This is a genomic window from Burkholderia sp. 4NA327C6, from assembly GCF_005502655.1.
GTDB classification, from domain to species: Bacteria; Pseudomonadota; Gammaproteobacteria; order Burkholderiales; family Burkholderiaceae; genus Burkholderia; species Burkholderia contaminans.
This window is the reverse complement of sequence record NZ_SCNZ01000007.1, coordinates 113203-224527: the sequence shown is the minus strand read 5'-3', so window position 1 is coordinate 224527 and position 111325 is coordinate 113203. Positions and strand designations below refer to the sequence as shown.

Sequence of the window (111325 nt, the reverse complement as noted above, 5' to 3'; positions counted from 1 at the left end):
CGACGCGTTGCTGCCCTGGAAAATGCCGGCCGACCTGCGCTGATCCGCTTCCTTACCGCACCTCAAGCGCTCCACCGATTTGCTCTGAGGGACGTCATTCGTGGATCGCATACATTCGTTCACCCTGTTGCGTCTCGCTCCCGCGCTGATCTGGGAGTCTGGCGAGCGACCAGCACCTTTCGCAGGCACGGTAGAGATCGACGCGACGCCCGCGGAAAACGACGCCAGCATGTCGGCTCCCGCGCCAACCGTCTCGGTGAACCCAGCGCAGGGAGGTCAAGAGCCTCCAATTTGGGAGGACGACAGCACCACCATCGTTTCACCGCCCGCGGCCCAGCCCGTGCCCGACGTCATGGAGGACTTGCTCGCGATGGTGGGCTTGGGTGAGTCGGCCGGCGTTGGTCAGGATGCCGAAGAGTTCCTCCACCCTCCCGCGCCAGCAACAGCCGCGACGTCCATTCCATCACCTGTACCCGCGCCTACGCCTGGGTCATCGGCAACGAAGCCATCCGCGGAACAGTTCATGGTTTGGCTGAAGCAGGGAATCACCTCACGACGGCTCATCATCAATGACGCGAAGGCGCTCGTGCATACGGTGAATGACACGGCCTACCTGGTCAGCCCGGGTGTGTTCCAACGCTATGCGCAGGAGCATCCCGAAGTGGCCGCGCTCGCCAAGCAGGAGAATCAACAGGATTGGCAGTGGGTGCAGAAGCGCTTCGAGAAGCTGCAGCTACATCGCAAGCACCCCAATGGCCTGAACATTTGGACCTGTGAGGTCACGGGCCCGAGGAAGTCCCGCCGACTGCATGGCTACCTCCTTGAAGATGGGTCCTTGGCATTCCCCGAAATACCGCCCAACAATCCCTATCTTGCTCTGACTCAGGAAGGATGACGCGATTCGGGCATTGATCGCCACCGTCGTTTGGCGACGATCAATACCCCGCGAAAGCTGGCAACATTTGGCGAACTGAGCTACTCGGCCCGCGCCAACTCCTGCGCAAGGAACGGAGCGGTTCGGCTGCCAGACGTTCGGGCCACCTGCTGAGGGGAGCCCGCCACCACGATGCTGCCGCCGGCAGCGCCTGCACCAGGCCCCACGTCGATCACCCAATCGGCCTGAGCCACCGCGCGCATATCGTGCTCGATCATCACCACGGTGTTGCCGGCATCGACCAGGCGCTGCAACTGCACCAGCAGCCGGTCGGCATCCGATGCATGCAGCCCGGTGGTTGGCTCGTCGAGCACGTACAGGCTTCGGCCGCGCTGGCTGCGCTGAAGCTCGGTCGCCAGCTTGATGCGCTGCGCCTCGCCACCGGAAAGTTCCGTGGCCGGTTGCCCCAGGCGCAGATAGCCCAATCCGATATCGCGCAGCAATTGCAGGGGCCGGGCCACGGCGTCTTCACCCGCAAAGAATTCGCTGGCTTCGTCCACGGTCATCTGCAGCACCTCGGCGATGTTGCGCCCGTTCCATCGCACCTTCAGCGTGGCCTCGTTGTAGCGTGCGCCATGGCACGTCGGACACGGGGCGTACACGCTGGGCATGAACAGCAACTCCACACTGACGAAGCCCTCGCCCTCGCAGGTCTCGCAACGCCCCTTAGCCACGTTGAACGAGAAGCGCCCGGCGTCATAGCGGCGGCGTCGCGCATCGGGCGTGGCGGCGAACAGCTTGCGCACGTGGTCGAACAGGCCGGTGTAGGTGGCCAGGTTGGACCGGGGCGTGCGCCCGATCGGCTTCTGGTCCACCTGCACCAGGCGCTGTATGGCGTCCACGTCGCCCGCCAGATGACCGCCAGTCGCTTCGATCACTGCCGGCCCTTCGCTGGTGGCGCTTTCGGCCGCGTCGTCCTCGGGCTCGTGGCCCAAGTGCAGTAGCACCAGCTCCGGCAGCGCCTGCGCGACGAGGCTGGACTTGCCCGAGCCGGAGATGCCGGTGACGGCCGTCAGCACGCCCAGCGGAATGCGTGCGTCCACGCCATGCAGGTTGTGACGATGAATGCCCTGAAGCTCCAGCCAGCCGGTCGCTTCGCGTGCCCGGCTTCCCGGCGCGGCGATTTCGTCGAACAGATAGCGGGCGGTGCGCGATTCGGCAATCTTGCGCAGGCCGTCCGGCTCGCCGCTGTAGAGCACGCGGCCGCCACGCTCCCCGGCATCCGGCCCCACATCCACCAGCCATTGCGCGCGGCGCATCAGGTCCAGGTCGTGCTCGACCACGAACACCGAGTTGCCGGCGTCACGCAGCCGGTCGAGCGCGTCGTACAGCGCCTGGCTGTCGGAGGGGTGCAACCCCGCCGAGGGCTCGTCGAGCACGTACACAACACCGAACAGCAGGGAACTCAATTGCGTGGCCAGCCGCAGGCGCTGCAACTCGCCGGCCGAAAGCGTCGGCGTGGCCCGGTCCAGCGTCAGGTAACCCAGGCCCAGCCCACGCAGTTGACGCAGGCGCGCCATCACACCGCCGGCCAGGCGCTGCGCGGCGAGGCGCTTTTCTTCCGACAGCGCGGAGGTGCGGCGCACGTCGGGCGATACCGCATGGACGGCACGGCCGGAGGCCGCGCGTTCGGCACGGTCGCGTCGGGTCGCTTCCTTGTCCGTAGCCTCCCCCGCTGCATGGGCGCGGAAATCGCCCTGGGCAATGGGTTCGAGCAAGGCAGCCAACTGGTCCAGCGGCATCTGCATGAACGCGCCGATGTCCACGCCGGCGAAAGTGACCGACAGCGCCTCGGGCTTGAGCCGCTTGCCGTGGCAGGTGGGGCACGGCTTGCCCTCCATGAACCGGGACACGCGCTTTCTCATCAGTGCGCTTTGGGTATTGGCAAAGGTGTGCAGCACATACCGCCGGGCGCCGGTGAAGGTGCCCATGTAGCTCGGCTCCATCTTGCGCTTGAGCGCGACGCGAGTTTCGGCGGGCGTGAAGCCGGCGTACACCGGCACTGTCGGTGTTTCCTCGGTGAACAGAATCCAGTCGCGATCCTTCTTCGGCAGGTCCTTCCACGGTCGGTCAACGTCGTAGCCCATGCTGACCAGGATGTCGCGCAGGTTCTGGCCTTGCCAGGCGGGGGGCCAGGAGGCGATCGCCCGCTCGCGGATGCTCAGGGAGGGATCGGGCACCATGATGGCCTCGGTCACCTCGTACACATGGCCCAGGCCGTGGCAGGTCGGGCACGCTCCCTGCGGCGTGTTGGGCGAAAAATCCTCGGCGTACAGCATCGGCTGGTTGGCTGGGTAGGCGCCGGCGCGCGAATACATCATCCGCACCAGGCTGGACAGGGTGGTCACACTGCCCACGGAGGAACGCGCGTTGCTGGAGCCCCGCTGCTGTTGCAACGCCACCGCCGGCGGCAGGCCGTCGATCGCATCGACGTCCGGCACGCCGGCCTGGTCGATCAGGCGCCGCGCATAGGGGGCCACCGACTCGAAGTAGCGCCGCTGCGCCTCGGCGTAGATGGTGCCGAAGGCCAGCGAGGACTTGCCGGAGCCGGAAACGCCGGAGAACACCACCAGCGCGTTACGCGGGATGGAAACGTCCACCTCTTTGAGGTTGTTCTCGCGCGCGCCGCGCACTTCCACCATGCCGCTGGCCGCAGCCGTACAAGAGGATTCACCGAAAGAATTGTTTGGCATGTTTTTATCCTGTAGTTCGTCCCGCTCAGGACGGGACTTCCTGAGTTCGGGGGCCGCGGCGACTGGCTTCGAGCGCCGCGGTGACAGTGCGGGCGTCGTAGCTGCCGCGCAGACGACGACCCTCGACGAAGAACGTCGGCGTGGCGTGCGCACCGCTGGCGACCGCACTGGCGAGGTCGCGCTCGACACGCTCGATCACCGCGGTGCTGTCGAGATCCGCGATGAACCGTTCGACGTCGAGCCCAAGCTCGGCGGCGTAGCCGATCAGATGCTCGCGCTCCAGCGCATGCTGACGGGTGAACACGAAGTCCAGCCACGGCCAGAACATCCCCTGGTTCGCCGCTGCCTCGGACGCCCGCGCGGCAATCGGCCCGTGCGGGTGGTGCGGCAGATGGCGCACCACATACCGCAGGTCGTCCCCGAAGTGGGCGCGCAGATCGTCCCACGAACCGGTGGCGTGCGCACAGTACGCGCACTCGAAGTCCACGTACTCGACGAGTGTGAGCTGGGCGTCCTCCGGCCCGCGGATGTGATCGATCTCCGGATCGACCGGTGGCTCAAGCACCATCGGCAGGTCAGCGGTCTTCTCACCCCACCGCTGGGCGGCGACCTTGAAGATCAGCCACCCGAGCAACGTGGCGAACACCATCGACACGAGCACGCCGACCGTCGCCTGGCGGCCCAGGTCGGAGGTCGTGCCGAACGCGAGCCCGATGATCAGCAGCGACACGGTGAACCCGATCCCGGACAGTGCCGCACCACCGAACACGCTCCCCACCCCGACGCCCTCGGGCAGCCGGCCCAGGCCGAGACGGACGGCGACGAGAGTGATGAGCCCGATGCCCAGGAGCTTGCCGAGCACGAGCCCTGCGATGACGCCCCACGTGACTGGCGAGCCGAAGGCCTCGGCGAGCAGCCCGCCACGCACGTCCACTCCGGCGTTCGCCAAGGCGAACACCGGCACGATCAGCAGCGCCGTCGGCAGCCGCAGGAACTCGTGCAATCGCTCGTTCACCGAGATACCCCGGGACAGCCCGCAGTCCACCGCGCGGGCCGATGCGGCACTCGGAGACTGCCAGAAGTCGCGGAACAGTTGTTTTGCCGCGACGACCTTGTGACGTTGCGTCGCGTAGGCGGGGATCAGCAGCCCCGCGGCCATCCCGGCGAGAGAGGCATGGATGCCGGAGTACACGGTTGCGAGCCACAGCACGATCACGATCAGCACATACGGCATTGCCCGCCACTGGCGGGTGCGCCCTAGCCACCACAACGCAACGAGACTGGCGAGGGCGATCAACAACGGGACGATCCGAATCTCCTCGCTATAGACGATGCCGATGATGGACACGGCGAGGAAGTCATCGACCACGGTCAGGGTGAGCAGGAACACGCGCAACTGACCGGATAGCCGCGGGCCGACGATCGCCAGGGTGCCCAGCATGAATGCCGTATCGGTGCCGACCACCGCCCCCCACCCGTGCAGGCCCTCACTTCCGGCCAGCCCCACGATCAGGACATACACCAGCGCGGGAAGCACGACACCTGCGACACCCGCGATCAGAGCGAGACGGGCACGGCTGCGGTCCCTGAGCGATCCGTGGGCAAACTCCTGACGCACCTCCAGGCCGATCAGGAAGAAGAAGACCACCATCAGGCCGTCGTTGACCCAGTGATGCAGATCCATGTGCAGGCCCAGCGGCCCGAAGTCAAACCCGACGTCCAGGTGCCACAACGCGAAATAGGCATCGGATAGCGGCGAGTTCGCCCACGCCAGCGCCACGACCGTGACGATCACCAGCAGCACCGCAGCACCAGACTCCGTGCGCAGATAGCGGGCAACGCGTCCCCGGCTGATATTCGCCGAGGATGCACCGAAAGAAGTGGCTGACATGTTCTTATCCTGTTCCTGTAGTTCGTGAAGTCGCGATGAGCCGGTTTCGGAGGCGACCGGTCAGGCGTCCGCCTCTGGCAGCGTCCCATCATCCAGCGAGCGCAGCCAAGTAAGCCTTTCTCCCAGCCTGCGCTCAACACCTCTGTCCGTTGGCTGATACCAGCCCGGCCGCGCCACGCCCTCGGGAAAGTAGCTTTGCCCAGCGGCATAGCCGTTGGGCTCGTCATGGGCGTAGCGGTAGCCTTCGTGATACCCCATCTGCTGCATCAGCTTCGTCGGCGCATTGCGAAGATGGAGAGGCACAGGCAGGGAGCCGCTGTTCTTGACGAAGGCCTTCGCCTTGTTCCAGGCGGCATAGGCAGCGTTCGACTTGGGGGCGGCAGCAAGGTAGGTCGCTGCGTGGGCAATCGGTATTTCGCCTTCGGGGGAACCCAGCCTCTCATAAGCCAGCGCGGCATTGAGCGCCAGTTGCAGCGCCTGCGGGTCGGCATTGCCGATGTCTTCGCTGGCCACTACCACCATGCGGCGGGTCACCTGGCTGACGTCGCCGCTACCGTCGAGGATGCGGGCCAGCCAATACAGGGCCGCATCAGGGTCGGAGCCCCGTAGCGACTTGTGGAAGGCTGAGAGCTGCCAGTAGAACTCGTCGCCGCCCTTGTCGAACCTGCGCAGCGATGGACTGGTGGACAGCCTGGCGAACTCGCCATCGACCACGGTCTTGCCAGCGCCCGACGCAGCATTCGTCACCTGCTCAAGCAGATTGAGGAAGCGCCTGCCATCGCCATCGGCAAAGCCCTTGAGCAGATCCAGCGCGTCCGCGTCCAACGTGACGCCCTGGAGATGCGGCAGTGCGCGTTCGTAGAGCTGGTTCAGTTCGTCGCCGGACAGCGGTTCGAGGGTATAGACCTGCGCGCGCGAGAGCAGAGCGGAATTGACCGCCAGCCCCGGATGCTCGGTCGTCCCCCCCACCAGGGTCAGGAGCCCCGACTCGACATGGGGCAGTAGGGCATCCTGCTGCGCCTTGTTGAAGCGGTGGATCTCATCGACGAAAAGCACCGTCGATCGACCATGGTTGTCCAGTTCTGCCTGGGCCTCGTCGATGGCTTGCCGGATGTCCTTCACCCCGGCAAGCACGGCCGAGATGGCGATGAATCGGCTGTCGGTCGCACTGGCGGCCAGGCGCCCCAAGGTGGTCTTGCCCACGCCTGGCGGCCCCCAGAGGATGAACGAGTGCAACTTGCCCGCCTCGAACGCGAGACGAAGCGGCTTGCCGGGGCCGAGCAAGTGCCGTTGCCCGACGAATTCATCCAGCGTCTTGGGCCGCAGGAGTTCGGCCAAGGGAGGCTTGGGCTTTGTCGTGAATAGATCGGTCAAGTTCCTCTCCCTGGCATTTCTAATAGTTGACGTTCCGATAAGGTGGGCACCTCAATCCAGAGAGCCGGATTTATCCAACGCCGTGGGCTCTTTGTCGCTAATCGCATGCATGATGATGCGAGAGCCGCGGTAGCCGATGCTATGGTTCCATACCCAGCTCAACGCGACGCTGAGACGATTTCGCGTACCGATCAGAAAGTAGATATGCGCGAGCTTCCAGATCCACCACGCAAAGGCTCCACGCAGCTTAACCCGCCCCATGTCAATTACGGCCAGGCTGCGGCCGATGGTGGCCAGGTTCCCCTGATGCCGGTATTTGAAAGGCCCGTCAGCGAGCTTGCCTTTCAAACGCCGTCCAATGAGGTTGGCGACGTACTTGCCTTGCTGTTTGGCGGCGGGGGCGATGCCCGGTACGGACTTCCCATCGGCCATGGTGCACGAGGCGGTATCGCCGATGGCGAAGACCTCCGGGCGGCCGGCCACCGTCAGGTCGGGACCAACGACCACTCGACCCGCACGATCAGACGCAGCACCCAGCCAGCGGGCCGCGGGAGACGCCTGGACCCCGGCGGCCCAGACGATGGTCTTGGCCGAAAGGGGCTTGCCGCCATACACCACGCCGTCGGCCGAGCATTCGGTGACCGGCGTACCCAGCACGACCTCGACCCCGAGCTTTTCGAGTGCTTGGCGCGTATAGGCCGACAGATCCTCTGGAAAGACGGACAACAGACGCGGGCCCGCCTCGATCAGTACAACCCGCGACGTGCTCGGGTCAATCGAGCGGAAGTCACGCGCCAGCGTGTCTCGCGCCAGCTCGGCGATGGTTCCGGCCAATTCAACCCCGGTGGGACCACCACCGATGATGACGAACGTCTGCAGCGCGGCACGCTGCTGAGGATCGCTCGTGCGCTCGGCCTCCTCGAAGGCCGCGAGAATTCGGCCTCGAATGGTCGTGGCATCTTCCAGCGTCTTCAACCCCGGCGCGAAAGCCCCCCATTCGTCGTGTCCGAAATAGGCATGGGTAGCACCTGTCGCGAGTACGAGCGTGTCGTAGGTTTGGCGCGAGCCATTGTTGAGAATGACCTGACGCGCGTCCTGGTCGATACCTTCCACTTCCGCCATCAAGGTGTTCACTTCCGGGCGATTGCGGAAGAGATAGCGAATAGGCCAGGCGATCTCGGATGTCGAAAGTGACGCCCCTGCAACCTGGTAAAGCAAGGGTTGGAACAGGTGATGATTGCGCCGATCGATGATCGTCACATCGACCTCGGCACCAGCAAGCTGGTTGGCAACCTCGATCCCGCCGAAGCCCGCTCCGATAATGACGACGTGATGTCGATTTTTGGAGGTCTTTGTCATGACCTGATCTCCTCTCTCTCAGCGTTTCAGCGCCGATGCGTGGTGTGCCATATGCTCGCCAATGAAACTGGCAATGAAGTAGTAGCTGTGGTCGTAGCCCGGGCGCAGATTCAACGTGAGCGGGTGTCCCGTCTCGTCGCAGGCTTTGCGCAGCAGATCGGGCTGAAGCTGACTCTCCAGGAACTCGTCGCCCAAGCCCTGATCCACCAGCAGCGGCAGACGCTCCTGCACGGTGCGAATCAGCTCCACGGTGTCGTACTGCTTCCACGCCTCCCGGTCGCTACCCAGATACGCCTCGAAGGCCTTGTGTCCCCAGGGAACCTGGGTGGGAGCGACGATGGGCGAGAAGGCCGAGACGCTGCGATAACGGCCCGGGTTTCGCAGGGCGATGACCAAAGCACCGTGTCCCCCCATGGAGTGGCCGCTGATGCTCCGCTCCGCTGTCACGGGAAAGTGGGCCTCGATCAGCGCCGGTAGTTCCTGCACGACGTAGTCATACATCCGATGATTCGCAGCCCAGGGTTCCTGTGTGGCGTTGACGTAGAAACCCGCCCCCTGTCCGAGGTCATAGGCGGGATCGTCGGCAACGCTTTCGCCGCGAGCGCTGCTATCGGGCGCGACGACGGCAATGCCATGTTCGGCTGCGTAGCGCTGGACGGCGGACTTGGTGATGAAGTTCTGCTCGGTGCAGGTGAGGCCTGAAAGCCAGTACAGCACCGGCACCTTGCCGTGCTGTGCCTGCGGAGGCAGATAGACGCCGACTTTCATCGTGCAACCGAGCGTCGTGGATTCATGCTGATAAACGTCCTGCCAACCATCAAAGCTGGCGTGATGTTCGATGCGTTCCATGGTGTTCTCCTATGTTCAAAGGAACGGCGCAGCTCTCGCGCGCCAGGACGGCAGCTCGTCAGGAAGATTTCTCTTCCGCTGCCGTGTCGCCGTGGGCGTGTCTGATCCTGCGCACGATCCACCAGATCGTCAGCATCACCGCAGGCACCAGAACCGCCATCACCGGCGCCACGCTGTCGTGAACCATCGGAATGCCCTTGAGCAAGTAGCCGAGAAGACTCACGACGTAATAAGAAATTGCCGCGACCGAGAGGCCTTCGACGGTTTGCTGAAGGCGCAATTGCATCTTGGCCCGGTTGTTCATCGAAGCCAGCAGATCGCGGTTCTGGCGTTCAAGCTCGACGTCGATCCAGGAACGCAGCAACGCGATGGCCCGGGTCAGCTTGTCGGAGAGCTTGGTCTGGCGCTCCTTTACGGATTGGCATGTCCGCATGGCGGGAGCGATGCGACGCTGCAGGAAATCCGCCCAGGTGCAGTACCCGGATACGGCCTCTTCCGCAAGCGCTGCCAGCCTTTCCTCGACGATCTCGTAGTAGGCACGGCTGGCGCCGAAGCGATAGAGATTCGCCGCAACGCCAGCTTCCAGCTCGGCAGCCAGGCCGGTCAATTCGGACAGCAGCACGTCGCTGTCGCGCCGTTCCACCAAGCTCGTACACATCTCGTCGGTGATCGCCGCAAGGCGCGACTCCATGCGTCGCAGTTCCGACGTCATCGATCGTGTCAACGGCAGGGACAGCAACGCCAAGGTGCGGTAAGTCTCGATCTCCAGCAGACGTTGAGCCAGCGCACCCGCCCGCGCCGGGGTCAAATCGCGGGCCAGGACGAGGATCTGCGTCAGGCCATCCGCATCCTGTCGGAAATCGGTCAGGATGGCGGCAGAGCCGTTCTCCACCAGCGAGTAGCACAGGCTGGCAGGATCGAAGCGATCGACCTCCTTCTCCGTTTCCGGCGTCCACGGAAGAAGTCTCAAACGGATGCCGGATACGACCGGGCCGGGAGGAACAAATCCATGCTTGAACGGATTTTCGCCGCACGGCTCTCCCGTCTCGGAATCTAGGGAAGCGCACCAGAGATACGTCGAGAACTCGGTGTGCTTTTCGCAGTGCAGGTCTCCTTCATCCCATGTCACACCGTGGAGCGGCGTAGCATGGTCGGGCTCGGCAACGCCGAAGCGATGAGACAACTCGCTCATCGCCATCTGATCCCTGGCCTGGTCGCCTTCGGTCATGAAAGCGAGCTGCAATATGCCGCGAGGGGCCTGAATCAAGAGATGCGGGCGCGCATGCACTTCCCCCACGGCGGCAGCACGATCGGTGTAGGCCGGCATGCCGTACACGGTGGCGGTCGGGGCAGGTTGTACGGTCGTCGTATTGATGTTGGCCGGCTCTTTCATAACGACCTCATTTCTTCTTGGTTGAAAAACACGCTTCAAAGCAAATGCCCGCAGCCATGCGTTTCGCACATGGCTGCGGGCCGATCTTCATGAGTAGGCACCGCTCTACACGGTCCGTCTAATAGGCTCGCCGTGTAGAGGCTTGTGCTGACCCTTTCAGAACGCCCTCAGCTTCCTAGCTTTCAGACGAAGGTGTACGAGCAGACCTTGTTGCCCGCCGGATCACGCAGGTAGGCCGCATAGGCACCCGGCAGGTGACCACGTGCGCCAGGCTGGCCCTCGTCGGTGCCGCCTGCGGCAAGGCCGGCGGCGTGGAAGGCATCCACTTCGGCGGGAGTGGCGGCAGCAAAGCCGATCGTCACGCCGTTGCTGGAAGGCGCTTCACCATTGCCCGGACGGGCGATGATGAAAGCCGGCTTTTCGCGACCGAAAAGCACCCATCCGTTGCCGAAAGGACCGAGGTTCTTGATGCCGAGAGCACCCAGAGCGGCGTCATAGAACGCGGCCGACTTCTGGACGTCGGCGGCGCCGATGAAGACGTGCGAGAAGATGCCGTCGCCGGAAATGACAGGATTGGACATGGTTAATTTCCTTGGTGGTTGGTTTTGAATGGAGAGTGGGCGATCAGTAGTGGATCACCGTGCGAATCGACTTGCCTTCATGCATCAGGTCGAAGGCGTGGTTGATCTCGTCGAGACCCATGGTGTGGGTGACGAACGGGGCGAGATCGATCTCGCCTTTCATTGCGTCTTCCACCATGCCCGGAAGTTGGGTACGCCCCTTGACCCCGCCGAAAGCAGAGCCCTTCCAGGTCCGGCCGGTGACCAACTGGAACGGACGGGTCGAGATTTCCTTGCCGGCACCGGCGACGCCGATGACGATCGACTGGCCCCAGCCACGGTGGGCAGCTTCCAGAGCCGAACGCATGACGTTGACGTTGCCGATGCACTCGAAGGTGTGATCGACACCCCAGCCGGTCATCTCGATCAGAACCTCGTGAATCGGCTTGTCGAAGTCCTTCGGGTTGAGGCATTCGGTCGCGCCGAAGGTACGAGCCAGCTCGAACTTCGCCGGATTGGTATCGATGGCGATGATGCGGCCCGCTTTGGCCTGGCGCGCACCCTGAATCGCAGCGAGACCGATGCCGCCGAGGCCGAAGATGGCCACCGAGTCGCCGGGCTGTACCTTGGCCGTGTTGTGCACGGCGCCGATGCCGGTGGTCACACCGCAGCCCAGCAGGCAGACGTGCTCGGGATTGGCGTCCGGGTTGATCTTGGCCAGCGAGACTTCGGCGACGACCGTGTATTCGCTGAAGGTCGAGCAACCCATGTAGTGGTAAAGCGGCTGACCGTTGTACGAGAAGCGAGTCGTACCATCGGGCATCAGCCCCTTACCCTGGGTTGCGCGAACCGCGACACACAGGTTGGTCTTGCCGGACTTGCAGAACAGGCACTCGCCGCACTCGGCGGTGTAGAGCGGAATGACGTGATCGCCAGGCTTCACGCTGGTCACACCTTCACCCACCTCCACGACGATACCCGCACCTTCATGACCCAGCACGACCGGGAAGAGACCTTCCGGATCGTCGCCCGACAGGGTGAAGGCGTCGGTATGGCAAACGCCGGTGTTCGTGATCTTGATGAGCACCTCGCCCTTGCGCGGCGGCTCGACGTCGATCTCGACGATTTCCAGCGGCTTTCCTGGCCCGAAGGCAACTGCTGCACGTGATTTCATGATGTCGCTTCCTTTACTAGCTAACTAAATTTGCCCTCACCGAGGGCACCCTGGTGCCTCTACCGCAGATAGGAGCGGACGATAGAGATGGTCTCGTCAATGGACTTGTTCTGCGAATCGCTCCTGATGTCACTACGGGGAAACTCTTCCCGCAGATAGCTCTCCAGAACGGTCGCCATCAATCCGTTGACTGCCCCACGAACGGCCGCAAGCTGCTGAAGAATTGCAGGGCATTCCGCACCTGCATCGAGCGCTTGCTCAAGAGTCGCGACCTGACCTTTGATGCGCCGGATGCGCGTCAGGGCTTGCTTCTTTTCTTCCGGGCTATGTGGCATCGAACACCTCTCAACTTGGGTACACCGCCGCATTATACAATACTCCCCCATAGTATATGCGGCCGAACTTCGCCACAAATTCTGTGCTCTTCGAGCACTCTTACAGGCTAGTACAGGTTTGTTCCCAAGAAGCGCAAAATATTCAAATCAATGAATATTTCTTGCATGTACCGACAGCATCGGGGCAAGTTCAAAACTGGTCAAACTGGAAAAATCTATGCGCAGATAGACATGATCTATCTAAGCCGACTCATCGAGCTGAAGCTATCAAGATGAGACCGGCTAGGCGACCTGACGACCCGAGTACCGAGCCTTCCGCAGTGCAGGCAACATCTGGCCGTCCCAGTCGCGATCGACGGCAACCTGGGCCTGTTCCTGGTTTCGTTCGAGCGCATCGACGTCAAGATCTGCGATTGCCCATGCCTGCGTGCCGCACGTCGTCGCGAGAATGCCGTCCTCAGGGAATCCGCGATCCATGGGTGCATAGATCGTGGCCTCGCCAGTATTCGTGTCCAGCGCCGGACTCCAGTCAGCAGCTCCGGTCGTCACGGCCTGCGCGATGAACATTCGGTTCTCCAGTGCCCGCGCCATGCAGCCCACACGGACCCGGGTTGCACCTGCTTGGGTGTCGGTACAGCTCGGAACCAGCAGCAGGCGCACTCCCGCCTCTCGCTGGGCTCGCACGGGCAATGGAAACTCACTGTCATAGCAAACAGCGATGCCGGCACGCACGCCTTTCAAATCGAACACCTTGAGTTCGTCGCCACCCTCGATGACGCCGGCGTCTTTCTCGAACCCCGTCAACTGCAATTTGTCTTGGTAGTCGCGTGTGCCGTCAGGCGCAAACCACCAAGCCCGGTTGCGGTAGCGGTCCAATCCAACCTGGGTCAAAAACGTACCGGCCTGAATGGTCATGCACAACTCGCGCGACAGGTCGGCATACAGTGCCAGCCACGCAGGCTGCAAGGCCTGCAGCGCGGCCAGAGAGGCGTTGAAATCATGGCGGATGCCAGGCTCGAACGTTGCAGCCAGTTCGAGGGATAGATACTCGGGCAACACGGCCAGTTCCGCCCCGCCACGGCGCGCCTCCTCCAGAGCCAGCCGCTGCCGCGCAGCAAATGCCTCGAAGTCCGCGGGCTGACCCACTGAGTATTTCGCAACTGCTACTTTCATTTCGCGTTCTCCAGGGAGTGCAGCCACATCGTGAGCGTCTGCTCGGTTTCGCTCGGCTCACCCACCTGCTTCCAGGGCAGCGTAACCTTCATGTCCGACTGCCGCACGTAGCCGCGACGGGTCCAGAAGGGGTCATTACTGCGGTAGTTGGAAGGACGCCGGAGATCGTCGTCTGCACGATCCACCGACGCGAACGATGCCCACTGCATGCCGCCCAACGAACGGGCATGCGCTTCGCGCTCGTCAAAGAAGCGATGGCCCAGGCCAAGGCCCCGGAAGGCCGGGAGCAGGACTGATTCGCCACAGTAAAACACTGCCTCCACCGGGATTCCTCGATCGGCGAACGGCACATGGAAGGCCGGCTCCGCATCGCCGAGCGGCAACCCCGTGGACGCACCCACGACCACATCATCAGCGAGCGCGAGTACCAGCAGGCTGTCTGCCGAACGGGCGTACATGGCGAGGTAGTGCTTCTCGTATTCGGTGTCGCCCTCGTATAGGTAAGGAAAGCTGCGGAAGACGCTCGCCCGCAGGCCTGCCACGGCATCGAACCATTCGGCAATGTCCGCGCCACGACGAACCAGCACCTGCACGTCGCTGGTCATTTCAGGCGTCCCCTCCAACCTGTGCGATCCAGTCGCCGAGGTTGTAGTAGTTGGTGACACGAGCGATCTTGCCATCGCGGATCTCGAAGAACGCGCCGCCCGGCAGCACGTAGCGCTGGCCCTGGGCTTCCGGCAGCCCGTCGTCCGTCACCTTGTATTCGCCATGCACCACGTACTCCGCGCCTGCACGCAGGCCGTCGGCGCTGACCATCACCACGATCCCGCGCAGTTGCTCGCCATAGCAGCGGTCCATGCGCTGCAGGAAGGCGCGGAAGGCTTCGCGACCGACCTCACGAGCGCCCTGGTTCAAGTCGTGCGCGACGTCATCGGTCAACATTGACAGCATGGCCTCGCGGTCGCCGCGGTTGAAGGCGTCGTAGTAGGCAGTGATGAGAGTCGCAGCGTTCATTCGCGTTCCTTGTTGGGTTGTTCGGAGCGGAGCATTCCGGGGTGTTGTCAGTCTGGGCAACCGCGCTCCCCTTGTATATGGAATTGTTGCGATTTTATAATTCCACAATCTGGAACAATTAACGAGCAGCGAAACCGGCCATGAGGCGTGCGTCATGAACAAGGAAATGGAACTACTGCGCATCTTTCGGGTGGCGGCCGAAAGCAGCAGTTTTCGCGATGCGGCCGTCCGGCTGGGGACTTCTCCGCAAGGTGTAACCCGTGCCATCCAGCAACTGGAGCAACACTACGGCGAGGTGTTGTTTCATCGAAGCACGCGCCAGGTGCGCATCACCGCCTTCGGCGAAGGGCTGCTAGACCAAGTGCGCCCCGCATTGGAGCGGTTCGAGGATCTGTGGCGACCGCCTGGCTCCGACCAGCAGGCCTCTCTGTCCGGTACGGTTCGCATCACCGCACCGCACAGCTTGGGCGCCAGAGCGGTGCTACCGGCACTGGAGCGCGTGGCCGCGCGTCATCCAGGCATCACGCTGGATGTGCGCCTGTCCGATCGCATCAGCAATACGGTTGACGAAGGGATTGACGTCGGGATCAGGGTCGGATTCATGCGCGATAGCCGCTTCGTCGCACGCAAGGCCGCCGACATGAGACTCCCCATCGTTGCCGCTCCGCGCCTGATCAAGAAAGTGGGCGTACCTGCAAACATCGATGCGCTAAGCAGCCTGCCAGTTACCGTGGCCTTGGATATCAATACCGGCCGTCCCTGGCCTTGGCACTTCAAGGCGGGACGCCAGTGGACACCTACCGCACCCACTCTCGTCGCCGACAATGCCGACATGGAAATGGGAGCGGCGCTGGCCGGGATCGCGTTCGCGCAACTGGCGGACTACATGGCCGCCCCCTACATTGCCAGCGGGAAGCTCGTGCGAGTGCTGGAGAACGAAGAACCTCCGGCATGGGGGTTGTACGTCTATCGGCCTCAGCGTGGCCCCATTCCGGGAAGGGTTCGAGCGGTATTTGATGAAATGCTGGTCGCCGTTGGATCGTTGCCAGCTTTGCGCTGACACGTCGCAAGACGCTGTAGGGCAAACACCTTGGAAAGCGGGGCACTGAGCCTCGGCGGCTCACCCCTCCGGTTGAATGATGAGCCGACCGTCTGCCCGCTTGCCCCAGGTGCAGATCGGTCGGCCATGCAACCCAATGCCGGCGAACGATTAGATGTAAATGAATTGCCGGTACAACCCATCCAACTGACGACGAATGTCTTCGACGCGCTGCTCGTCACCGGTATCGGTAAATTCGAGTAGCTGCTGTTCCTTGGCAGTGATCTGATCGCAAAGGTCGGACAAGTTCTCGCAGAAAGCCTCGGAATGAACGGTGGGCTCCTCCGTATTCGTCTCTTCCCCTGCTAGTTTTCGCACAGACGAGGCTGGAGAAATCCCATTTTCCTCGTTAAAGGCAATTTGAAGCTGCCTGCGCCTATTGGTCTCATCGATCGCCTGCTTCATCGCCGGCGTCACCGCGTCGGCGTACAAGATCGCCTTGCCGTTTTCATTCCGAGCGACTCGACCGATCATCTGAATGAGCGCATGGGCCGAACGCAAGAACCCTGCACGGTCTGCATCGAGAATGGCAACCAATGATGCCTCTGGAATATCCAGCCCTTCGCGCAAAAGACTAATCCCAATCAAAACATCGAACTCTCCTGCGCGCAGGCCATTGATGATCTCAACACGATCCTCCGCTTTTATGTCCGAATGCATGTAGCGCGCTCGAATCCCGTTGTCCGTCAAGAAATCCGTTAGCTCTTCTGCACTGACCTTCGTCAGCGTAGTCACAAGCACTCGATTCTTTCTCTTCACGCACTTCGATATTTCGGCAAGCAGGTCATCTATGTATCCATCCGCTTTCCGCACTTCAACCTTGGGGTCAAGCAGTCCCGTTGGCCTGATAACCTGTTCGACAACCCTGCCTTTCGACACCCTCAGCTCGTAGTCGCCCGGAGTAGCGGAAACAAAGATGGTCTGAGGCTTGACCTTCTCGAACTCGTCAAAGTTCAATGGCCGGTTGTTCTTCGATGAAGGCAAACGGAACCCGTAATCGATCAGCGTGTCCTTGCGCGCCTGATCCCCCCGGTACATTGCGGATATCTGTGGCACCATGACATGAGATTCATCGACGAACAGCAGCCCGTCTTTCGGCAAATAATCCAGCAACGTGATCGGAGGAGAAGCTGCGTCTCGGTCGCTGAAGTAGCAGGAATAATTCTCCATCCCCGAGCAATAGCCGACCTCGCGCATCATTTCCACGTCATGCGTGATCCGCTCGTACAGCCTGTTTGCCTCGACCAAGCGATTATTCCTGTTCAGCTCGGCAACCCGCTCTTCCATATCAGCGAGTATCTTTTTGGACGCGGAATCTATTTTGTTCGTGGGCGGTGCGAAAAGCGTTTTTGGCGAAACCAAATAATGGTCTATCTCTCCCAACGTCTTGCCGGTAACAGGGTCCATCCATTGGACAGACGCAACAGTGTCATCCAACAGTTCCACCCGAACCGCCCTGTACTCGGAATCAGCGGGGAAAATGTCAATCACATCACCTTGGACGCGGAACGTTGCACGCTTGAGAGTGCGCTCCGTGCGATCATATTGCAGCAAAGCCAAGCGACGAATTAGCTCTCTCTGGTTTAGTTTGACCCCAGGGGACAGAGCGATCTGTAGCGCTCGGTATGCATCTGGATCACCCAGGCCGTAGATTGAAGACACCGAAGCGACGACGATCACGTCACGACGCTCAATCAAGGATTTGGTCGTGGACAGGCGCAGGCGCTCAAGGTGGTCATTGATGGCCGAGTCCTTTGGAATGAAACGATCGGTGCCCGGCATATAGATTTCGGGCTGAAAATAATCGTAGTAGGAAACGAAGTACTCGACCGCGTTCTCAGGAAAGAAGTGCTTCATTTCACCATAAAGCTGCGCGGTCAACGTCTTGTTAGGAGCCAAGATCAACGTAGGCCGCTTCAGACGATGAATCACATTGGCCATGGTGAAGGTCTTACCTGAGCCGGTGATACCTTTCAGCGTCTGGTGCGTCGCACCGTCTTCTATGTCCGACAGCAGGCGCGCTATCGCCTCTGGCTGGTCCCCCGCCGGCGTATAGTTGGAGTGCAGAATAAACATACCGGTTGACATTAGATATCTCCTAATTGAGCTACTTCAATTTGTCCTGATGTATCGGCTATTTCAGAAGACCTATAGCAGTACCAAACTGGGGTGTAAATGACGGCGATCCTGCCGCGCCCCACCTGGGCGCAGGCGTCGCCAACATGATAGCCCAACACATGGGCGGGCTTCCCAGTGCATATCCGCCGATCGCCACGACGTCAGCCAACGGCCCGTCTGCCAATGCACCTAGAGCCACTCGCCTCGTTGAGCGCCGACATCGAGCCGTGGCGGGCGAGGTTGCTCTGTACGCCCAATGTGTGGCGCCGGCTCCCGCCGATACGCGCCTTTGTCTCTCTTAGCCCTCCAGACGAGGCGTTGGAAACGTGGAGCTACGTCGCCCCTCTAAAGATGCACGATCTCAACATTCGGCCATTTGCCTGCAAGGTACTCGGCCACTAGCCTCCGATGGCAGTGATGGGGCTTGTCTTCGCTGCAAAGCAGGCAACTGTTATCAATCTTTTCTTTATCGATTGACTCAATCCTTCGGGACGACATTAAATCCAGAAATTTCCTGGCGTAGATATCCCAATCTCCCCCTTTTATTTTATATTCCTCGAACATGTCTTTGGTTGGAGCAAGTGCTGGTAGATGTTCATATTCCATCCCACACAACGCCTCGGAAAAATATCGAAGATCCTCGCGTTTAGCGAAGCCGGCCAATTGCGAAACATTATTCAGGCGAACATCGACAAGGCGCTTGGCACCAGAAGCACTTAACTTGGTGAAGAAGGACCGCGCGGAGGTCTTAGTGAATCCAATCGTGAATATTTTCATCTGCCTTATTCCCCTCGTTCCTTCATCCATAAATGGCTGTTATTGAGCTACCGCCAGGCATGCCCGTCAATCGCAGCTAAGGAAACGCTGGGGGCATGGTGTACTAGCTGCGCCACAACGGCCATGGCAGGCTCCATTTTCTCGCCGCTTCAACGGCCACGACCCGAACAGTTCAAGAGCTTAGCACCGCCTTTTGCGGTTGCGTGCCTCACCACTCACGCTTACTCCCTTCCAGAACGCGCCAACTGCTAAGCTACATGAGGACGACTCGCCCCACAGCGCAAAGCACCTGTGTTCGCGCTATTGGCTGTCCCGTGCGTTGTGGTGCTGACCGTCGATGACGAGTCGAACCTACAGTATGGGCACTGCGCGCGGCAGCCTTTCATGCGTGCCAGCTACGTGCCCAAGGTTGGACGCGGATCGAAGCGTGCGCAGGGTTTTTCGTGAAAGTATAAAATCTAATCAACTTTATCAGAAGAAAATCTATGATCGTAAGAAACTTTGAATACTTGCTTGCTTTGCACCGTGAAGGCCATTTTGGCAACGCGGCCAAAAGCTGCAATGTTTCTCAGCCGACACTCTCCGCGGGCATTAAGCAATTGGAGGAAGACATGGGTGTCGAGATCGTGCGTCATGGGCGACGCTATGACGGCCTCACTTCTGAAGGGATGCGCGTACTGTCTTGGGCTCAGCAGATGTATGACGACTGCAAAGGGCTGGAGCGAGAACTCTCCGCATTACGGCGAGGTATAGAGGGGCAATTCCGGCTAGGGATACTCCCAGGAACTGCCGGTGTAGCGCCCACATTAAGCATCGCCCTTGCTGAAAAAACACCCTTACTTCAACAATCAGTTCTGGTTTCCGGCGCTTCTTCCCTGCTACAGGCGATTCGAGAAAACAATTTGGATATCGCACTCATGCATTTGGAGGATATCCCAGGGGAAGACTTCGATACTCACCTTCTGTACCGTGAACGCATTTTCCTTTTTCACGCCGCGAGAACACAGCAACCCCGAAGCACAACGTGGGACCATGTTCTCAATAGACAACTCTGCGTGCTGAACTCGGCAGTACCTGAACCCATTCAAGATAGGCTGATGCAATGTACCGCGCAGACTATTCGCACTGATTCAATTGACGTGCTATCGGCACACGTGGCGACAGGAAAATATTCGGCAGTTCTTCCGCAATCTCTCGCCGGCCAACTCGCGCACATTCCAAATCTCCACGCAATCGCAATCAATGGACCAATGTCGCACTCAAATGTCGGATTCGTTGCCGGGAAAAATGCGTTCGAGGCACCGTCATCGCGTGCATTGCTCGAAATGGTGCACACCCCCGAACTCGCCGCCACTCTTCAATCCGTTATATCGATCCATCGTCGGTTCCAGCCCAAAGCAGACTCATCTCAAAGCCCCCTGAAATAGCGAGTCTTGAAGAGCAACTCTGTATTGCTTCAACCAGGCGAAGATTGCAGGCATGCCGTGTGCGCCGCTAACAGGCGCCACGTGCTGAGCAACCCATCGAAGGCCACCAGGTCCAGGGGCAACTCGGGGGACAGGAGTACCTGCTGCATGCGGCCTCCTCATGTCTCGCTGGGTCGAGCTGACTGTTCCTAGATCAAGCTAGGAGGCGCGATGTAGCCATGATCGTTGCCCTCTCCCGGCTAGGAGACGAGCACGGCTCGACGATCCCGCGTAGATAGATCGTGCCTATCTGCACATAGATTATTCCAGTTTGACCACTTCTGAGCTTGATCCGATGCTGTCAAGACCGCAGAAGGAGACGCGGCCAACGGCTAGGCAGTACCACGATCGTTCTTCTTGACAGCGGTAAGTCTCGTTTCCCACTTCGATTTAGAAGATGGAAACATTAACGCACAGAGGTGACGAAATGACTCCGACCGGTAACCGAATCGTGACTTTCGAGAAGCCCTTGGAAATGAAGGTCAACACCTTCAAATTTCCAGAGCTGATAACCCCTCAAGGGAAAAGCGCACCCCATGGCGCTATCCTCAAAATAGTTACCACAAATATCTGTGGCAGCGACCTTCACATTTATCGCGGTTCGTTTGCTGTTCCCAAGGGAATGACCATGGGCCATGAAATGACCGGCGAAGTGATCGAAGTGGGATCAGACGTCGAAGTCGTGAAGAAGGGCGACATCGTTTCCGTTCCCTTCAATGTGGGGTGTGGGCGTTGCTACAACTGCAAGCATATGCGCTCCGATGTATGCGAGAACACCAACCCCGAAATCGACTGCGGAGCCTACGGGTTCAACCTCGGTGGCTGGACGGGGGGGCAAGGTGATTATCTCTTCGTACCGTATGCGGATTTCAATCTCCTTCGCTTCCCTGACAAGGATGCCGCCATGGAAAAAATCCGCGACCTGACCCTTCTCTCTGACGTATTACCCACAGCTTTCCATGGGTTCGCTGGCCCGGACTGGCCAGCCGCACCGGCCTACGTCGTCGGCGAAAACATCCTGATCTTCGGTGCCGGGCCGGTCGGCAGAGCGGGTGCCGCCTGCGCCAGACTTCTGGGTGCAGGCGCCATCATCGTTGCCGATTACATTCAAGAGCGGCTGGACCTTCTCAAGCCACACGGCGTGGAAACCATCAACCTTTCCGACGGCGTGCCGATCGAGGAGCATCTCGAACGCATTACCGGGCACAGGGAGGTGGATCGCGTCATCGACTATGTTGGTGTGGACTGCCGCGGGTTTGGCGCGGAGGCTGACAAGATCGTGGAGAGCGCTGTTACCAACGCAATGCTCAAATATGTCCGCTTCGGCGGAATGACCAGTACGGTCGGTGTGTACTGCGCAAACCCGATCTCGAAAGACCCGAAAGCCAAGAAAGGCCATATGGATCTGGAATGGTCCAACGCCTGGATCAAGTCGCCGCGAATGTCGGCTGGTCAATCTCCGACGGCCAACTACAACCACGCGTTAATGCGGGCGATACTGAACGATCGCATGCCTTACCTTTCGCCGATGATGAACACTAAATTCATCAAGCTCGAAGACGCGCCCGCCGCGTACAAAGAGTTCGACGCGGGTTCTGCATACAAGTACGTCATCGACCCGCATGGTTCAGTGCGGCATTAAGCATCCGGCGCGGGCTAAGCATCAGGATGTCTCACACTTTCTGGTGAGAGGCATTCTGGTCCCGCCAGTCTCCGGGCAGCAACTTGAGCCGGCGAATATTTTCGCCGGCATTTGCCGTCTGCCCCAAGGTACTTGCCTTGGCTCGGACCAGGAGCAGAGCCTCAGCAATCCGCAGGTGATGATCAACCGCAAGCGTGTTCAAGCGCTTGGTTCGCAATCGGCCAAGGGTCAGACGGGGACGATGCACGGCATCCATTGACGTGCGTGGCTGGAGATAGCCTTCGTCTGATCCTTATCACCCCACGGACTTGATCAGGCTCGCCTGGTGTTGTGCCTGCCTCGGGCCATCGCACGGTCAACCCAGCCCTGGCTCATTCAGCCAGAAGTTTCCAATGATGTGGCCGAACTCGCCGCCGCCAGAATGGCAGTCACTTCTATAGGGAGATAGCACAGTGTTGGATAAGTCGGAACGGGAGGGTGGCCTATGGAGCTGCGCCATCTTCGCTGCTTCGTAGTTCTTGCTGAGGAGCTACATTTCACGCGGGCGGCTGAGCGCCTGCATATCGAACAACCACCGCTATCACGAGCCATCAAGGAACTTGAGGACGAGTTGGGCGTAGTGCTCTTCGACCGAAACCGACGAGGAACAGTTCTAACGGCGGCGGGCGCGGTCTTCTTGCAAGATGTTCGCCGTCTATTCACAGTGCTGGAACAGGCTCGTGAAAATGCCAAGGCTGTGGCATCGGGCTTGCGCGGTAGCCTGCGCATCGCTGTATCAGATGGGGCTATCGATCCACGGCTGTCGGCATTTCTGGCTCGTTGCCGCGCCGAGGAGCCGGAGATCGAAATACGCTTGTCAGAAGTGCCTCTGGCAGAGCAAGTGCGTGGCTTGCGTTCGGGCGACTTCATGATCGGGTTCGCGCACACGGCCGATGTCGGCGACGGTATCGCTGCCGAACCAATCTGGCATGACCCGCTGGTGATTGCGGTGCCAGCTCGTCACTCATTGCTCACCTACAAGGAGGTGCCACTTCAAGAACTTCAAGGCCATCCACTTGTCCTGTGCGACCCGCAGGTATGCGAGGGCTATTGCCGCGAACTCAAGCGGCTGCTCAACACGTTGGAGCACAAGCTGAATGTTGTCGAGGAAGTGTCCTCGCTAGACATGATGCTCACGTTGGTCGGCGCCGGCTACGGCATCGGCTTTATGACGGCGACCAAGATTCCCATCTCCCAACGGCCGGATGTGGTGATCCGCCCCTTGGCGATGGATTCCGCCGTGATCACCACCTACCTGCTTCGGCCCGACGGCGGCAATTTATCGGCTTCGGTGGAGCGTTTTATCGTTCGCCTTCGCGACTCTTCGGACGGTTGACGGAGCTGGCAGGCTAGACACTCAGGGATCAGTGTCGGCACGCAGATTGCGTTCGGTCGCCGTCATCAGGTCAGCCGCGCTTATTCCAAGTGCCGTAGAAATTTTCAGTATGAGCGGAAGCGTGGGCACGTGCTCACCACGCTCGATCTTACCCATGTGAGAACGCGAAATGCTTGCCCGAGATGCGAACTCGTCTTGCGCGACTCCTTGAGCGACGCGCGCAGCGCGCACGGCCTTTCCGAAGGCTGACGCCGACTCGGATTCATACGTCGATGTGCCAGAAGGACGGCCTGGCTGAATTGTTGATTTCTGCATTAGCAGAAGCGTCAAACAATCTGCCACAATTAACCACGTTAAAGATAACGACGTTAAACTTCACTCTTTCCTGCAACGCTGGTTTGCCTTTCTGGACAGATCGCTTATTGGGGGCCCTCATGCATGACGCCACCAGCCAGTTTTCCCATTTCAGGCTTGCTATCGCGCCCGGAGTGCCATCCTCTTGCCTCACAACGCTTCTTGCCCTACAGCGCGCGGAGGAACCAGAAGTCACCATCACGTTCTTTGAGACCTCAGCCGATGATCTGTTGACGGGCCTTGAGGAAGGCCGCTACGACGCTGGAATGTCGCTTCGGAACGCTGGTGCTCCGGCCGTGAAAAGCCAACCGCTCTGGGTGGAGAACGTGGCTGTTGCAGTGCCGCTGGGGTCCCCCTTAGTTGCCCAGGCGAAGATCACGCTTGCCGAGCTTCTGGACTATCCGGTGTTTCGCTGGCCGGCGGAGACTTGCCTACTGCTGGATCAGCGACTGTCCTTTCTTCCGTTGAGCCAGCAGAGCATTCAGCATGTGACTTCGTTCGAGATGATGGCGCTTTGGGTGACCGCTGGCTACGGAGTGGGGCTCTCCGCGCAATCGCGCATTGAGCGTGCCCATGCGTGGGGGATCACTATGCGACCGCTTTCAGACGGCCCCTACGAGATCGTGACATACCTGCAGCGGCCCCACGGACGAGCCAATGTTGTTTCTGAGCGGTTCGAGCACAGGGCAATGCTGGTTGCCAGGGACAGCGCGGCTTGCTCGAACAACCCATAGCCCGCTCTCGCCGAGGCTGCGTGCGGGTAGTTACAGCGGCACGCGCCTGTTAGCGCGCCAGTGATAGCACTTTCATCTCTGGCAATATGATGAATGAACATGGTCTTTGGAGGCACGAATGGTTGGAAGTGGTTGGGACCGAGTACCAATTGACTCGCAAAGCATCGATGCGCCGCTGTCGCGCGCGGCGGTGTTTCTCACGTTGACGGTCGCCGAGGGCCACGAGGCCCTTCAGGTGGTCGCCGGCGTCTTGGACGGGCTGGACGACCTGATCAAAACGGTGGGCTTCCGCGATCTCAACGGCCGGCTGTCGTGTATCACTGCACTGGGATCGGCGCTATGGGACCGTTTCCAGACCGGGAAGCGCCCGAAGGAACTACGGCCCTTCCTGCCCATCGAGGGTGCTAAGCACACCGCGCCTGCCACGCCCGGCGACCTGTTCTTTCACATCCGTGCCGAACGTGAGGACCTCTGTTTTGAATTCGAGCGCCTGCTGCTGGACCAACTGGGCAGCAGCGTGACGGTGGCCGACGAGGTGGTCGGTTTTCGCTACTTCGACTCCCGCGACCTGCTTGGCTTTGTCGATGGCACGGCCAACCCGACCGGGCACGACATCGGCGCCTCGACGCTGGTCGGCAGTGAAGATCAGGCGTTCGCCGGCGGCAGCTACTTGGTGGTGCAGAAGTATCTGCACCAAATGCAGCCGTGGGCTCGGCTCGCCAAGGACGAGCAAGAGCGGATCATCGGCCGGGAGATCGTCAGCAATGTCGAATTGCCCGACGCGACGAGCGGCCAGAAATCGCACAAGACCCTCGCCACGATCGTGGACGACGACGGCACCGAGCACGACATCCTGCGCGACAACATGCCCTTCGGCCGCCCCGGCCAGGGCGAATATGGCACCTACTTCATCGGCTACTCCAGGCATCTGTGGGTGACGCAGAAGATGCTGGAGCGCATGTTCCTCGGCGATCCGCCAGGCATGCACGACCGCCTGCTCGATTTCTCGACGGCGCACACCGGCGCCGTGTTCTTCGCTCCCGCACCGCGCACGCTGAGCGAACTCGTGGAGGCGGTGCAAGCGTAATGCAGGGGCCACAAGGCCCCTGCAAGGTTTGAGAGCCCTATGCTCCGTCTAGAACTACTGCGCTATCCACCAGCCGACGAACGCTTTGCCGCACATCCTCGGGGATGGGGTACGGGGCAATGGCCTCGGGCATATCCGCATGGTGCTGGTAGTCGCCCATGATGACCCGGATGATTGCCGGCACGTTGGTCGGCGTGACCGCATCAATGGCCGCGCGATCCCCCAGGTCAGGGTGCGGCTGGGTCAGCATGCGGTACAGATCCCACGAATCCGCGTGCGGGCACTGGTTCATGAGCACCTGGGCCAGCTTGTGCTTGAGCGGCACCAGTTGCCAATCGGGAACACGCTGCCCCCGATTGCCCAAACTGATGGACAGCAACTTGCCCGCTTTCAGTTCGCGGTTGATCTGGTCCTTGGACTTTCCGGCCAGCTTGCCGAACAGCGGGACCGGCAAGCTGCTTGGAGACTCGTAGATGGTCAGCATTTCCTCGCGCTCGCGCTGGATCGCGGACACTTCCGGCTCTGGGGCATGCGTCGGAGGCGGCGGCACCTGAGACAGCCGCTGGAACGTGATCCCGCCGCCATTCGAGGTCACGACAATGGGTGTTGCTACAACGGGCGAGACGCTGGTGAGAGTGGGCTCGGCCACCGTGGGGGCCGTCTCCACCGCTTCCTCCGCTTCCGCCATCGCCGGCACTCCGTCGATACGGATGGTCAGGTGCGCGCTCGCGGCTTCCACTTCGCCCTGTTCGAGCAGGTCGAGCCGATCGGCCCAGTCCTGCATCATCCGACGGCGCGGCTCAACGTACTTGGCGTGGTTGTAGGACGAACTCACCTTGTTGGGGTCGGAATGGGAAAGCTGCGCGTCCACCCAAATCTTCGGGTAGCCAATCTCGTTGAGCGCCGTCGAGATGGTGCCGCGGATGCCGTGGCCGGTCAGGCGCCCCTCATAGCCCATGAGCTGCACGGCCTTGTTGAGAGTGTTCTCGCTGATGCGCTTCTTGAGTTCGCTGCGGTGTGACAGCAGGTACCTCTGCGCCGGCCGCATCACCCCCAGAAGATAGCGCACGATCTCGATGGCCTGCAGGGATAGCGGCACGATATAGGGGGGCACATCCTGCGGCCGCTTCCCTGCCTTGCGCATTTCATCCTGGAGCTGCTTGACGATCTGCGGTGGGATGATCCACAAGCCGCGGTCGAGGTCGAACTGTTCGGGTTCGGCCAACCGCAGTTCGCCGGTGCGCACCCCGGTCAGGAACAGCAGCCGGACGCCAAGCTGGGTCTGCCAGCCACGGGGGTTGTAGAGCCGGAGCTTCTGGAGGAACTCGGGCATCTCGGGCAGGTGCAAGTAGGGATTGTGGGCTACCGGGGGCTTGGGTTCGGCTACCACGTCCAGGTCTGCGGCCGGGTTGACCTCCAGCCCCTCGGCGATGACCAGGGCATAACGGAACATCTGGTTGAACCAGGTGCGGACCTTTTCCGCAGTAGTGAACGCCTTGCGCTTCTCGATCGCCGCCAGGACGCCCAGAAGCTGAGGGCGGCGAATGTCATAGATCGACATCTTCCCCAGAGTGGGCAGCACGTCTTTGTTAAAGATGCGTAGGATCTGGGAAAGCGTGCTCTGACGGCCTTCCTTGAGTTCCTTACGGCGATGCTCGACCCAAGCATCGAAGACGGTCTTGAAGGTGTATTCGCCTGCCAGCTTGGCCGCGTGCCGTTTCTGGTCGCGCTCGACCTGGGGATCGATCCCCCTGGCAAGCAGGGCCTGGGCCTTGTCTCGCTCGGTCCGGGCTTCACGCAGGCTGAGGGCAGGATAGCCGCCTAGGCACAGGCGCTTTTGCTTGCCCAGCCAGTAGTAGCGGAATTGCCATGACTTGCCGCCTGCGGCTGAGACCATCAGGCCCAGGCAGTCGTTGTCGGAGAGGGTGTAGCGTTTTCCGGTGGTCTTCGCCTGCCGGACGGTCAGATCAGAGAGCGCCATTTCGAGACTCCTAAGTAATGACTTAGGCCCTATGCTCGTCATGGTTCCCGCTCAGCCCCAGCAACTATCCGGTAGCCGACCCACCCGTATTCTTGTGCCTTATTTGGTCACTCAAAAACGGTAGCTGTGGGTGGATTTCCGTGGCACTCGCTGGAATGAAAAAAGGAGCCGAAGCTCCTTTTTTCAATGACCTACAGACCCCAGTAGAAGTCTGTAGATCAAAATTTGGAGCGGGAGACGAGTCTCGAACTCGCGACCTCAACCTTGGCAAGGTTGCGCTCTACCAACTGAGCTACTCCCGCATTGTCCTGCATCTGCAGCGCTTCGCCGACCAACACGCTGCCAGAAAAATCTGGAGCGGGAGACGAGTCTCGAACTCGCGACCTCAACCTTGGCAAGGTTGCGCTCTACCAACTGAGCTACTCCCGCATGTGTCCTGCATCTGCAGCGCTTTGCCGTACAACACGCTGCCAGAAAAAATCTGGAGCGGGAGACGAGTCTCGAACTCGCGACCTCAACCTTGGCAAGGTTGCGCTCTACCAACTGAGCTACTCCCGCGTATTGCTGCGCTACTGCTTCCCCGTCACACACTTACTTCGTCGTGCAGCGGAGAAGCGAGATTATGTCGAAGGCACATTCGTGTGTCAAGAGCTTTTCCAGCCCTTTTTACAAAAACCTGCTCGACCGGCCCCATCACGCGCCGCCGCGCTCTCGAATCTGCGGCCATGCGAGCTTCATGTAGTACAGCATCGACCAGATCGTCAGCACCGCGGCAAGATACATCAGCCATTCGCCCCACACACGCGTGTCGATCGTCGCGATACCGAGCGGCAGTGGCCCGTAGAACAGCAGCATCGGAATTGCGACCATTTGGCATGCAGTCTTGAACTTGCCGAGCTGGTTCACCGCGACGCTCTTCGACGCGCCGATCTGCGCCATCCACTCGCGCAGCGCCGAAATCGCGATCTCGCGGCCGACGATCACGAGTGCGATTGCCGCATCGACCCGCGAAATCTGCACGAGGATCAGCAGCGCGGCCGTCACCATCAGCTTGTCCGCCACCGGATCGAGAAATGCGCCGAAAGACGACGTCTGGTTCCACTTGCGGGCCAGATACCCGTCGAACCAGTCGGTCAGCGCCGCAAGAATGAAGATCGCCGCCGCCGCGAGGTTGCGGTGTGCGCCGCCCATCACCGTGTCCGGCAGGTAGAACACGCCGACGACGAGCGGAATCAGCACGATCCGTACCCACGTCAGGAAAATCGGGAAATTGAACGGCATGGCATGCGGGACAGTAAAGGATTCGCAATTGTGCCGTGTCGACCGGCCTGCCACAAGAACGCTGGCAAGGCAGCCGGCCGCACGGCCGCGTCAGTGAAGCTGCTTGTAGATCTGCTCGGCGAGCGCGTGCGAGATGCCCTCGACGCTCGCGAGTTCCTCGACGCTCGCGGCAACCACGCCGCGCAACCCGCCGAACCGCGCGAGCAGCCGCTGCCGGCGCTTCGCGCCGACGCCCTCGAGCTCCTCGAGCCGCGATGTCTGGCGCGCCTTCGCCCGCTTGGCACGCATGCCGGTGATCGCGAAGCGGTGCGCCTCGTCGCGGATCTGCGCGACGAGCATCAGCGCGGCGCTTTCCTTGCCGAGTTCGAGGGGTGTGCGGCCGTCCGCGAACACGAGCGTCTCGAGGCCGACCTTGCGCCCTTCGCCTTTCGCGACGCCGACCAGCATCGACGTGTCGAGACCGAGCTCGGTGAACACCTGGCGCGCGATTTCGACCTGCCCCTTGCCGCCGTCGATCAGCACGATGTTCGGCAACAGGCTCGACGCTTCGGCCTGGCGCGTCGACTCGCCGTCGATGCCGGCCGCATCGTCGGCGGCCGCCGCCTGCGCGGCCTGCTCGACCATCTTCTCGTAGCGGCGCGTGAGCACCTGCCGCATCGCCGCGTAATCGTCGCCCGGCGTGATCCCGGTGATGTTGTAGCGGCGGTATTCACCCGACTGCATCTTGTGATGGTGGTAGACCACGCACGACGCCTGTGTTGCCTCGCCCATCGTATGGCTGATGTCGAAGCATTCGATCCGCAGCGTCGCGAGATCGTCGCATTCATAGCTGAGCGTCTCCGCGAGCGCACGCGTGCGCGCCTGCTGCGAGCCCTGCTCGGACAGCAGCCGCATGAGCGCAATCTGCGCATTCTGCTCGGCCATCGACAGCCACGCACGCCGCTGCCCCTGCGGCTGCCGCACCAGCGACACCTTGTGGCCGGCCTGCTCGGACAGCAGCTCGAGCAGGTCGCGGCTCGCGGGCGCGTGGCTCACGACCAGCACGGGCGGCACGCGGTTGCCGAGATAGTGCTGCGCGATGAACGCATCGAGCACTTCGGCCTCGACCGACGCCGCCGCGTCACCGCGCGTGCGGCCGGGCTCTTCCGGCAGGTCGGGCAATGCGTCGGCGGACGCATCGACCGCCTCCGCCAGCTCGGACTCGTCGCCGATCCCGCCCTCGGCGAGCGTCAGCGCGCTTTCGACGTGCGTCGGGAAGTACGCCTTGTCGCCGAGATGCCGGCCGCCACGCACCATCGCGAGATTCACGCACACGCGCCCGCCCTGTGCGACGACGGCCAGGATGTCGACGTCGCTGTCGCTGCCGACCTCGATCGCCTGCTGGTGAAGCACCGTCGCGAGCGAGCTCATCTGGTTGCGCACGGCCGCCGCCTGCTCGAATTTCAGCTCGGCCGCGAATGCGTGCATCTTCTGCTCGAGCTCCTTCATCACTTCGGACTGCCGGCCGAGCAGGAAGCGCGCGGCGTTCGAGACGTCGATGGCGTAGTCCTCGTCGGAGATCGCGCCGACGCACGGCGCCGTGCAGCGCCCGATCTGGTGCAGCAGGCACGGCCGCGTGCGATTGTTGAAGACCGAATCCTCGCAGGTGCGCAGCTGGAACACGCGCTGCAGGATCTGGATGCTCTCGCGCACGGCCCAGGCGCTCGGGAACGGTCCGAAATACTGGTTCTGCTTGTCGACCGAGCCGCGGTAGTAGGCCATGCGCGGAAAGCGGTGCGCGGTGAGCTTCAGGTACGGATACGACTTGTCGTCGCGAAACAGGATGTTGTAGCGCGGCGCGAGCGCCTTGATCAGGTTGTTCTCGAGCAGCAGCGCCTCGGCCTCCGAGCGCGTGACGGTCGTCTCGATGCGCGCGATGCGCGTGACCATCATCGCGATGCGCGGCGACAGCTGCGTCTTCGTGAAATAGCTCGATACGCGCTTCTTCAGGTCGCGTGCCTTGCCGACATAGAGCACGGCGCCCGCCGTGTCGTAATAGCGATAGACGCCCGGCATGTGCGGCAACTGCGCAAGGATCTTCTTCGGTTCGAACGGGGTATCGGAAGCTTCAGGGGATGTCATGCGTGATCCGGGCGCCTTGTAACGCGGAACGGGTCTATTAGAATCGCCAGTTTAGAGCATTCACCGGCCCGCTTCGATGTCCCGCACCCCCGCTGCCCCCCTGCCTGCTACGCCGCTCGCGCCGGGCGAACCGATCGCCTGCGACCTCTTCTGTACGGTGGTCGACAATTTCGGCGACATCGGCGTCTGCTGGCGCGTCGCGCGCCAGCTCGCGCACGAGCACGGCTGGCAGGTTCGCCTGTTCGTCGACGACCTGCGCACGTTCGCGCGCCTGCTGCCCGGGGTCGATCCCGACGCGGGGCGGCAGACGGTCGATGCGATCGTGATCGAGCACTGGCATGCGGAAGTCGGCGACGCGCTGGAGATTGCCGATGTCGTGATCGAAGCGTTCGCGTGCGAGTTGCCCGGCGCGTATCTCGCGGCGATGGCGCGCCGCGAACGGCGCCCCGTGTGGATCAATCTCGAATACCTGAGCGCCGAGGACTGGGTCGCCGATTTCCATCTGCGGCCATCGCCGCATCCGCGCTACCCGCTGCTGAAGACGTTTTTCTTCCCGGGCCTGTCGGCCGGCACCGGCGGCGTCCTGAAGGAGCACGATCTCGATGCACGCCGCGCGGCCTTCGAAACCGACGCGGCGGCACGCGACGCCTGGTGGCGGCGCGCGACCGGCGGCCCGGCGCCTGCCCCGGGCACGACCGTCGTCAGCCTGTTCGCGTACGAGAATCCGGCCGTCGACGCGCTGCTCGCGCAGTGGCGCGACGGCCCGACGCCGGTCGTCGCACTCGTACCGGCCGGCCGCGTGTCGCCTGCGGTCGCGCGTTTTTTCGGGGTCGAGTCGTTCGGCGCGGGCATGCATGCGCGCAGCGGCAACCTGACGGCGCATGGGCTCGCGTTCGTCCCCCAGGCCGACTACGATCCGTTGCTGTGGGTGGCCGACGTCAATTTCGTGCGCGGCGAGGATTCGTTCGTCCGGGCGCAGTGGGCCCGCAAACCGTTCGTGTGGCACATCTACCCGCAGGCCGACGACGTGCACCTGCCAAAGCTCGACGCCGCGCTCGCACACCTGTCAGCCGGCCTCGCCGATGCGCCGCGCGCGGCGCTCGAGCGGTTCTGGCACGCATGGAACGGCGTCGGCACACCCGACTGGGCCGATTTCTGGCAGCACCGCGCCGCACTGGACGCCAACGCGGCCCGCTGGGCCGATGCGCTCGCGGCCGTCGGCGATCTCGCCGGAAAGCTGGCGGAATACGCAAAATCTCAGTTAAAATAAGCGGTTATCCGACGGCTGACCAGGCAAGCGCTCGCTTTTGGCGTCCACCGGAACGCACCGCTTGCGCCGTCAGCCGTTGCGCAACGCTCAGGCACCTATTTATTTGATTTGATCAGGACAGTTTTTTATGAAAACCGCACAGGAACTCCGCGTAGGCAACGTCGTGCAGATTGGCAGCGACGCATGGGTCATCGCCAAGGCTGAATACAACAAGTCGGGCCGCAACTCCGCCGTCGTCAAGATGAAGATGAAGAACCTGCTGACGAACGCAGGCCAGGAAGCGGTCTACAAGGCTGACGACAAGTTCGACGTCGTCGTGCTCGACCGCAAGGAAGTGACGTACTCGTACTTCGCCGATCCGATGTACGTGTTCATGGACGCCGACTACAACCAGTTCGAAGTCGAAGCGGAAATGATGGGCGAAGCGCTGAACTACCTCGAAGACGGCATGGCTTGCGAAGTCGTGTTCTACAACGAGAAGGCGATCTCGGTCGAACTGCCGACGGTCCTCGTTCGCGAGATCACCTACACGGAGCCGGCAGTCAAGGGCGACACGTCGTCGGGCAAGGTGCTGAAGAACGCCAAGCTCGCAACGGGCTTCGAACTGCAAGTGCCGCTGTTCTGCAACACCGGCGACAAGATCGAAATCGATACGCGTACGAACGAATACCGCAGCCGCGCGTAATCGCCAGCGGTACCCGCATCGAACAAAGCGCCCTTCGGGGCGCTTTTTGTTTGTCCGGCGCCAACAACCGGGCGAGAGTCATGCTGATGTAAAGCACAAAAGCCACCGGTAAAGATATTCAATTTGTATCATCGGTAACTGTTTTATAGCGCCGGAGAAATAATGCTCGTGACGCGTTCAGCGGGGCATAAAATCAGTTTTTAATCTGACATGCGGCTGCGGCCCCGACGGCCGACAGCCCGCCTCTCTTGACTCGACTCGCGTCCACCATGCCACACGCCCTGATTGTCGAAGACGATCCCAACAGTCTGTCCGGCCTCACCGCACTGCTCGCCGCAGACGGCTTCTCGGTCGACACGGCCACGTCGCTCGCCGAAGCACGCACGGCGCTCGGCCGCTCGATTCCCGACGTCGTTCTCGTCGACCTCAACCTGCCGGACGGCAGCGGGTTCGACCTGCTCCAGCACCTGCCGCAGCAACAGCCGAACGGCTCGTTGCCCGTCATCGTGCTGACCGGCAATGCGACGGTCGAGAGCGCCATCGAGGGCCTGCGTCACGGCATCTGGGACTACCTGCTGAAGCCGATCAACATCCCGCGCCTGCGCAGCCTGCTCGCGCGGATCCCGCGTCCGTACGAACTGATCGACGAAGTGCAGTCGTTGCGCGCCTCGCTGCGCCATCTCGGCCGCTTCGGCGCGCTGGTCGGCCGCAGCGACGCGATGCAGCACGTGTACGACATGATCGAGCACAACGCGCGCACCGAAACGGCCGTGCTGTTCTCGGGCGAAGCCGGTACCGGCAAGAAGCTGGCCGCGCGCACGCTGCACGACCTGAGCCGGCGCCGCAAGGGGCCGTTCGTGTCGTTCGACTGCCGGACGATCGCGCAGGCCGGCCGGCATGGTGCGTCGCTCGACAGCGTGCTGTTCGGCCATGAGCGCGGCGCGTTCGACGGCGCCGAGCGCCGCGAATCAGGCCTGTTCGAACAGGCCGGCGGCGGCACGCTGTTTCTCGACGAGATCACCGCACTGCCGCTCGTGCTGCAGGAAGCCCTGCTGCATGCGCTCGATTCGCAGAACTTCATGCGGATCGGCGGCACGAGTTCGATCACGAGCGATTTCCGGCTGATCGCGACCACGCGCCGCCCGGCGCGCGAAGCAGTCGCGAACGGCACGCTGCGCGAGGATCTGTGGCTGCGCCTCGACGCGGCGTCGATCACGATGCCGCCGCTGCGCGAGCGCGACGGCGACGCGCTCGCGATCGCGGACGCACTGATCGACGAACTGAACCGCGACGCGCGCGCAACCGGCCGCAGCACGACCGACAAGCGCGCGGCACCGGGCTTCGTGCGCGAATGCCTGTCCTACGAATGGCCGGGCAACGTGCGCGAGTTGCAGGAGCGCGTGCGCTTCGCGTACGACGCATCGGGCGATTTCATCGAGACACTGCGCGCGGGCGAGCCGAGCTTCTCGGCCGGCGCCGCACTGAACGGCAGCAGCGTGCAGATCAAGGTCGGCACGCCGCTGTCCGACGTCGAGGATCTGCTGATCCGCGCGACGCTCGATGCCGTCGGCGGCACGCGCCACCGCGCCGCAACGCTGCTCGGCATCAGCCCGAAGACGTTGTACAACAAGCTGCAGCGGATGAAGGTGAACTGAGCGGGCAGCGATGCTCGAAGGCGCGGGCAGGGTTTGACCGTTAGTTGCGCTAAAGCGAACGTCGTCAACCTGCTTGACGCCTGAAGCTGCCCGGTTCGCACTGGTAGCAATGCATAAAAAAGCCGCGCGATTGCGCGGCTTTTTGTTTCGGTGACCGGAACGGCGCAGACCGCGCCATCCCCTCCCCGCTCAGGCCAATGCGCTGCTCAACAGCGCCTGCGCCTGCAGATACTCGGGCTGCACGATCAGCTTGTCCCACTTGAACGCCTTGCCGCGCGCACGCATCCGCTTGATGCGTCGCACCGACTCGTCCGTTGCCCGTGCTTTCAGCCCGTTCAGCACGACCTCGGCCGCGTCCGGCTGGTTGCAGACGAGCACCATGTCGCAACCGGCCGCGAGCGCGGCGTCGGCCGCCTGCGTGAGCGTGCCGCCTTCGCGCGCGGCCTCCATCGACAGGTCGTCGCTGAAGATCGCGCCAGTGAAGCCGAGCCGGCCGCGCAGGATGTCCTGCAGCCACACCCGCGAGAAACCGGCCGGCCGCTTGTCGACCTGCGTGTAGATCACGTGCGCGGGAATCACCGCGGACAGCGACAGGCCGAGCCAGTCGTACGGTGCGACGTCCTGCTTGAGGATCGCGTCGAGCGGACGGTCGTCGGTCGGCAACGCGACGTGCGAGTCGGCCTCCGCGAAGCCGTGCCCCGGGAAATGCTTGCCGCAATTCGCCATCCCGGCGAGCGACAGCCCGTGATTCAGGCTCTTCGCGAGCAGCGTGACGACGCGCGGATCGCGATGGAATGCGCGATCGCCGATCACTTTCGAGTGCCCGTAGTCGAGGTCGAGCACGGGCGTGAAGCTCATGTCGATCCCGCATGCGCGCAATTCAGCGGCCAGGATGTAGCCGACGGCCGTGGCGACCTTCGTCGCGAGCAGCACGTCGCGGTCCCACAGCTCACCGAGGCGGCGCATCGCGGGCAGCACCGTGAAGCCGTCGGTGCGGAAACGCTGCACGCGCCCGCCCTCGTGATCGACGGCGATCAGGATGTCTTCGCGCACCGCGCGGATCGCGTCGGTCAGCGCGGTCAGTTGCGCGCGGTTCTGGAAGTGCCGCGCGAACAGGATCACGCCGCCGGTATTCGGATGCGCGAGGCGCCGCGCATCGTCGCGCGACAGGGCCGTGCCGACGACGTCGAGCATGACCGGGCCGGGAGTCGTTTTCATAAAGATTTGCTCGGAGAAACCCCGCAACTCATAGCGGGAAGGAAAGGAGTGCCGTTGACAGGCAGCTTCTTCCACAGATTAGGATCACCGGTATGATTCTCGTCTACCGCTACCGGGTGAAATCGCTCAACGGACTGCTTAACAAGCAGAGCCGTGCGGTGAACTACGTCTGGAACTTCTGCAACGACACGCAAAAGCACGCGCTCAAGTGGCGCAAGAAGTGGCCGACGGGTTTCGACCTGAACGTGTTGACGACCGGTAGCAGCAAGGAACTCGGCATCCACTCGGGCACCGTCAACGCAACGTGCGAACAATACGCGAAGTCTCGCAGCCAGCACCGGCGCCCTTGGCTGCGCTATCGCAGCAGGAAATCGCTCGGTTGGGTGCCGCTGAAGGGCCGTGACCTGAAGCGCGAGGGTGACGCGTTCCGTTTCGCCGGCAACACGTTTCGCGTGTTCAATAGCCGGGTGCTTCCCGAAGGCAAGATCAAGGACGGGACCAACTTTGCGCAGGATGCGCGTGGCAATTGGTTTCTGAATATCGTGATCGAAATGCCCGATGTTCACGCCCGACCGATTCGTTCCGGTGTCGGCATTGATCTCGGCCTGAAAGACTTCGCCACACTTTCGACCGGTGAGAAGCTGCCGAACGATCGGTTCGGTCGATGTGCGGCCGAAAAGCTCGCGAAAGCGCAACGGGCGCGCAAACACAAGCGGCATATCGCGAAGCTGCACGCGAAGGTCGCGAACGCCCGCACCGATTTCCAATACAAGCTCGCGCTCGATCTGGTGCGGCGTTTCGATTACATCGTGGTCGGCAACGTGTCTGCCGCCAAACTCGCCAGAACCAGGATGGCGAGGAGCGTTTACGACGTATCCTGGTCGTCCTTCCGAAACAAGCTCCGCTACAAAGCGATCGCGCACGGAGTCACGTTCGAGGAAGTCGACGAAAGCGGTTCGACCCAGTCCTGTTCGGCGTGCGGATCGAAAGACAGCTCGACGCGGCCGAAAGGTATCGCGGGACTGAGAATAAGAGAGTGGGCCTGCAGTGACTGTGGTGTCGAGCATGATCGGGATACCAACGCTGCGCTGAACATTCTCCGATGCGGACGTGCATCGCCAGGTGTGGGAATCAACTGCCTTTAGGTGGATGAGGACGTCAACGAATCGGGAATTCCGTCAGGAGGAGGTTCGGGAAACAGGTGCAGGCGCCGCGTCCGTCTCGGCGACCACGAACGACACCGCGTAGTCGCGTTCGTCGCTGACCGTCACGCGTGCCGTGATGCCACGGGCGGCAAGCCAGTCGGCCAGCTCGCCCGATGCGACCACGTACGGCTCGCCGCTCGGATGGTTGAGGGTCTGCAGCGCACGCCACGTCATCGGCCAGTGCATGCCGAGCCCGATCGCCTTCGAGAACGCTTCCTTCGCGGAAAAGCGCGTCGCGAGGAACGCGATGCCGCGCGCCTCGGAGCGGGCACGGCGCGCATGGAACACGCGCAACTCGTCGGGGCCCAGCACCTTCTCGGCAAACCGGCCACCCGTGCGTTCGAGCACGGCCGCGATGCGGCTCACCTGGGCGATGTCGGTACCGATGCCGTAGATCGCCATGTCAGTACGCGCCGGTACGACCCGGCCGGGCCGGGTCAGGCATGACGCGCGACGCGCAGCGGCAATTCATCTTCAGCGCGCGCCGCCATGCAGCGCGGCAACGCGTGCGGCGACCATGATCGCCTTCATTTCGCGCACCGCGTTGTCCCAGCCCGCGAAAATCGCGTGTGCGACGATCGCGTGGCCGATGTTCAGTTCGACGATGCCGTCGATCGCGGCGATCTGCTGCACGTTCGTGTAGTGCAGGCCGTGACCGGCGTTGACCTTCAGGCCGAGCTGCGCACCGGCCTGAACGCCCGCGACGATGCGCTCGTATTCGCGCTGCTGCTCGGCTTCGTCGTGCGCTTCGGCGTAACGGCCCGTATGCAGCTCGATCACCGGCGCGCCCGCTTCGTGCGCGGCACGGATCTGCGTCTCGTCCGGGTCGATGAACAGCGACACGCGCACACCCACGTCGGCAAGCTGCTTGCATGCCGCACGCACGGCTTCGAAGTGGCCGGCGACATCGAGACCGCCTTCGGTCGTCAGTTCCTCGCGCTTCTCGGGCACGAGGCACGCGTCGTGCGGACGCACTTCGCATGCGATATCGAGCATCTCGGCAGTCACCGCGCATTCGAGGTTCATGCGCGTCTTCAGCAACGGGCGCAGCTTGCGCACGTCCGCATCGACGATGTGGCGGCGATCCTCGCGCAGGTGCAGCGTGATCGCATCCGCACCGGCTTCTTCGGCGGCGAGCGCCGCGCGGATCGGATCGGGATAGGTCGTGCCGCGCACATTGCGTAGCGTCGCGACGTGGTCGATGTTGACGCCGAGGTCGATGGCGGTGGGCGTTGTCAGGAAAAAGCTCATAGGTTTTGCAGGTCGATCAGGATCTGACGCGTGGCAAGCGGCGTACCGCCGAGATAGGTGTTCAGCAGGAAGCGCATCAGCGTCTTGCTTTGCGCAACCGTCTGGGCTCGATGGTAATCGTCCTGCTCCATGTCGAGCAACGTCTGTCCGGAAATGACCGGCCAGTGCGACGGGACTTCGTCGTCCGCATTGCGCACGCCACGCTCGGGATCGAACACGTAGCGACGGTCAGGCTCGACCGCGCGGCGCGCGACCGTCCGGTTCAGCGCCATTGCGTAGCCGGTCTCGCGCAGCAGCACGCGCTCGAACGAGCGCAGCACCTGCACCGCGGGTTCGCCGTGCGCGAGGCGCGTGAGGGTCAGCACGTAATGATTGAAGAGCGGCGGCTGCGGATCTTCGCGGGCACAGAACTTCACGAGCAGTTCGTTCGCGTAGAAACCGCACAAGAGCCCGTCTCCGCCGAGCGGCAGCATCCCGCCTACCCATTCGGCACCCGTCAGCGTGCGCACCTCGGATTTGCCCGACCAGGACAGCAGCAGCGGCTGAAAGGTCTGCAGTACGCCGCGCAACGCGGAGTGCGGGCGTTTCGCGCCCTTCGCGACGAGCGCGAGCCGGCCATGATCGCGCGTCAGCACGTCGATGATCAGGCTCGTTTCCCGATAGGGATAACTGTGCAGCACGTACGCCGGCTGCTCGGCGACACGGAAATCGGACGTGCGTGACGTCGCGCGCCGCGCCTTGCGCGGCGGTTCAGGCGGTGCCGGCAGCGGCGCGTCGTTCGCGCCGGCCGTCACCGCGTCTTCGGTCGACGTCAGCGCGTCATTCGTACCCATAGGCGCGCAGCCCCGCCTCGTTGTCGGCCCAGCCGCTCTTCACCTTCACGAAAGTCTCGAGGTAAACGGGGCCGTCGAACAGCTTCTCCATGTCCATCCGCGCCTCGGTGCTGATCTGCTTGAGCTTCTCGCCCTTCTTGCCGATCACCATCGCCTTGTGCGAATCGCGCTCGACGAGGATCGTCGCGAAGATACGCTTCAGGCGCCCTTCCTCCTCGAACTTGTCGATCAGCACGGTGCTCGTGTACGGCAATTCGTCGCCGGTCCAGCGGAACACCTTCTCGCGCAGGATTTCGGCGGCGAGGAAACGCGAGCTGCGGTCGGTCAGCTCGTCCTCGCCGTAGATCGGCTCGCCTTCCGGCAGGTACGGCTTGATCGTGTCCAGCAGGCGCTTGATGTCTTCCGGCTTCTGAGCCGACAACGGCACGAGCTCGGTGAATTCGCGCAGCTCGCTCACCTTCTGCATGAACGGGAACAGCGTGGCCTTGTCGTTCACGCGGTCGATCTTGTTCGCGATCAGCAGCGTCGGCATGCCGGGCGGGATCAGGTCGAGCACCTTCTGGTCGTCCGGCCCGAAGCGGCCGGCCTCGATCACGAACAGGATCACGTCGACCGACGTGAGCGTCGACGTGACCGCGCGATTCAGCGAACGGTTCAGCGCGGTGCTGTGGCGTGTCTGGAAGCCCGGCGTGTCGACGAACACGAATTGCGCGTCGTCGAACGTATTGATGCCGGTGATGCGGTGGCGGGTCGTCTGCGCCTTGCGCGACGTGATGCTGATCTTCTGGCCGACGAGTGCGTTCATCAACGTCGACTTGCCGACGTTCGGGCGGCCCACGATCGCGATCATGCCGCAACGGAAACCGGTAGGAGCGGGAGTGTTCATATCGTTTGGGAGACAGGTTCGGAAACGGCCGCGCGGCGCGCGGCACGATCGATGGGCAATTCAGTGGTCGGCATCGGCCACGCGCGCCTGAGCGGCGGCGAGGCTCGCGCCGCCCGGCGGCGTCTCGGAATCCGGTGCCGCGGCGTCGCGTGTGCGCGCAGCCGCACGCGAAGCGGAGTCGGTACCGGCGGAAGACTTGTCGGCGGACGACGATGCCGGATCGGCGGCCTGGCCAGCCGGCTTGTCGGCTGCGCGTGCAGCGGGCACGGCTTCCACGGGCTTCTCCGCGGCCTTGTCGGCTCGCTCGGCCGGCTTGTCGACAGCCTTGTCCGCCGCCGGCTTCGCCGCCCGTTCGCCCTTTTCCGCCGCCGCGTCGACATGCGCCGCGCGAATCGCGGCCATCGGCGCCGCGGCCGGCTCGGCACCGGTCGCAGCGGTGGCCGCGGGCGCCGCACCGGCCGCCCTCGCCTCGCGCGCCGCCGCGCGTTCCTTCCGCTCCGGCGAGCGCAGGTCGAGCGCTTCCTGCACGCCCTTCACGCCCGGCACGATTTCGGGTTCGACGTGTTTCGACCCGCGTGCGTTTTTCGAGCGCTTCGGCTTTGCGGCCAACATCGGCGCGGCCGCCATCACTTCATCGAGCGCCTTCTTCGCGGCAGCCTGCTCGGCTGCGCGCCGGCTCGCACCGGAGCCCGACACCTTCACGTCGAGCTTCGGCACCGTGCATTCGACTTCGAATTGCTGATTGTGCGCCGCACCATGCGTCGCGACCACCGTGTAGGTCGGCAACGCGATCTTGTGCCCCTGCAGGTATTCCTGCAGCAGCGTCTTCGCGTCCTTGCCGAGCGTGCGCGGATCGATGTGATCGAGAATCGGGATATAGAGGCGCTTGATGACCCCTTGGGCGGCTTCGAAGCCGCCATCGAGGAACACGGCCCCGATGATGGCTTCGAACGCGTCCGCGAGGATCGACGGGCGGCGGAACCCGCCACTGCGCAGCTCGCCTTCGCCCAGCCGCAACCCGTCCGAAATATTCAGGGCCTGAGCAATTTCGTACAGCGACTGCTGTTTGACGAGGTTGGCGCGTACGCGCGACAGATCGCCTTCGTCCAGCTTGCCGAAACGCTGGAACAAAAGGGCGGCCACCGCGCAATTCAGAACGGAATCGCCGAGAAACTCGAGCCGTTCGTTGTGCGTGGCACTGTGACTGCGATGGGTCAAAGCCTGGCGCAACAATTCCGCATTGCGAAATTCGTAGCGCAGCCGGCTTTCCAACTGGGATGAGGGCATGTGCAGGAGTATAACGCGGGCGCCCGGTCGAGCCGAAACGGCACGGCCGGACGCAAAAGGCGTGACGAAGCGGTGTTACCGCCGGTTCTTAAAGTAGTTCGGCACTACGCGACGCGGCCCGTGCGTCGCGTAGTGCGAGTGAGTCGAATGCGATCAGTTGAAGGAACCGATGCGCTTCAGGTCGCTGAAGTTCATCCAGATGAAGAACGCGCGGCCGACGATGTTCTGGTCCGGCACGAAACCCCAGTAGCGGCTGTCCGCGCTGTTGTCGCGGTTGTCGCCCATCATGAAGTAGTGACCGGGCGGCACCTTGCAGATCACGCCGCGGCTGTTGTACGTGCAGTTGTCGCGATACGGGTAGTCGTATGCGCCCATCACGAACGGCGGCACGGCCGGGTTGTTGAGGATCGCGTTCTTCTTGTTGCCGATCGTTTCCTCGAACTGCTTCGCGTAATTCTGGCGCTCGTCGTCGAAGAAATCGGGCAGCGGCGTTTCGGGCACCGGCTGGCCGTTGATCGTGAGCTGCTTGTCCTGGTACGCGACGGTATCGCCCGGCAGGCCGATCACGCGCTTGATGTAGTCGACCGACTCGTCCTTCGGATAGCGGAACACGACGACGTCGCCGCGCGACAGCGGGCTGCCCTGTGTGATCTTCGTGTTCGTGACCGGCAGGCGCAGACCGTATTCGAACTTGTTGACGAGGATGAAATCGCCGACGAGCAGCGTCGGCACCATCGAGCCCGACGGAATCTTGAACGGCTCGACGACGAACGAACGCACGACGAACACCGCCAGGATCACCGGGAAGAAGCTCGCCGTGTACTCGAGCCACCACGGCTGGCGCAGCTTCTCGTCGCGCAGCTTCGAACGCGTCTGCGCCGCGTTTTCATCCGCGAAGCGCTTGTCGATGCGCGACTGCTGACGATCGAATTCCTCGATCGCCGAGTCGGCCGCCTTGCGACGCCGCGGCAGGAACACCAGTTTGTCCAGCACCCACGCTACGCCCGTCAAGATGACGAGCACAAAAAGAATCAGCGCAAAATTCATAAAAGGATCAGTCCTGTTATTTGTCTTCGACGCGCAAGATCGCGAGGAACGCTTCCTGCGGGATCTCGACCGAACCCACCTGCTTCATGCGTTTCTTACCTTCTTTCTGCTTCTCGAGCAGCTTCTTCTTTCGCGAGATGTCGCCGCCGTAGCACTTCGCGAGCACGTTCTTGCGCAGCGCCTTGATGTTCTCGCGCGCGACGATGTGCGCGCCGATCGCGGCCTGGATCGCCACGTCGTACATCTGGCGCGGAATGATCTCGCGCATCTTCGCGGCGACTTCACGGCCGCGATATTGCGACTGCGACCGGTGCACGATGATCGACAGCGCATCGACCTTGTCGCCGTTGATCAGCATGTCGACCTTCACGACGTCCGACGAACGGTATTCCTTGAACTCGTAGTCCATCGACGCATAGCCGCGCGACACCGACTTCAGGCGATCGAAGAAGTCGAGCACGATCTCGGCCATCGGGATCTCGTACGTGAGCTGCACCTGGCGGCCGTGATACTGCATGTTGATCTGCGAGCCGCGCTTCTGCTCGCACAGCGTGATCACCGAGCCCACGTAGTCCTGCGGCATGTACAGGTTCACGGTGACGATCGGCTCGCGGACTTCGGCGATGCGGCCCGGATCCGGCATCTTCGCCGGGTTCTCGACCATGATCTTCGAGCCGTCGCTCTGCACGACCTCGTAGACGACCGTCGGTGCGGTCGTGATGAGGTCCATGTCGAACTCGCGCTCGAGCCGCTCCTGCACGATTTCCATGTGCAGCAACCCGAGGAAGCCGCAGCGGAAACCGAACCCGAGCGCCTGCGACACTTCCGGCTCGTACTGCAGCGATGCGTCGTTCAGCTTCAGCTTCTCGAGCGATTCGCGCAGCGCGTCGTACTGGTTCGCCTCGACCGGATACAGCCCCGCGAACACCTGCGGCTTCACTTCCTTGAAGCCCGGCAGCGGCTTGGCGGCCGCCTTGGTCGCGTGCGTGACGGTGTCGCCGACCTTAGCGGCCGTCAATTCCTTGATGCCGGCGATGATGAAGCCGACCTGCCCTGCCGACAGCGAATCGAGATTGCGCGACTTCGGCGTGAACACACCGACGTGCTCGACCGGATACTGCGCGCCGGTCGCCATCATCTTGATCTTGTCCTTCGGACGCAGCGTGCCGTTGACGATACGCACGAGCATCACGACGCCGACGTAGTTGTCGAACCAGGAGTCGATGATCAGCGCCTGCAGCGGCGCGGCCGGATCGCCCTTCGGCGGCGGCACCTTCGCGATCAGTGCTTCGAGCACGTCCTCGACGCCGAGACCCGTCTTCGCGCTGCAGCGCGTCGCGTCGGTCGCGTCGATGCCGATCACGTCCTCGATCTCCTCGATCGCGTTCTCGGGGTTCGCGGCCGGCAGGTCGATCTTGTTCAGCACCGGCACGACCTCGACGCCGAGCTCGATTGCCGTATAGCAGTTCGCGACCGTCTGCGCCTCGACGCCCTGGCTCGCGTCGACCACGAGCAGCGCACCTTCGCACGCGGACAGCGAACGGCTGACCTCGTACGAGAAGTCGACGTGCCCCGGCGTATCGATCAGGTTCAGGTTGTAGACCTTGCCGTCGCGCGCGCGATAGGACAGCGCGGCAGTTTGCGCCTTGATCGTGATGCCGCGCTCGCGCTCGATATCCATCGAGTCGAGCACCTGCGCTTCCATTTCACGGTCGGCGAGGCCGCCGCATACCTGGATGATGCGATCCGCGAGCGTCGACTTGCCATGGTCGATGTGGGCGATGATCGAGAAATTGCGAATATGATCCATTCAGTGCCGATCAAGCGAAAAAGGCGCGCTCGACGACTGCGGAGCACGCCTTGTAAGTCGGTGAAAAAACGGCTTATTTTAGCCGAAAAGGCCTTCGCCGGGCGGTATTTCCAACGCCGGGCCGCGCAGCGGCCCGCCGGGGGCGCCCGCCGGGTCAAGCCCCATGCGAAGCGACGCCCGCCGGAGGCAGGTCAGGCTCGTCGCCGCGCCGTCAGCGCATCGCGCACCCGGGCGTCGTCGAACCGGTGGCGGCATACCTCCGCCCCGTCCAGCAGCAGCACGGGCACGTCCTCGTCGTAGCGGGCGACGAGCGCCTCGTCGGTGTCGATGTCGACGTAATCGACCGCGACACCGAATTCGGCCGCCACCGGCGCCAGTGCGTCGCGCATGTCGTCGCACAGGTGGCACCAGCCGCGGCCGTAGAGCGTGAACATCGGCGCGTTACTTCTGGCGCGGCCGCACGGGCACGAACTGCGTGTTGTCGCCACGCCGCACCAGCACCGCAACCGCCTTCTGCGGATCGAGCTGCGCGGTCACTTCGGCGAACTGCTTCGCGTTCGTGATGTCGGTGTCGCCGACGCGCAGCACGATATCGCCGCGCTGCAAGCCCGCACGGGCGGCCGGGCCGTCGACGCCATCGATCTGCACGCCGTTCTTCAGCTTCAGCGTCTTCATCTGTTCGGCCGTCAGGTCACTGACCGTCAGACCGAGCGAATTGGTCTGGCGCGGCTTCTGCGGCGCGTTCTTGCGCTGCTCGGCCTTCGCCGTCGTTTCGGCCGGCGTTTCAGCGATCGTGATCGGCAGATCGCGTGCCTGACCCTTGCGCCACACGCTGACCGTCGCCTTCGTGCCGGGCTTCGTGTCGCCGACCATGCGCGGCAGGTCCGACGCCGTGTCGACCGAACGGCCATTGAACTTCAGGATAATGTCGCCCGGCTGGATGCCTGCCTTGTCGGCCGGACCGCCCGGCTCGACGCTGCTGACGAGCGCGCCCTCGGCCTTCGGCAGCCCGATCGAATCGGCCACGTCCTTCGTCACCTCACCGATCGCGACCGCGATCCGGCCGCGCGTGACCTTGCCCGTCGCCTTCAGCTGGTCGGCCACGCGCATCGCCTCGTCGATCGGAATCGCGAACGAGATGCCCATGAAGCCGCCGGTACGGCTGTAGATCTGCGAGTTGATGCCGATCACCTCGCCCTGCATGTTGATCAGCGGGCCGCCCGAGTTGCCCGGGTTCACGGCGACGTCGGTCTGGATGAACGGCAGGTAGTCGCCCGTGTTGCGGCTCTTCGAGCTGACGATGCCGGCCGTGACGGTGTTGTCGAGGCCGAACGGCGAGCCGATCGCGACGACCCACTCGCCGACGCGCACCCTGTTCGAATCGCCGATCGCGACGACCGGCAGGTTCGACGCCTGGATCTTGACGACCGCGACGTCCGTGCGATCGTCGACGCCGATCAGCTTCGCCTTGAATTCGCGCTTGTCGGTCAGCGTCACGTAGATGGTGTCCGCGTCGTCGACGACGTGCGCATTGGTCATCACGTAACCGTCGGCCGACACAATGAAGCCCGAGCCGACGCCGCGATTCTGTTCGGTGTCGGGCGGATTGTCCGGCGTCGGCGCGTTCTTCGGATTGCCGCCGCCATTGCCGCTACCGTTGCCGGGCGCCTGCGGCAACGGAATGCCGAAGAAGCGCCGGAAGAATTCCGACATGTCGCCGTTGTCGAAGCCCGGCGGGAGCATCCCGCGCGGGCCGCTGCTCGTCGGCACGTTGGCGGTTGTCCGGATGTTCACGACGGCCGGCCCGACCTTCTCGACCAGGTCGGCGAAGTCGGGCAGGCTGGCAGCGGGAGCCGTCACCGCGAACGCGGTATGCGGCACGAGCGGCAGGCAGGCAGACAGCGCCGCCGCTGCGAGCCATTTGCGCAGCGTGAGTTTCATCATGTCGGAAGCCGTAGCGTTACTTGGAAGCCTTGTATTCTATGGCAGACGCGAACTGTTGCAACGTAGCCGGCGGCACTTCGCCGAGCACGGTGATCCAGTAGTCGCCGCGGCGCTTCACGAGAACGTTCGTTGCACCGGTGCTGCCCGCGCCTTCCTTGCGCGTGTTCTTTTCGGCCGGCTCGATGAAAACCGAGATCGTCGCGAGACCGTCGGTGAAGACGGCCTGATCGACCGGGATCGGCGGCTCGCCCGCGTCACGCGCGGCCATCGGCCGGCGCACTTCGCGAATCTTCTGGAAACCGGCCACGCTCGGGGCGAGCTGCCAGCCTTGCGCTTCCATGTCGACCGTCGCGACCGGCGGCCGTACCACCGTCCAGCCGTTCAGGTTGCGCATGCCGGCCGCGATTGCGGCCTTGTCGCCGCTTGCACCGCCCGTCTGCAGTTGCGAAAACGCGATCTGCTCGAGCACGTGATCGTTCGCATCGAGCGTCTGCGAGCGCAGCAGCAGCCCGGTGCGCGCGTCGGCCCACAGCTTGTACGTGAAGCGGTACGCATCCTTCGGCACGAGCTCGACCACCTGCGCGTCGATTCCCGCCACGCGGTCCTTGCCGAGCGACTTCGCGTCGTAGACGGACATCACGTGCTCGCCGCTCGCGCCGAGCAGCGCGGGGAACGAGTCGCGCGTCTGGCGGCGCTCGACCACGCACAGCTTGCGCTCGGGCACGAACGTGTACAGCTCGTCGTTGTGCCGCAGCAGCTTGCGCGGCTTGCCGTCGAGCGTCTCGATACGCTCGAACTCGCCGTCGCGGGACGCGACGTGCGCGATGCGCGACGACTGCACATACCCGCCGCGCTGGTAGACGAACGTGCCTTCGTAGCTCTGCTGCTGCGCCGCTTGCTGGACACGGTCGAGCCAGTCGGCGGCACCCTTGCGGGTCGCGACGGGATCGTCCGGTTGCTGGGCGCTGGCAGGAAGTGATTGAACGGACAACAGGGCGGCTGCGCAAAGCAGGAGGGCCGGCAACCGCTTCCATCCGGAGATGGCGTGATTCAACTGCAATGTCCGCATCGGGTTTATTGGCCTGGCGTGGTGGTCACGGCAGCGCGGATCAGCGGCATCGAACCCGTGACGACGGGCTGCTGCGCGAATTGCTGGTGCGCTTCAAGATATTGGTCGAGGCTGGCGTCGCGGATGATGTTGACGTCCTGCAGGCCCGGCTGGGCCGATGCCTGCGCAACCGTCACGCGCTGCAGGTTGCCGCCTTGCGGCGCACCGGCCGACGCGACCTGGACGGCGCCCGGGGCACCGGCCGTCTGCATTTGCGGGACGACGATCCACGTCAGCGTGGCCGCCGCGGCAGCGACCGCGAACGCGGGCACGACGCGCCGGCGCAGCGACAGCAGCTTGCGCGCGACGGGTGCGGCTGCCGGCGCGAGCAGGTGCGGCTCGCTTTCGAGCGCAGCCGACATGCGCGCGGTGAACGCAACGCTCAGCGCAGGCGACAGCGCGAGCTCGTCCGAGCGCAGCGCATCGCCGATCAGGTGGTAATGGGCCCACGCAGCGCGATCCGCGCGGTTGAGCTCAGCCAGAAACTGCCCGTTGTCCGGGCCATCGAACATTTCGCCGTCGACCAGCGCGGAAAGGCGCTCGCCGCGCGAGCACGCCTGCGACTGCGTATTGACCGACCCCATGATGCTCCCCATCTTGCACACCCCGTCGTAACTTCACGACTCTAACCGTAACTAGACCCCGACCCGCGTCGCTCCGCCTGTCGCGCTTACCAGCGCTTGCCTTCGGGCGTATCGAGCAGCGGACGCAATTTGGCAGCGATTGCCTCGCGTGCGCGGAAGATCCGCGACCGGACCGTCCCGATCGGACAGCCCATCATTTCCGCGATCTCTTCGTAGCTCAGGCCCTCGATCTCGCGCAGCGTAATTGCCTGGCGCAGTTCTTCGGGCAGCAAAGCCATGGCAGCGTTGACCGTCTCGGCAATCTGCTTGCTCATCAACATCGACTCAGGCGTGTTGATATCCCTTAGTTGGTCTGCGTCGGAGAAAGTTTCCGCTTCCTCCGCATCGGCCTCGGTCGAGGTCGGCGCCCGGCGGCCTTGCGTCGCAAGGTAGTTCTTCGCCGTGTTGACGGCAATTCGGTACAACCACGTATAGAACGCCGATTCGCCGCGGAATTGCGGCAGCGCACGATACGCCTTGATGAACGCGTCCTGGGCCACATCCTCGACCTCGGCGGGATCCCGCACGAGGCGCGAGATCAGCCGAATGATCTTGCGGTGGTATTTGGAGACCAGGAGTTCGAACGCTGCCTTGTCGCCCTTCTGTACGCGCTCGACCAGAGCCTGATCGATTTCTTTTTCACTCACCTGACAAATCCGTTAACTAGGGATGCAACGCGGAGCGCTATTGTAGCGTTCCCGCGCCGGCCGCTGGTTACGGTAGGTAACCGTGCCGCCGTCAAACCCGCCCCGCCGCGCCCGCCGTTCTCGCCAGCACGGAAAGCGCGCTGAACGATGCGGCGTCGAGCGCATCGGCCGGAATCAGCAGCGGCCGGGCCCGCCGGGCGCCCTGCCCGACCGACAGCACCAGCAGCAGGCTGCTCCAGTGCGCATGACCCGTCACGCGGCCGCGGGCCAGCAGGCGCCCGGTGCGGCCAAACGCCGCGACTTCCCCGAAGGCGTCGATCTGCAACTCGGCCGGCAGCCGGCGGGCACAGGCCCGCGCCGCACACACGGCCAGCAGCGCGGCCGTCACGGCCGACACGCCTGCGCCGGCGGTAGCGCCCGCGCGCGGCGCCCAGAACAGGTAGGCCGACGCGGTAGCCGAAGCGACGAACACGGCCAGCACGAGATACGACACGGCCGAGGCCCGCAACGCAAAGCGCTGCGGACGCCCGGCCGGAGCATCGAATGGACTCGTCAAGCGATTGCGGCGTCAGACGCGCTTGAACACCAGCGTGCCGTTGGTACCGCCGAAGCCGAAGTTGTTCTTCACGGCAACGTCGATCTTCATGTCACGCGCGGTATTCGCGCAGTAGTCGAGATCGCACTCCGGGTCCTGGTTGAAGATGTTGATGGTCGGCGGCGACACGTTGTTGTGCAGCGCCAGCACCGTGAACACCGATTCGAGGCCGCCCGCGCCGCCCAGCAGGTGGCCCGTCATCGACTTCGTCGAGTTCACGACGATCTTGTACGCATGCTCGCCGAAGGCCGCCTTCACCGCGTCGGACTCGTTCTTGTCGCCCAGCGGCGTCGACGTGCCGTGCGCGTTCAGGTACTGGACCTCGTCCGGGTTCACGCCGGCGTCGCGCAGTGCCGCGACCATGCAGCGGCGCGGGCCGTCCATGTTCGGCGCGGTCATGTGGTACGCGTCGCCCGTCATGCCGAAGCCCGAGACTTCCGCGTAGATCTTCGCACCGCGTGCCTTCGCCGCTTCGTACTCCTCGAGCACCATCACGCCGGCACCCTCGCCCAGCACGAAGCCGTCGCGGTCCTTGTCCCACGGACGCGACGCGGTGGCCGGATCGTCGTTGCGGGTCGACAGCGCGCGCGCGGCCGCGAAACCGCCGATGCCGAGCGGCGACACGGTCGATTCGGCGCCGCCCGCGACCATCACGTCGGCGTCGCCGGCCTGGATCAGGCGCGCTGCGAGGCCGATGCTGTGCAGGCCGGTCGTGCAAGCCGTGACAGCCGCGAGGTTCGGGCCTTTCAGCCCGAACATGATGCTCAGGTGACCCGAGATCATGTTGATGATCGAACCCGGCACGAAGAACGGCGAAATCCGGCGTGCGCCGCGATCGACGTAGGTCTGGTGGGTATCTTCGATCATCGGCAGGCCGCCGATGCCGGAACCGACCAGCACGCCGATGCGTTCCGCATTGGCTTCGTTCACTTCCAGCCCGCTGTCCTTGATGGCCTGGACGCCGGCGGCGATGCCGTAATGGATGAACGTATCCATGTTCCGGGCTTCCTTCGCCGGGATGTACTCCTCGGCGCTGAAACCCTTCACTTCACCCGCGAAATGGCAGGCGAGGTTCGACGCATCGAACTTCGTGACGGTGGCAATACCGGACTTGCCGGCGACGAGATTGGCCCAGCCGTCGGCAACATTATTGCCAACAGGCGAAATCAGCCCCAGGCCTGTAACAACAACACGACGGCGGCTCACGGTAACCTCTTTTCCATTATTGGATGACAAAAACAAAAGCCACAGTGGCCACAGGAACCAGCCCTGCGAGCCCTGTGGCTGTTAGTCCGTCCGGCGCGAAGCCGGCAGGATGGCGCGTCAATCGCGAAGATCGCGGCGACGTGGCGGACAAGCGCGAAAGGCGCTCGTTACGCCTTGACGTTTGCGCGAGCGTAGTCGATCGCTTGCTGAACGGTCGTGATCTTCTCTGCTTCTTCGTCCGGGATTTCCATGCCGAACTCGTCTTCCAGAGCCATCACCAGTTCGACGGTGTCGAGCGAGTCGGCGCCCAGGTCGTTCACGAACGAAGCTTCGTTCTTGATCTCGGCTTCCGCGACGCCCAGTTGTTCAGCGACGATCTTCTTGACACGTTGTTCGATGTTGTCCATTACCCCTCCGAGGGAAAGTTCAGATTTACAAGTGCGCGCATTTTATCAGGTTTGCTGACGCCAAAACGCGCGTTGGCTTGATGGTCGATCAAGCGCCGATCCGCCTGAAAAACGGGATACGGCGCGGATGGTAAACGAAAATCGTTACGACATGTACATGCCGCCGTTCACGTGCAGCGTCGTACCGGTGATGTAACCGGCTTGCGGCGATGCGAGGAACGCGACGGCATGGGCGATGTCTTCCGGGCTGCCGAGGCGGCCGAGCGGAATCTGGGTCTTGAGCGCGGCCTGCTGTTCTTCCGGCAGCGTCTTCGTCATGTCGGTGTCGATGAAGCCCGGCGCCACGCAGTTCACGGTGATGCCGCGGCTGCCGATTTCACGCGCAAGCGCACGCGTCATGCCCGCCACACCGGCCTTGGCGGCCGCGTAGTTGACCTGGCCCGGGTTGCCGGCCGAGCCGACCACCGACGTGATGTTGATGATGCGGCCGCCACGCGCCTTCATCATCGGGCGCAGCACCGCGCGCGACAGGCGGAACACCGACTTCAGGTTGGTGTCGATCACCGCGTCCCAGTCCTCGTCCTTCATGCGCATCGCGAGCTGGTCCTGCGTGATGCCCGCGTTGTTGACGAGCACGTTCAGCGCGCCGAATTCCTTCACGGTCGCGTCGATCAGCGCCTCGGCGGCTGCCGCGTCGTTGACGTTCAGCACCGCGCCGCGGCCCGTGACGCCCGCTTCCGCGAACGCTGCGGTAATCGCAGCGGCGCCCGATTCGCTCGTCGCCGTGCCGATCACCGTCGCACCCAGGCGCGCGAGTTCGAGCGCGATCGAGCGGCCGATGCCGCGCGATGCGCCCGTGACGATCGCAACCTGTTTATCGAGAGTCTTGTCCATGAATCGAATATCCGTCTCTTGAGAAAAGGCGCCGCGTCAGGCGGTCACCAGCTTGAGTGCTTCGTCGAGCGAAGCCGGATCGAATACCGACGCGCCCGTCAGGTTGCCGTCGATGCGCTTCGTCAGGCCGGTGAGCACCTTGCCCGGACCACATTCGATCACGTGCGTGACGCCCGTGCCCGCGATGTGCTGCACGCACTCGACCCAGCGCACCGGGCCCGCGGCCTGGCGCACCAGCGCATCCTTGATCGCAGCCGGATCGCTGACCACGGCGACGTCGATGTTGTTGACGACCGGAATCTGCGGCGCCTTGACGTCGACGTTCGCAAGATAGTCGCGCAGCTGGTCCGACGCCGGCTTGAGCAGCGACGAATGGAACGGCGCCGACACCGGCAGCGGCAGTGCGCGCTTCGCGCCCTTCGCCTTCGCGATCTCGCAGGCCTTTTCGACTGCGGCCTTGTTGCCTGCGATAACGACCTGTGCGGGTGCATTGAAGTTCACCGCTTCGACGACGCCCGCTTCCGCGGCTTCGGCGCAGACCGCGCGCACCGTGTCGTCGTCGAGGCCCAGGATCGCGGCCATGCCGCCCTGGCCGACCGGCACGGCCGTCTGCATCGCCTGCGCACGGAAGCGCACGAGCGGCACCGCGTCCTTGAACGCGAGCGCGCCTGCAGCGACGAGCGCCGTGTATTCACCGAGGCTGTGGCCGGCGACGATCGCCGGCGCCGGGCCGCCCGCCTGCTGCCACGCGCGATAGCACGCATAGGCTGCGGTCAGCATCACGGGCTGCGTGTTGGTGGTGAGGTTCAGCTCTTCGGCCGGGCCTTCGGCGATCAGCTTGCCGAGATCCTGATTGAGTGCATCGGACGCTTCCTGGAGCGTCTCGCGCACGACGGCCAGATCGGCGAATGCATTGAGCATGCCGACCGCCTGCGAGCCCTGCCCCGGAAATACGAATGCAAATTTCATATCGTCCCCAATTGAATCGATTCGGACGGCGCGCGCGAATGGCGCGCCGATGGGATCCGCGCGCAGCAGTCGCGCGCCGCGGATCAGTAGCGGAAGACCGACGCGCCCCAGGTGAAGCCGCCGCCGACGCCTTCGATCAGCACGTGCTGGCCGCGCTGGATACGACCGTCGCGCACCGCGGCGTCGAGCGCCAGCGGGATCGACGCCGCCGACGTGTTGCCGTGCTGGTCGACCGTCACGACCATGCGCTCCTGCGGCAGGCCGAGCTTGCGGCAGGTGCTGGTCATGATGCGGATGTTGGCCTGGTGCGGAATCAGCCAGTCGATCTGCTCGGGCGCGAGATTCGCCTTCGCGAGCGCCTCGATCGCAACCTTCTCGAGCACGTTGACCGCGAGCTTGAACACGGCCTGCCCGTCCATGTGCAGGAACGCGCTGCCCTCGATCACGCCGCGATTGACGTTGCCCGGCGTGCAGAGGATGTTCGAATAGCTGCCGTCCGCATGCAGCGCGCTGCCGAGCACGCCCGGCTCTTCCGATGCGGACAGGATCACGGCGCCCGCGCCGTCGCCGAACAGCACGCAGGTCGTGCGGTCCTTGAAATCGAGAATGCGCGAGAACGTCTCCGCACCGACGACGAGCGCCGTGCGGTGCTGGCCGCTGCGGATGAAGCTGTCGGCCGTCGCCACCGCGTACGCGAAGCCCGAACACACCGCCTGCACGTCGAATGCCGCGCCGCCGTTCTTGATGCCGAGCTTGTTCTGCAACAGGCACGCGGTGCTCGGGAACACGAAATCGGGGGTCGAAGTCGCGACGATGATCAGGTCGATCGACTGCGGATCGATGCCGGCGGCTTCAATCGCGCGACGCGACGCCTCGAGCGCGAGGTCGCTGGTCGTGACGTCAGGTGCGGCGAAATGGCGCGCATGGATACCCGTGCGCGCAACGATCCATTCATCGCTCGTCTCGATGCCTTCCTTCGCAAGACGATCGGTCAACTGCTGGTTCGTGACGCGGTCAGGCGGCAGATAGCTGCCCGTGCCGAGCACGCGGGAATAGAGAGTCGATTGGGCCATTTATGCTTTAGAGGATTGCGCAGCGGAAGGTTCGGCGTGATGGCCTGCGGCAGGGCTTGCATGGCCCGCACCGCCCGCGTCGTGTTCGCCTTCGCCGAGCGACACTGAATTATCCGCCATCGCGCGCGCGAGGCGCTCCAGCACGCCGTTTTTGACGGCATCATACCCGCGTTTGATCGCCCACTCAAACGCGTAGGCATCGGCCGAACCGTGGCTCTTGATCACGAGGCTTTTCAGCCCCAGCAGCGCCGCGCCATTGTACTGGCGGTGGTCGACGCGCTTCTTGAACCGCATCAGGACGGGCAGCGCGAGCAGCGCCATCAGCTTCGACATCAGCGAACGGCCGAACTCCTCGCGGATGATGTCCGACAGCATCTGTGCGAGCCCCTCGGACGTCTTCAGCGCGACGTTGCCGACGAAGCCGTCGCACACGATCACGTCGACCGTGCCCTTGTAGATGTCGTTGCCTTCGACGTTGCCGCGGAAATTGAGCGTGCTGGCGCGCAGCAGTTCGCCTGCGCGCTTGATCGTCTCGTTGCCCTTGATCACCTCTTCGCCGATGTTCAGCAGGCCGATCGTCGGACGCTCCTTGCCTTCGAGCGCCGCCACGAGTGCGTGCCCCATTTCCGCGAACTGCAGCAGGTGCTGCGGTTCGCAGTCGACGTTCGCGCCAAGGTCCAGCATCATCGTGTAGCCGGTCGGGTTCGGCAGTGCGAACGCGATCGCGGGCCGCTCGATGCCGGGCAGCGTCTTGAGTACGTAACGGGAAACGGCCATCAGCGCGCCGGTGTTGCCGGCGGAGATGCAGGCCTGCGCCGCGCCTTCCTTGACGTGGTTGAGTGCGACGCGCATCGAAGAATCCTTCTTCTTGCGCAGCGCCACTTCGACCGGGTCGTCCATCGCCACGACTTCGGTGGCGGGAACGATGGTCAGCGCGGGATCGTCGAGGGCTTTCAGCTTTTTCAGCTGAGCGCGGATCGCGCTTTCGATGCCGACGAGCATCAGGTGCGCATCGGGATGCGCGCGGACGAACTTGACTGCCGCGGGAACGGTCACGGACGGGCCGTGGTCGCCTCCCATGCAATCGATTGTGAGCTTTACGGTCATGGAATGCGACGAATTTCAGGCACAAAAAAGCGGCAGTTGAATGCCGCCTTTTTGTTGAGCCAGGAAAGTGTCAAGCGAACCAGTTGTCACGCGAACGGCAAGCGTAGCGCGCAACGCGTGACTTGACGCTTAGTCGTTCTTCGTCTTGACGACTTTCTTGCCGCGGTAGTAGCCGTTCGGGCTGACGTGGTGACGCAGGTGCACTTCACCCGTGCTCGGCTCGACTGCCAGCGGCGCTGCCGTCAGGAAATCGTGCGAACGATGCATGCCGCGCTTCGACGGCGACTTCTTGTTTTGCTGGACTGCCATGACTAACTCCTAAATAATTTTCCGGATTCTAACACAGCCCGATCCGGCGCTTAACTACCCTGGCCCAAAGCCTTTACGCCTTCCCGCGCCACAACTGCTTAGTGTTTCTTGGTGCCGTCACCGTCCTTCTTCAGCGCTTCCAGCGCTGCGAACGGATTCGGCCGTTTGCCTTCGTCCGCGGCTTCGCCGGACTCTTCGTCCGCCTCTTCCACAGGACCGCTCGCACCCGACACGAGGCTTTCGTGAACTGCCGGGCAAACCTCGTGCTTGGGCACGAGCGGCAACGAAAGCAGCAATTCCTCTTCGATCAAGTCGACGAGATCGAACTGGCGTGAGCCCACGATCACATCGGCTTCATCGTCGTCGAGCGGAAATTCTTCAGCTTCTTCTTCGGTCGCGACGACCCGGTACGTCATGTCGACGTCGAACGCCTGGTCGTACGGGGTCATGCAGCGCTGGCACGTGAGCCACGCCTGGCCGTGCACCGCAAGGCGCAGATACGGCTGCTGCCCATCGGCGCCGTCGTCCTGCAACTCCTTCTGGGTGAACCCTTCCGCCTGCCATGTGAAGACCGTGTCGCGATCTGGCGCGTCCGCAGGCACTTCGTTTAACATGCGCGGCAGTTGCGAGAGGCGCACCGCACCTGCTGCCTGCCGCCCGCTGCGGGCGAACTCGAACAGGTCGATCGCATGCGGATCAAGCGCCGCAGCCGGTTTGCCAGAAGAAGTGTTCATGTGCGCTCCTGCCTACAGGCTGACTTGCGGATCCGGCTTGGTACCGCTCGCGTACGGCTCATCCGCGGATGACGTACTTTACTTCCGAAGACCCGGCAGGCGCCACCACAACGGAAGCCTGCCGACGAAAAGCGGGAAAGCATACCTGTTTTACCTTTTGCGGTCAATCACTTAAGCTTGCGTCCGCACAACACCCGACGACTCACCGATCCAACCGACCATGCCGGATACCGCTTGCCGCCCACCGCGGCTGATTCTTGCCTCCAGTTCACGCTACCGCCGCGCGCTCCTCGAGCGCCTCGGCATCCCCTTCGACGTCGTGTCGCCCGACCTCGACGAAACCCCGCACGACGGCGAAACGCCGGCCGCGACCGCGCTGCGGCTCGCCGGCGCGAAAGCGCGCGCCGTCGCCGCCACCATCGACGCACCGGACGGCGTGCTCGTGATCGGGTCGGACCAGGTCGCGACCTTCGACGGGCTCCAGATCGGCAAGCCCGGCACCCATGAGCGCGCGCTCGCGCAACTCGTGTCGATGCAGGGCCGCGAAGTCGAATTCCACAGCGCGCTGTGCCTGTACGACAGCCGGACGGGTGAAGCGCAGGTCGAGGACATCGTCACGCGCGTGCGTTTCCGCTCGCTGCCCGAGGCCGAACTCGACGCGTACCTGCGCGCCGAAACGCCGTACGACGTCGCCGGCAGCGCGAAGTCCGAAGGGCTCGGCATCGCACTGCTCGACGCGATCGACTCGAACGATCCGACCGCGCTCGTCGGCCTGCCGCTGATCGCGCTCACGCGCATGCTGCGCGCCGCCGACTATCCGTTGTTTGCAACCACCCGTGGAGACCGCGCATGACCGCCGGCACGCTTTACCTCGTCCCGAACACGCTCGGCGAAGGCGACGAATCGATGCTCGCGGCCGTCCTGCCCGCGGCCGTGCAGGCGCGCGCCGGCACGCTCGGTTATTACATCGGCGAGAACGCGAAGACGACGCGTGCGTTTCTGAAGAAGATCGGCACCACACGCCCGATCCAGGAAATCGAGATCAGCGAACTGAACGTCAACACGCCGGCCGGCGCCATCGACCGGCTGCTCGCGCCCGTGCTGGCAGGCGCGGACGCCGGCCTCGTGTCCGAAGCCGGCTGCCCGGCCGTCGCCGATCCCGGCGCCATGCTGGTGCGCCGCGCGCACGAGCGCGGCGTGAAAGTCGTACCGCTGGTCGGACCGAGTTCGATCCTGCTCGCACTGATGGCATCGGGCCTGAACGGCCAGAGCTTCGCGTTCAACGGCTACCTGCCGGTCGACGCGGCGGCGCGAGCGAAACGCCTGCGCGAACTCGAGCAACTGTCACGCAAGGCCCGCCAGACGCAGATCTTCATCGAAACGCCGTACCGGAATCAGGCGATGCTCGACACGCTCGTCGCGACCTGCGCGCCGTCGACGCAGATCTGCGTCGCAGCCGACCTGACCCTCGCGACGGAGACGATCGCGAGCCGGACCGTCACGGACTGGAAAAAGGCGCCTGCGCCGAATCTGCACAAGCGCCCTGCCATCTTCCTGCTGCTGGCGAACTGAACGCGGCAGGCGATCCGCCAGGCGAACGGCGGGCCATTCCGGCCCGCCCGCCTCCGGTCAGCGCAGGCTGACCGACGCGCCGCCGGTCGTCAGCGCCTTCATCGCGGCGCCGCCGACGGCCGCGCCGAACTTGCGCGCAACGCGGTTCGTCAGGCTTTCCTTCACCGTATAGTCGACGAGATCCGGCGCCTTCAGCACGTCGCGCGCGACCGTGTCGGTCGTACCGTAACCGTCCGCCAGCCCGAGCTCGACGCTCTTCTCGCCGGTCCAGAACAGGCCCGAGAACATGTCGGGCGTCTCGTGCAGCCGCTTGCCGCGGCCATCCTTCACAGCCTTGATGAACTGCGCGTGCACCTGGTCGAGCAATGCCTGCGCGTGCGCGTCCATCTTCGGCGTTTCCGGCGAGAACGGGTCGTAGAAGCCCTTGTTTTCGCCCGACGTATGCAGGCGCCGATCGACACCGAGCTTGCCCATCAGCCCGGTAAAGCCGAACCCGTCCATCAGCACGCCGATCGAGCCGACGATGCTCGCCTTGTCGACGAAGATCTTGTCGGCTGCAGACGCGATGTAATAGCCGCCCGATGCGCACATGTCGGTCACGACGACATACAGCGGCTTGTCCGGATGCTTCGCGCGCAGCCGGCGGATCTCGTCGTAGACCATCCCGGCCTGCACCGGGCTGCCGCCCGGACTATTGATCCGCAGCACGACACCGGCCGTGCCGTCGTCTTCGAACGCGGCGTCGAGCGCGGTGTTGATGTCGTCGGCGTTTGCGTTCACGCCGGCCGCGATCTCGCCGTCGATCGTCACGAGCGCCGTATGCCGCCCGCTCGACGAAAACTTCGAATCGCTCGAGAAATCGATCAGCGCGAACGCGAACAGCACGAACACGGCGAGAAACGCGAAGCGGAAGAAGATCTTCCAGCGCCGCGCCGCACGCTGCTCCTTGACGGCCGCGAGCGCGATCCGCTCGAGCGCCGCACGCTCCCAGTTCGGTTCACGGCTGTCGGGACGGGAGGAGGAATCCGGGGAATTCGGTTGGTCGGCCATGCAGGGTTGTCGTCAGTCGGTCGTGGCGGAAACAGCGGGACGCAGGTCGGCGTCGGGCACCCAGAATACCGCACGCCCGTCGGAGGTGTCGCGCTCGTCGACCTCGACCGGCCGCAGGCGGCCACCGCGGCACGGGCCGCCGACGCACTTGCCGGTGTTCGGCTCGTAGATCGCGCCATGTGTCGCGCACATCAGATAGAGGCCCGAGGATTCGAAGAACTGCCCTTCGGCCCAGTCGAGCTCCATCGGCACATGCGCGCAGCGATTCAGGTAACCGTATGCCTGGCCCTCGTAGCGCACGAAGAACACGACGGCCTGCTCGCCGCGCAGCGTCGCGTCGACGCGCACGCCGGCGCCGCCGTCGGCCAGTGCATCCGATGCGCACACGCGCACGGCGTCCGGCACCGCGCTCATGCGTGCTCCCGCAGCCACGCGGCCAGCGCGCCGACGTCCGGCGCGACGAAGCGCGGCGCGAGCGCAGCCAGTGCGTCGGCCGTGTGCGCGCCGTACGCGACGCCGACGCCAGCGGCCCCGGCACTCGCGGCCATCTGCAGGTCGTGCGTCGTGTCGCCGATCATCACGGTGCGCGACAGGTCCTGCCCCAATTCGCGGGACAGTTCGTGCAGCATCGCCGGATGCGGTTTCGAGAAGGTTTCGTCGGCGCAGCGCGTCGCATCGAACAGGCTCGTCAGCTTCGACTGGTCGAGCACGCGGTTCAACCCGACCCGGCCCTTGCCGGTAGCAACGGCCAGCAGATAGCCGGTGTCGCGCAGCTCGGCGAGCAGTTCGCGCACGCCGGCGAACAACTCGATGCGCTGGTCGTCGAGCAGATAGTGGTGGCGGTAGCGCTCGGCGAGCCGCGAATAGTCGGACGGATCGAGGGTCGGAGCCGTAATCTGCAGTGCATCGCGCAGGCCGAGGCCGATCACGTAGCGTGACGCCTCGTCGGACGGCGTGGGCAAGCCGAGATCGCGGCATGCGGCCTGGATGCTGTGCGCGATGTGCGCAGTCGAATCCATCAGCGTGCCGTCCCAGTCGAAGACGATCAGGTCAAATTGCTGTCGAGCCATGCGGTTCAGGCGGTATCGCGCAGTGCGCTGAGTTGATCGAGGAAGCGCCGGCATTCGTCCGGCAGCGGCGCATCGAACTGCAGCGCCTCGCCGGTCAGCGGATGGGCGAGCCGCAGCCGGTACGCATGCAGGAACATCCGTTTCAGCGACGGCTGCGCATTCGCGCGTGCCAGCGCCTTGTTCAGTGCGAAATCGCCATACTTGGCGTCGCCGGCGATCGGCAGGCCGAGATGCGCGAGGTGCACACGGATCTGATGGGTCCGACCCGTTTTGAGTTCCGCTTCGAGAAGCGCGTACTCGGGCCAAAGGTCGACGAGGTTGAACACCGTATGCGACGGCAGTCCGTCGTCCTGCACGCGCACGCGGCGCTCCCCTTCCGGGGTCGAATACTTGAACAGCGGCGCCTTCACCGCGCGGCGACGCCCCCAGTCGGACTGCCATTCACCGTGGACGCACGCGAAGTAGCGCTTGTCCATCTTGTTCTCGCGAATCTGTTCGTGCAGGCCCACGAGTGCCGTGCGCTTCTTCGCGAGCATCAGGATCCCGGAGGTCTCGCGGTCGAGCCGGTGCACGAGTTCGAGGAATTTAGCGCGCGGGCGCGCCTGACGCATCTGCTCGATCACGCCGAACGCGACGCCGCTGCCGCCGTGGACCGCCACCCCGGCCGGCTTGTTGATGACGAGCATCGCATCGTCCTCGAACAGCACGTCGAAGTGCGCGGGCGGCACGATGGTGGCTTCTGCCCGCGCGAGATCGGCGGCGGCCACGCGCACGGGCGGCACGCGGACGATGTCGCCGAACGCGAGCCGGTACTGCGCATCGACCCGGCCCTTATTCACGCGCACTTCGCCGCTGCGCAGGATCCGGTAAATATGGCTTTTCGGCACGCCTTTACAGACGCGCAACAGGAAGTTGTCGATACGCTGACCGGCCGAGTTTTCGTCGATCTCGATCATCGATACCTGGCCGCTTGCGACCGAATTCTGGGATATTTTGCCTAACTCGTTCATACTGAATATAATTTTGCCCAGCCAGACGTTGCGGGCGGCCTCACCGGCCGACCCGGATCAACCGGGCAAGGCGCAAGCGCAAACCGTTATTTTACTTGCGCCGGGGGTCTGCTGCTCGCCCCTAATCAAAGAGAAGCAGCAAGTTGCACGCACGGCGCCGCCCGTCGGCAAGGATCGCGCCCACAGGCGGATTCGGTCGGCAAGGCGCCGCGGTAACGGAAAGTTGGTTGAAAAGAATTTGATCGGCAGCCCGACGGCGCGAAGTGCGTCCGCGCAGGCTGCCGGTTGCGAAAATTACGGCGTTGCGCCCGATTTGGCTCCGCGAAGCGTGCGGGGCCTGGCGACGTCAAACCAGGGAAGTACACCCCAGGCGGGAAAGTCGGGCTGGATTCGATACTCCCCGCTGCGGCCCGAGCCGCAGCATCTGCCGCCCGTTGGCACGCGCGTCGCATGACGACGCGCCCCGCGGCAGTGCCCGGCCTCAGGCTTAGCGCGCTTTGACAGCGTGCGGTGTGTGGACGCCGTGCTTTGAAGCCGTGTTCGCAGGTGCCCTATGGCCGCCGGCCCCGTGTTTCGGGCCCAAGCGCCTCTTCAGGCAATTCTCCCCGCCATCGTTCCCGCTCCAGCGTGCTCGTGACAACACAACAAGGCGCGGCCTGCCGTCGTTCCCGCCCTCGCGACTGACAACCGCGAGGCGCCGCCAGCAGAGCCGCCTGGAGTCGTTCATGAAACGCATGCTGTTCAATGCGACGCAGCAGGAGGAGCTGCGCGTCGCCATCGTTGATGGGCAAAAGCTCATCGACATCGACATCGAGACAGCCGGGCGCGAACAGCGCAAAGGCAATATCTACAAAGGTGTCATCACCCGTATCGAGCCGTCGCTCGAAGCGTGCTTCGTCAACTACGGCGAAGACCGCCACGGCTTCCTGCCGTTCAAGGAAGTCGCCCGCCAGTACTTCAAGGAAGGCATCGACATGCGCTCCGCGCGCATCCAGGATGCCCTGCGCGAAGGCCAGGAACTGATCGTCCAGGTCGAGAAGGAAGAGCGCGGCAACAAGGGCGCCGCCCTCACCACGTTCATCTCGCTCGCCGGCCGCTATCTGGTTCTGATGCCGAACAATCCGCGCGGCGGCGGCGTGTCGCGCCGGATCGAAGGCGACGAGCGTCAGGAACTGCGCGAAACGATGGCGCAACTGCAGATCCCGGACGGCATGAGCATGATCGCCCGTACCGCGGGCATCGGCCGCAGCGCCGAGGAACTGCAGTGGGACCTGAACTACCTGCTGCAACTGTGGCGCGCGATCGAAGCGGCGTCGCAAAGCGGCAACGCCGGCCAGCCGATGCTGATCTACCTGGAATCGAGCCTCGTGATCCGCGCGATCCGGGACTATTTCCAGCCCGACATCGGCGAAATCCTGATCGATACCAACGAAATCCACGATCAGGCCCGCGCATTCATGGACATCGTGATGCCGGACAACGTCGCGAAGGTGAAGCGCTACCACGACGACGTGCCGCTGTTTTCCCGCTTCCAGATCGAGCACCAGATCGAGACCGCGTACTCGCGCACGGTGCCGCTGCCGTCGGGCGGCGCGATCGTGATCGACCACACCGAAGCGCTCGTCGCGATCGACGTGAACTCGGCGCGCGCGACCAAGGGCGCGGACATCGAGGAAACCGCCACCCGCACGAACCTCGAAGCAGCCGACGAAGTCGCCCGCCAGCTCCGCCTGCGCGACCTCGGCGGCCTGATCGTGATCGATTTCATCGACATGGAATCGGCGAAGAGCCAGCGCGAAGTCGAGCAGCGCCTGAAAGACGCGCTCAAGCATGACCGCGCGCGCGTCCAGATGGGCAAGATCTCCCGCTTCGGCCTGATGGAACTGTCGCGCCAGCGCCTGCGTCCGGCCCTGTCGGAAGGCAGCCATGTGACCTGCCCGCGCTGTAACGGCACCGGTCACATCCGCGATACCGAATCGTCCGCGCTGCAGGTCCTGCGGATCATTCAGGAAGAAGCGATGAAGGAAAACACCGCGGCGATCCACTGCCAGGTGCCGGTCGAGGTGACCGCCTTCCTGCTCAACGAAAAGCGTCAGGAAATCAACAAGATCGAGTCGCGCTTCAAGGTCGGCATCGTGCTGATCCCGAACAAGCACCTCGATACGCCGCACTACAAGCTCGAGCGCCTGCGCCACGACGACGCACGTCTCGACGACCCGCGCGCGTCCTGGAAGATGGCCGAGGAAGCAGCCCGCGAACTCGAGTCGGAAACCGGCTACAGCAAGCGCGCGGCGGAAGTGAAGCCGAAGCAGGAAGCCGCGGTCAAGGGCATCACGCCCGAGCGTCCGGCCCCGAGCCCGGCACCGCAGCGCCCGGTCGAACCCGTTGCAGCGCCCGCGCCTGTCGCGCCGGCAACCGGCGGCTTCATCGGCTGGCTGAAGGGTCTGTTCGGCGTATCGCCGGCGCCCGCACCCGCACCGGTTGCTCCGGCCCCGGCGAAGGAGCAGGCAGCCCGTCCGGCTCGCGGCGAACGCGCCGAGAAGTCCGAGCAACGCGGCGAACGCGGCGGCGATCGCAACCGCAACCGTCGCGGCGGCGCCCAGCAGGCGCAAGGCGGCCGCGACCAGGTCGCGGCAGGCCGTGGCCAGTCGCAACGCCAGGAGCGCGAAGGCAAGGAAGTGCGCGAACCGCGTGAGGCTCGTGAGCCGCGTGAAGGCCGCGAACCGCGCGAGGGTCGTGAACCGCGTGAAGGCCGCGAGAACCGCGAAGGTCGCGAGGGCCGTAGCCCGCGCGAAGGCCGCGAGCCGCGTGAAAGCCGTGAGCTGCGCGAACCGCGTGAGAATCGCGAACCGCGCGAACCGCGTGAACCGCGCGAGCGTGTCGAGCAGCCGGAAGGCGTCGAAGCAGCCGGTCGTGGCGAGCGCCAGGAACGTCGCGAGCGCCGCAAGCCGACTCAGCATGCGGCAACGCTGGAAACCGTCACCCGTGGCGAAACCCATCCGGAACCGGAAGCCGACAAGGCCGTCGCAGAAGCCCTGCCCGGCGCCGAACTGGCAGCCGACGCGGAAGCCGGCGCGCGTGATGGCGAGGAACGTCGCCGTCGCCGTCGCGGCCGCCGCGGCGGTCGTCGCGAGCGCGAGGAAGACGGCGCAGTCGTCGACCACGCCGAGCAAGGCGCAGAGGGCGAAGTGACGGTGCAAGCCGTGACGCCGGAAGCACCGGCTGCTGCCGAACCGGCCCACACGGCCGCACCGGCAGTCGTCGTGGCAGCCGCCGCGGCAAGCGCCGTCGTCGCCGAAGCCGTGGTCGAGCACCATGCCGAACCGGCGGCACCGGCCGCTGTCGAGCCGCAGCCGGCACCGGTAGTCGAAGCAGCGCCGGTCGAAGCAGCAGTGGTCGCCCAGGCAGCAGAACCGGCACCGGTCGCACCGGCCGTCGATACGGAAGCCGGTCCGGCTCCGGTCGCGGTTTCGCCGACCGACGCGTTCGAAGTGCCGGCCGCGCCTGTCGCCGTCGAGGCGCCTCAGCCGGCACCCGTCGAGCCAGCCGCACCGGCCGTGACGACCGAAGCCGCTCCGGTGGTTGCGGAACCGGCCCATGTCGAAGCGGCGCCGGTCGAGGTCGTCGCAGCACCGGCACCCGCACCGGCTCCGGCCCCCGCCCAACCGGCAGCCGCGCCCGCTTCGGCGAGCCTGGATACCGTGCTGGAGCAGGCTGGTCTCGTCTGGGTGAACACGGACGCCGACAAGTTTGCCGCTGCGCAGGAAGCCGCGTCGCGCCTCCCGCGTCCGGCTCGCGTGCCGCGCGAACGCAAGGCACTGCCGCCGGTCGATACGGCACCGATGCAGCAGGTCGAAACGACGCATCACTGATCGACGCATCGTCCAACCAGGAAAAGCCCGCCTCCGGCGGGCTTTTTCATGTCCGCGCTGCGGGTTTCCGCCCACCGGACCGACCTGCCGCTTGCGGCTAAAATAGAGGTCTGGTCCGCACTTCTTTCAACATGTCCCGACGCATCATTCCTCTCGCCGACGTCAGCGGGATGCCGGACGTCTCCGGCGTCGCGCACGCCCCGGACGGCACGCTGGCCGACACGTTCGCCAGGCCGCTGCGCGACCTGCGCATTTCGGTGACGGATCGCTGCAACTTCCGCTGCGTGTACTGCATGCCGCGCGCCGTCTTCGACAAGGACTACCCGTTCCTGCCGCACAGCGCGCTGCTCACGCACGAGGAAATCGAACGCGTGGCGCGACTCTTTGTCGCACACGGCGTCGAGAAGATCCGTATCACCGGTGGCGAGCCGCTGCTGCGCAAGAATCTCGAATTCCTGATCGAGCGCCTCGCCCGCCTGACCACGCATGACGGCCGCCCGCTGGACCTGACACTCACGACCAACGGTTCGCTGCTCGCACGCAAGGCGCGCGCGCTGAAGGACGCCGGGCTCACGCGTGTGACGGTCAGCCTCGACGCGCTCGACGATACGTTGTTCAAGCGGATGAACGATGCCGAGTTCGCGAGCGCCGACGTGCTCGACGGCATCTTCGCGGCCCAGGCCGCGGGCCTCGCACCGGTCAAGGTCAACATGGTCGTGAAGCGCGGCACCAACGACAGCGAGATCCTGCCGATGGCCGAGCGTTTCCGCGGTACCGGCGTGATCCTGCGTTTCATCGAATACATGGACGTCGGCACGTCGAACGGCTGGAACATGACCGAGGTGCTGCCGTCGGCCGACGTCATCGCACGGATCGCCGAACACTTCCCGCTCGTGCCGCTCGATCCGCATACGGCGGCCGAAACCGCGCAGCGCTGGGGCTATGCGGACGGCGGCGGCGAGATCGGCGTGATTTCGAGCGTCACACAGGCCTTCTGCGGCGACTGCACGCGCGCAAGGCTGTCGACCGAAGGCAAGCTGTACCTGTGCCTGTTCGCGTCGGCGGGCCACGACCTGCGCGCGCTCGTGCGCGGCGGCGCGAGCGACGCCGAGATCGCGACCGCGATCGCCCGCATCTGGCAGGTCCGCACCGACCGTTATTCGCAGCTGCGCGGCAGCGCGTCGGCCGACGCCGTGCCCGACGGCGCCGGCAAGCGGGTCGAGATGTCGTATATCGGCGGCTGACGCACGCCGCCCTTCCCGCCCTCTTGCCATGCCCGCTTCCGCCTCTCCCTCGATCGCCGGCCTGCTGCTCGCAGGCGGGCGCGCCACACGCATGGACGGCGTCGACAAGGGCCTGCAGTTGCTCGACGGCACGCCGCTCGCGCTGCACGCGCTGCGCCGGCTCTCGCCGCAGGTCGACGAGACGCTGATCAGTGCGAATCGCCATGCCGATCGCTATGCCGAACTCGGTGCGCCATTCGATGCGCGCATCGTCGCGGACGAAACACCCGACTTCCCCGGCCCGCTCGCGGGACTGCTCGCCGGCATGCGGGCGGCACGCGCGCCGCTTGTAGCGTGCTCGCCATGCGATACACCCTATCTGCCGGCCGACCTCGTCGCACGGTTGCAGGCGGCGCTGGACGCGCAGCAGGCCGACATCGCCATGGCGGTGACCGTCGACGAACAACTAGTGCGCTCGCCGCAGCCGACGTTCGCGCTGCTGCGCACGTCGCTGGCCGACGATCTCGCCGCCCGGCTCGCCGCCGGCGACCGCAAGGTGCGTGCGTGGTACGCACGCCACAAGACGGTCGAAGTCGAGTTTCACGACGAGCGTGCGTTTTACAATGCCAACTCCTGGCAGGAACTCGCCGCGCTGGCCCGCCGCTGACGGCACCCGTGCGGTTCCCGCCCGCCGCCACGCGAAACCCGCGCCCAGGCACCCTCCTCGCGCCACCGGCCACGAACCCGATACGCCTTGCGGCGCAGTCCGACTGATGATCACGCAATCCTCGCCCGCCCCCCGAACCGCACCCGATTCCGATGCCCCGCTGTCGCTCGCCGACGCGCAGGCGCTCGCGTGCCGCTTCGCGGTGCCGGTCGACGCGTGTGACACGGTGACGCTGCGCGATGCGCTCGACCGCGTGCTCGCGGCCGACGTGAACGCGCCGTTCGACATTCCCGCGTACGACAACTCGGCGATGGATGGCTATGCGTTCGACGGCAGCACAGGCTCACACGCATCGCCGCAAGCCGACGTCACACTGACGGTCGTCGGCACTGCGCTCGCCGGCCATCCGTTCGACGGCGCCGTGGCGGCCGGATCATGCGTGCGCATCATGACGGGCGCGCCGATGCCGGCCGGCTGCGACACGGTGATTCCGCAGGAACGCGTGCGCATCGACGGCGACACGATCCACTTCGCCGCACACGACATCGCACGCGGCGCGAACTGCCGCAAGGCCGGCGAGGATCTCGCGCGCGGCGCCTGTGCGCTTGCCGCCGGCCGCATCCTGCGGCCGTCCGATCTTGGCCTGCTGGCGTCGTTCGGTGTCACCGAGGTTTCGGTGCGCAGGCGCATACGCGTCGCCGTGTTCTCCACCGGCGACGAACTGCGCGAGCCCGGCGAGACGCTCGGCCCCGGCACCCTGTACGACAGCAATCGCGGAATGCTGATCGCGATGCTCGAAAGGCTGCATGTCGACGCGGTCGATCTCGGGATCGTCCGCGACGACCCGGCCGCCCTCGAAGCCGCGTTGCGCGGCGCGGTCGCCGCGCAGGCCGACGCGGTGATCACGTCGGGCGGCGTATCGGTCGGCGAAGCCGACTTCACGCGCGACGTCATGGCACGGCTCGGCGACGTAACGTTCGCGAGCCTCGCGCTGCGTCCCGGCCGCCCGCTTGCGTGCGGCACGCTCTCGCATGCGGCCGATGGCACCGGTCAGACGCTGTTCTTCGGGCTGCCCGGCAACCCGGTCGCATCTGCCGTGACATTCCATGCGATCGTGCGCCCCGCGCTGCTGACGCTGGCCGGCGCGCAGGCCCAGCCGCCGGCGATGTATACGGCACTCAGCACGCAAGCGCTGAAGACGCGCCCGGGCCGTACCGACTACCTGCGCGGCATCGCGACGCGCGCCGCCGACGGCCGCTGGCACGTCGCACCGGCCGGCTCGCAGAGTTCCGCATCGCTGAGCGGCCTCTCGGCCGCCAACTGTTTCATCGTCCTGGGCCACGATACCGCGGCAGTCGACGCGGGCACCCCGGTCGACATCCTGCCGCTCGACGGCCTGATCTGAATTCCACTATCGGTATATCTCTACGGGGGCAATCCGCACATGAAGAAACAAATTTCGTCGATCGCCGCGGGGCAGACCGCAAAGGCGCTGATCCTCGTCTACCTGACGTTCAGCGTGCCGATCGTGCTGCTCGGCATTCTCGTCGCGTACGTCCGCTACGGGATGGTCGAACTGAGCACGATCCTGAGCGCGCTGCTGCTGAACGCCATCCTCGGCTTCGTGCTGCTGTGGATCGCATGCCACGCGTACAACTGGGTCGCATCGCGCTTCGGCGGCATCGAGATCGTGCTGTCCGACCCGCCGGAAGAAGCGTGAACGGCACGCCGCTGATCCGCGCGGCCCAGGCACGCGACGTCGGCGCGATCCTCGCGCTGATGCGCGAGCTGGCCGAGTTCGAGAAACTTGCGCACCTGTTCGTCGCGACCGAGGCCGATCTCGCCGACGCGCTGTTCGGCGAGCAGCCTGCCGCCGAGGCACGGGTGGCCGAGCACGACGGCGCGATCGTCGCGTATGCGCTGTTCTTCCACAATTATTCGACGTTCCTCGGCCGTCGCGGCCTCTATCTCGAGGACCTGTACGTGCAGCCGTCGCAGCGCGGCACGGGCCTCGGCACCGCGATGCTGCGTCACCTCGCGGCGTTGGCCGTCGAGCGCCGTTGCGGACGCTTCGAATGGTCGGTCCTCGACTGGAACCAGCCGGCGATCGATTTCTACGAAAAGATGGGCGCAACCGTGCTGCCCGACTGGCGCATCGTTCGCGTCACGGGCGACGCACTGGATACGCTCGCCGGGCATTGACCACGAGCTGGCTACGCCGGCAATCGCTTCAAAGGAAAACGGGCGCCGCGGCGCCCGTTTTTGCTTTCCGGCCGATGTGGGCCATGTGCGTCATGCGTCACGCGTCGTCCGCATCGGCACCGTCGCCCCCTTCCGCACCAAGCAGCCCTGCCGCCGTATCGCCCGGCAGCGCCTCGACCTGCTTCAGCTTGCGGCCCATCACGCGCGTGCGCTGCTCGGCGGCCTCGATCGAGCGCGTGACCGTTTCGAGCTGCGACTTCGTGCGCGCGAGCACGTCGCCGAACTTGCCGAACTCCGTCTTCACCGCCCCGAGCACCTGCCACACTTCGCTCGACCTTTGCTCGATCGCGAGCGTGCGGAAACCCATCTGCAGGCTGTTCAACAGTGCGGTGAGCGTCGTCGGGCCGGCGACCGTCACGCGATAGTCGCGCTGCAGCAGGTCGGTCAGCCCTGGGCGACGCAGGATCTCCGCATAGAGCCCTTCGGTCGGCAGGAACAGCAGCGCGAAATCGGTCGTGTGCGGCGGGGCGACGTACTTCTCGGCGATCGTGCGCGCCTCCAGCCGCACGCGCGCTTCCAGCGCGCGGGCCGCTTCCTCGACCGCCACCGCATCGGCACGCTCCTGCGCGTCGATCAGCCGCTCGTAGTCTTCGCGCGGGAATTTCGCGTCGATCGGCAGCCACACGGGCGGCGCGTCGCGCGTGCCGGCCTCGCGCCCCGGCAGCCGGATCGCGAACTCGACGCGCTCGCTGCTCTTCGGCACCGTCGCGACGTTCTTTGCATACTGCTCCGGCGTCAGCATCTGTTCGAGCAGCGCCTCGAGCTGCACTTCGCCCCAGGTGCCGCGCGTCTTCACGTTGGTCAGCACCTTCTTCAGGTCGCCAACGCCCGCCGCGAGCGTCTGCATCTCGCCGAGCCCGCGATGCACCTGCTCGAGCCGGTCCGACACGAGCTTGAACGATTCGCCGAGCCGCTGCTCGAGCGTTGCGTGCAGTTTCTCGTCGACGGTGCGGCGCATCTCCTCGAGCTTCGCCGCGTTGTTCGTCTCGATTTCCTTCAGCCGCTGTTCGAGCGTCGCGCGCACCTCGCCGATCCGGCGGTCGTTCGCTTCGGTCAGTTGCGTGAGCTGCCGGTTCAACGTGTCGCCGAACAGCCTGAGCGCGCCCGTCTGCTCCTCGCGCGCCTGCTGCGCCTGGCGCTGCACGCTTTCGCGCATCGCGTCGAACTGCTGCGCATTGCCGGCGACGAGCTTGCCGAGCTGCTGTGCAAAACCCTCGATCTGGTTGTTCTGTACCGTCGCGACGCTCGTCAGTTGCGCGGCGAGCGTCTGCTGCAACTGCGCGAAGCTGCCGGCCAGCTCGGTGCGCGAACCGCGCGCGTTCTCGACGATCTCGCCGCGCAATTCTCGTTCGAGCCGCTCGACCGCGCGCGCCTGAGCATGCGCGGCGTCCTCGATCTGGTCGCCGAGTATCGCCGTATCGTCGTGGCGGCCACCGCCGCGCACGAGCGCGACGATCGCCACCGCAAGCGCGACGGCCAGCACGACGACCGCCGCAAGCAACAACGTCATCGTCATGCGCGCGTCTTCCCGATCACGTCAGGGTTGATCGGATTCGGCGGCTGCCCTGCGCGCGGCCCTTCGCCCAGCGCGGCGATCAGGTTGTCGGCGGCAAGGTTCGCCATCGCTCGGCGCGTTTTTTCGGTCGCGCTCGCGATATGCGGCGTCAGCACGACGTTCGGCACCTCGAGCAGCGCCGGATGGACTGTGGGCTCGCCTTCGTACACATCGAGGCCGGCCGCGGCGATCGTCCCGTCGCGCAGCGCGACGGCCAGCGCCGCATCGTCGACGATCCCGCCGCGCGCGATATTGGTCAGCGTCGCGGTGCGCTTCATCTTCGCGAGCTCGGCCGCGCCGATCGTGTGATGGTTTTCCTTCGTGTACGGCAGCACGAGCACGACGTGATCGGCGCGGGCGAGCAGCGCGTCCTTCGACGCGTATTCGGCATTCAGCTCGGCCTCGATCTCGGGCGCGACCCGCGACCGGTTGTGATAGATCACCTGCATCCTGAAGCCGCGCGCGCGACGCGCTAGCGCCTGGCCGATGCGCCCCATGCCGATGACGCCGAGCGTCGAGCCGTAGATGTCGCTGCCGAGGAAACCATCGTACGCCCACTTCTGCCAGTGGCCGGCGCGCAGCCAGTGCTCGGATTCGGCGATCCGGCGGGCCGCGGCCATCATCAGCGCCCAGCCGAAATCGGCGGTCGACTCGTTCAGCACGTCGGGCGTGTTGGTGCCGAGCACGTTCGCCGCGTTGAACGCGGCCATGTCGAAATTGTTGTAGCCGACCGCCATGTTCGCCACGACGCGCAGGCGCGGCGCCGCCGCGAGCTCGGCCGCGCCGACCGGATCGCCGGCCGTCAGCGCGCCGTCCTTGTCGGCCAGACGCGCGGCGAGCGCGTCGGGCGCGAGTGCGTCGCCGTTGTTCCAGTCGACGTCGAAATACTGCTTGAGCCGCTCGATCACGTCCGGAAAGATCGGACGCGCGACCAGGATCTTCTGCATCGCCATCTCCACGTGCCGCGAGCGGATCGCTGCGCGCCGTGCGCCGCAGGGACCACCCGCTCCAGGGTTGAAAATCGTCAGCTTACGCCGTGAAGAAGATCCACGACGTGAGCAGGAATACCGGTATCAGCACGACCAGCGCCCAGCCGAGATACGCGAAGAAGCTCGGCATCTTCACGCCGCGCGACTCGGCGATCGCCTTCACCATGAAATTCGGCGCGTTGCCGATATAGCTGTTCGCGCCCATGAACACCGCGCCCGCGGAAATCGCGGCGAGCGTCGACGCGCCGGTCGTCATCAGCGACTGTGCATCGCCACCTGCGAGGTTGAAGAACACGAGATAGGTCGGTGCGTTGTCGAGGAACGACGACAGGATGCCCGTCGCCCAGAAGTACATCGCGTCGATCGGCTTGCCGTCCGGCCCCGTGACGAGATGGACGATCTGCGCGAATGCGCCGTCGGCACCGGCGCGCAGGATCACGATCACCGGCGCGATCGTCACGAAGATCCCCGCGAACAGCTTCGCGACTTCCTCGATCGGCGCCCAGTTGAACGCGTTGCCCTCGCGCGCAGAGCGTGGCGTCAGCGCGAGCGACGCGAGCGTCACGCCCACGAGCGCGACGTCGCGCACGAGATTCTGCAATGCGACGTGCGTACCCCATACATCGAACGTGATGCCCGGCTTCCACACGCCGCTCATCAGTACCAGGCCGATCACGGCCGCGAGCAGCACGAAATTGATCTTGCCGTCGATCGACAGCCGGTCGCTGTCGGGCGTCGGGTCGAGCACGGCCGGCCGCTCCTCTCCACCCTTCCGGTAGAAGTATGTATCGAGCACGAAGAACAGCGTCAGCAGCACCACGCAGATGAACAGCATCGGCAATGCGAGGTGCGTGGTCGTCCAGAAGAAGCTCACGCCATTCAGGAAACCGAGAAACAGCGGCGGATCGCCGAGCGGCGACAGCGAACCGCCCGCGTTCGCGACGAGGAAGATGAAGAAGATCACGACGTGCACGACATGCTTGCGGTTGTCGTTGGCGCGCAGCAGCGGCCGGATCAGCAGCATCGCGGCACCGGTCGTGCCCATCACGCTCGCGAGCAGCGTGCCGAGCGCGAGGATCGCGGTGTTCAGCTTCGGCGTGCCGTGCAGGTTGCCGTTCACGCAGATGCCGCCCGCGACCGTATAGAGCGCGGTGAGCAGCACGATGAAGGGGATATATTCCTCGAGCAGCGCATGCACGAGCGTGCCGAACGCGGTGCCCGCGCCGAATGCGAACGCGAACGGGACCAGGAACACGACCGCCCACCCGGCCGCAATCTTGCCGAAGTGGTGATGCCAGAACACGGGGGCGACGAGCGGGAACAGTGCGATGGACAGCAGGATCCCGGCAAACGGGATGCCCCAGAGAGCGGACAGCGTGGCACCGTCGAGCGTTGCGGCCGAGGCAAGCGCGGGGGCGGCGCCAAGCGCGATCCCCGACGCCATGCCCGCCCAGGCGGCATGTCGTTTCATGCAGAACTTCCTTGTTCGAGTGGTAGTGGATGCAGCGGGCGCGTCATGCGCCCCGTACGACGATCACGTGAACGCGGTACGGGCCGTGCGCGCCCAGCACGATGGTCTGCTCGATATCGCCCGTGCGCGACGGGCCCGATACGAAGTTGACCGCGCGCGGCAATTCGCCACGCTCCGAGCGGATCAGCGCAAAGGCGTCTTCATGACCGGCGACGATCCGCGACGCGGGAACGATTGCGATATGCGTTTCGGGCAGCAGGCCGGCCGACGCATAGGTGTCGGGGCCGGACAGCAGCACCAGCGAGCCCGTTTCGGCGGTCGCGCAAAAGCAGCCGGTGAGGCCGACAAGATCGCCATCGCGCGGCTTGCGGCATTCGACCGACAGGCCTGCGCCCGCCCAGTCGAAATCAGCCAGCGTGCGCCACGCGACGGCCTGCGTCGGCAGGCCGTGAGCGCAAAGGTAGCGGGCCGCGGCGGCCGGTACGTCGGCAAGCGTCGCGACTTCCTCGACCGTGGTCGACAGGCGTGCTGCTTCGTCGACGAATGCAGCGACGAGATCGGCCGGCACCGGCGGGCGCGGGCCTTCCGGATGACGGGCGAGATAGTCGGCAACGCTGTCGCGCTCGGCCGCATCGGGTTCGGCCGCGCGCCCCTGCGCCGCGCGAATGCGCGCGAGGATCTGGCGACGGGCAGCGGAAGTGTCCATGAACGGTCCTCGTGACGTTGGCGGGCGATACCGTCGGATTATACCGACCGCCCCCGCCGCCACGCAGTTTTGGCCGTTCGGCCGACGCTTACTTCGACGCGTCTTCCTCGACCGGCTGCGCGATGCCGAACACCTGGCGCAGGTAGGCGAGATACGCCTTGTCGTCGCACATGCTCTTGCCCGGCGAATCCGACAGCTTCGCGACCGGCTGGCCGTTGCAGCGGACCATCTTGATCACGATCTGCAGCGGCACGTAGCCGAGATCGTTGGTGAGGTTCGTGCCGACGCCGAACGCGAGCTTGCAGCGGCCACGGAAACGTTCGTACAACTGCATGACCTTCGGGATATCGAGCGCGTCCGAGAACACGAGCACCTTGGTACGCGGGTCGCAACGGTTCGTCTCGTAATGGCGCAGCATCCGCTCGCCCCATTCGAACGGATCGCCCGAATCGTGGCGTGCGCCGTCGAACAGCTTGCAGAAGTACATGTCGAAGTCGTTCAGGAATGCATCCATCCCGTAGACGTCCGACAGCGCGATCCCGAGGTCGCCGCGGTATTCCTTCGCCCACATCTCGAAGCCGTAGATCTGCGAATCGCGCAGCCGCGGGCCGAGCGCCTGGCAGGCCTGCAAGTACTCGTGCGCCATCGTGCCGAGCGGCGTGATGCCGTGCTTCATCGCATACAGCACGTTGCTCGTGCCCGCGAACTGCGGGCCGAGGCCGTCGCGCAGCGTGAGCGCGACCTCCTCGTGCCAGACCTTCGAGAAGCGCCGGCGCGTGCCGTAGTCGGCGATCTTGCAATCGGCGAATTCGGGCTTCGCACCGAGCAGCTTGATCTTCTCGCGCAGCCGCTCGCGGCCTTCGCGATAGTCGGGCTCGCGCTGGGTATTGCGGAAATACACTTCGTTGACGATCGCGAGCACCGGGATCTCGAACAGGATCGTGTGCAGCCACGGCCCCGTGATCTCGATGTCGATTTCACCATTGCCCTTCGGCGACGGCGTGATCGAGATGTACTTCTCGTTCAGGTGGAACAGCGCGAGGAAGTCGACGAAATCGCTCTTGATGAAACGCATCCGCCGCAGGTAGTCGAGTTCGACGTCGGAAAAACGCAGCGCGCACAGGCCGCGCACCTCGTCGCGGATCTCGTCGATGTACGGCACGAGATCGACGCCGGGCGTGCGGCACCGGAAACGGTATTCGACGCTTGCAGCGGGGAAGTGATGCAGGACGACCTGCATCATCGTGAACTTGTAGAGATCCGTGTCGAGCAGCGAAGTGATGATCATGATTGCGGCACCGCCAATATCGTGACAGGGCCTCGGCGCACCGCGCGCCGCCCGGTCTGCCGGCCATGTTACCCGAATGCGGGCCCGACCATCGTGAAACCGCCTGCCGCCCTGCTGCGGTCGCGTGCCCGTTCCTGCGTACGGAACACGCACTGCCGCTGGTGCGCCCCTTCGGCGCGCGCCGGAGGCGCCCCATAAACTAATCACGAAACGATATAAGCCGGATAGCCGACCACGCCATGCGGGTTTTGCGCTTCAGTTACAATGCCGGTTTTGGCGCAAACGCCACCCCATATATACCGCCAAGCAGGAGCGTTTTAATGACTCACGTTGTGACCGAAGGCTGCATCAAGTGCAAATACACGGATTGCGTGGATGTGTGCCCGGTGGATTGCTTCCGTGAAGGTCCCAACTTTCTCGCCATCGATCCGGACGAGTGCATCGACTGCGCGGTGTGCGTCGCCGAGTGCCCGACCAATGCGATCTATGCCGAAGAAGACGTTCCGGGCGACCAGCAGCAGTTCACCGCGCTGAACGCCGAGCTGGCGAAGGACTGGCCGTCGATCACGAAGACCAAGCCGGCACCCGCCGACGCGGACGAGTGGAAGGACGTGCAGGACAAGCTGCACCTGCTCGAGCGCTGATCGCGCAGCGGCCGCAAAAAATTTTTTGTGCGCCGCGGCTCAAAAGTATTGACGACCTGATCAACGCTCCATATAATCTCGTTTCTCTGCTGTTGTTGTTTGTTCCCCGATAGCTCAGTCGGTAGAGCGCCGGACTGTTAATCCGTAGGTCCCTGGTTCGAGCCCAGGTCGGGGAGCCAAAAACGCAAAGGCCCGTTGAAAGTGGACGGGCTTTTTGCTGGTAGACAAACAAGCACGCAGATGTACCGATTTATTCCCCGATAGCTCAGTCGGTAGAGCGCCGGACTGTTAATCCGTAGGTCCCTGGTTCGAGCCCAGGTCGGGGAGCCAAATAGCGAAAGGCCCGTCATTCGACGGGCCTTTTGTTTTTCCGGACCGCCATTCGGCTTTCATCGCCCGGCCCGTGCGCATGCTAGAGTCTCTGTCCCGCATTCGCATCCGGTTCCGTCGATGAAGCACCGCCTCCTGAGCTCAGCCCCCTTCGCCCTCCTGCTTTCCGCGTTCGCCGCGGCACCGCTCGCGCACGCGGAGGAAGTCGGCAGCGTCAACACCCATTTCCGCGTCACGGGCTCCGATCGCGTGGTCGTCGAGGCGTACGACGATCCGGTCGTGAACGGCGTGACCTGCTACGTGTCGCGCGCCCGCACCGGCGGGATCAAGGGCACGCTCGGCGTCGCCGAGGATCCGAGCGAAGCGTCGATCGCGTGCCGGCAAGTCGGCCCGATCAGCTTCAAGGAGCCGCTCAAGCAGCAGACCGACGTGTTCAGCGAGCGCATGTCGTTCATCTTCAAGACCCTGCACGTCGTGCGCGTGGTCGACACCAAGCGCAACACGATCGTCTACCTGACCTACAGCGACCGCATCGTGAGCGGCAGCCCGAAGAACGCCGTCACCGCGGTACCGATGCCGGCCGGCACGACGATTCCGGTCAAGTAAAGCCCGCGCCTGCCGGGCGCGCGAACGATACACTGTCGATTCGACCGCTTCCGCGCCCGATCATGTCCGCCACCCGCCTTCCCGACTCCGCACGCTACTGGCGCACGCCGCTGCTGCCGGACGCGGATCTCCTCACGGCCACCTATCGCGATCACGCTTTCGCCCCCCACTGGCACGACGCGTACACGATCCCCGTGATTCTCGAAGGTGCGGAGCGCTTCACCTATCGCGGCAGCGGCTATGTCGCCGAAACCGGCTCCGTGCCCGTCATCAATCCCGGCGAGGTGCATACGGGGTCGCGCGCGGCCGATGAAGGCTGGTGCTATCGCGTCAGCTACATACCGGTCGAATTCATCCACGAACTCACCCGTGCGATCGCCGGCCGCCCACAGGACGCGCCGTGGTTTGCACCCGGCGTGATTCGCGACGCCGATCTTGCGGCCCGGCTCACGCTGGCGCACCGGATGATGGAGGCCGGCAGCGCGCGCGCACTGCCCTTGCAGACGCACGGGCAGCCGGCTCATGATCCGGCGAGCGGCGAGCGCATCTACGATCCGCTCGCCGCCAAAACGGCGATGCTCGACGCGTTGTCGACGCTGATCGTGCGCCATGCCGACGCACTGCCGCGACCGGCGCCGCTCGCAGCGGACGAACCGCGCGTCGACGTGATGCGCGAGCGTCTCGCCGCCGATCTCGTGTGCCCGGTGACGCTCGACGAGGTCGCGCAGGCGGCCGGCCTGTCGCCGTTCCACGCGGCGCGCCTGTTCACCCGCACGACCGGCATGCCGCCGCATGCGTGGCGCAACCAGTTGCGCTTGCAGCGCGCGCTGGCGCCGCTGCGCGCGGGCGTGCCCGTCGCCGACGTCGCGGCGGCCAGCGGCTTCGTCGACCAAAGCCACTTCACACGACATTTCAAACGCATGTTCGGCGTGCCGCCCGGGCGCTGGCAGGCGAGCTGACGCACAGCGTCCGGCCCGCCACCGCGATACCGCTCCATCCCGGAAGCGCAAGAACATACAAGCGGGCACATCCCGTGCTCGCTATCCTCCAGTTCATGGAGGAGCCCCTTTTGAAACCGATACCCGCAGCGCCTGCCCGCCGCGCATTGAACGAATGGCTCGACGGTGCGCGCGACACGATCCCGATGATGATCGGCGCCGCCCCGTTCGGCGTGATTTTCGGCACGCTCGTTGGCGGCGGCCCACTGGCCGCATGGCATGGCGCGCTGATGTCGCTCGCCGTGTTCGCGGGCTCCGCGCAATTCATCGCACTCGGCCTGATCGCGGGCAGCGCGAGCTTCGTCGTCGTGCTCGCGACCACGCTGATCGTGAACCTGCGTCACCTGCTGTACAGCGCAACGCTCGCGCCCTATGTCGCACACCTGCCGCTGCGCTGGCGTGCGACGCTCGGCGCACTGATGACCGACGAGGTGTTCGCGGTCGCCTATGCGCACTACCGGCATTTCCCGCCGGGCACGATCGGCCCCCACTACTTCTTCGGCTCGGGGCTCGCGATGTACCTGAACTGGCAGGTCTGGACACTCGCCGGCATCGGCTTCGGCGCGGCATTTCCCGGTCTGCAGTCGCTCGGTCTCGATTTCGCGATGGCGGCGACCTTCATCGCGATCGTCGTCCCGCAACTCGGCACGCTGCGCTATTTCGCGGCAGCCGTGACAGCCGGCACGCTCGCGTACTTCTGGCAGGGCTGGCCGTACAAGCTCGGGCTGCTTGGCGCGGTCGCCGCCGGCGTCGCGGTCGGTGTCGCGCTCACGCTGCGGCACGAACGCACGCGCACCGGCTCGCGCACGGAGGCTGCATCGTGAGCTACGCGCTGCTGATTCTCGGGATGGCCGTCATCACCTACGCGATCCGCTCGACGCTGTTCCTTTTCGGCGAACGGCTGGCCTTCCCGCCGCTCGTGCGAACCGCACTCGGCTTCGTGCCCGTCACCGTGCTGACCGCGATCATCGTGCCGATGGTCGTTTCGCCGCACGGCGGCACGGCCGAGCTGACCTGGCGCAATCCACAGCTCGTCGGCGCGCTCGCTGCCGTGCTCGTGTCGGCCGCCACCCGCCGCCCGCTCGTGACGATCGCAGTTGGGCTCGCGGTGTTCTTTTTCTGGCAAGGGATCGTGCTGCCCCACTGGCTGCCGGCCTGAGCACACGCTCGGTCGCGTGCGCTCAAGTTTCCGCCCGGCGCGCCGATATAGGGAATGAAGACCCGCCACCGGCCTCGGCGCGCACCGGTCAGTCGACGCTGCGCCCGTCCCGGTGCGCCGCGCCGGCCGCCGGCTTGCACGGGCCGCCATCGAGACGATTCATGGGCCAGATCACCCTTTCCCTCAAGGACGACACGCTCGAGTCCCTACGCAAGGACTACGACGCTTTCGTCCGCGTGTCGCTGAAACTCGACCCGCAGTTCGCGACGCCGTCGTTCGAGGATTTCCTGCGCGCCAAGCTGCTCGACAACATGGTGCCGCTGACCGAGCACGCGGTGCAGCGAATGCTGCAGGGCGGCCAGTACGCGTGGGCGAAACGCACGCTCGACAAGGAATTTCCGGACGTCGTCGCGATCCTGATGCGTCAGGCCGGCGAATTCGGCTTCGGCTTCGCATCGCGCTCCGAATGGACCCCCGACGAACTCGCGAAGGCATGCCGCGACTGGGCGAAAGCGATCGTCGCCGAAGCACAGGCCGATCCGTCACTGATCGATCCGCTCGCCTCGCAGATCAAGGGGGCGGCGCAAGACATCCAGACGCTCGAGGAATTGATGCAGACGCCTGCGTGGCGGCTCGCGGAATCGCTGCGACAACGGGTCTACGAGGCCAAGCTCGCATGCGAGATGAGCGTCGGCAGCACCGCGCGCGACAAGCTCGGCGAACTGCGCGGGCTGCTGCGGCTCGGGCTCGCGCACGGCTCGTTCCAGAAGCAGGAAGCGCAGCAGATCATGGAGTACCTGCGGCTGCTGAAGCCGGAAATCTTCGTCGAGGAGCCATACGACGTCTTCGCTCGCCTCGCCGCGTGGCTGCGCAGCGTATTCACCCCGGCTGCCGCGCGGCCGGCGCAGGGTCAGGGACAAGGGCAAAGCCAACGGCGGCCGTAACGGCGCGCCTGTTCGCATCGCTGGATGAAAGCGGCCCGGTTCGCGCAACGCGAACCGGGCCGTCGGATGGCCGCCGTCGCGACGCCCCGTCGACGACGAGCGTCGCGCGGCGCCGGCCATCGCTTACTGCGTGGCGCCCTGGGCAGATGCACCACCCTCCGCGCCGACCGACGCGCCGCCTTCGGTTGCTTCGCCGGCCTTCTCCTTGGCCGAGCCGACATGGCTCTTGGCCGACTTCGCGGCATGCTTCGTGTGCTTCTTGGCCGAGTGGACGGCCGACGACGTCGACTCCTTCGCACCATCGGCCGCCGCGCCGACCGCATCGGTTGCGCCGCCGACCGCATTGCCCGACGCGTTCGCGCCCGCACCGCCCTGCACGCCGGCACCGGCACCCGCCGCCGGCGTCTGCGCCTGTACGCCGGCACCGGCGGCGCCCTGCACCGCCGTACCCGTCTGGGCAAATGCGGCCGAAGTGGCGAACGCCGTCAACGCGGCACCGATCAGCATCGTACGAATCTTGGACATGGCAATTCTCCTCAGGAAGTTGTGAGCCCGAACCGCAGCGATGCGGTCCGTCGCGTCCCCGCCGCAACACGCAGCAGGTACGACAGAAGACCCGCGGCCCGCGCGACCGGTTCTCCAATCTCTCAGACTGTTACCCACCGTTTCATTTGCTGACGAATGGCTCACACTCCCTCACAACTGCAGGCGGCGGCCGGCCGCGCTCGCGCGCCGGCCCGCGGTGCCGTATGATGCGAGGCGATTCCTCCCGCGCTTTGCGCACCTTCTTCGTCATGCCCAATCTGGATTTCACGCTGACCGGCGAATACGTCGAGCTGCACAACCTTCTCAAGATCACCGGCCTCGCGGACAGCGGCGGCACCGCGAAGCTGATCGTCGCGTCCGGCGCGGTAAAAGTCGACGGCGCGGTCGAGCTGCGCAAGACCTGCAAGATCCGTGCGGGCCAGGTCGTCCTGCTCGGCGACACGCGCATTGCCGTGCGCGAAGCCTAGGCCCGACGGTTCCCCCTGCCTGCGACATGGCCATCGGCGCGCGCGTTCGACAGCGTTCGAATAAAGCCGTAAGCTAGCCGTCTCTCAAAATAAATACATATAGCGCGGGCCCGCACCCGCGCGAGCGCCCAATCCATGTCGCATTCCGGTCTTACGCGGACGGCCGCCGCGCCGCCGTCCCTGTCCAGTCATGCCGCCGATACCGCGCGCCTTGCCGCGCCGCTCGCGATCGCGCAGCTCTCGCAGATGGCGATGAGCGTCACCGACACGGTGCTGCTCGGCTCGCTCGGCCCCGATTCGCTCGCGGCGGGCGGCCTCGGCGCGAACTTCTTCTTCGTCATCGTGACCGTGCTGCAAGGCGTGCTGTCGTCGGTCAGCGTCAGCGTCGCGCACGCGCGCGGCGCCAAGGCCGACGAGCGCGTCCCGCACATCTACTGGACCGGCTTCGCGCTGTCCGTGCTGCTCGCGATTCCGGCCATCATCGCGCTGTCGCTGTCCGAACCGATCCTGCTGATGTTCCACGAGCCGCCGCTGCTCGCCCATCACGTCGGCGAATACACCGGCATCCTGCGCTTCGCCGCGCTCGGCAGCCTGATCGGCGTCGGGCTGATGCGCGCGTTCCTGCCGGCAATCGGTGCGGCGCGCCGGCTGCTGTGGGTGTCGATCGGCGGCGTCGGCGTGAACGGCGTGCTGAACTACGGGCTGATCCACGGCGCGTTCGGGCTGCCGCGCCTCGGCTTTCTCGGTTCGGCCGTCGCGACGACGATCACGATCTGGCTGACCGCATTCGCCCTGATCTGGCTGCTGCACGGCCGCCAGCGCTTCCGCCATTTCGTCACGGCCGCACGCCCGAAGCTGCCGATGATGGGCGAACTGATCGGCATCGGCTGGCCCGTGGCGATCACGTACGGGGTCGAGTCGACGCTGTTCCTCGCCACCGGCCTGACGATCGGCGTGCTCGGCGCGACGTCGCTGGCCGCACACCAGATCGCGCTGAACGTCGCGTCGGTGGCATTCATGGTGCCGCTCGCGATCGGCCAGGCCGCCAACGTGCGGGTCGGTTACTGGGTCGGCGCGGGGGCGCCCGTCGCCGCGCGGCATGCCGGCTTCGTCGCGCTCGGCCTCGGTGTCGCGTTCATGACGCTGTCGGGCATCGTGCTGATCGTCGCGCCGCATGCGATCGTCGGCCTGTACCTGAACCTCGACGATCCGGCCAACGCGGCCACTGTGTCGCTCGCCGCGTCGCTGCTCGGCATCGCCGCAGTGTTCCAGATCGTCGACGGCGCGCAGACCGTCGGATCCGGCGCGCTGCGCGGCCTGAAGGACACGCGCATCCCGATGCTCGCGGCGACCCTCGGCTACTGGGGTATCGGCTTTCCGACTGGCTACTGGTTCGCATTCCACGTGGGCCTCGGTGCCCGCGGCCTCTGGTGGGGCCTCGCGGCCGGCCTCGCGAGCGTGGCCGTGCTGATGGCGTGGCGCTTCCATCTGAAGAGCGCGTCGCTCGTGACGTCGCCGCACTGAACGCGACAAGACGCGAAATCCGGGCCGGCGCTATGCTAGTCGGCTGAAGATCTCAAGACGCCGCGCAAGCGGCGCGACTGCCTCACGATACGTCTGATTACGTCTGATGCCGCGCGGCCGCGCGCGGCCTTTCCCCTTTCCTGGAGGAGTGGATCATGAACGAAGCAGTTCGGATGGAACGCGATACGTTCGGCGAAATCGCCGTGCCGGCCGACCGGCTCTGGGGCGCGCAGACCGAGCGCTCGCTGCAGAATTTCCGGATCTCTACCGAGAAGCAGTCGCCCGAGCTGATCCACGCGCTCGCGATCGTCAAGCGCGCCGCGGCGGCCGTGAACCAGTCGCTCGGCGTGCTGGCCGACGACAAGGCGCGCGCGATCATCGACGCGGCCGACGAGATCATCGCCGGCAAGCATCCGCGCGAATTCCCGCTCGCCGTGTGGCAGACGGGTTCCGGCACGCAGACCAACATGAACCTCAACGAGGTGATCGCGAATCGCGCGAGCGAACTGATGGGCGGCGAGCGCGGCGAAGCGCGCAAGGTTCATCCGAACGACGACGTGAACCGCGGCCAGTCGTCGAACGACGTCTTCCCGACTGCCATGCACGTCGCGGCCGCTTACGCGATCGTCAACCACCTGCTGCCGGCGCTGCGCACGCTGCGCACGACGCTCGATGCGAAGTCGAAGGCGTTCGCCGACATCGTGAAGATCGGCCGCACGCACCTGCAGGACGCGACGCCGCTCACGCTCGGCCAGGAGTTTTCCGGTTACGTCGCGCAGCTCGACCAGGGCATCCGTCACGTCGAATCGGCGCTGCCGCACCTGTATGAACTCGCGCTCGGCGGCACGGCGGTCGGCACCGGGCTGAACGCGCATCCGGAGTTCGCGGTGCGCGTCGCCGATGAAATCGGCCGGCTCGCGAAGCTGCCGTTCGTGACGGCGCCGAGCAAGTTCGAGGTGATGGCCGCGGCCGACGCGCTGGTATTCGCGCACGGCGCACTGAAGACGGTTGCCGCCAGCCTGATGAAGATCGCGAACGACGTCCGCTGGCTCGCGAGCGGGCCGCGCTGCGGGCTCGGCGAACTGTCGATTCCGGAGAACGAGCCGGGCAGCTCGATCATGCCGGGCAAGGTGAACCCGACGCAGTCCGAAGCCGTGACGATGCTGTGCTGCCAGGTGTTCGGCAACGACGTCGCGGTCAACGTCGGCGGCGCGAGCGGCAATTTCGAGCTGAACGTGTTCCGGCCGATGATCGCGCACAACGTGCTGCAGTCGGTACGGCTGCTCGCCGACGGCGCGCAGAGCTTCAACGATCACTGCGCGGTGGGCATCGAGCCGAACCGCTCGCGGATCGACCTGCTGCTGAACGAATCGCTGATGCTGGTGACGGCGCTCAATCCGCACATCGGCTACGACAAGTCGGCGCAGATCGCGAAGAAGGCGCACAAGGAAGGCACGACGCTGAAGGCGGCCGCGCTCGCGCTCGGCTACCTGACCGAGGCGGAATTCGATGCGTGGGTACGTCCCGAGCAGATGATCGGATCGCAGTAACGGCAGGAAGAGGCAGGATGACGGGCGCGGCGCCCGCAGCGGTCAGACCGCGCCCTTCGCGACCTCTTCCGGTTTCATCTCGACGATCTTGTCGAGCGCGGCCCGCACGTCGGCCGCATATTTCGCGAGCACCTTCTGCTCGTCGGTCTCGGGCACGAACGGCGGCACCGGCACCGGGTTCCCGTTCTCGTCGACTGCGACGAACACGACGAGGCAATCGGTCGTCTGGCGCAGCATGCCGCCCTTCGGATCGCCGGCATGCACGGACACGTGGATGTGCATGCTGGTGCGGCCCGTCGCGACGACGCGCGCCTTCAGCTCGACCAGATTGCCGACCATGATCGGACGCTGGAAACGGATGTTGCCGACGCTGACCGTCACGCAATAGCGGCTCGACCAGACGGCCGCGCACGCATAGGCCACCTCGTCGATCCACTTCATCAGCGCACCGCCATGCACCTTGCCGCCGAAGTTCACGGACGACGGCTCGGCGAGGAAGCGGAATACGGTTTCGGTGCGGTCGAGCGCGGCCGGTACGGGGGACGGTTGGGACATCTTGTTGGCTCCAGGCGGCAGGGGCGCTGTAATCGGGCCATTATACGTTGCACTGCGGCAACGCGTCGCGGAGCGCCCCGTGTGGCGCGGCTGGCGGGGATTGGCCCGGCGCGCGCACGGCCGCACCGCTCAGCGGCGCACCGTAATGCCCTGGTCGATCGTTCCGTACATCTCGATGCTGCCGCCGCGCTCGCCGGCCGCGCCCGCACCGCCCTGCGCACAGGCCGCGCAGACGAGCGCGGCCGCCAGCAAACAGAAAATCGTCTTCATCGTTGCGTCATATCACGTGCGGCCGCCCGCTGCGGCCGCTTTCGGCCATTCTACGCGCGCGCCGCAAGCTGCCGCAGCCCGGTTCCGCCGCCTCGACGATGCCCGCGCCACTGCATCCGACATTTCAACCACAAGCGAAACATCGAATGCGCGCGCCCACTACACTGAAGATCATCCCGCCTGACGAGACACGACGATGACCGACCAAGACGACCACCACTTTCCGGGCCTGAGCCGCATCGGCTCGCTGATCGCCGACCCCGGGCGCGCCGCGATGCTATGGGTGCTGATGGACGGCAGCGCGCGACCGGCAGGCGAGCTGACGATGATCGCGGGGCTGTCGCCGTCCGCTGCAAGCGCCCATCTCGCGCGCTTGACCGAGGGTGGCCTGCTCGCGCTCGACGTGCGCGGCCGGCACCGCTACTACCGGATCGCATCGGCCGACATCGCGGCATCGCTCGAGGCGCTCGCGAACGTCGCCCGCGCAGCCGCGCCGCATCGCCCGGTTCCGGCGCCGTCCCGCACGGTCCCGGCCGAATTGCGCTATGCGCGCACCTGCTACGACCACATGGCCGGCGAACTTGCGGTGCGCATCTTCGACGGGCTCACCGCGCGAGGCTGGCTGCTTGCCGACGGCGATGCGATCGAGACCACCGAGCTCGGCACCCAGGCCCTCGCGCAATGGGGCATCGACGTCGCGCAGCAGCGCACGCGCCGGCGCCGCTTCGCATGCGGCTGCCTCGACTGGAGCGAACGGCGCTCGCACCTCGGCGGCGCACTCGGTGCGGCGCTGCTCGAGAGCTTCTGCGCGCACGGCTGGATTGAGCGCGCCGCGCGGCCGCGCGTGCTGCGCGTCACCGTGCCCGGACAGCAGGTTTTCGACGGGTGGCTTACGTCCGCTTGACGCCTGGATTGCGTCTGCACGACAACGGCGCGCGATCGACAGGTTTTGTTACATCGCGTGCCATTCGACTTACAAAACACCGAGCATTGAAACAGGCCGAACGGATATTGTGAACTCAGCGGCACGAATCGACGCGCCGCGATAATGACGAAGACGCTCACCATGGCCACCCTGTTCACGCTCAAGCGAACCGCCCGCTGCACGCTGGTCGCGTTCGTCGCGCTTGCGGCACTGCCCCCCGCATTCGCACAATCGGCCGGCGCGCCGCCCTATGCGGCCGCGGCACAGCAAGCGGGCGGCGATCCACCCAGCCGTGTCGCGCGGCTCAATTACCTGTCGGGTGCCGTGACGACCGAACCGGCCGGCACCGATACGTGGTCGTATGCCGCCGTGAACCGGCCGCTGACGACCGGCGACCAGCTCTGGAACGATGCCGGTGCGCGCTCGGAACTGCACATCGGCTCGACCGCGGTGCGGCTCGGTGAATCGACGAGCCTGTCGGTGCTGAACCTCGATGACACGACGACCCAGCTGAAAGTGGGGCTCGGCACCGTATCGACGCACGTGCGCGATCTGCCGGCCGGCGGATCGTACGAAATCGACACGCCTAATCTCGCGCTCGGCATCACGGGCCCCGGCGACTATCGCGTCGACGTCGCGCCGAACGGTGCGAGCACGACGGTCACGGTGCGCAGCGGCAGTGCGACCGTCTACGGCAGCAACGGCCAGTACCCGCTGTCGCCCGGGCAGCAGGTCGTGTTCACCGGCACCGACCTGCAGGTCGCGCAGCAATCCGCCGCCCCGGGCCCCGATCCGCTCGACCAGTGGGCCGCCAGCCGCGACGCGGCCGAGGAGCGCTCGGTATCGGCCCGCTATGTGTCCCGCGACATCCCCGGCTACCAGGATCTCGACGCGAACGGCACATGGCGCGAAACCCCGAACTACGGTCAGGTATGGGTGCCGAACGACACGCCGGCCGACTGGGCGCCGTATCACGACGGCCACTGGATCTGGCAGGCACCGTGGGGCTGGACGTGGGTCGACGATGCCCCATGGGGTTTCGCGCCATATCACTATGGCCGCTGGGCGTACGTGGACGATAGCTGGGCCTGGGTACCGGGCCCGCTGGTCGTCAGCCAGCCGCCGGTCTATGCGCCGGCACTGGTCGCGTTCGTGGGCGGTGGCGGCGGCCCCGACTGGAGCGTCGCGCTCACGGTGGGCGGTGTCGCCGCGGCCGGCTGCGCGTGGTTCGCGCTCGGCCCGGGCGAACCGTGGCATCCGGGCTGGGGCGGCTGGAGCCCGCACTACTACGACCGTGTGAACCGCAACATCGTGGTGAACAACGTCAACGTGAACAAGACCGTGAACGTGACGAACATCACCAATATCACCAACATCAACAAGACGTACGTTAACTTCCGCGCGCCGCACGCGATCACGGCCGTACCGGCCTCCGCGTTCGTGCACGGCCAGCCGGTCGCGCACTTCTCGCAGCACGTCGATCCGCAACAATGGCGCAACGCGCACGTCACTCCGGGGACCCCGGGCATTGCACCGGTGCGCCAAAGCTTCACGGGCGGCCTGCGCAATGCGAGCTACCGTCCGCCTGCAGCGATCGCCCAGCACCCGTTCGTCGCGACACGCAATCCCGCCGTGCCGGCCGCATATCGCGACCACGCGGCGGCCCACCTCGCGCAGCAGGGCGGGCGCGTACCGGGTGCCGGCGCACCTGTCGTGAAGACGAACGTGCCTGCCGACTATACGGCTCGCCCGGTCCGCGTTGCGGGCAAGCCGGACGGCGGCGCATGGGCGATGCGCAACGTGCAGCTCGTGAATCCGCACGGCCCCGTCGTGCAACCGGCTCGCGCGCCTCGCGAAGGCCAGCCGGCCGCCGTACAGGCCGGGCAGCCGGGCACACCGATGCCGGGCATGCCGAATGTCGCGCGACCGGCGAACGGCGAAAACCCCAACGCACCGCGTTTCGCCAACGGCGCCGTGCCGCAGGCACCCGGCAACCCGGTGCCGCATCAGGCATTCGGGCCCGGCAACGGCGTCCCGCATCCGCCGGTAGCGAACAACAGTCAGGCCGGGATCGGCAATGCGCGCGCAGCCGAAGCGCCGTCGCCCGCGTGGATGCAGCCGCACACGCCGATGGAACGTCAGCGCCCTGCTCCTCCGACCGCGCTGCATGCCGTAGGACAGAATGCGCTGCCGCCGGTGCGCAGCGCAGCCGTCCCGCATCCGGACGGCATGCCGACTCCACAGAGCGCGCAGCCCGGCGGCCGGAACGAAGCGCCGCGTGCACTGCCGCAACCGCGGCTCGACAACACGGCGCAGGTTCCGCAGCCGCGTCCGCGCCCCGATTTCCAGTCGCCGGCCCAGCATGGGCAATCCCAACCGGAACGGGCGGCCCCTGCGCCGCAACCGCGCCCCGAATTCGCGCAACCGGCGCCGCATCGCGAAGTCGCGCCGCCCCGTGTGAACGAGTACCGTCCGCCGGCCCCCGCCGTGCATGACATGCCGCGTCCGCAACCGCAGGCGCCGCGCATGGAGCCGCGGCCGCAGCCTGCACCGCGAGTGGAGCCGCGACCGCAGCCGGCGCCTCGCATGGAACCGCGCCCGTCGATGCCCGCACCGCACGTGGAGCCGCGGCCGCAACCGGCGCCGCACGTCGAGGCGCCCCACCCGAGCAACCCGCTGCAAGGTGGTCACGAAGAGCGGCATCGCCAGTAAGCGCCGCAAACGTGAAACAAAAAGGCCCGACCGGGATCAGCCGGTCGGGCCTTTTTCCTACCGGGTGCGGATTGATGCTCCCGCGCGGCCCGGGTTGCTCGATCAGACCGCCATCGGCGCGGTCAGCGGCTCGTGGTGGCGGTAGCCGACGAGCGAGAAATCGGACGGTTCGATCTGCTCCAGCCACTCGGGCGCATAGACGCCCGTCTTCGCGTATTCCGGCACGCGCTCGGCAATCTCGAGCCGCGGGCTGTCATACGGCTCTCGCGTGAGCTGGCGCTGCAGCATGTCGAGCTGGTTCTCGTAGATGTGCGCGTCACCGATGAAGTACGTGAACCAGCGCGGCGTGTAGCCCGTCAGCCGGCCGACGAGTTCCAGCAGTGCGGCCCCTTCCGTCAGGTTGAACGGCGTACCCAGGCCGACGTCGTTGCTGCGGATGTACAGGCACAGCGAGATTTCGCGCTTCGTCGCATTCGGCAGGAACTGGTACAGCAAGTGGCACGCGGGCAGCGCGATCTGGTCGAGCACGGCCGGATTCCACGCGTGAAACAGGATGCGGCGGTCGGACGGATTCTCCATGATCGTGTCCAGGCATTGGCGCAACTGGTCGATCGCCTTGTACAGCAGCACCTTCGGCGCGCCGTCTTCGTCGAAACGCGTAACGATCCGGAAGCCGCGGCGCGTCGCATCGGCGATCTGCGCGTCGGCGCCCGCGTCGAGCACCTTGTAGCCCGGCCACTGGCGCCATTGCACGCCGTACACGTCACCGAGATCGTCGACGCCCTGGCGATACGGGTTCGCGAGCCATTGCGCGTTCTCGTTCGCGTTCGCGTCCCACACCTTGCAGCCGAGCGCGCGGAAATCGGCCGCGCTGCGCGTCGCGCGCAGGAAGCCGACCAGTTCGCCGATCGCGGACTTGAATGCGAGCTTCTTGGTCGTCACGGCCGGGAAGCCTTGCTGCAGGTCGAAGCGCAGCATCGCGCCCGGCATGCTGATGGTGCGGATCCCCGTGCGGTTCTCCTGCCAGGTGCCGGTATCGAGAATGGTACGGACGAGATCGAGATACTGTTTCATGCGGGTTCCTTCGGCCGCGAGGGCGGCCGTACCCGCCAATTTTAGCAAGCGTGGTGAGGAAGCTCCGGCAACGGCGCCGAAAACCCTGCCAGCGTGTCGCCGCGATCGCGCATGCCGTGTGCGCACATCAGCCGGTAGAGCGTGACGCGCGACACGCCGAGCTCGCGCGCGGCATCCGCGAAACGGCCGCGATGACGCAACAGCGCCTGCTCGATCGCCTGCCGTTCGGCCGCCTCGCGTGCCTCCAGCAGCGACACGGGCGCGAGCGTCGCGAAGTCGTTCAGCTCGAGATCGGCCGCGGTGATCAGCCGGCCCTCCGACATGACGATCGCCCGGCGCACGCGATTGATCAGCTCGCGCACGTTGCCCGGCCACGAATAGCCGTACAGCGACGCGACCGCGTCAGGGGAGAAGCCGCGCAGCCGACGATGCGCGTCGCCCTTGAAACGTTCGAGCATGTGGCGCGCGAGCACCTCGATGTCCTTGCCGCGCGCGCGCAGCGGCGGCTCCTCGATCTTCAGCACGCACAGGCGATGGAACAGGTCCTCGCGGAACCGCCCCTCGCGCAGCGCCGCTTCCATGTCCACGTGCGTCGCGCAGATCACGCGCACGTCGACGGGCACCGACACATGAGCACCCAACCGCTCGATCTTGCCTTCCTGCAGGAAGCGCAGCAGGCTCGCCTGGCTTTCGAGCGGCAAGTCGCCGATCTCGTCGAGAAACAGCGTGCCGCCGTTGGCCGCCTCGACGCGGCCGATCTTGCGCTGGTTCGCGCCGGTGAACGCGCCGCGCTCATAGCCGAACAGTTCGGCCTGCAGCAGCGTCGACGGAATCGCACCGCAATTGATCGCGATGAAAGGCGCCTGTGCGCGCGACGACCGTTCGTGAATCGCGACCGCCGTCAGTTCCTTGCCCGTTCCCGATTCGCCGGAGATGAACACCGGCGCGTCGGTCGCCGCGACGCGGCGTATCGCCCTGAAGAGCCCGAGCATCGCATCGCAGGTCCCGACCATTTCGCCTTCGCTGCGTCCGGCGCCGACGGGCGGCGCAACGGTTTCGGTCAGCGCGATCATCCCGTGCGCATGGCCGACGGTCTCGACGATCCGCGCCGTCTCGTACGGCATCGTCACATAGTCGAAGCAGTAGTCGCGAATGAGATGGCGCAGCGTAACGTCCTGCAACTGGCCGCGGCGCGTCGCCGCGATCCACCCGATGTGCTGAATGCTCAGACAGGATTCGAGTTCGCGCAGGTCGGAGGGCTTGAAACCCGGCGAAAAATCGAGCAGCCCTGCCGTTGCGACACCATGCTGCACGACGCGCCGTACGTCTCGCACGGTCTCCGCGAGATCGACACGCCAACCGCATTCGTCGAAATGGCCGCGCAACGCGTCGTTCGGTTCGCGCGAATAGTAGATCACGTGCCGCTGATCGGCGCCCATATGCTCACCCCGTTCATCAACCGTCTAACGATTGCCGTGCACGTCAGGTCACGTGCGAAAAGGATCGAATCGGGTCAGCCGAAGGCGGCTCGATTCGCCATGCCGATGCGCGGCGACAACAAAGCCTCGCATGATGGCGCTTATCTCGCGTCCAGTTATTTTGATCAAGACAGCTTAGTTATAGGCACTGAATACGACAATCCGATTTCAGCGCGGTGGGCGATGCGGCCTTATCGCTCAGGAGGTCGACGCATGTCAATCGTCTGCACATAGCCCCGGCGCGGCGATACGCTCTGTCATTGGCACTTGCAACGATTTTCATCCTTGAAGCGTACCGATTGAATCCGCAGTATTCCCGAGCCCCCTCGTTTCAGGCCTGAAACATTTTCAGCCGTTTTCCGACGCAATTCGCAACGCCTGAGCACGAATCGCAGTCTCGACAACGGTCCCGGCGCGATGGCATGCATTTCGCTGAACAGGGAACCCGTCGGAGACAGTGACCATGCGAAAACATCTTTTGCTTTCTTTCGTGCCGATGACCATTGCGGTCGCGGCCGCCGGCCCCCCTGCACGCGCAGACGAAAGCATGAATCCGGATCGCGCCATGCTGCTTGCGGCAAACGCGCCGAGCATGCAGCACGGCAACGGGTTCGGCATCGTGACCGTGTCGTCACCGCAACCGCTGCCGGCCGGCAAGACGTCCGTGACGCTGTGGGACGAGATCCCGCCACCGCCTCAATTGCCGAAGCCGCTTCCGGCGCCGCAGCCGGGCGACGTGCAGCACGCGATGGAAGGCACCACGCACGGCAGTACCCGTCAGTGACGCACGATTCCATCCATTTAATCAGGATGACATATTGATTTGAACGAGCCCGACAGCATCGGCCAGAAGCCGGCATCGTTGCGTTCGCAACACGGAACGGTTTTTGTGCTCCGTCCCCCGGCGGGCACTCTTTTTATTCATTCCGTCGCCGCGACGCATTGCCTCGAGCGTCGCGGCGCGCAGTTCAGCAAGGCGGATGCGCGCGGAACCGGCGCGTGCCGCCGTTCCGGTAAAATCGACGCCATTCCGGTTCTTCTTTCCCCCGACCTTCATGACGACGTTGACCCTGATCGTCGCGCGTGCCCGCAACGGCATCATCGGCCGCGACAACCAGTTGCCCTGGAAACTTCCCGAGGATCTGGCCTTCTTCAAGCGCACGACGATGGGCGCACCGATCGTGATGGGCCGCAAGACCCACGAGTCGATCGGCCGGCCGCTGCCGGGCCGCCGCAATATCGTGGTCACACGTGACGCGACGCGTCGCTTCGACGGCTGCGACACGGTCACGTCGCTCGGCGATGCGCTGACGCTCGCCGCGCGCGACGGCGTGCCCGAGGCGTTCCTGATCGGTGGCGCGCAGCTCTACACGGAAGGTCTCGCACTCGCCGACAAGCTGGTCGTCACCGAGATCGATGCCGACTTCGACGGCGATGCGTCGTTCCCGGCACCCGACGCCGCGCAGTGGCAGGAAGTGTCGCGCGATGCGCATCAGGCAGCCGCGCCGAATACGTTCGGCTATGCATTCGTCGTGTACGAGCGCAAGCGCGGCTGACGCGTCGCGCACCACGAAAAAAGCCCGACCGGCTCGCGCCGGTCGGGCTTTTTCGTTTGATGGCGGCCGATGCCGTACGCCGCTTACTGCCCGGCGATCGTCATCTGCTCGATCAGCACCGAGCCCGTTTCCTTCGTGCCGCGCACGATCGAATCGGCACCGATCGCGACGATATGCCGGAACATTTCCTGCAGCGTGCTCGCGACGGTGATTTCCTCGACCGGATACTGGATCACGCCGTTCTCGACCCAGAAGCCCGCCGCACCGCGCGAATAGTCGCCCGTCACGTAGTTCACGCCCTGCCCCATCAGCTCGGTCAGCAACAGGCCCGTGCCGAGCTTCTTCAGCATCGCGTCGAAATCGTCGCCCGCCTGCGTGTTCGAGCTGCGCAGCGCGAGGTTGTGCGAGCCGCCCGCGTTGCCGGTGGTCTGCGTGCCGAGCTTGCGCGCCGAATAGGTCGACAGGAAGTAGCCTTCGACGACGCCATCCTTGACGACGCTGCGCGCACGCGTGCGCACGCCTTCCTCGTCGAACGGCGCGCTGCCCATCGCGCGCGGCACGTGCGGATCCTCGACGACCTGGATGTGCGGCGCGAACACCGGTTTGCCGAGGCTGTCGACGAGAAACGACGTCTTGCGGTACAACGCACCGCCGCTCACCGCCTGCACGAACGCGCCGAGCAGGCCGGCCGCGAGCGGTGCCTCGAACAGCACCGGCACCTTGCGGGTATCGAGGCGGCGTGCGCCCATCCGAGCGAGCGCACGCTCGGCCGCGTAGCGGCCCACCGCTTCGGGTGCCGCGAGATCGATCGCGCTGCGTTTCGACGAATACCAGTCGTCGCGCTGCATGTGACGGCCGCTGCCCGCGATCGGTGCGCATGCGATGTAATGACGCGAGTACGGGTAGCCGGACAGGAAGCCGCGCGACGTGGCCAGCACGAACTGCGAATGCTGGGCCGACACGCTCGCGCCTTCCGAGTTGCGGATCTGCGGGCTGACCGCGAATGCGGCGTCTTCCGCGCGGCGGGCGAGCTCGACGGCCTCGTCGGCCGACAGCGCCCACGGGTGGTAGAGGTCGAGGTCACGCGGATCGGTTTCGAGAAGCTCGGCTTCGGCCAGGCCGGCCGCCTCGTCCTCGGCCGTGAAGCGCGCGATGTTGTACGCGGCGGCGACGGTATCCTTGATCGCGCCCGGCGAGAAATCCGACGTGCTCGCGTTGCCGCGCTTCTTGCCGATGAACACGGTCACACCGACCATCTTGTCGCGGTTGTGCTCGATCGTTTCGACTTCGCCGCGGCGCACCGACACCGACAGGCCGTCGCCCTCGGAGATTTCGGTCGCGGCGTCCGTCGCGCCGAGCGCCTTCGCATGGCGAAGGATGTCCGAGGCGATTTCTTTGAGCTGGTCCTGCGTGTGCGGGAAATAGCGCGCTTGTACGTCGAGATTGGCTGCCATCGTCTTGATATCCGGTGGCGGGCGGGCGCCCGCATGTTCAAAATGTTACGTATCCCGCGATCATAGCAAGGTCCGGGGCCGGACACCGACAAGCTTGGGGTGTCCGCGGCGCGATACAATGCCGTCCATGACACGCAAAACCCGAATCCAGCCGATCGAGCATGCCGCCGAAGACGACGACAATGGCTACGATCGCCCCAGCAAATCCCAGTTGAAGCGCGAGATGCACGAGTTGCAGGTGCTCGGCCAGGCACTCGTCGATCTGCCAAAAGACGCGCTGAAACGCATGCCGATGCCCGAAAGCCTCGGCGATGCCGTGCGCGAGGCGCGCCGGATCACCGATCACGAAGGCAAGCGCCGCCAGCTCCAGTACGTCGGCCGCGTGATGCGATCGCTGACCGACGACGAGACGGCCGCGCTGCGCACCGCGCTCGACGCGCAGCGCGGCGTGAACAAGGCCGCGACGGCCCGCCTGCACTGGATCGAACGCACCCGCGAACAGTTGCTCGCGAGCGACGACGCGCTGACCGAATTCCTGCGCCAGCACCCGGAAGCCGATATCCAGGAAGGCCGCACGCTGATCCGCAACGCACGCAAGGAAGCGCAGCAAGGCAAGCCGCCGCGCTATTTCCGCGAGCTGTTCCAGTGGATCAAGACCGCCGGCGGCACGTCCCATGCGGACGAAGAAGCGGCGGACGACGCCGGAGACGACCATGACGACGACGAAGCGTAACCACCCGGACGAGCTCGTCGTCGGCCTCGTGTCGATCAGCGACCGCGCGAGCACGGGGGTCTACGAAGACAAGGGCATTCCGGCCCTGCAGGAGTGGCTCGCCGGCGCGCTGGTGTCGCCGTGGCGCGCCGAAACGCGCCTGATCCAGGACGACGCGCCGACGATCTCCGCCACGCTCGCCGAACTCGTCGACGTCGCGGGGTGCGACCTCGTGCTGACGACCGGCGGTACGGGCCCGGCGCGCCGTGACGTGACGCCCGAGGCCACGCTGGCCGCGGCGACGAAGGAAATGCCGGGATTCGGCGAACAGATGCGGCAGATCAGCCTGAATTTCGTGCCGACCGCGATCCTGTCGCGGCAGGTCGCGGTGATCCGCGAGACGGCCGACCACGCGGCGCTGATCATCAACCTGCCTGGCCAGCCGAAGTCGATCCGGGAAACGCTCGAAGGGCTGCGCGATGCCGACGGCAAGTCGACCGTGCCCGGCATCTTCGCCGCGGTGCCCTACTGCATCGACCTGATCGGCGGCCCTTACATCGAGACCGACGCCGCGGTGGTCGCGGCGTTCCGGCCGAAAAGCGCTCAGCGCTCACCGCGCTAAGCGCATGCCGGCCCGCTCAGGCGGCCGGCGCGGACTCGCCCGCCGAAGCCGACGCGGCCGGAATCAGGAAATGCTCGCGGTAGTACTTCAGTTCGTCGATCGACTCGTGGATGTCCGCGAGCGCCGTGTGCATCGCCCGCTTCTGGAAGCCCTTGTAGATCGCGGGCTGCCAGCGTCGGCACAACTCCTTGAGCGTGCTGACGTCGAGGTTGCGGTAGTGGAAGAACCGCTCGAATTCGGGCATCCAGCGCGCCATGAAGCGACGGTCCTGGCAGATCGAGTTGCCGCACATCGGCGACTTGCCGGGCGACACGTACTGCGCGAGAAAGGCCTGCAATTGCTCGGCGGCTTCCGCCTCGGTCACGGTCGACGCGCGCACGCGGTCGATCAGGCCCGAGCGGCCGTGCGTCGACTTGTTCCAGTCGTCCATCTTTGCGAGCGTTTCGTCGCTCTGGTGGATCGCGAACACGGGGCCTTCGACGGCGATGTCGAGCGTGGAATTGGTCACGACGACCGCGATCTCGATGATGCGGTCGTTATCCGGGTCGAGGCCCGTCATCTCCATGTCGAGCCAGACGAGGTTCAACTCGTTGCGCACGAGCGCGGGCTGGCTGGCGGAAGCGGCGGTATCGGTCATGAGTCATCCTGGAAAATGGCGGACGGCGCGCGGCGCCGCCCGGGCGGCCGGCATCGCATCAGCGGGGCCGGTCCGCAAGAACATATAATTCTCGCATAGAACCCTTTGGCGCCTTCGATGTCACCCTTTTCGTTCACTCTGCTGTTCGCGCTCGCCGTGCTCGCGATGGTCGTCACCAAGCTGTGGCTCGCGTCGCGGCAGATCCGCTTCGTTGCGGCGCACCGCAACGGCGTCCCCGCGCAGTTCAGCGCAACCATCCCGCTGACCGCCCACCAGCGCGCGGCCGACTATACGGTCGAGCGCACCCGGCTGACGATGCTCGAGATCGTCGTCAGCGCGGCCGTGCTGGTCGGCCTTACGCTGCTCGGCGGCGTCGGCGCGCTCGACACGCTGCTGACCGGCTGGATCGGCCGCGGCTACGGGCAGCAGGTCGCGCTCGTCGCCGCCGTGCTCGTGATCACGAGCGTCATCGACGTCCCGTTCGAGTATTACCGTCAGTTCGGGATCGAACAGCGGTTCGGGTTCAACCGGATGACGAAGCGGCTGTTCTTCACCGACATGCTGAAAAATTCGCTGCTCGGCGCCGCGCTCGGCCTGCCGCTGCTGTTCGTCGTGCTGTGGCTGATGAACCAGGCCGGCAGCCTGTGGTGGCTGTGGACCTGGATCGTCTGGGTCGCGTTCCAGATGCTCGTCCTGCTGATCTACCCGACCTTCATCGCACCGATCTTCAACAAGTTCGAGCCCTTGAAGGACGACGCGCTGCGCGCGCGCATCGAGTCGCTGATGAAGCGCTGCGGCTTTGCGGCGAAGGGACTCTTCGTGATGGACGGCAGCCGCCGCTCCGCGCACGGCAACGCGTACTTCACGGGCTTCGGCGCGTCGAAGCGGATCGTGTTCTTCGACACGCTGCTCGCGCGCCTGTCCGGCGAGGAAATCGAAGCCGTGCTCGCGCACGAACTCGGCCACTTCAAGCGCCGCCACGTGATGAAGCGGATGCTCGTGTCGTTCGTGCTGAGCCTCGTGCTGCTTGCGCTGCTCGGTTGGCTCGCGCAACGCACGTGGTTCTATACGGGGCTCGGCGTCACGCCGTCGCTCGACACGAGCAACGCGGGTGCCGCGCTCGTGCTGTTCTTCCTCGCGATTCCCGTGTTCCTGTTCTTCGCAACGCCGTTCGGCAGCCTCACGTCGCGCAAGCACGAGTTCGAGGCCGACGCATTCGCGGCCAGCCAGACCGACGCGCAGGATCTCGTCAGCGCGCTCGTGAAGCTCTATGAGGACAACGCGTCGACGCTGACGCCCGACCCCGTCTACACGGCCTTCTACTACTCGCATCCGCCTGCGTCGCAGCGGATCGACCGCCTGATGCAGCACGCATGAGCCGGCCGACCGCCCGCAAGCCGGCCCCGCGCGCGTCGGGCGCGCAACGTGCCGAAGGCCGCGTGATCGCGGCGCACGGGCGCCACTACATCGTCGCGCCAGACGACGGCGGCCCGATGCTGCAGTGCTTCCCGCGCGGCAAGAAGAGCGATATCGCGGTCGGCGACCGTGTCGCGTACGAACTCGCGTCGGCCGACCAGGGCGTCATCGTCGAGATCGGCGAACGGCGCAACCTGCTGTACCGCTCCGACCAGTTCAAGTCGAAGCTGTTCGCGGCCAACCTCGATCAATTGCTGATCGTGCTCGCGACCGAGCCCTACTTCAGCGAGGACCTGCTCGGCCGCGCGCTGATCGCCGCCGAGGCGAACGAGCTGAAGCCGCTCGTCGTGCTGAACAAGATCGACGTCGAAGCCGCGCTGCCGGTCGCGCGCGAGCGCCTCGCGCCCTACCGCGCCCTCGGCTACGACGTGCTCGAGCTGTCGGTGAAGGGCTCGCCCGACGACGCACGCGCACAACTGATGCCACACCTCGCCGGGCATTCGACGATCCTGCTCGGCCAGTCCGGGATGGGCAAGTCGACGCTCGTGAACCTGCTCGTTCCCGATGCCGAAGCCGCCACGCGCGAGATTTCGGCCGCGCTCAACAGCGGCCGTCACACGACGACGTTCACGCGCCTCTACCCATTGGCGGGCGGCGGCGCGCTGATCGATTCGCCGGGCTTCCAGGAATTCGGCCTCTACCACCTGACGGAAGGCCGTCTCGAGCGCGCCTTTCCGGAGTTCCGGCCGCTGCTGGCCGACTGCCGTTTCTATAATTGCCATCATCTGCACGAACCCGGCTGCGCGATTCTCGACGCCGTCGCTGACGGCCGCATCGCACCGTCACGGCATGCGCTGTATGCGCAGCTCGTGCACGAGGCGAGCCAGATCGTCCGCTGACCGCGCCGCACGCGCGCGGCGGCCAGCCGGTCCCATGCGGGCCGGCGTTCACCGACAGGAGCCGTGATGCGTTTCAAGGCACCCGATCTCGCGACGGCGCAGCATTGGGCCAACGTGCTTCAGGTGGCCGGCATCGGTTGCGAGCTGCATAACTGTTACGCGACCGGCGCGCTCGGCGGCCTGCCCGCGGACGCGTGCACACCCGAACTGTGGCTCGACGATGAACGCGACGACGCGCTCGCGCGCCGGCTTCTCGATGCCGCGTCGCACGGCCCGTCGGCCGGCGCCGCAGCGTGGCGCTGCCGGCAGTGCGGCGAGGCGCTCGAGGCCCAGTTCACCGCGTGCTGGCAATGCGGCGCCGTGCGCGATCCGCTGGACGACTGACCCACAGCAAAAAGGCCGGCTTCGAGCCGGCCTTCTGCCTTTCATCGGGTACCGCACCGCCCCGTCACGACACCCAGACGGCGAGCGTCAGCATCAGCAGCAGAATCATCCACAGGATCACCGCACGCCAGACGAGGCCCACCGCGGATTGCAGCGTACGCGGCGTGCAATCGTCACCGACCGTCAGCGGACCACTGTCGCCGACTGCCAGCGCATCGAGGCTCGACGGTTCCGCAAGCGGCCCCGCGAGGCGTGCGCCGAGCGCGCCGCTGCCGGCGGCCAGCAGGACGCCATCGTTCGGATCAGGCCACTGGCGCGTGTGGTTGCGCCACGCGTAGATCGCGTCCTCGAAATTGCCGACGATCGCGAAGCCGAGCGCGGTCAATCGCGCGGGAATCCAGTCGATCACGAAGAACGCGCGCTGCGCGAACGTCGAGAAGGCCGCCGTGCGGTCGTCGCCGGGCGTCGACCAGCTTCGCGCGAGGTATTCGGAAATCCGGTACAGCACGGCGCCGGCAGGCCCGAGCGGCAACACATACCAGAAGAACACGCCGAACACGTGGCGATGCGATGCGACGACGGCGTGAATCAGCGTATGGCGGACGATTTCGCCGACCGGCATGTCGACCGTGTCGATGCCCGTCCACTCGCGCAGGATTTCGCGTGCACGCGGCACGTCGTCGTTGTTGAGCGCGAGGTGAATGTCGGTGAAGTAGTGGCTGAACTGGCGGAAGCCGAGCGTGAAATACACGACGACGACGTTCCAGATGAAGGCGAGCACGAAGCTCACCTTGTACAGCAGGAAATAGATCAGCGCGACGATCAGCACCCACGGCAGCACGACCGCGAGCCACGCGAGGATACCGTGCTTCTGCTTGCCCGCGTCGAGACCATGCGCGACAGTTTCCGCATGAAACTGGAACAGTGCGAACACCGGATTGTTCGGCGACAACGCGCGGACCTGTTCGATGATGAGAGCGAGGAGAACCGAGAAGAAAGTCATGCGTGGCGCCGTCTTCGGAGTTATGTCATTTTTTGCATAACGATAGCACAGCGTAAGCACCGGATGGCTGCCGGTGCAGTCGCCCGCCAGCCGGCCCCACACGCCGACAGCCGTGCACGCCTAGCCGGCGGCCAAGAAGCGGTACAGATTGCGCAACATGCCGGCAGTTGCGCCCCAGATGAAGTAATGCCCGCCTGGTTCGCCATTCGGATAGGGCATCGCAAAAAAACGACGCTCGCCGCCTTCCCAGCGGAACACACGGACCTGATGGTTCGCGGGATCCATCAGGAACGCGAGCGGGACCTCGAAAATCTCGGCCACTTCGAACGTGTCGGCCTGCACGGTGAACGGCGGATGCACGAGGCCGACCACCGGTGTCACGCAAAAGCCCGTACCGGTCAGGTAGTCGGGCAGCGCGCCGAGGATCTCGACACGCTCGTCTGCCAGGCCGATCTCTTCCTTCGCCTCGCGCAACGCGGTTGCGGTTGCATCGCGATCGAACGGTTCGCGACGACCGCCGGGAAAGCTGATCTGTCCGGCGTGGTCGTTCAGGTGGTCGGCGCGCTGGGTCAGCAGCATGGTGAGACCGGACTCGCGGACGACGAGCGGCACGAGGACGGCCGCGCTGCGTGGATCGACGCCCTCCTGCAACCTCGCCTCGCCGGGCTCGACGCTCCATTCGAGCGTGCGCGCGAAACGGTCGCGCAGGCCGGACGGTGTCATCAGGCGGGAATCGATGGCCGGCAGGCCGGCGCCGGTGCCTTCGACCGGCAGGACTTCGGGATCGATGATGGGGCGGCGATTCAATGGGGCTCTCGGGTTCGTGTCGTATCGAGCATATTGTCGCGCCAGAATGAAAAAAGCACCCGGTTGGGTGCTTTTTCCTTACAGCTCTTACTCTTGGGAAGCTGCTGCGGCGCGATCCTTCGACACCAGCTTTTCCTTGATACGAGCCGACTTGCCCGAACGCTCGCGCAGGTAGTACAGCTTCGCACGACGCACATCACCGCGGCGCTTCACGACGATGCTTGCCAGCAGCGGCGAGTACGTCTGGAACGTACGCTCGACGCCTTCGCCCGACGAGATCTTGCGGACGATGAAGTTCGAGTTCAGGCCACGGTTGCGAATCGCGATCACGACGCCTTCGTAAGCCTGAACGCGCTTGCGGTTACCTTCAACCACGTTCACGTTCACGATCACCGTGTCGCCCGGGGCGAATTCGGGGATCGTCTTGCCGGCGAGCGCGCGCTCGATTTCTTCCTGCTCAAGTTTTGCGATCAGATTCATTACTGACTCCTTATGCCATCGTGTCGGCGTTCACACCCGCCTGCTTCCAGGCCTGGCCCCGATAGAGGATGGATTCACATCAGGCGCCGCACACGCATGCACGGCACCGCCAATTCCCGCTCGCGCAGCCGCCTCAGGAGGCGTCCTTCGCTTCGCGTGCGAGGTTCGCAAGCCACGCCTCGTCGGCGCGGCTCAACAACTTTTCGCGGCGCGCCCGGACGATCAGGTCCGGCCGCTTCCGCAACGTATTCCTCAATGCTTCCTGCCGCCGCCACTTCTCGATCTCGGCATGATGCCCGCCGAGCAGCACGTCCGGCACGCGCACACCGTCGTATTCCTCGGGGCGCGTGTAGTGCGGACAATCGAGCAGGCCGTCAGCGAAACTGTCCTGTACCGCCGACAGCGAATCGTTCAGCACACCGGGCAGCAACCGCACGACGGCATCCATCATCGCCATCGCCGGCAATTCTCCGCCGGACAGGACGAAATCGCCGAGGCTGATTTCCTCGTCGACGCAACGATCGAGCAGGCGCTGGTCGATCGCTTCATAGCGGCCGCACAGCACGACGACACCGGGTTCCTGCGCCATCCGCACCGCACGATCATGCGTGAGCGGCGCGCCCTGCGGCGACATCATCACGACACGCGTGCTCGCGATGCCCTGCTCCGCCTGCGCCACTTTCGCGGCATCGATCGCGGCTTCGAGCGGCCTGGCCAGCATCACCATGCCCGGACCGCCGCCGTACGGACGATCGTCGACCGTGCGGTAGTTGTCCGTCGTGAAATCACGCGGGTTCCAGGTGCGCAGCCCGAAGCGCCCTTGCTTGACGGCCCGGCTGGTGATCCCCCAGTCGGTCAGTGCACGGAACATCTCGGGAAAGAGCGTGACGACGTCGAACTGCACCGCGCTCTCGGTAACCTGGTTCATTTCAGTAATCGGCTTCCCAGTCGACGACGATGCGACGCGCCGCCTGATCCACCGTTTTGACGTATACGCCGACGAACGGAATCAACCGCTCGTCGGTGGTCGGCTGACCGTCTTTGCCGGTCGCCGGATACTCGACACGCATGATCGAATGCACGCCATTGTCGATCATCCCGCTCACCTTCCCGAGTGCCACCGATTGCTCGTTGACGACGTCGAGACCGATCAGGTCGACCCAATAGAATTCGTCCGCGGCCAATGCCGGGAAATCTTCCCGGCGCACGAACACGCGAAAGCCGCGCATAGCGTACGCGGCATCGCGGTCGCTGACGCCCGCGGGTTGCGCAACGACGGTGTCGCTGTGCGCCTTCGACTGCATGATGCGGACGGAAAGCCGCTCCGCACCGCGTTCCAGCCACCAGTGGCGCGCCTTGAGCAGCGCATCGCCGCCGCGGCCGGCGTCGGCATGCGTCGCCACCTTGACCCAACCCTTCAGGCCATAGGCGTCGACCACCGCTCCGACCTCGACGGCATCGTCGGGCCAGGCTTGCGCCACTTCGAGACTGCCCTGCTCGGCAGCCTGACCGGCGTTCGCGACAGCGTCGCGTTCGACCGGCTTGCGGACGAATGCGCCAAACGACGCACGCCCGCGCCTTGCATTACCGGAATCGTGACCCGCCATTAATTCACCTCACAGCCGGCACGACCGGCACACCGTGCCATGTTAGGCAGCCGGTTGCGCCTTTTGCGCTTCCTTCACGAGACGCTGGACGGTCGGCGACAGTTGCGCGCCAACACCTTGCCAGTACGTCAGGCGATCCTGAGCGATACGCAGCGATTCGCCCTTCGTAGCGACCGGGTTGTAGAAGCCGACGCGCTCGATGAAGCGGCCGTCACGACGGTTGCGCGAATCGGTAGCAACGATGTTGTAGAACGGGCGCTTCTTCGAGCCGCCACGAGCCAGACGGATGATAACCATATGATGTCCTTCGGGAAAACCGGGTTCGAAACTACTGAAACACGCGATTATAGCCGGAAACCAGAGGTACAACAAACACTTACGCGTAAAAAATCGGGAGGCGGCCTGTCCGCCGGGCATACAATCGTCGTGTCCGGGACGTTCCACACCGCCATGTCGCCCCTTCGCGCCGCTTCGATGCGCCGCGCGCGGCACCGTTTCGCGGCGCTGCTTGCCGGCCTTGCCTGCCTCGTGTCCGCACCGGCGTTTGCCGCGCCATTGCCGGTGGGTGAACTGGTCGTGCCGCCCGGCTTCCACGTCGAAGTGCTGGCCGACGCGGTACCGACCGCACGCGAAATGGCGTGGTCGCCGCGCGGCATTCTGTATGTCGGCACCCGGGAAGGCCGCGTGCATGCGCTCGTGATGCATGAGGGCCGGATCAGCGCGCGCCATGTGATCGCTTCCGGGCTCGACATGCCGGTCGGTGTCGCCTACCGTGACGGCGCACTCTATATATCCGCCGTCTCACGCATCCTGCGCCTCGATCACATCGACGATCGGCTCGCCACACCGCCCGCACCCGTCGTCGTCACCGACGCGCTGCCGACCGAACACCATCACGGCTGGAAATTCATCGCGTTCGGCCCCGACGGCAAGCTATATGTACCGACCGGCGCACCGTGCAACGTCTGCCTCGCCGATCGCAGCCGCTACGCGATCATCGCACGCATGAAGGCGGACGGCAGCGGGAGCGAGGTTGTCGCCCGCGGCGTACGCAATACGGTCGGCTTCGCATGGCACCCCGATTCGGGCGAGCTCTGGTTTACCGACAACGGGCGCGACATGATGGGTGACGACGTGCCCGACGACAAGCTGAACCGCGCACCGCGCGCCGGCCTCGACTTCGGCTTCCCGTATTGCCATGGCGGCGACACGCCCGACCCCGAATACGGTGGCGCCGACGTATGCCGCCGCTATGTGCCGCCCGTATTGAAACTCGGCGCACACGTCGCAGCACTCGGCATGCGCTTCTATTCAGGGTCGATGTTTCCGGCGTCATATCGCAATAACGTCTTCATCGCCGAACACGGCTCGTGGAATCGCAGCACGAAGGTCGGCTACCGCGTGATGCGCGTCGTCGTCTCGGCGGACGGCAGCCAGGCACGCCAGACCCCGTTCGTCACGGGCTGGCTGCGCCCCGACGGCACGGTGTGGGGACGCCCCGCCGACGTGCTACCGCTGCCGGACGGCTCGCTGCTCGTCAGCGACGACTACGCGGGTGCGATCTACCGCGTGACCTATGCGGCACCTTGACGCAGGACAGGGGTGACCGGGCCCGACCGGGCATCGTAGAATGCGTGCCGGGCCGCGCGCCCGCGCCGGCCCGCCGGCCGCCCATGCCAACGACAATACGCCGCCATCCATGTCCAGCAGCACCGCACCGTCCCGCCGCTTTCGCTCCAAGACGCTCACCGCCGCCCTCGCGTTCCTGTTCGGATCGCTCGGCGCGCACCGCTTCTACCTGTATGGATTCCGCGACGTGTTCGGCTGGGCTCACCTGCTCGCGACGATCGTCGGCATCCCGGGCTTCCTCCTGCTCGCCGCAACCCAGCGCAGCGCGGGCCTCGGCTGGTGGCTTGCCGTTCCCGGTTCGATCTCGCTGCTGGCAGCGTTTCTCGCCGCGCTCGTCTACGGGCTGCGCCCCGACGAAAAATGGGACGCGCAATTCAACGCGGAAACGGGCAAGCACAGCAAGTCGGGCTGGACCGTAATCTTCGTGGTGATCTTCTCGCTGCTGATCGGCGCATTCCTGCTGATGACCGCACTCGCGCTGTCGTTCCAGACGTACTTCGAGTCGCAGGTCGAAGCAGCCAAGCAGATTTCGCAGTAAGGGCAACGGCCGCTACGCACCGGCGCCCTGCGCCGGTTTGGCAAGCCGGTCAGAACAGATTCAATTGCGTGTCGTCACGCGTCTGCGTCGACCGCGCCGCAGCTGAACGAACAGCAACACGCGGCGCCGCGGTGGCCGGCGCGCCGCGAAACTGCGACAGATCGAGAATCCCGTTCGTGCGCTCGTTCAGCCCGAGCCGCCTGACGGCCTGGCGGAAGCGCTGCCGCAGCAAGTCGGCCCAGATCCCCTCGCCCTTCATCCGTTTCGAGAAATCCGAGTCGTAGTCTTTCCCGCCGCGCATGTCGCGCACGCGGTTCATCACACGCTCCGCGCGATCGGGAAAATGCGCGGCAAGCCAGTTCTTGAACAGCGGCGCGACTTCCCACGGCAGCCTCAGGATGATGTAGCTCGCATGCGTCGCGCCGGCTTCCGCACACGCCTCGAGCACGCGCTCCATGTCGGGCTCGGTGACGAACGGAATCACCGGTGCGATGCTCACGCCGACCGGCACACCCGCCTCGCTCAGCGCACGAATCGTGCGCAACCGCCGCGCCGGCGTTGCCGCGCGCGGCTCGAGCGTGCGCGCGAGATCGGCATCGAGCGTCGTGATCGTGACCGCCGCCATCACCTGCCCGCGTTCGGCCATTGGCGCGAGCAGGTCGAGATCGCGTTCGATCAGCGACGACTTCGTGATCGCCGCGAACGGCAACCCGCGATCGTGCATCACCTGGATCACGCTGCGCGTGATGCGAAGGTCACGCTCGACCGGCTGGTATGCGTCGGTGTTGACGCCGAGCGCGATCGGCTCCGGCACGTAGCGCTTGCGCGAGATCTCGCGCTCGAGCAGTTCGGCTGCGTTGACCTTCGCATAGATGCGACTTTCGAAATCGAGCCCCGGCGACAGGCCGAGATAGCTGTGCGTCGGCCGCGCGAAGCAGTAGATGCAGCCGTGCTCGCAGCCGCGATATGGATTGAGCGATACGCTGAATGGAATGTCGGGCGACTGGTTGTGCGTCAGGATGCTCTTCGCGCGCTCCTCGAAGACCTGCGTGCGCAGCGGCGCGGGGAAGTCGGCATCGTCGGACTCGTGTGTCCAGCCGTCGTCGACCGCTTCGCGCTGCGCGATTTCGTATCGCCCCTGCAGGTTGTCGACCGCACCGCGCCCCTTGCGGGGCGCGGGCGGAGCTACCGGAAATTCGTTGTCGGATCGATCGTCCATGTGCCCACCCATTCGCCTGCACCCAATACTGTATATTTATACAGTATTGGGTGCAGCATGCCAAGGGCGGGATAAAGGGCCCGACGGCCTGCCGCAGGCGCGTCAGTCGCCCACCGCGATCGTCAGCGTCTCCTTGATTTCCTCCATCACGACATAGCTCTTCGACTGCACGGCGCCGGGCAGCTGCAGCAGGATGTCGCCGAGCAGCTTCCGGTAGTCGGCCATCTCACCGATCCGCGCCTTGATCAGGTAGTCGAAATCGCCGGACACGAGATGACACTCAAGCACCTCGTCGATCTTCATCACTTCCCGGCGGAACTGCTCGAACATGTTGCCGCCTTTGTGGCCGAGCGTGATCTCGACAAACACCAGCAGCGCGGCATCCAGCTGGTGCGGGTCGACCCGCGCGTGATAGCCGGTGATCACGCCGTCGCGCTCCATGCGCCGCACACGCTCGATACACGGCGTGACGGTCAGTCCAACCTGTTCCGCAAGGTCTTTCATCGCCATCCGGCCGTCGTCCTGGAGCAGTTTCAGGATGCGTCGGTCGAGCTTGTCGAGCGAGCGTACGGGCTGACGTTGCGTTCTCATTTGTTTATGCTGAAAACCTGAAAAATACGATAACAAAACCTACACATTCGACAATACCATAGCGCAAAAAACTAGATCAGCTAGAGGTTACACGGAGACGCAGGTGCGCCCGGCCTCGATCTGGTCCCTTCCATCTGGAGCAGCTATGCGAGTCGTCATTCTGGGCAGCGGTGTGGTGGGCGTGGCAAGCGCGTATTACCTCGCGCGCGCCGGCCATGAAGTCACGGTGATCGACCGGGAAGCCGGCCCGGCGCTCGAGACGAGCTTCGCGAACGCAGGCCAGATCTCCCCCGGCTATGCCGCGCCGTGGGCTGCACCCGGCGTGCCGCTGAAGGCCGTCAAGTGGATGTTCGAAAAACACGCGCCGCTCGCGATTCGCCTCGACGGCACGCGCTTCCAGCTCCAGTGGATGTATCAGATGCTGCGCAACTGCACGGCCGAGCGCTACGCGGTCAACAAGGGGCGCATGGTTCGCCTCGCCGAATACAGCCGCGACTGCCTGCAGGCATTGCGCGCCGATACCGGCATCCAGTACGAAGGCCGCACGGGCGGCACGCTGCAACTGTTCCGCACGCAGCAGCAACTCGACGGCGCGGCGAAGGACATCGCCGTTCTGCAGGAAGCGAACGTGCCGTTCGAACTGCTTTCCCCGGCCGACCTGAAGAAAGCCGAACCGGCGCTTGCCGCCGTCTCGCACAAGCTGACGGGCGGCCTGCGCCTGCCGGGTGACGAAACGGGCGACTGCCAGCTGTTCACGACGCGCCTTGCAGCGCTCGCCGAATCGCTTGGCGTGAAGTTCCGCTACAACACGCCGATCGACGCGCTCGCCATCGCCGGCGGCAAGATCGCCGGCGTGCAGTGCGGCAGCGAGACGGTGCGCGCGGACGCGTACGTCGTCGCGCTCGGCTCGTACTCGACCAGCTTCATCTCGAACCTGATGAAGATCCCCGTCTATCCACTGAAGGGCTATTCGATCACCGCGCCGATCGTCAACGAAGCGGCCGCGCCCGTGTCGACCGTGCTCGACGAGACCTACAAGATCGCGATCACGCGTTTCGACCAGCGCATCCGCGTCGGCGGCATGGCGGAAATCGTCGGCTTCGACAAGAAGCTGCGCGCCGCGCGCCGCGAAACGCTCGAAATGTGCGTGAACGACCTGTTCCCGGGGGGCGGCGACACGTCGAAGGCAACGTTCTGGACGGGCCTGCGCCCGATGACGCCGGACGGCACGCCGATCGTCGGCCGCACGCCGGTGTCGAACCTGTTCCTGAACACCGGCCACGGCACGCTCGGCTGGACGATGTCGTGCGGTTCGGGCCAGCTGCTCGCAGACCTGATCTCGGGCAAGATGCCGGCGATCCAGGCCGACGACCTGTCGGTGCATCGCTACCTGAAAGACGTGGCCGGCCAGACGCGCCCGGCATACGCATAAGCCGACGCAGGCCGCAGCCATGCAGGCGGCCGGCATCAAATAGGACGGCGCCCTTCGGGGCGCCTTTTTCATTTCATCGAATCGTCGTCATGCCGGTCAGGGGCGTGATGGTTCATGAGGTGTCACCCTCTTCCCCTTCTGTCGACGGCGAAAAAAGGGGCGCTCGCCGCGCCCCTCTTCTCGTGTGCTTACCGCTGAAGCATCACACCGCTTTAGCCGAGCTCGGCCACGAGCTCCGGTACCAGCGCGAACAGATCGCCCACCAGGCCGTAGTCGGCCACGCTGAAGATCGGTGCTTCCGGATCCTTGTTGATCGCGACGATCACCTTCGAATCCTTCATGCCGGCCAGGTGCTGGATCGCACCCGAGATGCCGACCGCGATGTACAGCTGCGGTGCGACGATCTTGCCGGTCTGGCCGACCTGGTAGTCGTTCGGCACGTAGCCTGCGTCGACTGCCGCGCGCGAGGCGCCCAGTGCTGCCGACAGCTTGTCCGCCAGCGGCTCCAGCACCTTCGTGTAGTTCTCGCCGCTGCCCAGACCACGACCGCCCGACACGATGATGCTCGCGCTCGTGAGTTCCGGACGGTCCAGCTTCGTCACTTCACGGCTCACGAACTGCGACTTGCCGGCATCGGCCGCCGCGTCGATCTTCTCGACCGACCCGCTGCCGCCTTCCGATGCCACCGGATCGAAACCGGTTGCGCGCACCGTGATGACCTTGATCGGATCGCTCGACTGCACCGTCGCGATCGCGTTGCCCGCGTAGATCGGGCGCTCGAACGTGTCGGCCGAATCGACCGCCGTGATGTCCGAGATCTGCGCGACGTCCAGCTTCGCGGCGATACGCGGCGCGATGTTCTTGCCGTAGGCCGTCGCCGGCGCGAGGATGTGCGAGTAGTCCTTCGCGATGTTCAGCGCGGTTGCCTCGACGTTTTCCGCGAGGCCCGCTTCGAGTTGCGGCGCGTCGGCCAGGAGGACCTTCGACACACCTGCGATCTTCGCTGCTGCGTCAGCAGCCGCTTGCGCATTGTGGCCCGCGACCAGCACGTGAATGTCGCCGCCAATCTTCGCCGCCGCCGCCACCGTGTTCAACGTCGCGGCCTTGATCGACGCGTTGTCGTGTTCTGCAATCACCAGAATCGTCATTTCTTTCCGCTCCCTCTTACAGCACCTTGGCTTCGGTCTTCAGCTTCTCGACCAGCGTCTTCACGTCCGGCACCTTCACGCCGGCTGCGCGCTTCGGCGGCTCGACCACCTTCAGCGTCTTCAGACGCGGCGCAACGTCCACGCCCAGGTCTTCCGGCTTCACGGTCTCGAGCGGCTTCTTCTTCGCCTTCATGATGTTCGGCAGCGTCACGTAGCGCGGCTCGTTCAGGCGCAGATCCGTGGTGATGACGGCGGGCAATTGAAGCGACAGCGTTTCCGCACCGCCGTCCACTTCGCGGGCGACAGTTACTTTACCGTCGGCCACCGTGACCTTCGATGCGAACGTTGCTTGCGGCAGGCCTGCCAGCGCAGCCAGCATCTGGCCCGTCTGGTTCGAATCGTCGTCGATCGCCTGCTTGCCGAGGATCACCAGTTGCGGCTGTTCCTTGTCGACCAGCGCCTTCAGGATCTTCGCGACGCCCAGCGGCTCGACGCCATCGTTCGACTCGACGAGGATCGCGCGATCCGCACCGATCGCCAGCGCCGTACGCAGCGTTTCCTGCGCTTGCGCGACGCCGACCGACACCGCGATCACTTCGGTCGCGACGCCCGCTTCCTTCAGGCGCACCGCTTCTTCCACCGCGATTTCGTCGAACGGGTTCATCGACATCTTCACGTTCGCGATGTCGACGCCCGTGTTGTCCGACTTCACGCGGACCTTCACGTTGTAATCGACCACTCTTTTCACTGGCACCAGGATTTTCATGCACACGCTCCAAAGTTACGAATACGACCAGAGGCCATTTTATAGCGAGGCCTCATGACTGCGCGGCCAAGCGGACCCAACCTTCGTGGTTGTCGAGGATACCGCTTCTTGGCGACGCGCCAATGATAGCGAACGGTCGTTCTATTTTAAAAGAGAAAAAACCCGGACGCAAAGCCCGGGTTTTCGATCATCGACTCTAATCGCGCCGGGCGCCTCGTGCTTCGCCTGTTACCAGGCGGCGATGACCGCGCCGCCAAACTTGCCTTCGATGAATTGCTTCACCTCGGCCGAATGGTAGGCCGCGACCAGTTTCGCGACCCACGGCTTGTTCCGGTCCGCGTCGCGGATCGCGAGGATGTTCGCATACGGGCCGCTCGGGCCCTCGATCGCGATCGCGTCCTGTTTCGGTTTCAACCCCGCTTCCATCGCGTAGTTGGTATTGATCGCGGCCGCGTCGACGTCACCGAGCGAGCGCGGAATCTGCGCCGCATCGAGTTCGACGATCTTCAGCTTGCGCGGATTGTCGACGATGTCGAGCGGCGTAGCCTTCAGCCCTGCGTCGGCGCGCAGCTTCAGCAGGCCGTGCTTCTGCAGCAACAGCAGCGCACGTCCGCCGTTGGTCGGATCGTTCGGAACCGCGATGCGCGCGCCCGGCTTCAGTTCGGCGAGCGACTTCACCCGCTTCGAATAGATGCCCATCGGGAACGTGACGGTATCCGCGACCTTGATCAGCTTGTAGCCGCGGTCCTTCACCTGTGCCTGCAGATACGGATCGTGCTGGTAGCTGTTCGCGTCGAGGTCGCCCGACGCGAGCGCGGCGTTCGGCTGCACGTAATCCGAGAATTCGACGATGCGGATGTCGAGGCCGCTCTTCGCCGCAACCTTCTTCACCGCTTCCATGATCTGCGCGTGCGGCCCGCCCGTCACGCCCACCTTGATGGTTTCGGCCTGCGCGTGTGCGCCCGCGAACAGCGCGGACGCGCCCAGTGCCGCCGCGAATTTCAGCATGAAGCGTCGTTGCATCGAGTGTCCCCTAACGGATCAATCTTGTTTTACTTGTGGCTCAGCCGGCGGACGAGCCAGTCGCCGAACGACTGCACGATCTGCACGAACACGATCAGGATCGCGACCACCGTCCACATCACTTCGGGCAGATAACGCTGGTAGCCGTAGCGGATCCCGAGATCGCCGAGGCCGCCACCGCCGATCGCGCCCGCCATCGCCGAATAGCCGACCAGCGACACGAACGTGATCGTCAGGCCCGCAACGACGCCCGGGAGCGATTCGGGCAGCAGCACCTTGAAGACGATCTGCGACGTGGTCGCGCCCATCGACTGCGCAGCCTCGATCAGCCCGCGGTCGACTTCACGCAACGCCGTCTCGACGAGACGCGCGATGAAAGGCGCGGCCGCGAGCGTCAACGGCACGACCGCCGCGGCCGTGCCGATCGACGAACCCGTGACGAGCCGCGTAAACGGAATCACCGCGACCAGCAGGATGATGAACGGCGTCGAGCGAACGGCATTCACGATGCCGCCGAGCACGCGGTTCACCGCGAGGTTCTGGAGCACGCCCTGGCGGTCGGTCAGGTAGAGCAGCACGCCGAGCGGAAGGCCGACGAGCGCGCCGACCACTCCGGAGATGCCGACCATGATCAGCGTCTCCCAGAACGACTGCACGAACATATCGAACATCTCACTCAACATACGAAAGCTCCTCCACCACCACACCTTGCTCGCGCAGGAACGCGAGCGCCTGCCCGACCTTGCCCGGTTCGCCGCCCGCGAGCACCGCGAGCGAACCGAACGCCTGCCCCTGGATCTCGTCGATCTGGCCGTGCAGGATGTTGAAATCGAGTTCGTACCGGCGGATCGTCTCCGACAGGATCGGCTGGTCGACACCCGAACCCGTGAACGCGAGCCGCAGCAGATGCCCGCTGCCCGTCTTCAGCCGCTCGGCCACGCGCACCTTCAGCGCGGGCGGCAACTCCTGCGCGATCACGTCGCCGATCAGCGCACGCGTCACTTCGTGATGCGGCTGCAGGAACACGTCGATCACGCGGCCCTCCTCGACCACGCGCCCCGCATCGAGCACCGCGACGCGATCGCACACCTGCTTGATCACCTCCATCTGGTGTGTGATCAGCACGATCGTCAGCCCGAGTTCGCGGTTGATGCGCTTCAGCAGGTCGAGGATCGAACGCGTGGTCTCGGGATCGAGCGCGGACGTCGCTTCATCCGACAGCAGCACCTTCGGCTGGCTCGCGAGCGCGCGTGCGATGCCGACGCGCTGCTTCTGCCCGCCGCTGATCTGCGACGGATAGCGATCCTTCTGCGCCGACAGCCCGACGAGGTCGAGCAG

Annotated in this window: 109 protein-coding genes, 5 tRNA genes and 1 pseudogene (1 of these 115 cut by a window edge); 42 read left to right on the top strand and 73 right to left on the bottom strand. The window is 64.9% G+C overall.

What is annotated here, in order from left to right; translation table 11 throughout:
- Positions 1–112: 112 nt before the first annotated feature.
- Positions 113–895, top strand: a pseudogene (locus FFS49_RS10455) (DNA-binding domain-containing protein); the annotation flags it as partial.
- 80 nt (positions 896–975) lie between these two features.
- Here FFS49_RS10455 and FFS49_RS10450 read toward each other — a convergent pair.
- The 12 genes from FFS49_RS10450 to FFS49_RS10395 form a co-directional block, all read right to left on the bottom strand.
- The gene (locus FFS49_RS10450; protein ID WP_023093420.1) at positions 976–3627 is read right to left on the bottom strand and encodes an excinuclease ABC subunit UvrA; all 2652 of its coding nucleotides are present in this window, start codon (positions 3625–3627) and stop codon (positions 976–978) included.
- Positions 3628–3652: 25 nt separating this feature from the next.
- Positions 3653–5518 carry a Na+/H+ antiporter NhaA gene (gene nhaA, locus FFS49_RS10445; RefSeq protein ID WP_023093419.1) on the bottom strand — a complete coding sequence of 622 codons (1866 nt, stop codon included), beginning with the start codon at positions 5516–5518 and terminating at the stop codon, positions 3653–3655.
- Positions 5519–5578: 60 nt separating this feature from the next.
- Entirely contained in the window at positions 5579–6892 is a 1314-nt protein-coding gene (locus FFS49_RS10440) for a replication-associated recombination protein A (protein ID WP_023093418.1), read from the bottom strand.
- A 51-nt stretch (positions 6893–6943) separates the two neighbouring features.
- Entirely contained in the window at positions 6944–8251 is a 1308-nt protein-coding gene (locus FFS49_RS10435) for an NAD(P)/FAD-dependent oxidoreductase (RefSeq protein ID WP_023093417.1), read from the bottom strand.
- An 18-nt stretch (positions 8252–8269) separates the two neighbouring features.
- Positions 8270–9100 carry an S-formylglutathione hydrolase gene (gene fghA, locus FFS49_RS10430; protein ID WP_023093416.1) on the bottom strand — a complete coding sequence of 277 codons (831 nt, stop codon included), beginning with the start codon at positions 9098–9100 and terminating at the stop codon, positions 8270–8272.
- A gap of 58 nt (positions 9101–9158) precedes the next feature.
- Complete coding sequence (locus FFS49_RS10425; RefSeq protein ID WP_023093415.1) at positions 9159–10493, bottom strand: DUF3422 family protein; 1335 nt, start codon at positions 10491–10493, stop codon at positions 9159–9161.
- A gap of 182 nt (positions 10494–10675) precedes the next feature.
- Positions 10676–11074, bottom strand: a complete 399-nt coding sequence (locus FFS49_RS10420; protein WP_023093414.1) for a VOC family protein — start codon at positions 11072–11074, stop codon at positions 10676–10678.
- Positions 11075–11117: 43 nt separating this feature from the next.
- Complete coding sequence (locus FFS49_RS10415) at positions 11118–12227, bottom strand: S-(hydroxymethyl)glutathione dehydrogenase/class III alcohol dehydrogenase (protein ID WP_011871467.1); 1110 nt, start codon at positions 12225–12227, stop codon at positions 11118–11120.
- A 59-nt stretch (positions 12228–12286) separates the two neighbouring features.
- Positions 12287–12562: a formaldehyde-responsive transcriptional repressor FrmR gene (gene frmR, locus FFS49_RS10410; RefSeq protein WP_023093413.1), complete on the bottom strand. Its 276-nt coding sequence runs from the start codon at positions 12560–12562 to the stop codon at positions 12287–12289.
- 282 nt (positions 12563–12844) lie between these two features.
- Complete coding sequence (locus tag FFS49_RS10405) at positions 12845–13735, bottom strand: carbon-nitrogen hydrolase family protein (protein ID WP_023093412.1); 891 nt, start codon at positions 13733–13735, stop codon at positions 12845–12847.
- The gene (locus FFS49_RS10400; protein ID WP_023093411.1) at positions 13732–14340 is read right to left on the bottom strand and encodes a GNAT family N-acetyltransferase; all 609 of its coding nucleotides are present in this window, start codon (positions 14338–14340) and stop codon (positions 13732–13734) included. Before FFS49_RS10400 ends, FFS49_RS10405 begins: the two co-directional genes overlap by 4 nt.
- 1 nt (position 14341) lies before the next feature.
- Positions 14342–14749: a ketosteroid isomerase-related protein gene (locus tag FFS49_RS10395; protein ID WP_017514126.1), complete on the bottom strand. Its 408-nt coding sequence runs from the start codon at positions 14747–14749 to the stop codon at positions 14342–14344.
- Positions 14750–14903: 154 nt separating this feature from the next.
- Between FFS49_RS10395 and FFS49_RS10390 the strand changes: the two genes are divergently transcribed.
- Positions 14904–15809: a LysR family transcriptional regulator gene (locus tag FFS49_RS10390; RefSeq protein ID WP_023093410.1), complete on the top strand. Its 906-nt coding sequence runs from the start codon at positions 14904–14906 to the stop codon at positions 15807–15809.
- 150 nt (positions 15810–15959) lie between these two features.
- On the opposite strand, the gene uvrB is transcribed toward FFS49_RS10390, so the two are convergent.
- Positions 15960–17936: an excinuclease ABC subunit UvrB gene (gene uvrB, locus FFS49_RS10385; RefSeq protein ID WP_023093409.1), complete on the bottom strand. Its 1977-nt coding sequence runs from the start codon at positions 17934–17936 to the stop codon at positions 15960–15962.
- Positions 17937–18311: 375 nt separating this feature from the next.
- The gene (locus FFS49_RS10375; protein WP_023628836.1) at positions 18312–18743 is read right to left on the bottom strand and encodes a DUF488 domain-containing protein; all 432 of its coding nucleotides are present in this window, start codon (positions 18741–18743) and stop codon (positions 18312–18314) included.
- A 485-nt stretch (positions 18744–19228) separates the two neighbouring features.
- Between FFS49_RS10375 and FFS49_RS10370 the strand changes: the two genes are divergently transcribed.
- The 3 genes from FFS49_RS10370 to FFS49_RS10360 all read left to right on the top strand — a co-directional run bounded on the left by FFS49_RS10370 (position 19229) and on the right by FFS49_RS10360 (position 23226).
- Positions 19229–20170 carry a LysR family transcriptional regulator gene (locus tag FFS49_RS10370; protein ID WP_028698648.1) on the top strand — a complete coding sequence of 314 codons (942 nt, stop codon included), beginning with the start codon at positions 19229–19231 and terminating at the stop codon, positions 20168–20170.
- A gap of 514 nt (positions 20171–20684) precedes the next feature.
- Entirely contained in the window at positions 20685–21851 is a 1167-nt protein-coding gene (locus FFS49_RS10365) for a glutathione-independent formaldehyde dehydrogenase (RefSeq protein ID WP_020924942.1), read from the top strand.
- Positions 21852–22335: 484 nt separating this feature from the next.
- Complete coding sequence (locus FFS49_RS10360; RefSeq protein ID WP_023093405.1) at positions 22336–23226, top strand: LysR family transcriptional regulator; 891 nt, start codon at positions 22336–22338, stop codon at positions 23224–23226.
- A 21-nt stretch (positions 23227–23247) separates the two neighbouring features.
- Here FFS49_RS10360 and FFS49_RS10355 read toward each other — a convergent pair whose 3' ends face one another.
- Positions 23248–23541 carry a helix-turn-helix transcriptional regulator gene (locus FFS49_RS10355; protein ID WP_071536335.1) on the bottom strand — a complete coding sequence of 98 codons (294 nt, stop codon included), beginning with the start codon at positions 23539–23541 and terminating at the stop codon, positions 23248–23250.
- A gap of 119 nt (positions 23542–23660) precedes the next feature.
- On the opposite strand from FFS49_RS10355, the gene FFS49_RS10350 reads away from it, so the two are divergent.
- Both FFS49_RS10350 and FFS49_RS10345 read left to right on the top strand, forming a co-directional pair.
- On the top strand, positions 23661–24314 hold the full coding sequence (locus FFS49_RS10350; protein WP_031684095.1) for a substrate-binding domain-containing protein: 654 nt from the start codon (positions 23661–23663) through the stop codon (positions 24312–24314).
- Between the two features lie 118 nt (positions 24315–24432).
- Positions 24433–25401, top strand: a complete 969-nt coding sequence (locus FFS49_RS10345) for a Dyp-type peroxidase (RefSeq protein ID WP_023093403.1) — start codon at positions 24433–24435, stop codon at positions 25399–25401.
- Between the two features lie 37 nt (positions 25402–25438).
- Here the strand turns inward: FFS49_RS10345 and FFS49_RS10340 are convergent, their stop codons facing one another.
- From FFS49_RS10340 to uvrC, 6 genes are all read right to left on the bottom strand, one after another.
- Positions 25439–27382, bottom strand: coding sequence for an integrase arm-type DNA-binding domain-containing protein (locus FFS49_RS10340; RefSeq protein ID WP_023093402.1), 1944 nt, complete (start codon positions 27380–27382; stop codon positions 25439–25441).
- A 226-nt stretch (positions 27383–27608) separates the two neighbouring features.
- Positions 27609–27684: transfer RNA gene (locus FFS49_RS10335), tRNA-Gly, on the bottom strand.
- A gap of 51 nt (positions 27685–27735) precedes the next feature.
- Positions 27736–27811 (bottom strand) — tRNA-Gly (locus FFS49_RS10330).
- 53 nt (positions 27812–27864) lie between these two features.
- Positions 27865–27940 (bottom strand) — tRNA-Gly (locus tag FFS49_RS10325).
- A 135-nt stretch (positions 27941–28075) separates the two neighbouring features.
- A complete protein-coding gene (pgsA, locus tag FFS49_RS10320; RefSeq protein WP_046545257.1) occupies positions 28076–28663 on the bottom strand; it encodes a CDP-diacylglycerol--glycerol-3-phosphate 3-phosphatidyltransferase in 588 nt (195 codons plus the stop codon).
- A 90-nt stretch (positions 28664–28753) separates the two neighbouring features.
- Positions 28754–30784 carry an excinuclease ABC subunit UvrC gene (gene uvrC, locus FFS49_RS10315; RefSeq protein WP_105816299.1) on the bottom strand — a complete coding sequence of 677 codons (2031 nt, stop codon included), beginning with the start codon at positions 30782–30784 and terminating at the stop codon, positions 28754–28756.
- A gap of 76 nt (positions 30785–30860) precedes the next feature.
- On the opposite strand from uvrC, the gene earP reads away from it, so the two are divergent.
- From earP to FFS49_RS10300, 3 genes are all read left to right on the top strand, one after another.
- The gene (gene earP, locus FFS49_RS10310; protein ID WP_039348351.1) at positions 30861–32054 is read left to right on the top strand and encodes an elongation factor P maturation arginine rhamnosyltransferase EarP; all 1194 of its coding nucleotides are present in this window, start codon (positions 30861–30863) and stop codon (positions 32052–32054) included.
- Positions 32055–32181: 127 nt separating this feature from the next.
- Positions 32182–32739 carry an elongation factor P gene (gene efp / locus FFS49_RS10305; protein ID WP_011351421.1) on the top strand — a complete coding sequence of 186 codons (558 nt, stop codon included), beginning with the start codon at positions 32182–32184 and terminating at the stop codon, positions 32737–32739.
- A 269-nt stretch (positions 32740–33008) separates the two neighbouring features.
- A complete protein-coding gene (locus tag FFS49_RS10300; RefSeq protein ID WP_039348354.1) occupies positions 33009–34394 on the top strand; it encodes a sigma-54 dependent transcriptional regulator in 1386 nt (461 codons plus the stop codon).
- A gap of 189 nt (positions 34395–34583) precedes the next feature.
- Here FFS49_RS10300 and nagZ read toward each other — a convergent pair whose 3' ends face one another.
- Positions 34584–35612 carry a beta-N-acetylhexosaminidase gene (gene nagZ, locus FFS49_RS10295; protein ID WP_105816300.1) on the bottom strand — a complete coding sequence of 343 codons (1029 nt, stop codon included), beginning with the start codon at positions 35610–35612 and terminating at the stop codon, positions 34584–34586.
- Positions 35613–35704: 92 nt separating this feature from the next.
- Here nagZ and FFS49_RS10290 point away from each other — a divergent pair, with 92 nt between their 5' ends.
- Positions 35705–36757, top strand: a complete 1053-nt coding sequence (locus tag FFS49_RS10290; RefSeq protein ID WP_105816301.1) for an RNA-guided endonuclease TnpB family protein — start codon at positions 35705–35707, stop codon at positions 36755–36757.
- Between the two features lie 33 nt (positions 36758–36790).
- On the opposite strand, the gene acpS is transcribed toward FFS49_RS10290, so the two are convergent.
- The 21 genes from acpS to FFS49_RS10180 all read right to left on the bottom strand — a co-directional run bounded on the left by acpS (position 36791) and on the right by FFS49_RS10180 (position 55547).
- Positions 36791–37219, bottom strand: a complete 429-nt coding sequence (acpS, locus tag FFS49_RS10285; RefSeq protein WP_011351418.1) for a holo-ACP synthase — start codon at positions 37217–37219, stop codon at positions 36791–36793.
- 72 nt (positions 37220–37291) lie between these two features.
- Entirely contained in the window at positions 37292–38068 is a 777-nt protein-coding gene (gene pdxJ / locus FFS49_RS10280; protein ID WP_046545252.1) for a pyridoxine 5'-phosphate synthase, read from the bottom strand.
- Positions 38065–38901, bottom strand: coding sequence for a DNA repair protein RecO (gene recO / locus FFS49_RS10275; protein ID WP_011351416.1), 837 nt, complete (start codon positions 38899–38901; stop codon positions 38065–38067). The genes pdxJ and recO overlap by 4 nt, the downstream gene beginning before the upstream one ends.
- Positions 38888–39787 carry a GTPase Era gene (gene era, locus FFS49_RS10270; protein WP_006476493.1) on the bottom strand — a complete coding sequence of 300 codons (900 nt, stop codon included), beginning with the start codon at positions 39785–39787 and terminating at the stop codon, positions 38888–38890. Before era ends, recO begins: the two co-directional genes overlap by 14 nt.
- A gap of 60 nt (positions 39788–39847) precedes the next feature.
- Complete coding sequence (gene rnc / locus FFS49_RS10265; RefSeq protein ID WP_105816302.1) at positions 39848–41074, bottom strand: ribonuclease III; 1227 nt, start codon at positions 41072–41074, stop codon at positions 39848–39850.
- A 153-nt stretch (positions 41075–41227) separates the two neighbouring features.
- The gene (gene lepB / locus FFS49_RS10260; protein WP_039348369.1) at positions 41228–42121 is read right to left on the bottom strand and encodes a signal peptidase I; all 894 of its coding nucleotides are present in this window, start codon (positions 42119–42121) and stop codon (positions 41228–41230) included.
- 16 nt (positions 42122–42137) lie between these two features.
- Positions 42138–43931 carry a translation elongation factor 4 gene (lepA, locus tag FFS49_RS10255; protein WP_105816303.1) on the bottom strand — a complete coding sequence of 598 codons (1794 nt, stop codon included), beginning with the start codon at positions 43929–43931 and terminating at the stop codon, positions 42138–42140.
- Positions 43932–44122: 191 nt separating this feature from the next.
- Positions 44123–44365: a glutaredoxin family protein gene (locus FFS49_RS10245; RefSeq protein WP_071334154.1), complete on the bottom strand. Its 243-nt coding sequence runs from the start codon at positions 44363–44365 to the stop codon at positions 44123–44125.
- Between the two features lie 7 nt (positions 44366–44372).
- Positions 44373–45875: a DegQ family serine endoprotease gene (locus tag FFS49_RS10240; protein WP_071334153.1), complete on the bottom strand. Its 1503-nt coding sequence runs from the start codon at positions 45873–45875 to the stop codon at positions 44373–44375.
- 16 nt (positions 45876–45891) lie between these two features.
- Positions 45892–46944, bottom strand: coding sequence for a MucB/RseB C-terminal domain-containing protein (locus FFS49_RS10235; RefSeq protein ID WP_039348382.1), 1053 nt, complete (start codon positions 46942–46944; stop codon positions 45892–45894).
- A 5-nt stretch (positions 46945–46949) separates the two neighbouring features.
- Entirely contained in the window at positions 46950–47567 is a 618-nt protein-coding gene (locus FFS49_RS10230) for a sigma-E factor negative regulatory protein (protein WP_027788009.1), read from the bottom strand.
- Between the two features lie 86 nt (positions 47568–47653).
- Entirely contained in the window at positions 47654–48253 is a 600-nt protein-coding gene (gene rpoE, locus FFS49_RS10225; RefSeq protein ID WP_006490873.1) for an RNA polymerase sigma factor RpoE, read from the bottom strand.
- Between the two features lie 91 nt (positions 48254–48344).
- On the bottom strand, positions 48345–48809 hold the full coding sequence (locus FFS49_RS10220; RefSeq protein ID WP_039348392.1) for a hypothetical protein: 465 nt from the start codon (positions 48807–48809) through the stop codon (positions 48345–48347).
- Positions 48810–48821: 12 nt separating this feature from the next.
- The gene (gene fabF, locus FFS49_RS10215; protein ID WP_039348395.1) at positions 48822–50054 is read right to left on the bottom strand and encodes a beta-ketoacyl-ACP synthase II; all 1233 of its coding nucleotides are present in this window, start codon (positions 50052–50054) and stop codon (positions 48822–48824) included.
- 167 nt (positions 50055–50221) lie between these two features.
- Positions 50222–50461, bottom strand: coding sequence for an acyl carrier protein (gene acpP, locus FFS49_RS10210; protein ID WP_004197638.1), 240 nt, complete (start codon positions 50459–50461; stop codon positions 50222–50224).
- Positions 50462–50605: 144 nt separating this feature from the next.
- Positions 50606–51355 (bottom strand): 3-oxoacyl-ACP reductase FabG, encoded by a 750-nt coding sequence (gene fabG / locus FFS49_RS10205; RefSeq protein WP_006476504.1) that lies wholly within the window; start codon positions 51353–51355, stop codon positions 50606–50608.
- Between the two features lie 36 nt (positions 51356–51391).
- Positions 51392–52324: an ACP S-malonyltransferase gene (gene fabD, locus FFS49_RS10200; protein WP_039348400.1), complete on the bottom strand. Its 933-nt coding sequence runs from the start codon at positions 52322–52324 to the stop codon at positions 51392–51394.
- 83 nt (positions 52325–52407) lie between these two features.
- Positions 52408–53397 (bottom strand): beta-ketoacyl-ACP synthase III, encoded by a 990-nt coding sequence (locus FFS49_RS10195; RefSeq protein ID WP_039348403.1) that lies wholly within the window; start codon positions 53395–53397, stop codon positions 52408–52410.
- Positions 53398–54504: a phosphate acyltransferase PlsX gene (gene plsX / locus FFS49_RS10190; RefSeq protein ID WP_039348406.1), complete on the bottom strand. Its 1107-nt coding sequence runs from the start codon at positions 54502–54504 to the stop codon at positions 53398–53400. It abuts the gene before it with no gap.
- A 129-nt stretch (positions 54505–54633) separates the two neighbouring features.
- Positions 54634–54813 carry a 50S ribosomal protein L32 gene (gene rpmF / locus FFS49_RS10185; protein ID WP_006051932.1) on the bottom strand — a complete coding sequence of 60 codons (180 nt, stop codon included), beginning with the start codon at positions 54811–54813 and terminating at the stop codon, positions 54634–54636.
- Positions 54814–54911: 98 nt separating this feature from the next.
- The gene (locus FFS49_RS10180; protein WP_105816304.1) at positions 54912–55547 is read right to left on the bottom strand and encodes a DUF177 domain-containing protein; all 636 of its coding nucleotides are present in this window, start codon (positions 55545–55547) and stop codon (positions 54912–54914) included.
- A 220-nt stretch (positions 55548–55767) separates the two neighbouring features.
- Here FFS49_RS10180 and FFS49_RS10175 point away from each other — a divergent pair, with 220 nt between their 5' ends.
- Together FFS49_RS10175 and FFS49_RS10170 are read left to right on the top strand one after the other, a co-directional pair.
- Positions 55768–56400 (top strand): Maf-like protein, encoded by a 633-nt coding sequence (locus FFS49_RS10175; protein ID WP_105816305.1) that lies wholly within the window; start codon positions 55768–55770, stop codon positions 56398–56400.
- On the top strand, positions 56397–57119 hold the full coding sequence (locus FFS49_RS10170) for an SAM-dependent methyltransferase (RefSeq protein ID WP_039348425.1): 723 nt from the start codon (positions 56397–56399) through the stop codon (positions 57117–57119). The genes FFS49_RS10175 and FFS49_RS10170 overlap by 4 nt, the downstream gene beginning before the upstream one ends.
- A 57-nt stretch (positions 57120–57176) precedes the next feature.
- Here the strand turns inward: FFS49_RS10170 and FFS49_RS10165 are convergent, their stop codons facing one another.
- The 4 genes from FFS49_RS10165 to FFS49_RS10150 are packed head-to-tail and all read right to left on the bottom strand — an operon-like array spanning position 57177 to position 60249.
- Positions 57177–58169, bottom strand: a complete 993-nt coding sequence (locus FFS49_RS10165) for a S49 family peptidase (protein WP_039348427.1) — start codon at positions 58167–58169, stop codon at positions 57177–57179.
- A 12-nt stretch (positions 58170–58181) separates the two neighbouring features.
- A complete protein-coding gene (locus FFS49_RS10160; RefSeq protein WP_039348429.1) occupies positions 58182–58583 on the bottom strand; it encodes a Rieske 2Fe-2S domain-containing protein in 402 nt (133 codons plus the stop codon).
- Positions 58580–59239: an HAD-IA family hydrolase gene (locus tag FFS49_RS10155; protein WP_039348431.1), complete on the bottom strand. Its 660-nt coding sequence runs from the start codon at positions 59237–59239 to the stop codon at positions 58580–58582. Before FFS49_RS10155 ends, FFS49_RS10160 begins: the two co-directional genes overlap by 4 nt.
- Before the next feature lie 5 nt (positions 59240–59244).
- Positions 59245–60249 carry an RluA family pseudouridine synthase gene (locus FFS49_RS10150; protein WP_039348433.1) on the bottom strand — a complete coding sequence of 335 codons (1005 nt, stop codon included), beginning with the start codon at positions 60247–60249 and terminating at the stop codon, positions 59245–59247.
- Positions 60250–60974: 725 nt separating this feature from the next.
- Between FFS49_RS10150 and FFS49_RS10140 the strand changes: the two genes are divergently transcribed.
- The 6 genes from FFS49_RS10140 (at position 60975) to FFS49_RS10115 (ending at position 68213) form a co-directional block, all read left to right on the top strand.
- The gene (locus FFS49_RS10140) at positions 60975–64121 is read left to right on the top strand and encodes an Rne/Rng family ribonuclease (RefSeq protein WP_105816306.1); all 3147 of its coding nucleotides are present in this window, start codon (positions 60975–60977) and stop codon (positions 64119–64121) included.
- A gap of 131 nt (positions 64122–64252) precedes the next feature.
- Positions 64253–65365 (top strand): GTP 3',8-cyclase MoaA, encoded by a 1113-nt coding sequence (gene moaA, locus FFS49_RS10135; protein WP_105817511.1) that lies wholly within the window; start codon positions 64253–64255, stop codon positions 65363–65365.
- 28 nt (positions 65366–65393) lie between these two features.
- Complete coding sequence (gene mobA / locus FFS49_RS10130; RefSeq protein ID WP_105817512.1) at positions 65394–66011, top strand: molybdenum cofactor guanylyltransferase MobA; 618 nt, start codon at positions 65394–65396, stop codon at positions 66009–66011.
- Positions 66012–66117: 106 nt separating this feature from the next.
- The gene (gene glp, locus FFS49_RS10125) at positions 66118–67416 is read left to right on the top strand and encodes a gephyrin-like molybdotransferase Glp (protein WP_105817513.1); all 1299 of its coding nucleotides are present in this window, start codon (positions 66118–66120) and stop codon (positions 67414–67416) included.
- 39 nt (positions 67417–67455) lie between these two features.
- The gene (locus FFS49_RS10120) at positions 67456–67731 is read left to right on the top strand and encodes a hypothetical protein (RefSeq protein WP_006401288.1); all 276 of its coding nucleotides are present in this window, start codon (positions 67456–67458) and stop codon (positions 67729–67731) included.
- Positions 67728–68213, top strand: a complete 486-nt coding sequence (locus FFS49_RS10115) for a GNAT family N-acetyltransferase (RefSeq protein WP_105817514.1) — start codon at positions 67728–67730, stop codon at positions 68211–68213. The genes FFS49_RS10120 and FFS49_RS10115 overlap by 4 nt, the downstream gene beginning before the upstream one ends.
- Before the next feature lie 97 nt (positions 68214–68310).
- Here the strand turns inward: FFS49_RS10115 and rmuC are convergent, their stop codons facing one another.
- The 5 genes from rmuC to pncB all read right to left on the bottom strand — a co-directional run bounded on the left by rmuC (position 68311) and on the right by pncB (position 74282).
- Positions 68311–69789: a DNA recombination protein RmuC gene (gene rmuC, locus FFS49_RS10110; protein WP_105817515.1), complete on the bottom strand. Its 1479-nt coding sequence runs from the start codon at positions 69787–69789 to the stop codon at positions 68311–68313.
- Positions 69786–70775 carry a D-glycerate dehydrogenase gene (locus tag FFS49_RS10105; RefSeq protein WP_105817579.1) on the bottom strand — a complete coding sequence of 330 codons (990 nt, stop codon included), beginning with the start codon at positions 70773–70775 and terminating at the stop codon, positions 69786–69788. Before FFS49_RS10105 ends, rmuC begins: the two co-directional genes overlap by 4 nt.
- Positions 70776–70857: 82 nt before the next feature.
- Positions 70858–72288: a sodium:proton antiporter gene (locus FFS49_RS10100; RefSeq protein WP_105817516.1), complete on the bottom strand. Its 1431-nt coding sequence runs from the start codon at positions 72286–72288 to the stop codon at positions 70858–70860.
- 43 nt (positions 72289–72331) lie between these two features.
- Positions 72332–72994 carry a lactate utilization protein C gene (locus tag FFS49_RS10095; protein ID WP_105817517.1) on the bottom strand — a complete coding sequence of 221 codons (663 nt, stop codon included), beginning with the start codon at positions 72992–72994 and terminating at the stop codon, positions 72332–72334.
- Between the two features lie 88 nt (positions 72995–73082).
- Positions 73083–74282, bottom strand: coding sequence for a nicotinate phosphoribosyltransferase (gene pncB, locus FFS49_RS10090; RefSeq protein WP_039348450.1), 1200 nt, complete (start codon positions 74280–74282; stop codon positions 73083–73085).
- A 320-nt stretch (positions 74283–74602) separates the two neighbouring features.
- Here pncB and fdxA point away from each other — a divergent pair, with 320 nt between their 5' ends.
- The 8 genes from fdxA to FFS49_RS10040 all read left to right on the top strand — a co-directional run bounded on the left by fdxA (position 74603) and on the right by FFS49_RS10040 (position 78963).
- A complete protein-coding gene (fdxA, locus tag FFS49_RS10075; protein WP_011351384.1) occupies positions 74603–74926 on the top strand; it encodes a ferredoxin FdxA in 324 nt (107 codons plus the stop codon).
- Positions 74927–75029: 103 nt separating this feature from the next.
- Positions 75030–75105, top strand: a tRNA-Asn gene (locus tag FFS49_RS10070).
- Positions 75106–75180: 75 nt separating this feature from the next.
- Positions 75181–75256: transfer RNA gene (locus FFS49_RS10065), tRNA-Asn, on the top strand.
- Positions 75257–75376: 120 nt separating this feature from the next.
- A complete protein-coding gene (locus FFS49_RS10060) occupies positions 75377–75862 on the top strand; it encodes a CreA family protein (RefSeq protein WP_039348453.1) in 486 nt (161 codons plus the stop codon).
- A 62-nt stretch (positions 75863–75924) separates the two neighbouring features.
- Entirely contained in the window at positions 75925–76821 is an 897-nt protein-coding gene (locus FFS49_RS10055; protein WP_105817519.1) for an AraC family transcriptional regulator, read from the top strand.
- 95 nt (positions 76822–76916) lie between these two features.
- Positions 76917–77684 carry an AzlC family ABC transporter permease gene (locus FFS49_RS10050; RefSeq protein ID WP_039370972.1) on the top strand — a complete coding sequence of 256 codons (768 nt, stop codon included), beginning with the start codon at positions 76917–76919 and terminating at the stop codon, positions 77682–77684.
- On the top strand, positions 77681–78019 hold the full coding sequence (locus FFS49_RS10045; RefSeq protein WP_039370901.1) for an AzlD domain-containing protein: 339 nt from the start codon (positions 77681–77683) through the stop codon (positions 78017–78019). The genes FFS49_RS10050 and FFS49_RS10045 overlap by 4 nt, the downstream gene beginning before the upstream one ends.
- Positions 78020–78180: 161 nt before the next feature.
- A complete protein-coding gene (locus FFS49_RS10040) occupies positions 78181–78963 on the top strand; it encodes a DUF4088 family protein (RefSeq protein ID WP_071334139.1) in 783 nt (260 codons plus the stop codon).
- A gap of 123 nt (positions 78964–79086) precedes the next feature.
- On the opposite strand, the gene FFS49_RS10035 is transcribed toward FFS49_RS10040, so the two are convergent.
- Positions 79087–79488, bottom strand: a complete 402-nt coding sequence (locus FFS49_RS10035; RefSeq protein WP_105817520.1) for a hypothetical protein — start codon at positions 79486–79488, stop codon at positions 79087–79089.
- A 269-nt stretch (positions 79489–79757) separates the two neighbouring features.
- On the opposite strand from FFS49_RS10035, the gene FFS49_RS10030 reads away from it, so the two are divergent.
- The 3 genes from FFS49_RS10030 (at position 79758) to fumC (ending at position 83050) form a co-directional block, all read left to right on the top strand.
- Positions 79758–79976, top strand: coding sequence for an RNA-binding S4 domain-containing protein (locus tag FFS49_RS10030; protein WP_006486208.1), 219 nt, complete (start codon positions 79758–79760; stop codon positions 79974–79976).
- Between the two features lie 135 nt (positions 79977–80111).
- Complete coding sequence (norM, locus tag FFS49_RS10025) at positions 80112–81500, top strand: multidrug efflux MATE transporter NorM (RefSeq protein WP_071334138.1); 1389 nt, start codon at positions 80112–80114, stop codon at positions 81498–81500.
- 155 nt (positions 81501–81655) lie between these two features.
- Positions 81656–83050, top strand: a complete 1395-nt coding sequence (gene fumC / locus FFS49_RS10020) for a class II fumarate hydratase (RefSeq protein ID WP_071334137.1) — start codon at positions 81656–81658, stop codon at positions 83048–83050.
- 42 nt (positions 83051–83092) lie between these two features.
- Here fumC and FFS49_RS10015 read toward each other — a convergent pair whose 3' ends face one another.
- Both FFS49_RS10015 and FFS49_RS41950 read right to left on the bottom strand, forming a co-directional pair.
- Positions 83093–83605, bottom strand: a complete 513-nt coding sequence (locus tag FFS49_RS10015; protein ID WP_039370920.1) for an acyl-CoA thioesterase — start codon at positions 83603–83605, stop codon at positions 83093–83095.
- A gap of 129 nt (positions 83606–83734) precedes the next feature.
- Positions 83735–83875, bottom strand: a complete 141-nt coding sequence (locus FFS49_RS41950) for a hypothetical protein (RefSeq protein ID WP_163008963.1) — start codon at positions 83873–83875, stop codon at positions 83735–83737.
- 196 nt (positions 83876–84071) lie between these two features.
- Between FFS49_RS41950 and FFS49_RS10005 the strand changes: the two genes are divergently transcribed.
- Together FFS49_RS10005 and FFS49_RS10000 are read left to right on the top strand one after the other, a co-directional pair.
- On the top strand, positions 84072–84779 hold the full coding sequence (locus tag FFS49_RS10005) for a helix-turn-helix transcriptional regulator (RefSeq protein ID WP_046545220.1): 708 nt from the start codon (positions 84072–84074) through the stop codon (positions 84777–84779).
- A 162-nt stretch (positions 84780–84941) separates the two neighbouring features.
- On the top strand, positions 84942–87512 hold the full coding sequence (locus FFS49_RS10000) for a DUF6600 domain-containing protein (RefSeq protein WP_105817580.1): 2571 nt from the start codon (positions 84942–84944) through the stop codon (positions 87510–87512).
- A 102-nt stretch (positions 87513–87614) separates the two neighbouring features.
- On the opposite strand, the gene FFS49_RS09995 is transcribed toward FFS49_RS10000, so the two are convergent.
- Together FFS49_RS09995 and FFS49_RS09990 are read right to left on the bottom strand one after the other, a co-directional pair.
- Positions 87615–88586: a thymidylate synthase gene (locus FFS49_RS09995; protein WP_039370925.1), complete on the bottom strand. Its 972-nt coding sequence runs from the start codon at positions 88584–88586 to the stop codon at positions 87615–87617.
- 41 nt (positions 88587–88627) lie between these two features.
- Positions 88628–90025, bottom strand: a complete 1398-nt coding sequence (locus FFS49_RS09990) for a sigma-54 dependent transcriptional regulator (protein ID WP_105817522.1) — start codon at positions 90023–90025, stop codon at positions 88628–88630.
- A 502-nt stretch (positions 90026–90527) separates the two neighbouring features.
- Between FFS49_RS09990 and FFS49_RS09980 the strand changes: the two genes are divergently transcribed.
- Complete coding sequence (locus FFS49_RS09980; protein WP_105817524.1) at positions 90528–90848, top strand: hypothetical protein; 321 nt, start codon at positions 90528–90530, stop codon at positions 90846–90848.
- A gap of 21 nt (positions 90849–90869) precedes the next feature.
- Here FFS49_RS09980 and FFS49_RS09975 read toward each other — a convergent pair whose 3' ends face one another.
- On the bottom strand, positions 90870–91121 hold the full coding sequence (locus FFS49_RS09975; protein ID WP_137909826.1) for a hypothetical protein: 252 nt from the start codon (positions 91119–91121) through the stop codon (positions 90870–90872).
- Here FFS49_RS09975 and FFS49_RS09970 point away from each other — a divergent pair.
- Positions 91120–91620 carry a dihydrofolate reductase gene (locus tag FFS49_RS09970; RefSeq protein WP_039370977.1) on the top strand — a complete coding sequence of 167 codons (501 nt, stop codon included), beginning with the start codon at positions 91120–91122 and terminating at the stop codon, positions 91618–91620. The genes FFS49_RS09975 and FFS49_RS09970 overlap by 2 nt on opposite strands.
- Positions 91621–91703: 83 nt before the next feature.
- On the opposite strand, the gene pmbA is transcribed toward FFS49_RS09970, so the two are convergent.
- The gene (gene pmbA, locus FFS49_RS09965; RefSeq protein WP_039370934.1) at positions 91704–93074 is read right to left on the bottom strand and encodes a metalloprotease PmbA; all 1371 of its coding nucleotides are present in this window, start codon (positions 93072–93074) and stop codon (positions 91704–91706) included.
- A 127-nt stretch (positions 93075–93201) separates the two neighbouring features.
- On the opposite strand from pmbA, the gene yjgA reads away from it, so the two are divergent.
- Together yjgA and mog are read left to right on the top strand one after the other, a co-directional pair.
- The gene (yjgA, locus tag FFS49_RS09960; protein ID WP_275424764.1) at positions 93202–93807 is read left to right on the top strand and encodes a ribosome biogenesis factor YjgA; all 606 of its coding nucleotides are present in this window, start codon (positions 93202–93204) and stop codon (positions 93805–93807) included.
- Positions 93788–94408: a molybdopterin adenylyltransferase gene (gene mog, locus FFS49_RS09955; protein ID WP_105817525.1), complete on the top strand. Its 621-nt coding sequence runs from the start codon at positions 93788–93790 to the stop codon at positions 94406–94408. Before yjgA ends, mog begins: the two co-directional genes overlap by 20 nt.
- A gap of 16 nt (positions 94409–94424) precedes the next feature.
- Here mog and orn read toward each other — a convergent pair whose 3' ends face one another.
- Positions 94425–95045: an oligoribonuclease gene (gene orn / locus FFS49_RS09950; protein ID WP_046545212.1), complete on the bottom strand. Its 621-nt coding sequence runs from the start codon at positions 95043–95045 to the stop codon at positions 94425–94427.
- Between the two features lie 117 nt (positions 95046–95162).
- Here orn and FFS49_RS09945 point away from each other — a divergent pair, with 117 nt between their 5' ends.
- The 3 genes from FFS49_RS09945 to FFS49_RS09935 all read left to right on the top strand — a co-directional run bounded on the left by FFS49_RS09945 (position 95163) and on the right by FFS49_RS09935 (position 97744).
- A complete protein-coding gene (locus FFS49_RS09945) occupies positions 95163–96422 on the top strand; it encodes a M48 family metallopeptidase (RefSeq protein ID WP_046545211.1) in 1260 nt (419 codons plus the stop codon).
- Positions 96419–97360: a ribosome small subunit-dependent GTPase A gene (gene rsgA, locus FFS49_RS09940; RefSeq protein WP_105817526.1), complete on the top strand. Its 942-nt coding sequence runs from the start codon at positions 96419–96421 to the stop codon at positions 97358–97360. The genes FFS49_RS09945 and rsgA overlap by 4 nt, the downstream gene beginning before the upstream one ends.
- A 66-nt stretch (positions 97361–97426) precedes the next feature.
- A complete protein-coding gene (locus tag FFS49_RS09935; protein ID WP_039370951.1) occupies positions 97427–97744 on the top strand; it encodes a hypothetical protein in 318 nt (105 codons plus the stop codon).
- A 64-nt stretch (positions 97745–97808) separates the two neighbouring features.
- On the opposite strand, the gene FFS49_RS09930 is transcribed toward FFS49_RS09935, so the two are convergent.
- The 6 genes from FFS49_RS09930 to rpsP all read right to left on the bottom strand — a co-directional run bounded on the left by FFS49_RS09930 (position 97809) and on the right by rpsP (position 101938).
- Positions 97809–98747: a CobD/CbiB family protein gene (locus FFS49_RS09930; protein WP_039370953.1), complete on the bottom strand. Its 939-nt coding sequence runs from the start codon at positions 98745–98747 to the stop codon at positions 97809–97811.
- A gap of 120 nt (positions 98748–98867) precedes the next feature.
- Positions 98868–99554 carry a CoA pyrophosphatase gene (locus FFS49_RS09925; protein ID WP_039370957.1) on the bottom strand — a complete coding sequence of 229 codons (687 nt, stop codon included), beginning with the start codon at positions 99552–99554 and terminating at the stop codon, positions 98868–98870.
- An 87-nt stretch (positions 99555–99641) separates the two neighbouring features.
- Complete coding sequence (gene rplS / locus FFS49_RS09920; RefSeq protein WP_006753174.1) at positions 99642–100034, bottom strand: 50S ribosomal protein L19; 393 nt, start codon at positions 100032–100034, stop codon at positions 99642–99644.
- Between the two features lie 133 nt (positions 100035–100167).
- Positions 100168–100962, bottom strand: coding sequence for a tRNA (guanosine(37)-N1)-methyltransferase TrmD (gene trmD / locus FFS49_RS09915; protein ID WP_105817527.1), 795 nt, complete (start codon positions 100960–100962; stop codon positions 100168–100170).
- Position 100963: 1 nt separating this feature from the next.
- Positions 100964–101641 (bottom strand): ribosome maturation factor RimM, encoded by a 678-nt coding sequence (gene rimM / locus FFS49_RS09910; protein WP_039370961.1) that lies wholly within the window; start codon positions 101639–101641, stop codon positions 100964–100966.
- 42 nt (positions 101642–101683) lie between these two features.
- Positions 101684–101938, bottom strand: a complete 255-nt coding sequence (gene rpsP / locus FFS49_RS09905; protein ID WP_006476550.1) for a 30S ribosomal protein S16 — start codon at positions 101936–101938, stop codon at positions 101684–101686.
- Between the two features lie 153 nt (positions 101939–102091).
- Between rpsP and FFS49_RS09900 the strand changes: the two genes are divergently transcribed.
- Both FFS49_RS09900 and FFS49_RS09895 read left to right on the top strand, forming a co-directional pair.
- The gene (locus FFS49_RS09900; RefSeq protein WP_105817528.1) at positions 102092–103231 is read left to right on the top strand and encodes a sorbosone dehydrogenase family protein; all 1140 of its coding nucleotides are present in this window, start codon (positions 102092–102094) and stop codon (positions 103229–103231) included.
- Positions 103232–103340: 109 nt separating this feature from the next.
- On the top strand, positions 103341–103808 hold the full coding sequence (locus FFS49_RS09895) for a TM2 domain-containing protein (protein WP_105817581.1): 468 nt from the start codon (positions 103341–103343) through the stop codon (positions 103806–103808).
- A 49-nt stretch (positions 103809–103857) separates the two neighbouring features.
- Here the strand turns inward: FFS49_RS09895 and FFS49_RS09890 are convergent, their stop codons facing one another.
- Both FFS49_RS09890 and FFS49_RS09885 read right to left on the bottom strand, forming a co-directional pair.
- Complete coding sequence (locus FFS49_RS09890; RefSeq protein ID WP_105817529.1) at positions 103858–105039, bottom strand: PA0069 family radical SAM protein; 1182 nt, start codon at positions 105037–105039, stop codon at positions 103858–103860.
- 90 nt (positions 105040–105129) lie between these two features.
- Positions 105130–105618, bottom strand: a complete 489-nt coding sequence (locus FFS49_RS09885) for an Lrp/AsnC ligand binding domain-containing protein (RefSeq protein ID WP_011351353.1) — start codon at positions 105616–105618, stop codon at positions 105130–105132.
- Positions 105619–105763: 145 nt separating this feature from the next.
- On the opposite strand from FFS49_RS09885, the gene FFS49_RS09880 reads away from it, so the two are divergent.
- The gene (locus FFS49_RS09880; RefSeq protein WP_011351352.1) at positions 105764–107050 is read left to right on the top strand and encodes a D-amino acid dehydrogenase; all 1287 of its coding nucleotides are present in this window, start codon (positions 105764–105766) and stop codon (positions 107048–107050) included.
- Between the two features lie 212 nt (positions 107051–107262).
- Here FFS49_RS09880 and FFS49_RS09875 read toward each other — a convergent pair whose 3' ends face one another.
- The 5 genes from FFS49_RS09875 to FFS49_RS09855 all read right to left on the bottom strand — a co-directional run.
- Complete coding sequence (locus FFS49_RS09875) at positions 107263–108198, bottom strand: FAD-binding protein (RefSeq protein WP_046543652.1); 936 nt, start codon at positions 108196–108198, stop codon at positions 107263–107265.
- 16 nt (positions 108199–108214) lie between these two features.
- Complete coding sequence (locus FFS49_RS09870) at positions 108215–108964, bottom strand: electron transfer flavoprotein subunit beta/FixA family protein (protein ID WP_071334126.1); 750 nt, start codon at positions 108962–108964, stop codon at positions 108215–108217.
- Positions 108965–109192: 228 nt separating this feature from the next.
- Complete coding sequence (locus tag FFS49_RS09865) at positions 109193–109987, bottom strand: MetQ/NlpA family ABC transporter substrate-binding protein (RefSeq protein ID WP_105817530.1); 795 nt, start codon at positions 109985–109987, stop codon at positions 109193–109195.
- Positions 109988–110016: 29 nt separating this feature from the next.
- Positions 110017–110670, bottom strand: a complete 654-nt coding sequence (locus FFS49_RS09860; protein ID WP_011351347.1) for a methionine ABC transporter permease — start codon at positions 110668–110670, stop codon at positions 110017–110019.
- Positions 110660–111325 carry the 3' portion of a methionine ABC transporter ATP-binding protein gene (locus FFS49_RS09855; RefSeq protein ID WP_046545198.1) on the bottom strand. 369 nt of this gene lie beyond the right edge of the window, so the window shows 666 of its 1035 coding nt (coding positions 370–1035); its start codon lies beyond the right edge, outside the window; the stop codon is at positions 110660–110662. The genes FFS49_RS09860 and FFS49_RS09855 overlap by 11 nt, the downstream gene beginning before the upstream one ends.

Bases quoted from the DNA above. Each gene is read 5' to 3' on its own strand.
- FFS49_RS09895 (WP_105817581.1), top strand. From the start codon at position 103,341: ATGTCCAGCAGCACCGCACCGTCCCGCCGCTTTCGCTCCAAGACGCTC.
- recO (WP_011351416.1), bottom strand. From the start codon at position 38,901: ATGGGTACGAATGACGCGCTGACGTCGACCGAAGACGCGGTGACGGCC.
- efp (WP_011351421.1), top strand. From the start codon at position 32,182: ATGAAAACCGCACAGGAACTCCGCGTAGGCAACGTCGTGCAGATTGGC.
- orn (WP_046545212.1), bottom strand. From the start codon at position 95,045: ATGACCGATACCGCCGCTTCCGCCAGCCAGCCCGCGCTCGTGCGCAAC.
- FFS49_RS09990 (WP_105817522.1), bottom strand. From the start codon at position 90,025: ATGGGCGCCGATCAGCGGCACGTGATCTACTATTCGCGCGAACCGAAC.
- norM (WP_071334138.1), top strand. From the start codon at position 80,112: ATGTCGCATTCCGGTCTTACGCGGACGGCCGCCGCGCCGCCGTCCCTG.
- FFS49_RS10405 (WP_023093412.1), bottom strand. From the start codon at position 13,735: ATGAAAGTAGCAGTTGCGAAATACTCAGTGGGTCAGCCCGCGGACTTC.
- FFS49_RS10150 (WP_039348433.1), bottom strand. From the start codon at position 60,249: ATGAACGAGTTAGGCAAAATATCCCAGAATTCGGTCGCAAGCGGCCAG.
- FFS49_RS10370 (WP_028698648.1), top strand. From the start codon at position 19,229: ATGATCGTAAGAAACTTTGAATACTTGCTTGCTTTGCACCGTGAAGGC.
- lepB (WP_039348369.1), bottom strand. From the start codon at position 42,121: ATGAATTTTGCGCTGATTCTTTTTGTGCTCGTCATCTTGACGGGCGTA.
- frmR (WP_023093413.1), bottom strand. From the start codon at position 12,562: ATGCCACATAGCCCGGAAGAAAAGAAGCAAGCCCTGACGCGCATCCGG.
- FFS49_RS09995 (WP_039370925.1), bottom strand. From the start codon at position 88,586: ATGAAACAGTATCTCGATCTCGTCCGTACCATTCTCGATACCGGCACC.
- FFS49_RS10005 (WP_046545220.1), top strand. From the start codon at position 84,072: ATGACCGACCAAGACGACCACCACTTTCCGGGCCTGAGCCGCATCGGC.
- FFS49_RS10175 (WP_105816305.1), top strand. From the start codon at position 55,768: ATGCCGGATACCGCTTGCCGCCCACCGCGGCTGATTCTTGCCTCCAGT.
- FFS49_RS09975 (WP_137909826.1), bottom strand. From the start codon at position 91,121: ATGAAGGTCGGGGGAAAGAAGAACCGGAATGGCGTCGATTTTACCGGA.
- uvrB (WP_023093409.1), bottom strand. From the start codon at position 17,936: ATGTCAACCGGTATGTTTATTCTGCACTCCAACTATACGCCGGCGGGG.
- fabG (WP_006476504.1), bottom strand. From the start codon at position 51,355: ATGGACAAGACTCTCGATAAACAGGTTGCGATCGTCACGGGCGCATCG.
- FFS49_RS10030 (WP_006486208.1), top strand. From the start codon at position 79,758: ATGCCCAATCTGGATTTCACGCTGACCGGCGAATACGTCGAGCTGCAC.
- uvrC (WP_105816299.1), bottom strand. From the start codon at position 30,784: ATGACATCCCCTGAAGCTTCCGATACCCCGTTCGAACCGAAGAAGATC.
- FFS49_RS10105 (WP_105817579.1), bottom strand. From the start codon at position 70,775: ATGCAGAAGATCCTGGTCGCGCGTCCGATCTTTCCGGACGTGATCGAG.
- FFS49_RS10155 (WP_039348431.1), bottom strand. From the start codon at position 59,239: ATGGCTCGACAGCAATTTGACCTGATCGTCTTCGACTGGGACGGCACG.
- FFS49_RS09890 (WP_105817529.1), bottom strand. From the start codon at position 105,039: ATGGGTGGGCACATGGACGATCGATCCGACAACGAATTTCCGGTAGCT.
- FFS49_RS10290 (WP_105816301.1), top strand. From the start codon at position 35,705: ATGATTCTCGTCTACCGCTACCGGGTGAAATCGCTCAACGGACTGCTT.
- rplS (WP_006753174.1), bottom strand. From the start codon at position 100,034: ATGAATCTGATCGCAAAACTTGAGCAGGAAGAAATCGAGCGCGCGCTC.
- FFS49_RS09900 (WP_105817528.1), top strand. From the start codon at position 102,092: ATGTCGCCCCTTCGCGCCGCTTCGATGCGCCGCGCGCGGCACCGTTTC.
- FFS49_RS10000 (WP_105817580.1), top strand. From the start codon at position 84,942: ATGGCCACCCTGTTCACGCTCAAGCGAACCGCCCGCTGCACGCTGGTC.
- FFS49_RS10435 (WP_023093417.1), bottom strand. From the start codon at position 8,251: ATGACAAAGACCTCCAAAAATCGACATCACGTCGTCATTATCGGAGCG.
- FFS49_RS10240 (WP_071334153.1), bottom strand. From the start codon at position 45,875: ATGATGAAACTCACGCTGCGCAAATGGCTCGCAGCGGCGGCGCTGTCT.
- pmbA (WP_039370934.1), bottom strand. From the start codon at position 93,074: ATGGCAGCCAATCTCGACGTACAAGCGCGCTATTTCCCGCACACGCAG.
- trmD (WP_105817527.1), bottom strand. From the start codon at position 100,962: ATGAACCAGGTTACCGAGAGCGCGGTGCAGTTCGACGTCGTCACGCTC.
- mog (WP_105817525.1), top strand. From the start codon at position 93,788: ATGACGACGACGAAGCGTAACCACCCGGACGAGCTCGTCGTCGGCCTC.
- glp (WP_105817513.1), top strand. From the start codon at position 66,118: ATGATCACGCAATCCTCGCCCGCCCCCCGAACCGCACCCGATTCCGAT.
- FFS49_RS09970 (WP_039370977.1), top strand. From the start codon at position 91,120: ATGACGACGTTGACCCTGATCGTCGCGCGTGCCCGCAACGGCATCATC.
- FFS49_RS09865 (WP_105817530.1), bottom strand. From the start codon at position 109,987: ATGCAACGACGCTTCATGCTGAAATTCGCGGCGGCACTGGGCGCGTCC.
- FFS49_RS10015 (WP_039370920.1), bottom strand. From the start codon at position 83,605: ATGTCCCAACCGTCCCCCGTACCGGCCGCGCTCGACCGCACCGAAACC.
- FFS49_RS10040 (WP_071334139.1), top strand. From the start codon at position 78,181: ATGGGCCAGATCACCCTTTCCCTCAAGGACGACACGCTCGAGTCCCTA.
- lepA (WP_105816303.1), bottom strand. From the start codon at position 43,931: ATGGATCATATTCGCAATTTCTCGATCATCGCCCACATCGACCATGGC.
- FFS49_RS10245 (WP_071334154.1), bottom strand. From the start codon at position 44,365: ATGTTCACGCTCTACGGCCGCGGCTGGTGCCACCTGTGCGACGACATG.
- FFS49_RS10055 (WP_105817519.1), top strand. From the start codon at position 75,925: ATGTCCGCCACCCGCCTTCCCGACTCCGCACGCTACTGGCGCACGCCG.
- FFS49_RS10415 (WP_011871467.1), bottom strand. From the start codon at position 12,227: ATGAAATCACGTGCAGCAGTTGCCTTCGGGCCAGGAAAGCCGCTGGAA.
- FFS49_RS10035 (WP_105817520.1), bottom strand. From the start codon at position 79,488: ATGTCCAAGATTCGTACGATGCTGATCGGTGCCGCGTTGACGGCGTTC.
- FFS49_RS10395 (WP_017514126.1), bottom strand. From the start codon at position 14,749: ATGAACGCTGCGACTCTCATCACTGCCTACTACGACGCCTTCAACCGC.
- FFS49_RS10340 (WP_023093402.1), bottom strand. From the start codon at position 27,382: ATGGCGCTCTCTGATCTGACCGTCCGGCAGGCGAAGACCACCGGAAAA.
- FFS49_RS09860 (WP_011351347.1), bottom strand. From the start codon at position 110,670: ATGTTGAGTGAGATGTTCGATATGTTCGTGCAGTCGTTCTGGGAGACG.
- mobA (WP_105817512.1), top strand. From the start codon at position 65,394: ATGCCCGCTTCCGCCTCTCCCTCGATCGCCGGCCTGCTGCTCGCAGGC.
- FFS49_RS41950 (WP_163008963.1), bottom strand. From the start codon at position 83,875: ATGAAGACGATTTTCTGTTTGCTGGCGGCCGCGCTCGTCTGCGCGGCC.
- FFS49_RS09930 (WP_039370953.1), bottom strand. From the start codon at position 98,747: ATGACTTTCTTCTCGGTTCTCCTCGCTCTCATCATCGAACAGGTCCGC.
- FFS49_RS10100 (WP_105817516.1), bottom strand. From the start codon at position 72,288: ATGAAACGACATGCCGCCTGGGCGGGCATGGCGTCGGGGATCGCGCTT.
- rpmF (WP_006051932.1), bottom strand. From the start codon at position 54,813: ATGGCAGTCCAGCAAAACAAGAAGTCGCCGTCGAAGCGCGGCATGCAT.
- FFS49_RS10095 (WP_105817517.1), bottom strand. From the start codon at position 72,994: ATGGACACTTCCGCTGCCCGTCGCCAGATCCTCGCGCGCATTCGCGCG.
- FFS49_RS10390 (WP_023093410.1), top strand. From the start codon at position 14,904: ATGAACAAGGAAATGGAACTACTGCGCATCTTTCGGGTGGCGGCCGAA.
- rsgA (WP_105817526.1), top strand. From the start codon at position 96,419: ATGAGCCGGCCGACCGCCCGCAAGCCGGCCCCGCGCGCGTCGGGCGCG.
- FFS49_RS10355 (WP_071536335.1), bottom strand. From the start codon at position 23,541: ATGCAGAAATCAACAATTCAGCCAGGCCGTCCTTCTGGCACATCGACG.
- FFS49_RS10360 (WP_023093405.1), top strand. From the start codon at position 22,336: ATGGAGCTGCGCCATCTTCGCTGCTTCGTAGTTCTTGCTGAGGAGCTA.
- FFS49_RS10170 (WP_039348425.1), top strand. From the start codon at position 56,397: ATGACCGCCGGCACGCTTTACCTCGTCCCGAACACGCTCGGCGAAGGC.
- FFS49_RS10165 (WP_039348427.1), bottom strand. From the start codon at position 58,169: ATGGCCGACCAACCGAATTCCCCGGATTCCTCCTCCCGTCCCGACAGC.
- FFS49_RS10350 (WP_031684095.1), top strand. From the start codon at position 23,661: ATGCATGACGCCACCAGCCAGTTTTCCCATTTCAGGCTTGCTATCGCG.
- rnc (WP_105816302.1), bottom strand. From the start codon at position 41,074: ATGCCCTCATCCCAGTTGGAAAGCCGGCTGCGCTACGAATTTCGCAAT.
- FFS49_RS10230 (WP_027788009.1), bottom strand. From the start codon at position 47,567: ATGGGGTCGGTCAATACGCAGTCGCAGGCGTGCTCGCGCGGCGAGCGC.
- FFS49_RS10120 (WP_006401288.1), top strand. From the start codon at position 67,456: ATGAAGAAACAAATTTCGTCGATCGCCGCGGGGCAGACCGCAAAGGCG.
- FFS49_RS10195 (WP_039348403.1), bottom strand. From the start codon at position 53,397: ATGGCCCAATCGACTCTCTATTCCCGCGTGCTCGGCACGGGCAGCTAT.
- FFS49_RS10300 (WP_039348354.1), top strand. From the start codon at position 33,009: ATGCCACACGCCCTGATTGTCGAAGACGATCCCAACAGTCTGTCCGGC.
- nhaA (WP_023093419.1), bottom strand. From the start codon at position 5,518: ATGTCAGCCACTTCTTTCGGTGCATCCTCGGCGAATATCAGCCGGGGA.
- FFS49_RS10235 (WP_039348382.1), bottom strand. From the start codon at position 46,944: ATGCGGACATTGCAGTTGAATCACGCCATCTCCGGATGGAAGCGGTTG.
- FFS49_RS10180 (WP_105816304.1), bottom strand. From the start codon at position 55,547: ATGAACACTTCTTCTGGCAAACCGGCTGCGGCGCTTGATCCGCATGCG.
- FFS49_RS09935 (WP_039370951.1), top strand. From the start codon at position 97,427: ATGCGTTTCAAGGCACCCGATCTCGCGACGGCGCAGCATTGGGCCAAC.
- fabD (WP_039348400.1), bottom strand. From the start codon at position 52,324: ATGAAATTTGCATTCGTATTTCCGGGGCAGGGCTCGCAGGCGGTCGGC.
- nagZ (WP_105816300.1), bottom strand. From the start codon at position 35,612: ATGAAAACGACTCCCGGCCCGGTCATGCTCGACGTCGTCGGCACGGCC.
- pgsA (WP_046545257.1), bottom strand. From the start codon at position 28,663: ATGCCGTTCAATTTCCCGATTTTCCTGACGTGGGTACGGATCGTGCTG.
- FFS49_RS09880 (WP_011351352.1), top strand. From the start codon at position 105,764: ATGCGAGTCGTCATTCTGGGCAGCGGTGTGGTGGGCGTGGCAAGCGCG.
- moaA (WP_105817511.1), top strand. From the start codon at position 64,253: ATGTCCCGACGCATCATTCCTCTCGCCGACGTCAGCGGGATGCCGGAC.
- FFS49_RS09980 (WP_105817524.1), top strand. From the start codon at position 90,528: ATGCGAAAACATCTTTTGCTTTCTTTCGTGCCGATGACCATTGCGGTC.
- era (WP_006476493.1), bottom strand. From the start codon at position 39,787: ATGAACACTCCCGCTCCTACCGGTTTCCGTTGCGGCATGATCGCGATC.
- FFS49_RS09870 (WP_071334126.1), bottom strand. From the start codon at position 108,964: ATGAAAATCCTGGTGCCAGTGAAAAGAGTGGTCGATTACAACGTGAAG.
- acpS (WP_011351418.1), bottom strand. From the start codon at position 37,219: ATGGCGATCTACGGCATCGGTACCGACATCGCCCAGGTGAGCCGCATC.
- earP (WP_039348351.1), top strand. From the start codon at position 30,861: ATGTCCCGCACCCCCGCTGCCCCCCTGCCTGCTACGCCGCTCGCGCCG.
- FFS49_RS10140 (WP_105816306.1), top strand. From the start codon at position 60,975: ATGAAACGCATGCTGTTCAATGCGACGCAGCAGGAGGAGCTGCGCGTC.
- pncB (WP_039348450.1), bottom strand. From the start codon at position 74,282: ATGATCATCACTTCGCTGCTCGACACGGATCTCTACAAGTTCACGATG.
- acpP (WP_004197638.1), bottom strand. From the start codon at position 50,461: ATGGACAACATCGAACAACGTGTCAAGAAGATCGTCGCTGAACAACTG.
- FFS49_RS10400 (WP_023093411.1), bottom strand. From the start codon at position 14,340: ATGACCAGCGACGTGCAGGTGCTGGTTCGTCGTGGCGCGGACATTGCC.
- fdxA (WP_011351384.1), top strand. From the start codon at position 74,603: ATGACTCACGTTGTGACCGAAGGCTGCATCAAGTGCAAATACACGGAT.
- FFS49_RS09945 (WP_046545211.1), top strand. From the start codon at position 95,163: ATGTCACCCTTTTCGTTCACTCTGCTGTTCGCGCTCGCCGTGCTCGCG.
- plsX (WP_039348406.1), bottom strand. From the start codon at position 54,504: ATGACCGTAAAGCTCACAATCGATTGCATGGGAGGCGACCACGGCCCG.
- fghA (WP_023093416.1), bottom strand. From the start codon at position 9,100: ATGGAACGCATCGAACATCACGCCAGCTTTGATGGTTGGCAGGACGTT.
- FFS49_RS09885 (WP_011351353.1), bottom strand. From the start codon at position 105,618: ATGAGAACGCAACGTCAGCCCGTACGCTCGCTCGACAAGCTCGACCGA.
- FFS49_RS10060 (WP_039348453.1), top strand. From the start codon at position 75,377: ATGAAGCACCGCCTCCTGAGCTCAGCCCCCTTCGCCCTCCTGCTTTCC.
- FFS49_RS10365 (WP_020924942.1), top strand. From the start codon at position 20,685: ATGAAGGTCAACACCTTCAAATTTCCAGAGCTGATAACCCCTCAAGGG.
- FFS49_RS10375 (WP_023628836.1), bottom strand. From the start codon at position 18,743: ATGAAAATATTCACGATTGGATTCACTAAGACCTCCGCGCGGTCCTTC.
- FFS49_RS09875 (WP_046543652.1), bottom strand. From the start codon at position 108,198: ATGACGATTCTGGTGATTGCAGAACACGACAACGCGTCGATCAAGGCC.
- FFS49_RS10420 (WP_023093414.1), bottom strand. From the start codon at position 11,074: ATGTCCAATCCTGTCATTTCCGGCGACGGCATCTTCTCGCACGTCTTC.
- rmuC (WP_105817515.1), bottom strand. From the start codon at position 69,789: ATGACGATGACGTTGTTGCTTGCGGCGGTCGTCGTGCTGGCCGTCGCG.
- fumC (WP_071334137.1), top strand. From the start codon at position 81,656: ATGAACGAAGCAGTTCGGATGGAACGCGATACGTTCGGCGAAATCGCC.
- FFS49_RS10450 (WP_023093420.1), bottom strand. From the start codon at position 3,627: ATGCCAAACAATTCTTTCGGTGAATCCTCTTGTACGGCTGCGGCCAGC.
- rpsP (WP_006476550.1), bottom strand. From the start codon at position 101,938: ATGGTTATCATCCGTCTGGCTCGTGGCGGCTCGAAGAAGCGCCCGTTC.
- FFS49_RS10425 (WP_023093415.1), bottom strand. From the start codon at position 10,493: ATGAAAGAGCCGGCCAACATCAATACGACGACCGTACAACCTGCCCCG.
- yjgA (WP_275424764.1), top strand. From the start codon at position 93,202: ATGACACGCAAAACCCGAATCCAGCCGATCGAGCATGCCGCCGAAGAC.
- rimM (WP_039370961.1), bottom strand. From the start codon at position 101,641: ATGGCGGGTCACGATTCCGGTAATGCAAGGCGCGGGCGTGCGTCGTTT.
- FFS49_RS10050 (WP_039370972.1), top strand. From the start codon at position 76,917: ATGGAGGAGCCCCTTTTGAAACCGATACCCGCAGCGCCTGCCCGCCGC.
- FFS49_RS10345 (WP_023093403.1), top strand. From the start codon at position 24,433: ATGGTTGGAAGTGGTTGGGACCGAGTACCAATTGACTCGCAAAGCATC.
- pdxJ (WP_046545252.1), bottom strand. From the start codon at position 38,068: ATGAGCTTTTTCCTGACAACGCCCACCGCCATCGACCTCGGCGTCAAC.
- FFS49_RS10160 (WP_039348429.1), bottom strand. From the start codon at position 58,583: ATGAGCGCGGTGCCGGACGCCGTGCGCGTGTGCGCATCGGATGCACTG.